The organism is Pantoea rwandensis, assembly GCF_000759475.1.
In the GTDB taxonomy this organism is placed as follows: domain Bacteria; phylum Pseudomonadota; class Gammaproteobacteria; order Enterobacterales; family Enterobacteriaceae; genus Pantoea; species Pantoea rwandensis_B.
In genome coordinates, this window is the sequence record NZ_CP009454.1 from 3,563,521 (window position 1) to 3,676,122 (window position 112,602).

A 112,602-nucleotide genomic window follows, 5' to 3' on the forward strand; every position below is an offset into this window, starting at 1 on the left:
GCACAAAGCGGCTTTCTTTGTGGCCAATGGCGCACGCTTTATCGCCACCAACCCGGATACCCATGCACGCGGTTTTGTGCCAGCCTGCGGTGCACTCTGCGCCGGTATCGAAACCATCTCTGGTCGCAAACCGTTTTATGTCGGCAAACCGAGCCCGTATATCATGCGCGCTGCGCTTAATAAGATGCATGCCCACTCGGAAGAGACGGTGATTGTCGGCGATAACCTGCGCACCGATATTCTGGCCGGATTCCAGGCGGGGCTGGAAACCATTCTGGTGCTCTCCGGGGTTTCGACGCTGAGTGACATTGATGCGATGCCTTTCCGCCCTGACTGGATTTACCCTTCAGTGGCCGATATCGACCTGTTCTAAACCTGCTCTTATCGCGTTTACTTATCGCCCTGCCCGCACGCCCTGTGAGCAGGGCGTTTGTTTTTGCATCCCTTTATCATGATTCAGTGCAACGTTAATTGCGCAGGAAATCATCCAAAACGCCAATTCATTAGACACCATCTAATTTAATCGACATTAAATTAGATAAAATTCAATTTTTAAGCCATCACAACAATCTTTTTATCAAAAGATCGCAATTTCACTTGCGTTAACACCACCAGATAGCGCATTTTCTTATACATCACGCAGTCAAGGCTGCCGGACAAACGTAGAAATAACATCGCCGCAAGGTGAGATCAGGAGTCAGTTATGTGTTCGATTTTTGGTGTGCTGGATCTGAAAACCGATCCTGTTGAATTGCGCAAGAAAGCGCTGGAGTGTTCCCGTCTGATGCGTCACCGTGGCCCGGATTGGTCTGGTGTGTATGCCGATGACAACGCCATTCTGGTGCATGAGCGCCTGTCGATTGTTGACGTTAACAACGGTGCACAGCCGCTGTACAACGCTGACCACACCCACGTACTGGCCGTGAACGGCGAGATCTACAACCATCAGGCTTTGCGTGCTGAACTGAGCGATCGTTATGCGTTCCAGACCGGTTCTGACTGCGAAGTGATCCTCGCGCTGTACCAGGAAAAAGGTCTCGATTTCCTGGATGATCTGCAAGGTATGTTCGCCTTTATTCTGTGGGACAGCGTGAAGCAGCAGTATCTGATTGGCCGTGACCACATCGGGATTATCCCACTGTACATGGGCAACGATGAGCACGGTAACCTGTTTGTCGCCTCAGAAATGAAAGCGCTGGTGCCGGTTTGCCGCACCATTAAAGAATTCCCGCCGGGAAGCTTCCTGTGCAGCAGCGATGGCGAAATCCGTCGTTACTGGCAGCGTGACTGGATGGATTTCTCTGCCGTTGCCGAGAACACCACTGACGCTGCGGGTCTGAAGCATGCGCTGGAAGAGTCAGTGAAAAGCCACCTGATGTCTGACGTGCCTTATGGCGTGCTGCTGTCTGGCGGCCTCGACTCCTCCATCATTTCTGCCGTGACCAAGCGCTTTGCGGCAAAACGTGTGGAAGATGAAGACAAAAGTGATGCCTGGTGGCCACAGCTGCACTCTTTTGCTGTCGGTCTGGAAGGCTCACCTGATCTGAAAGCGGCCAAATCTGTGGCGGAACATCTGGGCACCGTGCACCACGAGATTCACTTCACCGTGCAGGAAGGTCTGGATGCGATTCGCGATGTGATTTACCACATCGAAACCTATGACGTCACCACCATTCGCGCTTCAACGCCGATGTATTTGATGTCGCGTAAAATCAAGGCAATGGGCATCAAAATGGTGCTGTCTGGTGAAGGCGCGGACGAAGTGTTTGGCGGCTACCTGTATTTCCACAAAGCACCGAACGCTCAGGAATTCCACGAAGAGAACGTGCGTAAATTGCTGGCGCTGCACATGTTTGACTGTGCGCGTGCCAACAAAGCGATGTCTGCATGGGGCGTTGAAGCGCGCGTACCGTTCCTCGACAAGAAATTCCTCGATGTGGCGATGCGTATCAACCCTGAAGACAAAATGTGTGGCAGCAACGGCAAGATGGAGAAACACATTCTGCGTGAGTGCTTCTCTTCTTACCTGCCGGAGAGCGTCGCATGGCGTCAGAAAGAGCAGTTCTCTGATGGTGTAGGCTACAGCTGGATCGATAGCCTGAAAGAGGTGGCGGCGAAGCAGATTACCGATCAGCAACTGTCTACCGCGCACTTCCGTTTCCCGTACAACACGCCAAACTCGAAAGAAGCGTATTTGTACCGCGAAATCTTTGAAGAGCTGTTCCCGATCGCCAGCGCGGCAGAGTGTGTACCGGGCGGTCCATCTGTTGCCTGTTCATCTGCCAAAGCGATTGAGTGGGATGAAGCCTTCAAAAACATGGATGACCCATCTGGTCGTGCTGTAGGTGTGCATCAGTCCGCCTACAAATAAGCTTGTGAATGAGTAGGATAAGGGGTCTGTAAAGGCCCCTTTTTGTTTTCATCGTCGATGTTACGATAGAAAACTGCTGAATAAATCGCCACCCTGGTTACAAGCCAGTCAAACAGGCGTTTTAAGGCAAAAAACGGCAAAAAACTTGTTGACGCTACAAAGCTCAATACGCATAATGCGCCCCGCAACGCCGATGAAGGTTAGCGAAAAAAGATGGCTACGTAGCTCAGCTGGTTAGAGCACATCACTCATAATGATGGGGTCACAGGTTCAAATCCCGTCGTAGCCACCATCTTTTCGCGGGAGTGGCGAAATTGGTAGACGCACCAGATTTAGGTTCTGGCGCCGCAAGGTGTGCGAGTTCAAGTCTCGCCTCCCGCACCATTTCAGTCTTCGGCAGCCGGATGGGGTATCGCCAAGCGGTAAGGCACTGGTTTTTGATACCAGCATTCCCAGGTTCGAATCCTGGTACCCCAGCCAATCCGATATTTACTCGTGGATGCGAGTCGACAGATGGGATATCGCCAAGCGGTAAGGCACCGGTTTTTGATACCGGCATTCCCTGGTTCGAATCCAGGTATCCCAGCCATTATCGGATGCAGTAAGCAATAAACTCAGGCTACGTAGCTCAGCTGGTTAGAGCACATCACTCATAATGATGGGGTCACAGGTTCAAATCCCGTCGTAGCCACCAAATTTTTGGGGTGTCGCCAAGCGGTAAGGCTCTGGTTTCTGATACCAGCATTCCGGGGTTCGAATCCCTGCACCCCAGCCATATTCAAGAAAATTTGTAACGCCATTAATTGGGGTGTCGCCAAGCGGTAAGGCTCTGGTTTCTGATACCAGCATTCCGGGGTTCGAATCCCTGCACCCCAGCCAATTAAAGACAATTTGAAAACGCATTATTGGGGTGTCGCCAAGCGGTAAGGCTCTGGTTTCTGATACCAGCATTCCGGGGTTCGAATCCCTGCACCCCAGCCAAATTGCACAATAAAGCCCGCTTTTGCGGGCTTTATTGTTTTCTGCTTCCGGTTAAAACAAAGAGCGCCTTGCGACGCTCTGACACCTATAGGCCCAACGCGTACTTCAGCGCCTTACGTTTCAGCGCTCCGGCATTCTCCGCTGCAATCAATCCCAGATTACGCACAAAACGCAATGGGGCCAGCGTGTTGCTAAAGGCAAAATAGAACAGATCCATCCCGCCCTGCATCAGCAAATTATCTTTATAACGTTGACGATGATAACGCTGTAACACCGCGTCCGATGACCACAACTGTGCCTGGCTGCGCGCTTCCACCAACGTATTGATTAATGCATCAACGTCACGATAGCCGAGGTTGACGCCCTGTCCCGCGAGGGGATTGATGGTGTGTGCCGCATCACCCACCAGCGCTAATCCTGGCAAGACATAGCGGGTAGCGTGGCGACGAACCAAAGGGAATGAGGCAGCTTTCTTGACCTGAACCCGCCCAACGCGTGCCGGGAAATGGGCGTGAATCTCTTTTTCAAGCTGTGACAATGGCAACGCCTGTAGCTGGCGAATACGCGCCGGTGCGTCATACCACACCAGAGAAGCATGGCGATCAAACAGCGGCAGAAAAGCACGTGGCCCCTCTGGCGTAAATTGCTGCCAGGTCGAATCCCCCGCATCATGCTCACACTCGACGCTAATCAGCATGCAGGACTGTGCGTATTGCCAGCCACGCACCCCAATTCCCGCCAGCTGGCGCACGCGCGAGTTGGCGCCATCCGCGCCAACCACCAGCCGCGTATCCAGCGTGGTGCCATTATCCAGCTGAGCCTGCCAGCCGCCGCGATGCGATTGAAGCTGTTTCAGGCTGGCGGGGCAGATCAGCGTGATCCCCTCTTCCTGCATCTTTTCCCACAGCGCACGTTGCAGCACGCTGTTTTCCACCATATATCCCAGCTCAGGCAAGCCCAGCGAGGCGGCATCAAAGGTCACATGTGCACTTTGCCACTCCCAGGTTTCGAGCTTGCGATAAGGCGCACAGCGCATCGCCTGCACGCGTTCCCACACATTCAATTGACGCAGCAGTGCTACCGACGAGGCTCCAATCGCGGAAATGCGAACATCGGGCGGGCTTGCGGCATTAAACGCAGCGGGTTCGGCGCGTTCAATCACCGCCACACGAAATTGCTGCTGTGCCAGTCCACAAGCCAGCGCGGCACCGACCATACCGCCGCCCACCACCACCACATCAAAATGTGAATCCTGCATTGACTCTAATCCTTCTGCTTGCCGTGATAGCTCACGTCATCACGTTGATAGATAAAGTGTACCGGAAATTTGCTGCACAATCTCAGGCCCTGCTGTGCTGGTCACAACAGCAGCAAAGCATTACAATACGCGCCCTGCACTTCCCTGCTCTGAATCAATGGCTAGTTCGATGACCAAAAAACTGCATATTAAAACCTGGGGCTGTCAGATGAATGAGTACGATTCATCAAAGATGGCCGATCTGCTGAACAGCACGCACGGTTACACCCTGACCGAGGATGCTGAAGAGGCGGATGTTCTGCTGCTCAACACCTGCTCGATCCGTGAGAAGGCGCAGGAGAAGGTTTTCGCCCTGTTAGGACGCTGGAAGAAATTGAAAGCGATAAATCCTGACGTGATTATTGGCGTCGGCGGCTGTGTCGCTTCGCAGGAAGGTGAACGCCTGCGTGAACGCGCCAATTGCGTGGATATTGTGTTTGGTCCACAGACGCTGCATCGCTTGCCAGAGATGCTGAATCAGGTGCGCGGGACGAAAAGCCCGGTGATTGACATCAGCTTCCCGGAAATCGAGAAATTTGACCGTCTGCCAGAACCGCGTGCAGAAGGCCCGACGGCCTTTGTCTCCATTATGGAAGGCTGTAACAAATACTGTACTTTCTGCGTGGTGCCTTACACCCGAGGCGAGGAAGTGAGCCGTCCCTGTGACGATATTCTGTTGGAAATCGCGCAACTGGCTGCGCAGGGCGTGCGAGAAGTGAATTTACTGGGCCAAAACGTCAACGCCTATCGCGGCACGACCTTTGATGACCAGCTCTGCAGCTTCGCGGAACTGTTGCGTCTGGTGGCGGCCATTGATGGCATCGACCGCATCCGCTTTACCACCAGCCATCCGATTGAATTCACTGATGACATTATTGATGTCTACCGTGACACGCCAGAGCTGGCGAGCTTCCTGCACTTACCCGTTCAGAGCGGTGCCGATCGTATCCTGACGCTGATGAAGCGTGCGCACACCGCGCTGGAATATAAAGCCATCGTCCGCAAGCTGCAGAAAGCACGTCCTGATATTCAGATGAGTTCAGATTTCATCATTGGTTTCCCTGGCGAAACGCAGCAGGATTTTGAGCAGACCATGAAACTGGTGGGCGACGTGAATTTCGATGTCAGCTTCAGCTTTATCTACTCGGCCCGTCCGGGTACGCCTGCCGCTGATTTGCCTGACGATGTTTCGGAAGAAGAGAAAAAGCAACGCCTGTATATTCTGCAGGATCGCCTCAATCAGCAGGCGATGGCGTGGAGTCGTCGCATGCTCGGCACCACGCAGCGTGTGCTGATTGAAGGTATCTCACGTAAAAATGTCATGGAACTCACCGGGCGCACCGACAACAACCGCGTGGTGAACTTCGAAGCGCCTGTTGAAATGATCGGTAAGTTTGTCGACGTTGAAATTGTCGATGTTCATGCCAACTCGCTGCGCGGCAAACTGATCCGCACCGAAGATGAAATGGCCTTGCGTGTCAGCCAAAGCCCCGATGCCGTCATAGCCCGTACGCGCCGTGAAAATGACATCGGTGTCGGTCTCTACCAACCTTGATATCCCACGCTTTGCGCGGCAGTGCACAAGATGCTGCCGCCCGTTTCATCCCGTGCCCCTTGCATTCCACCTGCAACGCCCAAATATCGCTTTTGCAACTTGCAGCCGGGCATTGCCCCATAAATAATTCCGTATATACCCTAAATCATTCAAGGTTCAGGAAGGCGGCAAGGGAATGAATCCCCTGGAGCTTACTCCGGTAAGTGACTGGGGTGAATGAGTGCAGCCAACGCACCTGCACCTTGAAATATGACGGGTATAGATGCTTATGTCTGTAATGAAGCATTGGATACACCTTCTTCAACTGGCCCTGAGTGACCCAAAGGATTCATTTGAATATCGAAACTCGTGAAATCGCCCTTGAACCGGCTGATAACCGCCGACTGATGAGCCTGTGCGGTCCGTTTGATGACAATGTGAAGCAGCTGGAAAAACGCCTCGGTGTCGAAATCAACCGCCGGGACAACCATTTCAAACTGGTGGGCCGATCGCTCAGCGTCGACGCGGCCATCAACATTCTGCGTGACCTGTACGTGAGCACCGCACCTGTGCGTGGTCAAATCCCGGATATTGAACCGGACCAGGTGCATCTGGCGATCAAAGAGAGCCGTGTACTGGAGCAAACCGCCGAAAGCGTGCCGGAGTTTGGTAAGGCGATACACATCAAAACCAAGCGCGGTGTGATTAAACCTCGTACGCCAAACCAGGCACAGTACGTGGCGAATATCCTCGACCATGACATCACCTTCGGTGTGGGTCCAGCCGGTACCGGTAAAACCTATCTGGCGGTGGCCGCTGCTGTTGATGCCCTCGAACGTCAGGAAATTCGCCGTATTCTGTTGACGCGTCCTGCGGTAGAGGCCGGTGAGAAACTGGGCTTCCTGCCGGGAGACCTGAGCCAGAAAGTCGATCCTTATCTGCGTCCGCTCTACGATGCCTTGTTTGAAATGCTCGGCTTTGAGCGCGTGGAGAAGCTGATGGAGCGCAATGTCATTGAAGTGGCCCCGCTCGCTTACATGCGCGGCCGCACACTCAATGACGCCTTTGTGATTCTCGATGAGAGTCAGAACACCACCATCGAGCAGATGAAGATGTTCCTGACTCGTATCGGTTTCAACTCCAAAGCGGTGATCACCGGTGACGTCACACAGATTGACCTGCCGCGCAGCACCAAATCCGGCCTGCGTCATGCCATTGAGGTTTTGGCGGAAGTCGATGAAATCAGTTTTAACTTTTTCCACAGCGAAGACGTGGTGCGTCATCCGGTTGTCGCACGCATCGTGAATGCTTATGAAGCGTGGGAAGAAGCCGATCAGAAACGCCGTGACAAACTGGCAGAAGAGCGCAAGCGTGAAGCGCTGGCGTCTCAACTTGCCGCCCCATCCAGCCCGCAGGAGCCTTCATGAGCGCGGTGATTTTAGATTTACAGTTGGCCTGTGCCGATGAAAATGGCCTGCCAGCCGAACCTGCTTTCCAGCGCTGGCTCGAAGCTGCCGTTACGCCTTTCCAGCCGGAAAGTGAAGTCACCATCCGTCTGGTGGATGAAGCGGAGAGTCATGAGCTTAATCTGACTTATCGCGGTAAGGATAAGCCGACCAACGTGCTCTCTTTCCCGTTTGAAGCGCCACCCGGGATTGAGTTGCCACTGCTGGGCGACCTGATTATTTGTCGTCAGGTTGTTGAGCAAGAAGCGGAAGAACAAGGCAAAACCGTTGAAGCCCACTGGGCTCATATGGTGGTCCACGGTACGCTACATCTGCTGGGCTATGACCATATTGAAGACGAAGAAGCCGAAGAAATGGAGGCGCTGGAGACCGAGATAATGCTTGCTCTTGGTTATCCTGACCCGTACATTTCGGAGAAAGAAGACGCCTGATCCCCTTAGGTTCAGGTTATTGCGCTGCTGGCGCGGATGCCAGCAGTTCCTTTCCCTCACCAGAGAGAACGAAATAAAAACGCCATGAGCGACGACCATTCTCAAAACAGCGACGCACCCAGTAGTAAAAAGGGATTTTTCTCCCTGTTAATTAACCAACTTTTTCACGGTGAACCTAAAAACCGTGATGAGCTACTGGGACTGATCCGCGATTCTGAGCAAAAAGAGCTGATCGATCAGGACACCCGCGACATGCTCGAAGGGGTTCTGGATATTGCCGAACAGCGTGTGCGTGACATCATGATCCCGCGCTCCCAGATGATCACCCTTAAACGCAACCAAAGCCTTGAAGAGTGTCTCGCGGTCATTATTGATTCCGCCCACTCACGCTTCCCGGTGATCAGCGAAGATAAAGACCACGTCGAAGGCATTTTGATGGCCAAAGACCTGCTGCCGTTTATGAGCAGCGCGTCTGAACCTTTCAGCATTGAGAAAGTGCTGCGCACCGCCGTTGTCGTGCCTGAAAGTAAGCGTGTCGACCGCATGCTGAAAGAGTTCCGTTCCCAGCGCTATCATATGGCGATCGTCATTGACGAATTCGGTGGCGTTTCCGGGCTGGTCACGATTGAAGATATCCTCGAATTGATTGTCGGTGAAATTGAAGATGAATATGACGATGAAGAAGATCGTGATATCCGTCAGTTAAACCGCCATACCTATACCGTACGTGCGCTTGCGCCTATCGAGGATTTTAACGAGGTATTTGGTACCAGCTTCAGTGATGATGAAGTGGATACCATTGGCGGTCTGGTGATGCAGGGATTCGGCCACCTTCCCGCGCGCGGTGAGAGCATCGACATTGATGGTTACCAATTCAAAGTCGCGATGGCCGACAGCCGCCGTATCATCCAGGTGCATGTGAAAATTCCGGAAGACTCTCCACAACCGCAACTGGAAGACGAATAATTTTATGGCTTTAGCCTCTCTATACTCGCAGCAGCGGGTTCGCCTGCTGCTGGCTTTGATTACGGGTGCCGTTGGCACCCTTTCCTTTTCCCCTTACGATTTTTGGCCTGCCGCATTAGTTTCCCTGGCGGGACTGCAGTTGCTGCTACTGGATCGCCGTAGCCCACAAGCCGCCGCGATTGGCTTCGTCTGGGGCTTTGGTCTGTTCGGCAGTGGCATTAATTGGGTTTACGTCAGCATCGCCACCTTCGGCGGTATGCCCGGCCCGGTTAACGTCTTCCTGGTGATATTGCTGGCCGCATATCTCGCCATCTATCCGATGCTGTTTGCGGCGGTACTTAATCGCCTGTGGCCCCGCGCGACCTTGTGGCGTCTGGTGTTAGCTGCACCGGCATTGTGGCAAATCAGCGAATTTCTGCGTGGCTGGATTCTGACCGGATTCCCGTGGCTGCAGTTCGGCTATAGCCAGATCGACGGTCCGCTCAAAGGCCTTGCGCCGCTGGCAGGCGTCGAAACCATCACTTTCCTGTTAATGATGATCGCCGGTCTGCTGGTGCATGCGCTTTATCATCGCACGGTGAAGAGCCTGGTGGCCGCCGCAGTATTGTTGCTGCTGCCATGGCCACTGCGCATGTTGCAATGGTATCAGCCGTTGCCGGAACGCAGCGTGGATGTGGCGATGGTACAAGGCAACATTCCACAGTCGATGAAGTGGGATCCGCAGCAGTTGTTGAATACGTTGCGCGTGTACACCTCTTACAGCCAGCCTTATATGGGCAAAGCGCCCATCATTATCTGGCCTGAATCGGCGATTACCGACCTGGAAAGCAATCAGCAGCCGTTCCTCAAAGCGCTGGACGCAGAACTGCGCGAGCGCGGCAGCGCGTTAATTACCGGGATTGTCGATTCACGCGTTGAAGGGGATAACCGCTACCACGATTACAACTCCGTGATTGTGCTGGGCGGCGAGCAACCTTATAGCTACCAAAGCCATAACCGTTATCAGAAAAACCATCTGGTGCCGTTCGGGGAGTTTGTGCCGCTTGAAGACTTGCTGCGTCCGCTGGCGCCGTTCTTCGATCTGCCAATGTCGTCGTTCAGCCGTGGCGCCTATGTGCAGCCGCAGTTGAAGGTGGCGGGTTATGACCTCACCAGCGCCATCTGCTACGAGATTGTGTTGGGCGAGCAGGTGCGCGCTAACTTCCGCCCTAATACCAATTTCCTGCTGACGGTGTCTAACGATGCCTGGTTCGGTCACTCCATCGGCCCATGGCAGCACTTCCAGATGGCGCGTATGCGTGCACTGGAACTGGGCCGTCCGCTGTTGCGATCCACCAATAACGGTGTCACCGCGGTAGTGAATGCCAACGGCGAGGTTGAAAAAGAGATCCCGCAGTTCACGCGTGACGTGCTGGAAGCCAGGGTCACACCCACCACCGGTGAAACCCCTTATGCCAAAGCAGGCATCTGGCCGGTATGGATTCTGACGTTGATCGGCATCGTCCTGGCGATTATTCGTCGCCGCCACTGACACTCCGATCACATTCTGACAGGCGAAGTGCTCACTTCGCCTTTTTTTTGCGCTGTTTTCCGCTCCCATCGGCTACGCTTTACCAGATTCTCTGCTGGCTTTTTCGCGCATTTCACCGTGCTGGCACGATCATTGCTAATTATTTCAGTGATTTTATCAACATCAGCGTTTTGTCAGCGTAATGCCATGTTCACGCACTATTATTTGGCACTGACACGCACCGAAACGGCGCAATGGCTTTTCATTGCCTCTTAATGGTGCGGAGCGGCTCGCAAAAAACAAACTTTTTTGTTTCATTGCGTTAACAATTCGCTATGTTAATCACTATCCTGCGCGCAGTTGCGCTAAGGGATAACTAAAAAAGCAGCACGAAATACACACAACATCACAATCTGCGCAGTTTATGTTCTGCGCGACATCCATTCAAAGGAGTAGGAACATGCAGACACGCAAAGTGGCATTATCTCTTCTGCTGTTGGGAGCAGCAGCGGGAGCGGCCCAGGCGGAAGATCTCACCGGCACCCTGAAAAAAATTAATGATAGCGGCGTGATCGTCGTTGGGCATCGTGAGTCATCAGTTCCCTTTTCTTACTACGACAACCAGCAAAAAGTGGTTGGCTATTCACAAGACTACTCAAACGCCATCGTAGCGGCGATCAAAGCCAAACTGAACAAGCCTGATCTTCAGGTAAAAATGCTGCCGATCACCTCTCAGAACCGTATCCCACTACTGCAGAACGGCACTTACGATTTTGAATGTGGTTCTACCACCAATAACCTGGAGCGTCAGCAGCAAGCCGCCTTCTCCGATACCGTATTTATCATCGGTACGCGTCTGCTGGTGAAGAAAGGTGGCGACATCAAAGATTTCGCGGACCTGAAAGGCAAAACCGTTGTCGTGACCTCTGGTACCACTTCTGAAGTTCTGCTGCACAAGCTGAACGATGAGAAGAAAATGGACATGCGCATCATCAGCGCCAAAGACCATGGCGATTCTTTCCGTACGCTGGAAACCGGTCGTGCCGTGGCCTTTATGATGGATGATGCCCTGCTGGCGGGTGAACGTGCCAAAGCGAAGAAACCAGATAACTGGGAAATTACCGGCACTCCACAGTCAAAAGAAGCTTACGGCTGCATGCTGCGTAAAGAAGACCCGCAGTTCAAACAGCTGATGGATGAAACCATCGCGAAAGCGCAGACCTCGGGTGAAGCCGCTAAGTGGTTCGACACCTGGTTCAAACAGCCGATTCCACCGAAGAATCTGAACATGAACTTTGAGCTGTCATCCGACATGCAGGCACTGTTCAAAGCACCAAACGACAAAGCACTCTGAATTAACAATGAAAACAAGGGCAGTTAGGCTGCCCTCTCGATTGCTGAACACGCGGTGCGGACAGACAGACTGCAACAGGTCGTTCCCCTGAAGCAGGACGCAAGACACCGCTCAACAATCTTATGGGTAGCCTCGCTACCCTTTTTTTACCGGAGCTCGTTATGGGTATCGATTGGAACTGGGGCATCTTTTTACAACAGGCCCCGTTCGGCAATACGACCTACCTCGGCTGGCTGTGGTCCGGATTTCAGGTTACCGTTGCGGTTTCCTGCTGCGCCTGGATTATCGCCTTCCTGGTAGGTTCCTTCTTTGGCATTCTGCGTACCGTGCCCAATCGACTGCTGTCGACCATTGGTACCTGCTACGTGGAACTGTTTCGTAATATCCCGCTGATCGTCCAGTTCTTCTTCTGGTATCTGGTGGCGCCAGAACTGGTTGGCGAAAAACTGGGGATGTGGTTTAAAGCAGAACTGGACCCCAATATTCAGTTCTTTGTTTCCTCAACCATTTGCCTCGGCTTGTTCACTGCTGCCCGTGTTTGCGAACAGGTCCGTGCCGCGATTCAATCACTGCCACGCGGTCAGAAAAACGCAGGGTTGGCGATGGGATTGACGCTGCCGCAAACTTATCGCTACGTGCTGCTGCCTAATGCCTATCGCGTGATTGTGCCGCCGATGACCTCGGAAATGCTGAACCTGGTGAAAAACTCGGCCATCGCTTCGACCATTGGTCTGGTGGATATGGCGGCGCAGGCCGGTAAGTTGCTCGACTACTCGGCGCACGCCTATGAATCCTTCACCGCCATTACCCTGGCTTACGTGGGTATTAACCTGGTGATCATGCTGATTATGAGTTTGGTAGAACGTAAAATTCGCCTGCCCGGCAATCTGGGAGGCAAATAATGTACGATTTTGACTGGAGTTCGATTCCTCCCAGCCTGCCCTATTTGTGGAATGGCTTGATCATCACCTTCAAGATTACCGCCGTCGCCGTGGTGTTCGGCATTATCTGGGGCACGATTCTGGCCGTGATGCGTCTGTCGCCGTTCGCGCCGATTCGCTGGTTCGCTAAGCTGTACGTCAACCTGTTCCGCTCCGTGCCGCTGGTGATGGTGCTGCTGTGGTTCTATCTGGTGGTGCCTGCATTACTGCAACAGGTATTGGGACTTTCCCCCAAAACTGACATTCGCCTGATTTCCGCCATGATCGCTTTTGCACTGTTTGAAGCGGCCTACTATTCGGAAATCATCCGTGCGGGTATCCAGAGCATCTCACGCGGACAGTCGAATGCTGCGCTGGCGTTGGGTATGACGCACTGGCAATCAATGAAATTGATCATCCTGCCGCAGGCGTTCCGCGCCATGGTGCCACTGCTGCTGACGCAGGGCATTGTGTTGTTCCAGGATACGTCGCTAGTGTATGTGTTAAGCCTGGCTGACTTCTTCCGTACCGCTTCGACGATTGGCGAACGTGACGGTACCCAGGTTGAAATGGTTCTGTTTGCCGGTCTGGTCTATTTTGTGATCAGCCTGAGCGCTTCGCTGTTGGTTAGCTATCTGAAAAGAAAGAGGACGGTTTAAATGATTAGCCTGAAAAATGTTTCTAAGTGGTATGGTCACTTTCAGGTGCTGACCAACTGCTCCACCGAAGTGAAAAAAGGTGAAGTAGTGGTGGTCTGTGGACCGTCCGGCTCAGGTAAGTCAACCTTGATTAAAACGGTGAATGGTCTGGAACCGGTGCAGGAAGGCAGCATTCAGGTTAACGGTACCGAAGTGAACAACAAGAAAACCAACCTGGCGCAACTGCGCAGCAAGGTCGGTATGGTGTTCCAGCACTTCGAACTGTTCCCGCACCTCAGCATTGTCGATAACCTGGTGCTGGCGCAGGTCAAAGTGTTAAAGCGTGATAAAGCCGCTGCGCGTGAGAAGGGTCTCAAGCTGCTGACGCGTGTTGGTCTGGCTGCGCATGCGGAGAAGTTCCCTGGACAGCTCTCGGGCGGCCAGCAACAGCGTGTGGCGATTGCCCGTGCGCTGTGTATGGACCCCATCGCGATGCTGTTTGACGAACCGACATCTGCGCTCGACCCAGAGATGATCAACGAAGTGCTGGACGTCATGGTGGAGTTGGCGAACGAAGGCATGACCATGATGGTGGTGACGCACGAGATGGGCTTTGCGCGCAAAGTGGCCAATCGCGTGATCTTTATGGATGAAGGGAAAATTGTCGAAGACACTAACAAAGATGACTTCTTTAATAACCCGCAGTCCGACCGCGCAAAAGACTTCCTCGCGAAGATCCTGCATTAATTAGCGCCATCCATCGCGCCGCTGCATGGCTGTGATTTCCCATCACGCACGCAGCGGCGCGATTCATCTTAGGGTTTTCTGCTCATTAAGGTTCAAAAGGCTGACGCTGGAAATGATCGTGCCCACACTCCGGGCAGCGCGTTAAGCTCTCCGGTGTATAGATCGCCCGGGTAAAACCGCACTTCTCACACACCAGGTTGCCCAATCCCACCACTTCACCGCTTTGATAAACACCGTGATGTCGTAGATCCTGAAACACCTCGCGCCACTCTAACTGGCTTTTGTCAGTGATATCCGCCAGTTCTTTCCACACGCTCTCGCGAATCACGCGCAAAAATACGGAGTCACCGAGCACATCTGAAGATTCCTGATAGCTGAGCGCGAACTCATGTAGATCGCGCCTGACTGCCCGCATCACCTCATTCACTTCAGAAGAGGTCAGCGTCTTTTTCGCTAATAAATCCTGCCGTGCCTCAGCAACCAGGGCATCAACATCACGCTCGCCCTGCTCCAGCCGCTGGGTTAATGCCGCTATCGTTGCACGATACTCCTGCGCCACGTTATTCATTTTGTTCTCCTTTCCGCGGGAATAGCTGATAGTAAGTTTAGCTGTTCTGTCATATTTGCCGTGACGAAAGCGGAGTAAATCGCAAAAGGGTGAAAGCGGCGGCGCAATGAGTAGAAATCCGCTCTGCCGGGGCGTGAAATGTTGTTGAGGAAGAGCCTTATGGGTATGCTATGCGGATCTAAATGTATGCGAACCCGTCATACTTCAAGTCGCAGGTGCGTTGGCTGCACGTGTTCACGCCATCGCTTACTTCGTTAAGCGCGAGTGTATTCACACCTTTGCCGCCTTCCTGTGACGCGAACTATTCAGGGTTAACGATTTTCATAAAGGACCACAGGCAGCCATGCAAGAGCAATACCGCCCGGAAGAGATAGAATCCCGCGTCCAACAGCACTGGGACGAAAACGAAACCTTTAAAGTGACCGAGCAGGAAGGCAAAGAGAAATACTACTGCCTTTCTATGCTGCCCTATCCTTCTGGCCGCCTACACATGGGCCACGTGCGTAACTACACCATCGGCGATGTGATTGCGCGCTATCAGCGCATGCTGGGTAAAAATGTCCTGCAGCCGATTGGCTGGGATGCATTTGGTCTGCCAGCCGAAGGCGCTGCGGTAAAAAACAACACCGCGCCCGCACCATGGACTTATGACAACATCGAATACATGAAGAACCAGCTCAAACTGCTGGGCTTTGGCTATGACTGGAGCCGTGAATTGGCGACCTGCCAGCCAGAGTACTATCGCTGGGAACAGTGGTTCTTCACCAAGCTGTATGAAAAAGGCATGGTCTACAAAAAGACCTCAGCGGTGAACTGGTGCCCACATGACCAAACCGTGCTGGCTAACGAACAGGTTATCGACGGCTGCTGCTGGCGCTGTGACACCAAAGTTGAGCGCAAAGAGATCCCTCAGTGGTTCGTGAAAATCACCGCTTACGCGGAAGAGCTGCTCAACGATCTGGATAAGCTGGAAGACTGGCCTGAAACGGTCAAGACCATGCAGCGTAACTGGATTGGTCGTTCTGAAGGCGTGGAAATCACTTTCGATGTGGCGTACAGCGAAGAGAAATTAACGGTTTACACCACACGTCCGGACACCTTCCTCGGTGCGACCTACGTTGCGGTGGCAGCCGGTCACCCACTGGCGCGCCAGGCTGCGGCCAGCAACCCTGCGTTGTCTGATTTTATCGCCGAGTGCAGCACCACAAAAGTGGCTGAAGCGGATATGGCGACGATGGAGAAGAAAGGCATGGCCACCGGCCTGTTTGCTATCCATCCGCTGACGGGCGAAGAGATCCCGGTCTGGGTTGCTAACTTTGTCCTGATGGAATACGGCACCGGCGCAGTCATGGCAGTTCCAGGGCATGACCAGCGTGACTGGGAGTTCGCCACCAAGTACAACCTGAACATCAAGCCAGTGATCCTGAATCTGGATGGTTCAACGCCTGACCTGAGCGAAGCGGCGATGACCGATAAAGGCGCGCTGTTCAACTCGGGTGAGTTCAACGGTCTGGATCATCAGGCAGGCTTCAACGCCATTGCTGATGCATTGGCGGCGAAAGGCGTTGGCGTGCGTAAAGTCAACTATCGTCTGCGCGACTGGGGTGTGTCCCGTCAGCGTTACTGGGGTGCGCCAATCCCAATGGTGACACTGGAAGACGGCACGGTGATGCCAACGCCAGAAGATCAGCTGCCAGTGATTCTGCCAGAAGATGTGGTGATGGACGGTATCACCAGCCCGATCAAAGCCGATCCTGAGTGGGCGAAAACCACGGTTAACGGCCAGCCAGCGCTGCGCGAAACCGATACCTTTGACACCTTTATGGAGTCATCCTGGTATTACGCGCGTTACACCTGTGCCAACTACAACGAAGGCATGCTGGATCCTGCCGCCGCGAACTACTGGCTGCCAGTGGATCAGTATGTCGGTGGTATCGAACACGCCATCATGCACCTGATGTACTTCCGCTTCTACCACAAGCTGCTGCGTGACGCGGGCCTGGTGAACTCTGATGAGCCAGCCAAACGTCTGCTGTGTCAGGGCATGGTACTGGCCGATGCGTTCTATTACACCGGCGCGAGCGGCGAGCGTAACTGGGTTTCTCCGGTTGATGTTAGCGTTGAGCGCGATGAAAAAGGTCGTATTGTTAAGGCTGTCGACAACGCAGGCCGCGAAGTGGTTTATGCCGGCATGAGCAAGATGTCCAAGTCGAAAAACAACGGCATCGATCCACAGCTGATGGTTGAACGTTACGGTGCCGATACCGTGCGTTTGTTCATGATGTTTGCTTCACCAGCAGAAATGACGCTGGAATGGCAGGAATCTGGTGTCGAAGGTGCGAACCGCTTCCTGAAGCGCGTGTGGAAACTGGCCTACGAACACGTGGCGAAGGGTGCCACCGTGGCGCTGGACCTCAATGCACTGAACGACGATCAGAAAGCGCTGCGTCGCGATCTGCACAAAACCATCGCCAAGGTGGCCGATGACGTGGGTCGTCGCCAGACGTTCAACACTGCTATCGCTGCCATCATGGAGTTGATGAACAAGCTGACTCGTGCCCCGCAGGAAAGCGAGCAGGATCGCGCACTGATGCAGGAAGCGCTGGTGGCGGTCGTTCGTCTGCTCTATCCGTTCACGCCGCACGCCAGCTATGTGCTGTGGCAGGCGCTGGGTGGAGAAGGTAACGTAGATGAAGCCAGCTGGCCGGTTGCGGATGAATCCGCGATGGTAGAAGATTCACTGCTGGTCGTTGTACAGGTGAATGGCAAAGTGCGCGGCAAGATTACCGTTGCGCCGGATGCTACGCAGGAGCAGGTTCAGGCGCGTGCTGCGCAGGAGCACATTGTGGCGAAATATCTGGAAGGCGTCACACTTCGTAAAGTGATTTATGTCCCTGGCAAACTGCTTAACCTGGTCGTAGGTTAAGTTCAGGAGGAACTGTGCGACAACTGATTATCAGGCTGTTTGTCCTGCTTGCGGTGATGATCACCGCAGGCTGTGGTTTTCACCCGCGCGGCACCACCATGGTGCCGAACGAGATGAAAACGCTGATCGTCCAGAGTGGCGACCCGTATGGCCCAATGGCGCGCACCGTGCGCCAACAGCTGCGTATCAACGATGTCACCATTGTTGATGACAGCAAACAGGCCAGTGCCAAATACCCGACTCTGCGCTTAGGCGCAGAGGTGCAGGGACGTGATACCGCGTCAGTGTTTATCAGCGGCACCACTGCTGAGTATTCACTAGTGATGACAGTGACCGCGCAGGTTCTGATCCCGGGCAAAGGCATCTACCCGATCAGCACCACCGTGTACCGTTCTTTCTTCGACAACCCGAATGCCGCACTGGCGAAGGATGCCGAGCAAGACATGATCGTGCAGGAGATGCGTCAGCGTGCCGCCGAGCAACTGGTGCGTAAACTGTTAACGGTTCATGCCGCGCAGGAAAGCAACAAAGACACGTTGCCACAGCCGGAGGTCATCGCACCAGGTGAGAATTCACCAGAAGTGTCCTCTTCGTCAGCAACCAGTCTGCAATGATCAGGATTTATCCTGAACAACTGAGCGCGCAGCTTCGTGAGGGGCTGCGCGCCTGTTATTTTCTGACCGGCAATGAACCGCTGCTGATTCAGGAAAGTGCCGACGCCATTCGCGCGGCCTCCTCTTCTCAAGGCTTTGAAGAACACTTCAGTGTCACTCTTGATGCGCAAACCGACTGGGATGCGATCTTTGCCAGCTGTCAGGCACTCAGCCTGTTCACACAACGCCAGACCTTAACGCTGCAACTGCCAGAAAACGGTGCCAATGCAGCGATGGCCGAGCAACTGGTCAAACTCGCCAGCCTGCTGCACAGCGATATCCTGCTGGTGCTGCGCATGGCAAAACTGACCAAAGCGCAGGAAAACAGCGCCTGGTTTAAAGCGCTGAGCGCCCATGCCGTGCTGGTTCCCTGTCAGACGCCCGAACAAGCGCAGCTGCCGCGCTGGGTCGCGAGCCGCGCCAAAGCCATGAAGCTGAGTGTTGATGACGCGGCGATTCAACTGCTGTGCTACTGCTATGAAGGCAACCTGCTGGCGCTGGCGCAGGCGCTGGAGCGCTTGTCACTGCTGTGGCCGGATGGCAAGCTCACTCTGCCCCGGGTAGAGGACGCGGTGAATGACGCAGCACACTTCACCCCATTCCACTGGGTGGATGCCCTGCTGGCGGGAAAAAGCAAACGTGCCCTGCATATTCTGCATCAGCTGGAAAAAGAGGATGCTGAAGGGGTGATTTTGCTGCGTTCTTTGCAACGTGATTTATTGACGCTGCTGCATTTGCAACGCAATCAGGGTAAACAGGGTCTGCGAGCGCTGATGGATCAACAACGCATCTGGCAGAACCGCCGCGCGCTGTTTACCGATGCGCTGCAACGCCTTGATGCACGTCGTCTGCAACGCGCTGTGCATCTGCTCGCCGAACTGGAGCTGACCATGAAGCAGGATTACGGTCAAAACCTCTGGCCGCAGCTTGAAACCTTGTCGCTGCTGCTGTGTCACCGCGATTTTCCCCTAAGCTTTACAGATGTCTAAACTTTACGCGCTGTTTGGCGGCACCTTCGATCCTATCCACTTTGGCCACCTGCGCCCGGTGGAAGCGCTGGCACAACAGGTAGGGCTCAAAAAGGTCACGCTGCTGCCCAACAACGTGCCACCGCATCGGCCACAGCCTGAAGCCAGTGCCCGGCAGCGCGTGGAAATGCTGCGCTGCGCGATTGCGACCCGCCCCCTGTTTGATATTGATACGCGCGAGCTGGAACGGGATACGCCGTCATGGACGGTCGCAACGCTTGAAGCACTCCGTGCGGAACGCGGCGCAGAACAGCCCCTCGGGTTTATCATCGGACAAGATTCTCTGCTAACGTTAGCCAAATGGCATCGCTGGCAGGATCTCCTCTCTCTGTGCCATCTGTTGGTGTGCCAGCGACCGGGCTATGCGACGCAGATGGAAACTTCTGAGATGCAGCAGTGGCTGGATGCGCATCGTGCACAGCACGCAGAACAGTTGCATCATGCACCGGCAGGCCGTATCTGGCTGGCTGATACGCCGCTGTTCGACATCTCCGCCACGGAAATACGCCAGCGTCGTCACCTGGGTCAATCTTGCACCGATCTGCTGCCCGATGCGATTATCGACTACATCGATCGCGCTGGCTTATATCGCGGTTGATCGTTGCGTGCTATACTGCGCCGCTTCATTTTAGGCTATGTTTTCCGGGCATTCAGCCTTCTCGTAATCACCTGTTTTTAAGGGGAACCTTTTGCAAGGTAAAGCACTCCAAGATTTCGTTATTGATAAGATTGACGATATTAAAGGCCAGGACATCATTGCTGTGGATGTTCAGGGCAAATCGAGCATCACCGATTGCATGATCATCTGCACCGGCACGTCGACGCGTCATGTGGTTTCGATCGCCGATCACGTGGTTCAGGAATCCCGTGCCGCGGGTTTAAAACCGCTGGGCGTGGACGGTAAAGCTGCCGCTGATTGGGTCGTCGTTGATCTTGGCGAAGTGATCGTACACGTGATGCAGGAAGAGAGCCGCCAGCTGTATGAGCTGGAAAAGCTCTGGAGCTAAGCCTTGAAACTGCAGCTTGTGGCCGTCGGCACCAAAATGCCTGACTGGGTTCAGACCGGTTTCATGGAGTATCTGCGCCGCTTCCCCAAGGATATGCCGTTTGAACTGACCGAAGTGCCCGCGGGTAAACGCGGCAAGAACGCGGACATCAAGCGTATCCTGGAAAAAGAGGGTGAAGCGATGTTAGCGGCCGTCGGCAAAGGCAATCGCATCGTCACGCTGGATATTCCAGGGCAGCCGTGGGAAACCCCACAGCTGGCGCAACAGCTTGAGCGCTGGAAACAAGATGGCCGCGATGTCAGCTTGTTGATTGGCGGCCCGGAAGGACTGGCGCCGGCCTGTAAAGCCGCTGCCGAGCAAAGCTGGTCACTGTCCACGTTGACGTTGCCTCACCCGCTGGTGCGTGTGCTGGTAGCCGAAAGCCTGTATCGTGCCTGGAGCATCACCACGAATCATCCTTATCACCGTGAATAAACGCCTGACAACCTCCAGACAATAAACGCAGCGGATGAAATTACAGAGCAACGCCTTTCGCGATTACACTGCCGAACAGAAACTCTTTGTCCGCCGGGCTTTGGTGGCTTTTGTTGGCATTTTCCTGCTCTCCAGCGTGCTGGTGGTCAACCTCTATCATCTGCAAATTCTGCGTTTTGACGATTACAGCACCCGTTCCAATGAGAACCGCATCAAGCTGGTGCCGGTTGCGCCCAGCCGCGGCATCATCTTTGATCGCAACGGCGTCCCGCTGGCGCTGAACCGCACCATTTACCAGGCTGAACTGGTGCCCGAAAAAGTCGATGACCTGAAGCAGACGCTGCAGGATCTGCGCCCGGTGCTGGATCTGACGGACGACGATCTCGACGCCTTTGAAAAAGAGCGTAAGCGCTCACGTCGTTTCACCTCCATTCCGATTAAAATCGCACTCAACGAAGTGCAGGTGGCGCGCTTTGCCGTCAATCAGTACCGCTTCCCCGGTGTGGAAGTGAAAGGTTATCAGCGCCGCTATTATCCCTACGGTCAGACGCTGACGCATGTGGTGGGCTACGTCTCTAAAATTAACGATCGTGACGTTAAACGCCTCGATGATGAAGGTAAATGGCCTAACTATGCCGCAACGCATGATATCGGCAAGCTCGGTATCGAAAACTATTACGAAGATGTGCTGCATGGCAAAACCGGCTATGAAGAGGTTGAAGTTAACAACCGTGGCCGGGTGATCCGTCAGTTGCATGAGCAATCTCCACAGGCCGGCCGTGATATCTACCTGACCGTTGACCTGAAACTGCAGCAGTATATCGAAACCTTGTTGACCGGCAGCCGCGCCGCCGTCGTGGTCAGCGATCCACGCACCGGTGAAATTCTGGCGCTGGTGTCCACACCCAGCTACGACCCCAATCTATTTGTTGATGGCATCTCCAGCAAGGATTACAAAGCCCTGCTGAGCGATGAGAACCGTCCGCTGTATAACCGCGCGTTACAGGCATCCTACCCGCCAGCTTCAACGGTGAAACCTTATGTTGCCGTCTCTGCGCTGAGTGCAGGGGTGATTAACCGCAATACCAGCCTGTTTGACCCCGGCTGGTGGCAATTGCCCGGTTCGGAAAAGCGCTACCGCGACTGGAAAAAATGGGGACACGGCCGTCTGAATGTCACCAAATCGCTGGAAGAATCTGCCGATACCTTCTTCTATCAGGTCGCCTACGATATGGGCATCGATCGCCTGTCTGAGTGGATGACCAAATTTGGCTATGGCCATCGCACCGGTATTGATTTGCCGCAGGAAAGTCCCGGCAACATGCCAACACGTGAGTGGAAGCTGAAGCGCTTTAAGAAGCCGTGGTATCAGGGTGACACCATTCCGGTGGGCATTGGTCAGGGTTACTGGACTGCAACGCCAGTGCAGATGAACAAAGCCATGATGATTCTCATCAATGACGGCATCATCAAAGTGCCGCATTTACTGCGCGCCACCCGTGAAGGCCAAACCATGGTGCCGTATCGTCAGCCGCCGGATGCGCCGATTGGCGATATTCACTCGGGATACTGGGAAATAGCCAAAGATGGCATGTACGGCGTGGCCAACCGCGCGAACGGGACGGCGCACAAGAGTTTTGCCGATGCACCTTACAAAATCGCTGCGAAATCCGGTACTGCGCAGGTATTCGGTCTGAAAGAGAACGAAACCTATAACGCGCACAAAATTGCTGAACGCTTGCGTGACCATAAGTTAATGACGGCATTCGCGCCTTACGATAAACCGCGCGTTGCCGTGACCATGATTCTGGAGAACGGCGGTGCCGGCCCGGCAGTGGGTACGGTGATGCGTCAGATTCTCGACCACATAATGTTAGGCGACAACAATACCGTGCTGCCTGAAGCCGCACCGACGCCGCCTGGCTACGAAGGTGAATAAAGATGTCCATGAACGATAGCCCGCAGAAAAGATCGATCTGGACGCGTATCCATATCGATCCCCTGTTTATGCTGATCATCCTTGCGCTACTGGCTTACAGCGCCATCGTCATCTGGAGCGCCAGCGGTCAGGATCCCGGCATGATGGAGCGTAAACTCGGTCAGATTGCCATGGGCGTGATCATCATGCTGGTCATGGCGCAGGTGCCGCCGCGCGTTTATGAAAGTTGGGCGCCCTATCTCTACATTGTCTGCGTGATATTACTGGTGGCGGTGGATGCCTTTGGCCATATCAGTAAAGGGGCTCAGCGCTGGCTCGATCTCGGCTTTGTGCGTTTCCAGCCCTCCGAGATAGCCAAGATTGCGGTTCCGCTGATGGTGGCGCGATTTATTAACCGCGATGTCTGTCCACCCACGCTGAAAAACACCGGTATCGCGCTGGTGCTGATCTTCATGCCGACGCTGCTGGTAGCGGCACAGCCTGACCTCGGCACCTCGATTCTGATCGCCGCATCCGGCCTGTTTGTGTTGTTCCTGTCGGGCATGAGCTGGAAGCTGATCGCCGTGGCGGTGCTACTGGTGGCGGCCTTTATTCCGGTGCTGTGGTTCTTCCTGATGCATGATTATCAGCGCGACCGCGTGATGATGCTGCTCGATCCTGAGAGTGACCCGCTCGGTGCCGGTTATCACATTATTCAGTCCAAGATTGCGATTGGATCCGGGGGTTTACGTGGCAAAGGCTGGCTGCATGGCACCCAGTCACAACTGGAGTTTTTGCCCGAACGCCACACCGACTTTATCTTTGCGGTACTGGCAGAGGAACTCGGCCTGGTCGGCGTATTAGTGTTACTGGTACTGTATCTGCTGCTGATTTTGCGCGGCCTGATTGTTGCGGCGCGCGCGCAAACCACGTTCGGTCGCGTGATGGCCGGCGGTTTGATGTTGATTTTATTCGTCTATGTTTTCGTTAACATTGGTATGGTAAGTGGTATCTTACCGGTGGTCGGTGTTCCGCTGCCGCTGGTGAGCTACGGCGGGTCAGCGTTGATCGTGTTAATGGCCGGATTTGGCATCGTGATGTCGATCCATACTCATCGAAAAATGTTATCTAAAAGCGTTTAAGAGGCTGCACATGCGTAAGGATTGGCTTGGGGTTGCACTGGCATCATTGGTACTGGCTGCCTGTTCCGCACCGGAACAGCAGAGTAATACTGCGCCACCGCAGCCGGCCTATAATGGCCCGGTGGTGGAAATTCCAGGCGTTGAACCGCGCTATGAACCCATCAATCCTTCTACCAGCCAGGATTACAGCGTTAATGGTAAAAATTATCGCGTGATCAAAGATCCTTCGAATTACAGCGAAGTCGGACTGGCCACCTGGTACGGTGCCGAAGCGCAAGGCAATCGCACGGCGATTGGCGAATCCTACGACCCGGATGCCTTAACTGCAGCACACCCAACGCTGCCATTGCCAAGTTATGTGCGCGTCACTAACCTCGCTAATGGCCGCCAGATTGTGGTGCGTGTTAATGACCGTGGCCCGTATACGCCCGGCCGCATCATTGACCTGTCTCGTGCGGCAGGCGACCGTTTGAATATCTCCAATAATTCGCGTGTGCGTGTGGATTACATCAAAGTCGCCCCGGATGGTTCCGTGTCTGGCCCGGGTACTATTGGCACCACCGTGGCGAAGCAGAGCTACGCCCTGCCCGCCCGTCCGGATCTTAACGGCGGCATGGTGATGATGGGTGGCAGCGCCAATACGACGCCAGCGCCTGCGCCGCAGGATGTCCGCGCAGTCGATAACAGTACCCTGCAGAGCAACGGTGGCCTGGGTGCCCCGGTACAGAGCAACGGCTTCCTCGGCGCACCTCAGCCTTTAGCCAACGGCGTACTGGAAGGCAGTGAACCGGCCGCCACGCCTGCGCAATCAACGTCCGCTGCACCGGCTGCGGCATCGGTTTCTGCTCCAGCCAGCACTGCACCCGTGAACCAGAGTGCGCGTACCGCCGGTGGATATGTGGTACAGGTCGGGGCAGTCAATGATGCAGCGCGCGCCCATCAATTGGCGACCAGCCTGGGTAAACGTTTTGGCGTCCCCGGCAATGTGGAAGCCAATGGCAACGTTTATCGTATTCAACTCGGCGGGTACAGCAGCCGGGCGGAAGCCGCTGCGTTACAACAGCGACTGACCACTGAAGCACAGATGAGCTCATTTATTACCACTGCCCGCCCGTAATGTTACGGGCAGTTACCTTTACTGCTGAAACTGATTTGCAAAGCAAGATGTCGCTCGATCGGGCGTTTGCTATAGTAAGGCACTTTTTTCACTCTTAGCCCACGGATGTTGTAGTCCTTAACATGAATACGCTGAAACCCTCTCGTTTTCTGAAACGCCTGACAGTGGGATCACTGGTCACCCTTTCTCTCAGCCATGCCGCCTTTGCGGATGATGTTAACCTTAAGACAATGATCCCGGGCGTCCCGGAAATCGATGCTGAAGCTTATGTGCTGATCGATGCCAACTCCGGTAAAGTCCTGGCAGAAAAGAACGCCGATGCGCGCCGCGATCCCGCCAGTCTGACCAAAATGATGACCAGCTATGTGATTGGTCAGGCGGTCAAAGCCGGCAAAATCCATAACGATGATATCGTCACCGTCGGTAAAGACGCATGGGCCACCGGTAATCCGGTGTTCAAAGGCTCGTCACTGATGTTCCTGAAGCCAGGCGATCGCGTACCGGTTTCTCAACTGACGCGCGGCATCGTGTTGCAGTCAGGGAATGATGCCTGTGTGGCGATGGCTGATTACGTTGCCGGCAGCCAGGATGCGTTTGTTAGCCTGATGAATAACTACGTTGGCGCGTTGGGTCTGAAAAACACCCACTTCCAGACCGTGCACGGCCTGGATGCAGAAGGCCAGTACAGCTCAGCGCGTGATATGGCGCTGATCGGCCAGGCATTGATTCGTGATGTGCCGGATGAATACTCGGTCTACCGTGAAAAAGAGTTCACCTTCAACAATATCAAACAGATGAACCGTAATGGTCTGCTGTGGGATACCAGCCTGAACGTGGACGGCATCAAAACCGGTCACACTGATGCGGCAGGTTACAACCTGGTGGCTTCTGCCACTGAAGGCCAGATGCGTCTGATCTCTGCGGTTATGGGCGGTCACACCTATAAAGGTCGCGAAACCGAAAGCAAAAAGCTGCTGACCTGGGGCTTCCGTTTCTTCGAGACCGTGGCACCACTAAAAGCAGGCAAAGAGTTCGCTTCTGAGCCGGTCTGGTTTGGTAACAACGATCGTGTCCAGTTGGGCGTTGAAAAAGATGCCTACCTGACCATTCCACGCGGCCGTATGAAAGACCTGAAAGCCAGCTATGTGCTGACCAATACCGAACTGCATGCGCCGCTGCAGAAAAATCAGGTTGTGGGCAGCATCAACTTCCAGCTGGATGGCAAAACCATTGAACAGCGTCCACTGGTGGTCCTGAACGAAGTGCAGGAAGGCGGCTTCTTCAGCCGTATCATTGATTACATCAAACTGATGTTCCACCACTGGTTTGGCTAAGACGCTTGAAAAATCGTCTGTCTGATACCATATAATTAGAAACCCCCGTTTCAAACGTATAGGGGAGGCTGGAAAGCCTCCCTTATCGATTTTTATGCATCACCTGTTGTAGGGGCGGCCTGCGGGCTTCTCTTCTCAATTTTAAGCACCGGAGCCAACATGAAAACCAAACTGAATGAACTGCTCGAATTCCCTACCCCCTTCACCTATAAAGTAATGGGTCTGGCGCAACCGGAGCTGGTTGATCAAGTGGTTGAAGTGGTACAGCGCCACGCCCCCGGCGACTATACCCCGGCGGTGAAACCCAGCAGCAAAGGTAACTACCATTCGGTTTCTATCACCATCACCGCAACGCATATCGAACAGGTAGAAACCCTGTATGAAGAACTGGGTAACATCGATATCGTGCGCATGGTTCTGTAATACCCACGCTGGCAAAGGCGGCTTTGCCAGCGTTATACTCAGCCCTCCACTCTTTACCGGATCTCCGCTTTGTCAGCTAACACGCTTCTTGTTCGTCAACTGGGCCAGCGCGACTGGCAACCTGTCTCCGATGCGATGCATCAGTTTACCGATCAACGTGACAGCAGCACCGCCGATGAAATCTGGCTGGTGGAACACCATCCGGTGTTTACCCAGGGCCAGGCAGGCAAAGCCGAACATCTGCTGATGCCGGGAGATATTCCGGTAGTGCAGAGCGATCGTGGTGGTCAGGTGACGTATCACGGGCCTGGGCAACAGGTGATGTACGTGCTGATTGATATTAAACGTCACAAAATCGGTGTCCGGGATCTGGTCACTGCGCTGGAGGAAACCGTGATCGCCACCCTGGCGGATTATGGTATCGCTGCGCGTGCGCGTGCCGATGCACCCGGCGTCTATATCGGCGATGACAAAGTGTGCTCGTTAGGCCTTCGTATTCGTAAAGGGTGCTCTTTCCATGGTCTGGCGTTGAATGTGGCGATGGACCTGGCGCCTTTCCTGCGCATCAATCCCTGCGGTTATGCCGGTATGCGTATGACGCAGTTAAGTGAAAAACAGCCGGGCGTCACAACCGCCGACGTACAACCCCGTTTGGTACAACATTTCGCCCGTTTGACTGGTTTCACCCAACTGGAATGGCAAAATGATGCAGCGGTCTGACCTTGACTGTCTGTGCTCATTTACAAAATTGTAACTTTAGCGCTCGCATATCGGCTGCTTATGCGCAGACGAAATGATATAATTTTTGCCATATTTTCAAATAAAGTTGAAAGCCTGGTTCTCAGTTTGAGTGAGGAAGCTTTCAAATCGCAATCCCGACCGGAACCTGCAGATTTATGAGTAAACCAATTCAGATGGAACGTGGCGTCAAGTATCGCGATGCCGACAAAATGGCGCTGATTCCGGTGAAAACCGTGATGGTCGAGCGTGAAGAGATTCTGCGTAAGCCGGAGTGGATGAAGATCAAACTGCCTGCGGATTCCAGCCGCATTCAGGGTATCAAAGCCGCCATGCGCAAAAATGGTCTGCACTCGGTGTGTGAAGAGGCCTCCTGCCCAAACCTCGCTGAATGTTTTAACCACGGCACCGCCACCTTTATGATCCTCGGTGCGATTTGTACGCGTCGTTGCCCCTTCTGCGACGTCGCCCACGGCCGTCCAAATATGCCTGACGCCAACGAACCGCTGAAACTGGCACAAACCATTGCCGATATGGCGCTGCGTTATGTGGTGATCACCTCGGTTGACCGCGACGATCTGCGCGACGGCGGGGCTCAGCACTTTGCAGATTGCATCACTGCGATTCGCGAAAAAAGCCCTACCATCAAAATTGAAACCCTGGTGCCTGACTTCCGTGGTCGTATGGATCGTGCGCTGGAAATCCTTACCGCCACACCGCCAGATGTGTTCAACCACAATATGGAAAACGTGCCGCGCGTTTATCGCCAGGTCCGTCCTGGTGCCAACTACGACTGGTCACTGAAGCTGCTGGAGCGTTTTAAAGAAGCGCATCCGGATGTGCCGACCAAATCTGGCCTCATGGTCGGATTGGGCGAAACCAATGCGGAAATCGTTGAAGTGATGCGTGATCTGCGTCGTCATGGCGTCACCATGCTTACACTCGGCCAGTATTTGCAGCCAAGCCGCCATCACCTGCCGGTACAGCGCTATGTTAGCCCGGCAGAGTTTGATGAGATGAAAGAAGAAGCCATGGCAATGGGCTTTACCCACGCGGCCTGTGGCCCGTTCGTCCGCTCTTCTTATCATGCGGATATGCAGGCTAAAGGGCTGGAAGTGAAATAATCGGTGCTGCGGGTGTGATGCCCGCACTCAGGCTGTTTTAACCTGCGCCCAAAAACAAAAACCAGACTGGAAGCAGTCTGGTTTTTTATCAACGTCATAAATATTTACACTTATTGACGTTTGAAGTCGGATTACTCTTTGTGGCTCACGCGTTCAGCCGGCGCTTCTTCAGCGGTGCTCTTGGTTGCGGTGGATTCATCGTCTTTCATGGCTTTCTTGAAGCCTTTAATGGCGGAACCCAGATCACCACCCAGTGAACGTAACTTGTTGGTACCAAACAGCAGTACAATAAGTGCACCGATGATCAGCAGTTTGGCAATGCTGAAACCTTCCATACTTTACCTTTCAACCTTAGCGAAAAACAGACATGACTATTAATGCGCAGTTTATCAGCTGTCACAACTGGAATCTGTAACAGATTACGATCAACATCCGCGCAACATTAAATAAAGCGGCTCAAAAATGCCTGCGTACGCGGGTGCTGTGGATTACCGATCACCTGCTCCGGTGTCCCCTGCTCTACCACTACGCCGCCATCCATAAACACCACCCGGTCCGCCGCCTCACGTGCAAAGCCAATCTCATGTGTCACCACGATCATGGTCAGACCGCGATCGGCCAGCGTGCGCATCGTCGCCAACACCTCCCCCACGAGTTCAGGGTCCAGCGCGGAAGTCGGCTCATCAAACAGCATCAACGCCGGTTTGATGGCTAAAGCGCGAGCAATCGCCACGCGCTGCTGCTGGCCGCCGGAAAGGTGACGTGGCCACGCATCGGCTTTGTCACTCAATCCCACCGTCGTCAGCAGTTCGCGCGCATGCTGCAACGCTTCCTGGCGAGGAAACTTATGCACACCAATGGGCGCTTCAATGATGTTCTGCAGCACCGTCATGTGTGGATAGAGGTTGAATTGCTGAAACACCATGCCGATCTTCTGACGCTGGTGAGCAATCCGCCGTGCCGACAGGCGATGCAGAATCCCACGCTTCAATTCGTAGCCAATCTGTTCTTCACCGACCATGATGGAGCCGGCATTCATATCTTCCAGATGATTGATACAGCGCAGGAAGGTCGATTTACCCGAACCTGATGGCCCAAGAATCACCACCACTTCACCCGGAAACACATCCAGATCGATCCCTTTCAATACTTCGTTATCGCCATAACTCTTCTGGACATTGCGCGCAGATACCAGCGGCTGAATCTCACTCATACATCCTCCTTCAGCTGATGTGTGGCTGCTACAGCCGTGTCTGCCCGGCGCTTGTTCACCACGGTACGTTTGGTGCCGCGTGCGTAGTAGCGCTCGATAGCGGACTGCCCAATATTCAGGATCGAAGTGATGAGCAGATACCAAATCACGGCGACCATCAGCATCGGGATAATTTCAAAGGTGCGGTTATAAACGGCCTGCACCGAGTAAAGCAGATCGCCCATGGCTATCACGCTCACCAGCGAGGTCGCTTTAATCATACTGATCAGCTGATTACCGGTCGGCGGAATGATGGATCGCATCGCCTGCGGAATAATAATGCGGCGCAGCGCACGGCTGCGGCTCATGCCAAACGCCTGAGTGGTTTCCACCTGCCCTTGATCCACCGACAACAGCCCGGCGCGGATAATCTCGGCCATGTACGCCGCTTCATTCAACGCCAGACCAGCAAACGCAGCGGTCAGCGGTGTAATCAGATCGTTGGTATTCCAGCTGGCGAAGGTGATGTCCGTCCAGGGTACGGTAATCGAAAGGGTTGGAAACAGTGTCGACAGGTTGTACCAAAAGATCAGCTGCACCAGCAGTGGCGTACCCCGGAAAAACCAGATGTAGAGCGACGAGATGCCGCTCAGCAGTTTGTTTTCCGAAAGACGCCATACCGCCAGCAACAGGCCCAGCAGCGTACCGAGGATCATGGAGACCACCGTCAGCCCGAGCGTCACCTGCAGCCCTTTCATCACTGAGCCTTCAGTAAACCACTGCAACACCACTTTCCATTCAAAATTGGGATTGGTCGCCACCAGCCAGAGAAAGTTGGCTGCGATCACCAGTACCACAATCCATGAGATCCAGCGTCCATAAGTGGGCGCACTGCGGGCGAAAGCGACATCGCGCTGTTGCACGTTGGCCTTATCCCTGGCTCGCGTATTGTGGGTGACCGGATTCATTTTGCTGTCCCCTGCGCCAGATTACGACCCGGCTGCTGCAAGATATTGCCGTCGAGTTTCCACTTTTTCATGATCGCCGCGTAGGTGCCGTTCGCGAACAGCTCTTTGTAAGCATCCAGCACCACGTTGCCCAGATCAGAACCTTTTGGTACGACCGTGCCCTGGAAAATGTCGCCAAAGCCGTTTTTCTGTCCTTTACCGGAAAGCTCCAGCTGGCCATTGGCTTGCTCAATAAAGTAGGTCAGCGGCGCCTGAGAAGAGAAGAATGCATCAGAACGCTTAGAGCGCACCGCCAGAATCGATGAAGGCTGATCGGTAAAGGATTGCACCACCACCGCAGGCTTGCCCGCTGCAACGCAGGCATCCGACTGCTTACGAATCACCTGCTCAGCTGAACCGGCTGCCATCACGGCAATACGCTTGCCGCAGGTGTCTTCCAGACCGTTAATTTTCGCCGGATTGCCCTTCTGCACGCCGAACACCACGAACTCCTGCACAAAATCGATGAAGTCGACTTTCTGCTGACGATCGGGATAGTCACCAATCGGCCCAATCGCCATCTGGTAACGGCCCGAGTTAATGCCAGCTAAAACCCCCGACAAACCGCTCACCGTGGCGTGTTCAATTTTTACGCCCAGCAATTGAGCCAAAGCATTCGTCAGGTCAGCAGAGGCGCCGTCCATCGAATGTGGACCGTTAACGATCTCGTAAGGAGGAAACGAGCCGTTGTTAACGGAAATCATTTTGCCAGCGCTTTTAATCTCTGCCGGCAGGCGGTCATGCAGTGCCTGATCAACTTTCTGCGTTGGGATAGTTTCCGCTGCCTGCACCGCGCTGACCGTCAGCCCCAGCGCCAACGCTATTACTGTTGTTAGTTTATTCATGAGCCAGTTCCCCAAAATCTATCAAAGTGGTTTCAGTTCAGGAAGAGCAAAACGGCGGTTTTCCAGCACCGGCAGTACGCTACGTGCGTAGGCAATACGTTGTGGGTCGAGGTCGGCGAAGACCAGTGCCGCCGACTCTGGCGCTTTGGCAATCGCGACGCCGAGGGGATCGATGACCAGACTGTTGCCGATATTGCGCGGGCCACATTCGCCCACCGCCACCATGTAACAGGTGTTTTCCAGTGCGCGTGCTGTACACAGTAATTCCCAATGCATCTCTTTCAGCGGGCCTTTCACCCAGGCGGCAGGCAGCACCAGCACATCCGCGCCGTCCAGTACCAAACGGCGCGCCAGCTCCGGGAAGCGCACGTCGTAGCAGGTCATCAGGCCCACTTTCATCCCCGCCACTTCCACCAGCGGTGGGATTTCGTTGCCTGGATTTACGCGCTGCGACTCCTGCATCGCAAACGCATCATAAAGATGCAGCTTTTCGTAGGCGGCGATGAGTTCACCGTTGCGAATGGCAATCAGCACGTTGAGCGCTTTGTTGCCCTCTGTCGGCACGTGCACGCTCATCATGGTGGTTAAGTCGTTGCCCTTACTGACCGCCAGCAACTGTGTGATGAAAGGGCCATCCAACGGCTGTGCGGCTTTCAGTACCAAATCAGGGTCGGCAATATCACGCGCCAGCACGCCTTCTGGCAGGACCAGTAAATCCGCGCCTCCAGCCAGTGCATTGTTCATTAAACCGATGCAGATATCGGTGTTTTCCTGCCATTCGCGGCTGACAGCAAACTGCCCCATTGCAACTTTCATCTTCACTCCCCTTGCACTGCTGCCGGGAAAATCGCTTCCGGCGTCAGTAATGTTTTGGTTAAGCCTTGCTGGAACAGCTCGTTAGCAAAATCGGCGATCATCTTTTTGTTAGCGGAGAATCCGTTTTGATTCCAGTCCGCCGGTAATTCCTGCGCGGTACGTCGCAAATCATCCAGCAGCCACGGTGTGGTGTCGGCGTATTTCTCACGTTTCTGCATCCACATCTGGTACGAACGATCGATGATTTCGCTCAACGCCTGCGGCAGCCAGGGGTGCATTTCCGCCAGTGCCGGTTTCATCGCCAGCAGATGGATGCCCGGTACGTAGCCGACGCGGTTAAAGTAGTCGCGCTCGGCGGTCACAAAGTCGTTTTGCAATTGGCGCAGGCCAGAATTCTTCAGGAAGAAACCTTCCGGCATAAAGGGCGTGAACACCGCATCCAGTTCACCGGCCTTGAGCAGATCGATCAGCGGGCGCTCACCCGGTGCCGGTTCAATGCGGCCCGGACGACCGAAACCTGCGAGGCGATCAACAATCGGATGTTCTTCAGTCAAACGTCCGGCAAACCAGTACGCATCATCGATCTCCACGCCAGCCTCACGCAGCACGGTACGCGTCCAGGTATTGCCAGAATCCTGCCAGCCGGTCACCCCGATTTTCTTGCCTTTCAGCTGTGCGGGCGTGGTAATTGGGCTGTCAGCGGTAGTGATGATGCAGCGCTGGCGGAAGCCGCGCATCAGGAAGTGCGGCAGGCCGAGCAGTGCATTATCACCTCTGGCACATGCCTGAGCATAGCGGCTGAATGACACTTCACCCGCATCGTATTTGTCGCTGGTCGCGAGGTTATCAACCAGCGTGCCCACGCGGTCAATCTCCAGCGTGAAGCCTTCTGGTTTGATGTCGCCGAGTGCCAGCGGGGTGAAATAATCCCAGTCACGCACCGCCAGTCTGATGGTTACCATAATTGTGCTTTCCCCGTTTTCGGCCAGAGCTCTGGCGCTGTTTATTTATTCAGCAAATAGTGCTTGAATTTGAGTCTAAAACGCGAATACTAATCTGAACAATCAATTCTTTGTTACTGAACAAATGATTTTCTTATGACGCAAACGGTAGATGTCGAGTGGCTTAGCCAACAAATAGATGATGCTTCGGTAAAGGGAATAACGCTGACCGCCTCAACGTTAATTCGGGACGGCCAAATTGCTGTCGGTATGCAAATGCCTGCGGTGCGCGAACTGGCGGAGCGGCTGGGCGTCAGTCCGGCAACCGTTTCTGCTGCCTGGGCGCAGTTGAAGAAGCAGAAAGTACTGGCGGGTAAAGGACGCAGTGGCGTTTGGGTGTGTGGCAACAGCGTGCTGCCACGCCCCATCCGCTTTGAGAAGATTGGCAACTATGGCGAGAACATCCGTGCCTCACTGGCCATGGCATCACCCGATCCGGCGCTGCTCCCCGATCTCCAGCGGGCGATCCTCGCCGGCATTGCTTCGCCTGAGCTAAACAGCTATCAACGCGAAGCGATCTCCCCGCAATTGCAAGCGGCCATCAGCCCACGCTGGCCCTATCCGGCGGAAGCCTGGTTGGCCACAGATGGCGGCTTTGATGCCATGAATTTGATTGTGCAAACGTTACTGTCGCCGGGCGATCGGGTGGTGATTGAAAATCCCACCGCTACGCGTTTACTGGATATGCTGGAGAATATTGGCGCAGAAATTTTGCCGCTACCCTGTGATGATCAGGGGCCGATCCCCACGGCGCTGGCTGCACATCTGCAAAAATCACCGGCGATGTTTATCTATCAGCCGCGCACGCATTCGGCCACCGGCTACAGCGTGACACAGCGTCGCAGTGCCGAGTTGGCACGGGTGCTGGCGAACAGTACCACGATGATCGTCGAGGATGATGGCATTGGCGATCTGTCGCGCTGGCCGGCCTGGAGCCTGGGTTTCCACTTCCCGGAGCGGGTCATTCACGTTCACTCTTTTTCCAAAGCCTATGGTCCCGATCTGCGCCTGGCGGCGTTATCCGCGACGGCAGACATGGTGAAACGACTGCAGTCATGGCGTAATTTCGGCGTCAGCTGGACCAGCCGTATCTTGCAGGATGGGGTGGCGTGGATGCTCACCGATGAGGCCACACAGCAGAGCATTGAACAGGCGAAGACCGTTTACGCGCAGCGTCGCCAGCAGTTACTGGCGGCACTGGCAAAACGCGGAGTGGTGCTGGAAGAACGAGATGGGTTGAGTGTGCAGATCCCGGTGGAATCAGAGCAGTACGCCATGATCACCCTGGCAGCCCGCGGCATCGCCGTACTGCCGGGAGAACGCTGCTGCCTCAACGGCGAGCCGTTTATTCGCGTCAGTGCTTCGCTGCTCCCGTTCGATCAGCTTGAAAGCATTGCTGACGCGCTGGTCATCGCCACCGGGCGTGAACTTAAAGCGAGCCCAGATCTTTGATGTGATAACGTGGAGATTCCACATAGCCTTCACGCGAGTAGAACTGGTTGGCTTTAAGGCGGGAAGCGTGACAATGCACTTCCATGCGATCGCAACCCCGCTCCCGCGCTAACTGCTCGGCATGGCTGAGCAGCTGTTGGCCACTGCCTTTACTGCGCTCGCCTTCCGCAATGCAAAAATAGCTGATGCGGGCGAAATCACCGGGCAGCGCCAGTTGGGGGATAAAGTGCAAAGAGAGAAACCCCAGAACCTGATTACCGTGTTCTGCCACCAATAAAATTTCGTCGGGATGGCTGCATAACTGCGCCAGACGCGTATCAATAAACTTTTCTGTGCCGCTGTAACCTAGTTCGGTTAACAGCGCACTCAGGGCAAAACTGTCTTTTGCCAGTGCCTGACGTATATTCATCCTGCCTCCTCATGAGTCCTTGCATGCAGTTATATAGCGTTGTTGCGTAAAAAGCTGCAAGTAAGGATTGTTATGAGAATGTTACTGCCAGGTTCTGTGAAATACGCCGCAGAATGTGCCCTGTCATCAGCCTGTCATCACGGCTTAAGGTTGGCTTAACCTGGCTTTGCGATGCTGAATGAAATACATCTCTGGGGCGCGCACATGAAAAACCTGATTCCACGTAGCTACAATGAAGTGATGGCGCTTTTCGTCGCCATGGCGGCCGTGTTGGGCTATTCCCTGACATGGTGGAACATGTAAAAAGGACAAAAAAAACCCGCCATTAGGCGGGTTTTCAAAATTCTAACTGTTAACTTACAGAGCGATAACGTTAGCAGCAGATGGGCCTTTAGCGCCGTCAGTGATTTCGAACTCTACACGCTGACCTTCAGCCAGAGTTTTGAAACCATTGCTCATGATTGCAGAGAAGTGTACGAATACATCTTTGCTGCCATCTTCTGGAGTAATGAAACCGAAGCCTTTCGACTCATTAAACCACTTAACGTTACCTTTGATCTTGGACATCTATATTACCTTTACATGAAAAATGGACACTAAACTGTGTCGGCATCTAGTACAGCAATTGCGGTGACATTTGTCCAGTGAGAATTGATGAAAAAGTGATAAATATTGATTTTTTGCATCCCCTTCACACTTTTTGACGCATTTCACCCGCTAAAACTGGAATCTCAGCCAGGCAAAATAGACGTTACCGTTATTATAAGTCCCTGGAATATAAGTCATTTGGAATGTAGCTGGACCATATCCTATTGATGCTAATGGCAAAACCAGTGGAACCGGGATATAACGCCAGTTATCTCTCGCCGTTACGCCCGCGGTGTAGCCTGCACCGATGTGGAAATTCTGATCGTTCAATGGCCGCCAGGTCGCTTCCCAGCCATAGCCGGCGATAGGCTCCCATTTGTTGAACGAGTCTTTGAACACCATGGCATACAGCCCATGCCAGTTACCTTTCTCATCCCAACGAGATACACCGCCACCTGCGCCCCACGGTCGCTCGTTGTACTTTTCGATATGCTGGTCATCATAGGTCCAGCGGTTATGCCAGGTGATCGCGGGCAGGTAAAAATCATGATGCTGTGGCTGCGACCAGGTTTGCTCAACATTAGTACTAAATGTATTCCATCCCGCTTCAATGGCTTGCGATGTCGTGGCTGCTGATGCCGAAAACGTCATGGGTAACGTCAAAATTCCGCCTAAAAGTGCGGAGAAAATGTGCCGATTCACAAAAAAATCCTATTAAATCATCTCTTAAACTCGCCCCACCCTGTTTAAAAAAAGCATTCGTTGAGTGGGCGATTATTAGCGCAACGAGTTAAAAGGATATTTAAAAAAGCGGCTAAAAACTCCAGGTATTGTCTGTGTTACAACATTATTTTCCGATGATTTAGATTAGGTTGTGGTTTATCTATGGAAAGAAATATCTCGGTCGTCAGGAAAAATGCACATTAAGTGCACTTGATGCGTGATAGTCACTCCGCTATATAACTTAATTTTCAGCAACTTAACGTCGATCATTTACATGGGAAATAAATTAATTAAATTTATGAATTGAACTCTGAAGGCGAATAAGATAAATCTCATCTTTCCAGGACGGAGAGGGAGGAAGATTGAAATGACGATTCGTTGTCGACGCTGCGGCTGCGCTAAATTTTATTTCACATTGCCAAAAGTGGAAGAGGAGAGAAATAACTCTCACCACGGTGCGTGTTGCGCGGGTTGTGATAAACCCATTGACTGGCGTGACCTTATTCCGGCAATGCAAACTTATCGCGAATTTGCCGCGTCCCGGGCAGAATAACGAATTCAGGCACCTCGGGTGCCTGTTCGTGTCAGAAAATCAGTTTAAATACACCCGTAATCGTCAGTAATCCCACGATAAAAATGATGGCAATAATCCACAGAATTATTTTCATTGTTCGCTCCTTCAGTGATGAAAAATAACGCGCCTGTAAACCAGTATAGATGATCATTCTGTGTTCGCTGTGCAGTGCGAGCACTGTCACGCATCGTGATGAGCGTTGCCTTGCCTTCAGTTTTATTTCTGCGAGACGGATCGCATGTCGCAATTTTATCCCCCTCTCCCGCTGCGCACCGCCAGCCTGTGCTGTCTAAACTTACAGCGCCTCTAGCAGGCCTCAATTGTTATCACTGCCTACGTAACAAGGAGATCATATGAGCACGATTAATACCAGCATGGGGCGTTACAGCCTGAAGGCAAAGGATTACGGCAACCACATCAGTGGCAGCATTGCCATTAATGATGAAGGTGGCACCCAACTCACCATGCAAGAATTTGAAGAGCATTACCTTGACGATGTCGTCAACAATGTCATTTATCCGGTCACGGGTGGGAACCGTGAAATTACCCGCGCGTTGCGCGATCAGATGGTAAAAGCGGGCTTTGAACAGCCGCATTGAGTTTTTGGGCCACAGATTGTGGCCCTTTGCTTTTGATAACCCTCACTTGCGGTGATGATAGTTTTAAGCGCAGGATGCAATATCGAACATGACAAGGAGATTGACCGCGTGAGTACCCTTTACCGACTTCCCCCTTCCCAGCTCCATCAATTTGTTCAGGCCATTTGGTTACATGCCGGCAGCAGCGCCGAAGAGTCACGTTTAGTGGCTGACCATCTGGTGGCCGCCAATCTGGCCGGTCACGATTCCCACGGCGTGGGAATGATCCCGAGCTATATGAGTTCACTGAAGCAGGGCTTCCTGCAACTGAACCAGCACACCACCATTGAAAAGGATGCCGGTGCGGTGCTCACCCTGCACGGTCATAACGGCTTTGGTCAGGTGGCTGCACATCAGGCGATGCAGTTGGGTATTGAGCGGGCAGCGAAGCTGGGCATCGCTGCGGTCGGCTTACACCATTCCCACCATATTGGTCGTATCGGTCATTGGGCGGAACAGTGCGCAGCGGCGGGATTCGTCTCTTTCCATTTCGTCAACGTGATGGGCGATCCGATGGTTGCGCCCTTTAACGGCAGCGATCGCCGTTTTGGTACTAACCCCTTCTGTGCCATCTTCCCGCGCCAAAATGCCAAACCGCTGCTGCTCGATTTCGCCACCAGCGGCATTGCCTACGGTAAAACGCGCGTGGCATGGAACAAAGGGCAACAGGTCGCGCCCGGTTATCTGATCGATCACCAGGGGCAGCCCACCACCGAGCCCGGCGTGATGCATCAGGCACCTTATGGCTCGCTGATGCCGTTTGGCCTGCACAAAGGTTATGCGCTGGCCACGATGTGCGAAATTCTTGGCGGTGCGCTCTCCGGCGGCCGCACCACGCACGATGCCACGCTGGTCAGCAGCCATGACGCCATTTTCAACTGCATGACCACTATCATCGTCAATCCCGAGGCGTTTGATGCCCCTGCGATGCAGGAAGAAGCAGAATCGTTCCTCGAATGGGTAAAACGCTCGCCACAAAGCGGCGATGCACCGATTCAGGTTCCGGGTGAATGGGAAGAACAGAATCGTACCGAACGCGATCGTGAGGGTATTCCGCTCGATAGCAACAGTTGGGAACAGATTTGTGCAGCTGCATTACAGGCAGGCATGCCTGATGAAGAGCTGGCGGCCTTCCGCGCGCTGGCGCAGTAGACCGCAGCAGTGAAGAAGCTGAGGCACATTGCCTCAGCTGAATTCCGTCAGATTACGTTAGCCAGCAGCAAACAGCCGACCAAACCACACACCGAAATAATGGTTTCCAGCGCGGACCAGGAGCGAATAGTTTCGCCAATGGTCAGGTTGAAGTACTCCTTGAACAGCCAGAAGCCCGGATCGTTGACGTGAGAGAAGATCACGCTGCCGGAACCCACGGCAATCACCATCAGTTCCGGGCTGGCACCGCTGGTAGCAATCAGTGGCGCAACGATCCCGCCGGCGGTAATCGCCGCTACGGTGGCTGAACCCAATGCGATACGCAACACCGCCGCGATAGACCACGCCATAAAGATCGGCGATACATTGGTCTCGTGCATCATACTCGCGATGTATTTATCGACGCCGCTGTCCACCAGCACCTGCTTGAACGCCCCGCCGCCGCCAATGATCAACAGCATCATGGCGATGATTTTGATCGAGTCGGTGATGGTGCCCATCACTTCATCCATACTCCGTCCACGGTTCAGACCAAAGGTGAAGATGGCGATCAGTACCGCAATCAGCGTTGCCATAATCGGGTCACCAAAGAACTCTGCATACGGCAACAACAGATGCCCTTTCGGCAACACCATCTCCGAGACGGCACGCAAGGCCATCAGCACTACCGGCACTAACGCCGTCCAGACGCTGACGCCAAAGCCCGGCATTTCTGCTTCGGTAAAGGTTTTTGGGTTCCACAAACCTTCCGGGATCGGTTTGTCGATGCCTTTCAGGAAGCGCGCATACACCGGCCCCGCCAGAATCACGGTCGGAATACCCAGCAGCGTGCCATACAGCAGCGTTTTACCCATATCGGCGTTGAACAGCGTCGCAATCGCTGTTGGGCCTGGATGCGGAGGCAGGAAACCATGCGTCACCGACAATGCCGCAGCCATCGGCACGCCGACGTACAACAACGGCACACGCGCCGACGCCGCGATGCTGAACACCAGCGGCAGCATCAACACAAAGCCCACTTCATAGAACAGCGCGAAGCCCACCGTGAATCCGGTTAAGACCAGCGCCCACTGAATGTGTTTTTGACCAAATTTAGCAATCAGCGTGGTGGCAATACGTTGGGCACCGCCGCAGTCGGCCAGCAGTTTCCCCAGCATCGCGCCAAAGCCCATGATCAGCGCCAGACTACCCAGCGTGCCGCCTACGCCGGTTTTGATCGATCCAATCACTTTGTTGACAGGCATACCCTGCATCATACCCACCGCCAGCGCGACCAGGATCAGCGCAATAAATCCGTTCAGCTTGAAGCGAATCATTAACAGCAGCAGTAAGGCTACGCCAATCGCCACATAGAGTAATGGCATAATTTTTCTCCACTTTTGCGCACGACAGCATGTCGGCAGCGGTTTGTTTTGTTTATCCCAAAGGACAGTCGATTCGGTGACATCGCTGAGAGGCACGCGGTCTGTCGCACAATGTTACGGGTATCATGTTAAGGGTAACATTGCGCACAAAGCATCAGCCGCGCGGGGGGAATTTCTGTTTTGCGAAGGTGATCAACTTTTTGCCAGGCAGTTATCAGAATGTTTGCAGCGGGGGCGTCACCGCTTTTGGTTACACTAAGGTCTTTATGCCCTTCAAAAAAGGATCTGCAGGTGAGTGAGAATCTGATTGAGTTGTACAGTAATCAACAAACCCTGTTTGGACGTGGCAGCATTGACCGATTATTGCCGCTGCTGGCTGCCCATCCCCAACCGACATTGCTGTTTTGTGGTCGATCTTTCCTTAACGGTCCCGCCTGGCAGAGACTCGGTGCGGCACTCAATGACCAGATTCTGGGCTATGAGATTGTCAGCCATGAAGCCTCGCCTGATGAAATCGATGCCTGGGTCAATCGCTGGCGCGGTCATGTAGATCGCGTAGTGGCGATCGGCGGCGGCAGCGTGCTGGATGCCGCCAAAGCCTTCAGCGCCATGATGCAGCATCCGCTGAACACCGCACGCTACCTGGAGAAAGTGGGCGATACGCCGGTTCAGGCGATCACTCTGCCGCTGATCGCCATTCCCACCACAGCGGGAACGGGCAGTGAGGCGACGCAAAACGCCGTGGTGACCGATCAGCAGCATATTCAGGTGAAAGCCTCGCTGCGCCATCCGGTGTTTGTGCCACAGGTGGCCATTCTGGATGCCGATTTGCTCAAGGGCACGCCAGATAGCGTACTGGCAACCTGCGCCATTGATGCATTTACCCATCTGTTTGAAGCGTATCTGTCGCGCAAAGGCAATCTGTTTACCCAACAAACGGCGCTGAATGGGCTGCGGCTGTTCTTTCAGGCGTGGCCAAACCTGAATCGTGACGATGCGCAAGGTGATGAAGCGCGAGAAGCGATGATGATGGCTTCCTGGCTGGGCGGCGTATGCCTGAGCAGTGCGGGATTGGGCGTGATTCATGGGATTGCCGGTGAACTGGGCGCTATCAAACCTTTCCATCACGGAGAAGTGTGTGGGCGTTTGCTGTTCCCATTCCTCGATGTGCTGGCGGAAACCGAACACGCTGAACAGCAGCGTTTGATGACACAGTTGGGACAAGCATTGTTACCGGACGATCCGGCGCCGACCGCGCTGGCGCTCAAAGCCTGGTTGCAGCAGCATGCGATTGTGCCGTTCTGGCAGGATGGGCCGACCTTGAGCGCCACCGACGTTGACTGGATTGTCGCGCGCGCCAACAGTAAAAACGGCTGGGTCAGTTACGATGCCCCCACCCTCACCGAGATGATTACTGCGGCCTGGCACGTTGCTTAACATCGGTTGATTTAAACGGTGCGGGCGCGCCAGAGCACGCCCGCACACCATCACTCTTCCGCCACATTACCGCGCCATGTGCGCCGCTTCATCTCACCGCGACTGCATATGCTTAGCGCATCGACAAAGCAAATAATGAATAACGTGTCAGATGACACTCAGAGGGTAAACGGCGGTTTGCCTGCCAGCATCTGTTCGATCACCTGCAGCACACCCTCTTCATTATTGCTGGGCGCTTCATAGCGTGCGGCGTCTTTCACTTTTTGCGGGGCATTCGCCATAGCGAAGCTGAAGCCCGATTGCTGCAACATTTCCAGATCGTTGCCGCCATCGCCAAACACCAAAATCTCACTGCGATCGATGCCCCAGCGTTTACCGAGCAGATCGAGCCCATGCCCTTTGTGATTGCCAGGCACAATCAGATCCACTGAGCCGTGGCCGCTGGAGGTCGCTGCGGCCGAACCCTGATGCAGGCGTTCGATATCGGCCATTAACGGTTCAACATAATCATCGGAGAGATTGAGGGCGAACTTGAAGAGTTTGTCATCCGCGACCTCATCGAGGCTGCGAATCGGCTTCAGACGGTGGCAGTAGTGGCGCATCTTCACCAGCCAGCTCTCCTCAAGACCTTCGAAGTAGTAGGCACTTTCACGTCCACAGAGGATATAACGCAGTTCCGGGTAGTGCCCGTTGTGCAGGGTATCGAGTACCGCATCGATATCGTCACGGCTGAACGCGCCGCAGAACAGCTCTTCATCGCGATCGATGATCCATGCACCGTTTTCGGCGACGAAGGCAATTTCGCTGGAGATATCGGGGAAGAAGGATTTGAGTTGGTAATACTGGTTGCCACTGGCGACCACAAATTTGATGCCGCGCCGTTTCATTTCCTGATAACAAGCCTGAAAACGAGCCCGGTTGTACTGCTTTTTATCGTCGAGAAAGGTGCCGTCCTTGTCTACTGCCACCATTTTTACCACGGTCATCATGACTCCTTAGCGCGTTGTAGGGAAAAAAGGGTCGCAGACAGAATAACCTGGTGAAGGCAGAAAGCAGAGAGAAACACGGATGGCCGTAGCCATCCGTGGGAGAGACTAGTTGAACGCGCCGTTGAGCAACAGCGAGGTGATCACGCCAGTGGCGGCAGCAATCAGGACGTAATTGCCGTCAACGTAAGACCAGTACTCACCGCGTGGCGGCTCTGGCAGACGGCGTTCACGCCAGTCATCTACGCGATAGTGCGGGCCGCGGAATTCTGGCGGCATTGGGTGTCCGCGACGGAAATCGTGGCCGTTCCAGGCGAAGTGATCGCCGTCATGGTGTCCATCTGGGCCACGATGGTCGGCATAACGGTCATGATGATCCGGGCCACGGTCCGGGCCATGGTTGTAGCCATGATCCGGGCCGCGATCGCCGCCATGGTCAGGGCCACGGCCATGATCCTGATGCTGGTCGCCGCCGTGCTGCTGCCAGCGCTGGTCGCCCGGGCCATCTGCCCAGGAAACGGAAGAGAACAGTGTGCTGCATGCAATAAGTGACGCAATAAGACTTAATGTTGTTTTTTTCATGATGTTGCCTCCAATGATAACGGCAGTTACTGCACCGTCGAGAGACACTATTCACCAATTAAAAACAAAAAAGGATTTCCAAAACTCTTAAAAACCGCAGACTTACATTAAATTACTACAAATTAGCGATTTCTTAACGGTTGTATCTTTTCTGACATTATCTGGTCTTAAAGTCAGCGGATTCATCCTACAGCGGAGAGGAAAGAAACCCGATCGCGAGGATCGGGTGGAGAATGCTATTTCCATAAATTGCATAAAGCGGGTAAACCCTAAAATTGAGGGTAAAACTGAAGCACACAACGCCACATCACTAGCATTGCGGATAAACAATACCATTTTAAAATGCAAAATTCTTTTAAAAACCCCTGCTTTTCGGAAAAAACCGTAAAAATAAAACGGTGCAGAAAAATAATCTGCTGTGCGACGGTTCTGAAGTACAAATAAGGTCTGTGCTCTGACCAGAATAGCGGTTTGATAAATTTCGTGCTCGCGCAGTGGAATGAAATGAACCGACTACCCGCGATAACCCCACAGCCACCAGGCGATAAAACACTGCCAAATCAATGCTATTTCGTTAAAAATGCTTCAGCAAAGCGTTTCCCTGACCAGACTTCAGCGTTATTCATCAATTCACCAGGCATTAATTAGCGAAAATAGCGACGCATCCCGATTAATTCACAATCGTGATTAATATCGCGCTAAATATAGTTCAGGTTCTATATCGATTATCGGATGTTTATTTCAACTTCGCTGTCAGCGTAAGAATATTACGTTACCGCTACTGTTTATTTCCGCGGGAAGAAATCGTGGAAAGAATAATAGTCAGTGCCAGCCTGAGGGGGATCACGGTTGGTTAAACGGCTACGCTAAGTCCCCATCTCCCGCACGTTGCTGCGCCAGTACGGCATTAAACACCTGAGCGAGGCGCAACGGTGCCAGTGGATTCAGCGCGTCGGGGAAGCCGATAAATGACGCGTGGTCGAAGCCGGATGGCGCGCCAACGCCGCCGCCGGACGCACCGGACGGCGCACCAGCTCACCCTCACAGTTCGGACAACGGTGGTTCAGCGTCGTTTCCACGCACTCGACACAAAAGGTGCATTCGAACGAGCAGATACGCGCATCCGGTGAGTCCGGCGGTAAGTCTTTATCACAGCATTCACAGTTGGGGCGTAATTCCAGCATCGCTCATCTCCCGTCAGATTTTTCATCATCATCACCGTGAAACAACCTTTGCGCCAGCCCGCTGGCAGACATCAGCAGGACAGATCGGGACATCCGATGTCCGCACGCGTGGCCTAAAAGCATTACATTCCGCGTTTCACGTTCTATAGTTCAATCGCCACGTTTACTAACGAGACTATTGAATGCGTATCAAAGGCCTTAACTTCGGTTTCTTTATTGTGATTTTAGCGATCGTCACGGTCGCCTTTTTCGATGTGCTGACACCCTATTTCTCCGCCATTTTCTGGGCTGCCATTCTGGCGGTGATCTTCCATCCTTTAAAGTCGCTGTTACGCCGCAAAATGGGCGATCGTAACGGACTCGCTGCCTTTGCCACGCTGGCGATCATCTGCCTGATCGTGTTCACGCCATTAGCAATCATCACCTCGTCAATGGTGGTGGAAGTCAACACGGTGTACACCAAGCTGCAGAACAACTCCTCGCAATTCCCTGCGGTGTTTGCTGATCTGATCCAGCATTTACCGGGTTGGGCACAAAGTTATCTCTCCGACCATAATCTGAATGACGCTGGCAAATTGCAGCAGAAGCTGTCTGAGTTCGCGCTCAAAGGCGGCCAGTATATGGCGGGCAGCGTCTTCCTGATCGGCAAAGGCACCTTCACCTTTACCGTCGGCTTTGGCGTGATGCTCTACCTGCTGTTCTTCCTGCTGAAGGATGGCGCGTGGTTGGTCAACTTAATACTGGAAGCGCTGCCGCTCTCCACCTATGTTAAACATCATCTGATGGTGAAATTTGCCGCCGTCTCACGCGCTACCGTCAAAGGCACGGTAGTGGTCGCGGTGGTTCAGGGCGTGTTGGGCGGTCTTGCCTTCTGGTTCACGGGCATTGACGGCAGCTTACTCTGGGGTGCATTAATGGCGTTCCTGTCACTGATTCCTGCTGTGGGTTCAGCGATTGTCTGGGTGCCCGCTGCCATCTTCTTCTTCGCCACCAGCGCCATATGGAAAGGGTTGTTCCTGGTGGGTTTCTTCGTAGTGATTGTAGGCCTGGTGGACAACATCCTGCGCCCACTGTTGGTGGGTAAAGACACGAAAATGCCTGACTACTTGATCCTGATCGCCACACTGGGCGGCATGGAAGTTTACGGTATCAACGGTTTTGTTATCGGTCCGCTGATTGCAGCGCTGTTTATCGCCTGCTGGAATCTGCTCTCGGGTCGTGACAACCGCGAAAACGCCGAAGAGATCGACGAAGAGTTTATCGAAGAGGGAAAAACGCGCGAGTAAGCCGTTTCCCCATCAGGCGGTTGCTCTATTCGGGCAACCGCCGCTTACTGGAGAATCGCACCCATGCACCAGGGTTGGTTAAAATCCCTCTCGCCACTGGCACAAGCCCTGTTTTTACTCGCTTGCCTGACAATTGTGTTGTTAGGACTACGGCTCGGCGCGCCGCTGATCAATCAGGTGCTGCTGGCCATCTTCCTCGCCGTGATGCTCGATCCGCTGATTAGCCGCCTGGCGCACTATCGTATTCCGCGCGTGCTCTCTTCCCTGCTGGTGATTGCCATCCTGCTGCTGCTGATCGTCATCACCATCATGTCACTGAGCGCCTCCGCTCCGGATCTGATCAAACTGAGCCGACAAGCACCCAATCTGGTGGCAGCCAAACTGCAATACCTCACGCTTTCCCTGAGTCAGATGGGCATCGTGCTTACCGCCGATGAGATGCTTAATTTTGTCGATGCCGGTGCCGTGGTGCGCTTTGTCACGACGCAACTGTCGTTAATCCCCGGCCTGCTTTCGTGGTGGTTAATGGTGTTCCTGATGCTGCTGTTTATGCTGATTGAACTGCCGCTGCTGAAACGCACGCTGCGCGCCAGCAAACAGCACTCCGCACTGTTTATCGCACTGGAAGAAGGGATTCAGAGTGTGATTGTCTACGCGCGAGTGAAAACGTTGACCGGCCTGCTGGGCGGCGTGATTGTCTGGGGCGTTGCGCATCTGCTGGGATTGAAGTTCGCCTTTTTATGGGGCGTGCTGATGTTTATCTTCAACTACATTCCGGTGCTCGGGTCGTTTCTGGCAGCGATTCCGCCAGTGATCCAGACCTTTATCCTGTTCGATACCCAAACCAGCCTGATGATGGTGGGATTCTTTGTGGTGCTGAACCTGTTGCTCAGTTCGGTGCTGGAGCCGCTGATGCTCGGCAAGCGCCTCAATCTCACCCTAACCGTGCAACTGCTCGCCTTCCTGTTCTGGCAAGCGCTGCTCGGTATCACCGGCGCGATACTGGCAATTCCCCTCACCTTCCTGCTGAAAAAAGTCTGGCTGGCACTGCGCCAGCCAGAGTGAGCTATCGGGCGACGCGCCAGCCGCGCGTCAGTTGCTTCTCGATTTCCACCAGCACGAAAATCCCGGCGCTGACCGCGAGCGAGATAAACCAATATTTAATTGGCAGCGGCTCGGTGCCAAACAGCGTGTTCATCAGCGGCAGATAGATAATCATCGCCTGCAACGCCACCAGCACCAGCGTCACCAGCCAGATACCGCGGTTTTTAAGCAAACCAGCATCCAGCGAGAAGCCATCGCTGTTGCGGCAGTTGAGCATATACACCCACTGGGCAGTGACCAGCATCTGCAACAGCACGGTACGAATGAACTCCGGCGAATAACCGCGCGGCTGCAGCCAGGCTTCCAGCACAAAGGCGCTAATCGAGATCAGCAGGCCGACGAAAACCACTCGCCAAATGGCGTAACCGTCCATCACATGACTGCGCACATTACGCGGCGGCCGACGCATGATATTGCGCTCGGCGACTTCAAACGCCAGTCCAAATGAGAGCGTTGCCGAGGTCGCCATATTCATCCAGAGAATCTGCACCGGCGTCAGCGGCAATAGATTGCCCATCAGAATCGCGATGATGATCAACAGCCCCTGCGCGAGGTTGGTCGGCATCACAAACAGGATAGTTTTCTTCAGGTTATTGTAAACACGGCGCCCCTCTTTCACCGCCGCCGCGATAGTCGCGAAGTTATCATCCGCCAGAATCATGTCCGCCGACTCTTTGGTCACTTCAGTGCCTTTGATGCCCATGGCGATGCCGACATTGGCCTGTTTCAGCGCAGGCGCATCATTCACGCCATCACCGGTCATGCCGACGATCTCCCCGCTCTCCGCCAGCGCTTTCACCAGACGCAGCTTATGTTCCGGGCTGGTACGCGCGAAAATATCGTACTCGCGCGCCGCTTTACTCAGTTCTGCATCGTCCATGTGCTCCAGCTGATAGCCGGTGATGGCGCTGTCACTGTTGCCGATCCCCAACATCTGCCCGATGGCCATCGCCGTTTCCGGGTGATCACCAGTGATCATCTTGACGCGAATCCCCGCCTGCTGGCAGTCACGTATGGCGGTAATCGCTTCGGGACGTGGCGGATCCATCATGCACGCCAGACCCAGCATCATCATGCCCTCGCGCAGATCGGCGTGATCGATCTGCTGCTGCCCTTCCGGCAGCCAGCGCCAGGCCGCGGCCACGGTGCGCAACCCTTCGCTGGCATAAGTGGTGATCGCGGCGTTCCAGTAGTCGCGATCCAGCGCTTCGGCCCCTTGCGCGCCCTGCTGCTGCTGACATAGCGCGAGCAACACATCCGGTGCGCCGGTCAGCAACAGGCACGCTTTGCCATCAATCAGGCAACTCACGGCCATATATTTGTAGGCCGAATCGAACGGCAGCTTGCTCAGCACCTGCACACTTGCCGAATGGATGCCCGCTTTCGCCGCCAGCACCTTGAGCGCGCCCTCTGTGGGGCCACCGACAATCCCCCAATGGCCCTGTTGATCCTGCCTCAACTGGCTCTCGTTGCAGATATCCACCGTCTGTAAAAAGCCGTTGAGCAGTGCCTCATCGCGCTCTCCACTCTCTAGCTGAAACTCTCCTTTCGGCTCGTAGCTATTGCCACTGATACGCCAGTGACTATTCGCCAGCACCAGCGCTTTCACCGTCATTTCGTTCATGGTCAGCGTGCCGGTCTTATCCGAGCAGATCACTGACATGGCACCGAGGGTTTCTACCGTCGGCAGCTTACGAATGATGGCGTGATTGCGCGCCATTGACTGCACGCCTAGTGAGAGAATTATCGAGATGATGGCCGGTAAACCCTCTGGCACCGCCGCGACCGCCAGGCTGATCACTGCCAGCAGCAGTTCCGCCAGCGGGATGTCGCGCAGCAGATAACCGAACACGAACAGCGCGGCCATCATCAGCAGAATGATGTAGAAAATCGCCTTACCGAGTTTTTCAATCTGCACCAGCAGCGGGGTTTTTGCCTCTTCGATGGAGGAGATCATCGCGTTTATGTGCCCCAACTCGGCAACCACAATGTGGATGGCACCGTGAGCAACGGTGGGCGGATCGGGATTATCCTTAACGGTTCCCCACTCTTTACCGGTGGTGCGGGCAGCGGTGAGAGCGAAATCCGTCGCTATATTCTGGAAGCCGACCTGCTGGAAGGCATTGTCGCGCTGCCAACGGATATGTTCTACAACACCGGCATTGCCACTTACGTCTGGATCCTCTCCAACAAGAAAGCGCCTGAGCGTAAGGGCAAAGTACAGTTAATCGACGGCAGCAACTTGTATATCAAGATGCGAAAATCTCTAGGCTCCAAGCGAAATCGAATAAACAAAGCTTATCGAAAAATCATTACTCAAACCTTCGGTGATTTTGAGGTGGTGGATGCCACAACCCTGGAAGAACTGGGTCTGGAAAAAGCTGCGGAGCAAAAATCCAGCCGTGGTCGTCAGCCTGTCTCTGCTAAAACTGAAACGCCGAAAACCTTCGCCAGCAAAATCTTTAACAGTACCGACTTTGGGTATCGCCGCCTGAACATTGAGCGCCCGCTGCGTTTATCTGCTCAGGTGACGGATGAGGCGATTGCGACTCTGCGCTTTGCGCCGAAGCCGTTAAACGCGCCGATGGAACGTCTGTATGAAGAGTTCGCATCCCAATGGCATGAGGATACCTACGGTGATTTCTCCGAACTGGAAGTCGAAGCGCGCGCCATCATCAAAGCCGAATTTGCCGAGCTGAAAGAGAAGCAGATTAAAGACCTGCTCGACAGCAAACTGTGGCTGGCACAGCGCGGGTTAATGGAAAAGGCACAGCAGCTTCAGGCAGCTCTGGGTACGCAGGCGGGTGGCAACACGCTGGTGAGCAATGACTTCAACCAGTTCCAGCTGACCCTGAAAGGAGCCATCAAAACCGCTGGCGTGAAGCTGGATGCGAAATAGAACAAGCAGTTAATCGATGCCATCACCACCAAAAATCCGGATGCCGAGCCGGTGGTGAAGAAGACGCTGAAAGAAGCCGCCCAGCCGCTGTACGGTGCGTTTGAATACAAAGGCAAGGTTGTTGAGTTTGAGCAGGACGGTGAGCTGCGCGATAACGAGAACGTGCCGCTAAATCCGGCGATTGCCACCAGCGACCTGATTGAAAACTACTTCAAAGCGGAAGTGCTGCCACATGTGGCGGATGCGTGGATTAATGCTGATAAGCGCGATGCGAAAGATGGTGAGGTGGGGATTGTCGGTTATGAAATTCCGTTTAACCGCCATTTCTATGTTTATCAGCCACCGCGCGCGCTGGAAGAAATTGATACCGATCTGGATGCGGTCAGCGCCGAGATTATGAAGCTGCTGCAGGAGGTACATTCCTGATGACTAGGTATAAGGCGTATCCAGAATATAAGGACTCTGGGGTTGAGTGGTTGGGGGTTATTCCTAAGGGCTGGACTATAAGTAAAGTAAAGTATCTGGCTCCATTTCAGGTTGGTTGGACCCCGCCAACTAAAAATGATGCTAACTTCATTGGTGATAATCTATGGGTCAATATTTCTGACTTAAAAGATAAATTTATTTCATCTACAGCAAAATATATCTCTGATAAAGCTGCAAAAGAAGCATCAATGGATATCACCCCTAGTGGTTCTCTGCTGTATAGCTTTAAGCTATCGGTTGGCGCAGTTTCATTTGCAGGATGTGATCTTTATACAAATGAAGCTATCGCATCATTTTTGGACCAAGCTCAGCTGCCTCTATCATATTTGTACTATGCACTCCCAATATTTGTTATTGAAAATGCATCAACTAATATCTATGGTGCAAAAATATTAAACCAAGAGCTTATAAAAAACTCATTTTTACTTGCACCTTTACATTCTGAAGCAGAAAAAATTGCTAATTTTTTAGATCACGAAACCGCAAAAATCGACAACCTGATCGGGAAGCAACAGCAACTTATTGAAATTCTGAAAGAAAAACGTCAGGCAGTGATTAGTCATGCCGTCACTAAAGGGCTAAACCATGATGTGCCGATGAAAGATTCTGGTGTTGAATGGCTGGGAGAAGTACCAGCACATTGGGAAGTTAAGAAATTAAAGCATGTGGCTAACATAATTGATTGTAAGAATAGAACCCCTGAGTATTTTGATGATGGAGAGTATTTGGTTGTACGAACTACAAATGTAAAAAAACAGAGCTTAGTACTTGATGGCGCCCTTTATACTAATGAGCGAAATTATAATACTTGGACTGAGCGAGGTGTTCCACCTGTTGGTTCAATATTATTTACACGTGAGGCACCTGCAGGTGAAGTTTGCATCGTTCCTGCTTTCACGAAATTATGCTTGGGGCAAAGGATGATGAATTTCATTTGCCATCAGAGTGACTACACTAATTTTTTATTCGACTATCTAACTTCAGATTGTCTTAAAAGATATATTGAAAGTGAGGCCGCTGGTAGCACGGTTAGTCATTTAAGGGTTGAGCAAGTATATAATATACCAATTGTATCCCTCCAAATTCAGAACAGAAAAGTATTGATGAAATGGTTGGGGTTATTAAAACTCAATATTCCAGACTAATAGATGATGCTGAATGTTCACTTGTATTGCTCCAGGAGCGCCGCACAGCCCTTATCTCCGCCGCCGTCACCGGAAAAATCGACGTCCGTGAATGGGTTGTTCCTGACCTGCAGGACACCGAGGAGCAACAGGAGGTCATCGCATGAGCATGGACAGCACCAAAGAGCTGATTTTCCAGAATGAGATGATTGCTCAGATGGAAGCAAAAGGCTGGATTTGTGGCAAAACCGACGGCTACGATCGCGAACGTGCGCTGTATTCCCAGGATGCGCTGACCTTTGTGCAGACCACGCAGCCGCAGGAATGGGAGAAGTTTGCCAAAATTTATCCTACCGATACCGAGCGTCATTTCCTCGATGCGCTGGTGGCGCAGCTGAAAAAAGCGGACATCAACGCCACCGATGTTTTGTCTCGCACTTACGGTACGCTCGGCGTGCTGCGTCATGGTATCAAAAGCCATAATGCGCGTTTTTTGCTGTGCCAGTTTAAGCCGGAACATAACCTCAACCCGGAAACCCTGACTCGCTACAAACAGAATATCTGCCGCATCGTGCCGGAGCTGGTTTACAGCCCGCATGCGTCGAACGCTGCCTTTGAAGAAACGGGCGTTAAGGCGAAGAAATGGCGCATCGACCTGGTGTTGTTCGTCAATGGCCTGCCGATAGCGACCCTCGAACTGAAGTCTGAATTTAAGCAAACGGTGCAAAACGCCATCACGCAATATAAGAAAACGCGTTTGCCAAAAGATCTTGGCACCAATAAACCCGAGCCGCTGCTGACCTTTAAACGCGGCGCACTGGTGCACTTTGCCGTCAGCCAGTATGAAGTGTTTATGGCGACCAAACTTGAGGGTGATAAAACCTTCTTCCTGCCGTTTAACAAAGGTACCCATGACGGCGGTGCGGGGAACGATATCCCAGAAGATGCCAACGACTACGCCACCAGCTACCTGTGGAATGAGGTGCTGCTGCCGGACAACCTGCTGAAAATTCTCGCCAGTTTTGTGCATCTGCAAATTGTCGAAAAAGAAAACGCCATTGGCCTGAAGTACAAAAGCGAGAGCCTGATTTTCCCGCGTTATCACCAGTGGGATGTGGTGAACAAGCTGATTACGGCCGCAACAGCAGAAGGGACTGGCAATAAATACCTGATTCAGCACAGCGCCGGGTCGGGCAAATCGAACTCTATCGCCTGGACAGCCCACCAGCTTTCCTGCCTGTATGATGAAAATGGCGAGAAGCAGTTCCACTCGGTGATTGTGGTGACGGACCGCACCGTGCTTGACGACCAGCTGCAGGACACCATCTATCAGTTTGAACATCAGGATGGCGTGGTCGGGCGTATCAATAACAAAGAAGGTGACGGCTCTAAATCGGAGAAGCTTGCCAGCGCGCTGGAAAACTCGCAGCCGATCATTATCGTGACCATTCAGACCTTCCCGTTTGTCCTGAAAGCGATTGAAAACAGCGTCAGCCTCAAGCAGCGTAAATACGCGGTGATTGCCGATGAAGCGCACTCCTCGCAGAGCGGTTCCACTGCGCGACAGCTGAAAGAAGTGCTGATGACCGAAGAGGCGGATGACGATGTGGAGATATCTTCAGAAGATATTCTGGATGCCACCGTCGCCGCGCGTAAAGGCAGCAATAACCTAAACTATTACGCCTTCACCGCTACACCGAAAGCCAAAACGCTGGAGCTATTTGGCCGTCGTCCTAATCCGCAGGAACCGGCGTCGAAAACGAACAAACCGGAAGCTTTCCACGTTTACTCCATGCGCCAGGCCATTGAAGAAGGCTTTATTCTTGATGTGCTGAAGAACTATACCAACTACAAAGTGGCGTATAAGCTGCTGCAAAAGCTGGACGATCCTGACCGGGAAGTGGACAGCAAGAAAGCGAAGATCAAACTGAGCCAGTGGGTTACGTTGCACGATCATAACGTGTCGCAGAAAGTAAAAGTGATTGTTGAGCACTTCCGTAAGCATGTGATGCATTTGCTGGCCGGTCAGGCGAAAGCGATGGTGGTGACCAGTTCGCGTAAAGCGGCGGTGCGTTACAAGCTGGCGTTCGATAAATATATCGCCCAGCAAAACTACGACAAGATAAGCGCAATGGTGGCATTCTCCGGTGAAGTTGAGTTCCATGAAGATGACCACAACAGCCTTGCGCTGCTTCACCAGAAGTTCACTGAAATCAATATGAACCCAGGGCTGAAAGGCCGGGATATGCGCAAAGCATTTGATTCCGATGACTACCAGGTAATGCTGGTGGCCAACAAATTCCAGACCGGTTTTGACCAGCCCAAGCTGTGCGCCATGTATGTGGATAAAAAACTGGGCGGCGTGGAGTGTGTCCAGACGCTGTCGCGCCTGAACCGTACCTATCCTGGAAAAGCGCAGTCCGGCACCTTTGTGCTCGATTTCTACAACGAACCCGACGAAATTTTGGGTGCTTTCCAGCCGTACTATCAGACAGCGGAACTGACCGATGTCAGCGATCCGCAACTGGTCTTTGAACTGTTTGAAAAGCTGCGTACCAGCGGTATTTTCCTGTGGAGCGAAGTAGAGCAGTTCTGCGAGGCGTTCTTCAGCAAAAACAAATCTAACGCGGCCATCAGCAATATTTGCAAACCTCCGGTTGAGCGTTGGAAGCATCGCTACAACTCTGCGATTGATGCGTATGTGCTGGCCAAAGAGATGTTTGAACGCACCAAGAAGACCGGTGATGTTGTGCTGATCACCAATGCGGAAAACACCTTTAAGGACTGCGAGAAAGAAAAAAGTAAGCTGGATATCTTCAAAAAAGATCTCGGCAGCTTTGTCCGCTTTTACGAGTTTATGTCGCAAATCGTCGATTATGACGACAAGAATCTGGAAAAGCTGAGCCTGTTTGCCCGCCATCTGCGTCCGTTACTGCATGAACAGCGTATCGAAGGGGATGAGATTGATTTAAGCAACGTGGAGATGAGCCATTATCGCCTGTCGAAGCTTCATGAACAGCACCTGAAGCTACAAGAGGATGCTGAAGAATACAAAATCACGCCGGGGAATGATGTCGGTACGGCGAAGCCGAAGGACAAGAAAGAAGAGTTCCTATCGAATATCCTGTCTCGCCTTAATGAGCTATTTGTCACCGATAATCTCACCGATAAAGACATGATCAATTATGCCTTTGCGGTGCGCGACAAGCTGTCAGAAAACCAGGCGGTGATGACCCAGATTGCGAATAATACGCGCGAACAGGCGATGTTGGGTGATTTCCCGAAAGCCATTGATGATGCCGTCATGGACAGCAACGACGCCCAGCAGGAGATGATGGTGCAATACCTCTCTAACCCTGAACTGGCGAAAGGCTTTGCCCGCGTGGTGTTTGATATGTTGAAAGGGGCATAACGCTTTTTCATCAAGGAGTGGTAAAGGAGGTGCAGAATTCTATGGGGGGATACCTGCTTAATAGTTCTCACCTCGATATTATAACTTCACCTGACTTGGATAAAAGGCTATATAATTGTGAGAGGGTAATATCCATGGCAATCAGAGCTTATAATTACGCAAACAATGCTTGAAGCGAGCAAGCTGTGATTTATGAAGATGTGAGTATTGATCATGTAGAGCTTTCCAAAGCTCTTGGTTATAATTGCAATTATCTTTTTAACCAAGGCAAGATTGATAGAAAAAAACACATTATAAATAAATTTAAAACCCGCTTAGCGCGGGTTTTAAATTAGCTATCGAAAATCAAAAGACATCGTAACTGCTTGATGATATTCGTTCTGATATCAATAGATACAACTGGAGGGGATATGATTGTAACTTTCAAAAATATTTCAACATTCGATATCAACGCCAATTTGCATTTCGTCATCAAAATTGTGGGTACAAGCCATCGGCGCGGATCTAAATTGGGAACGAACTGCTCAGGCTTTAATATTAATCATGAGCTGGTTGATGGCATGACTGTTGGCGAGTATCAATCGATGATTAAAAGGCGCTTTAAAGTATCTGACCCTCAATTCTCTTTAACTAAACATCTAAAGTACGATGTTGAAAAGGGGTATCTAGAGTTGCATGGGTGAATTTATTCAAACGACTTAAGACCGCTCATACCGCCTTTTTTGTGTCCCAAATCTGTCCCATGGTGAAATTTAAAGGGAGATGGGAGGAGGTAACTCGTTGATTTAATTTGGCACCCCTACAGGATTCAAATTAACAATCTAAGTCATTGACTATAAATCATAAAATCGTGTTCGAAAAAAATTATACCAACGATTATACCAACACATTACTTTGCGTAGCTTTACTGATTAAATCTGTAGTGAGGCTTACTAACTCTGGCAACAGCTATTGTATCGCCTCACTATCTGTACGCCAACATCCCCGGATAATGCCTTGCGATGATGTCGTTCATCTTTTTCACTAACTCAGGACGCTTGAACGTAACGTGTGCCGTTCCCTTCTGAAAGTAACGAATAGAGAAATACGCATCTTCATATACATCTTTGCCAAGGTTATCACGAATGTGATTCATCAGGTTGATGGAAATATCAGCACGATTATCGGGTATCGCTTTACCATCCAGTAAAAACAACATCCGTTCCAGATCCGTCAACTGATCGCGTCGATCCCCCGACGTCAGGCTGTAGCCCCAGCGGTTGTGCGTCACCAGATTGTTCATAATGATCTTCTTACCGAAAAAACACGGGCTATTGGTTTTGTAATCCCATGACAGTCCTTTAAACACGTTAATGATGCCGCGCTCAAACACTTCCGCTTTACTCTGATTTAACTGTTCAAAGGTACTGAGAATATTGGCTTCGCTAATCTCAGGAAAATCGTCAACCTCAAGGTTTTTGTCCCACTGGTCACACGCCAGGGCGTCCATCAACGAGATCATCCCTGATTTTTGCATCAGGTCACGCCAGATGCTGCGATCAAGATTGCAGGTAATCGTACTCATTGCGGTTTTCACGTTTTCCATGAGCCAGCAGCCACAACGAAAGTCCTGACGCATGGCCCAGTCACGGGCCGTTTTGCCACCAATACTACTGGTCAGCGTCGAGATGTCGGCAAGTTGCTGGATGAGTTCTTCAATCTGTAACAGTGCCGCGCTGCGGCCTGTCACGATACGCTCAATACTGGTAGAGCTAATGATTTCGGTATGACCAGTTATTACGTTGTGGTCGTTACTGACTGGTATCTCAGACATGGATTATTTCCTTTATATCAATGTAAAACGCCAGCCGAATGAGGGCTGGCGCTTATGTGAGCGGTGTGTGAAATAATAGCTACTCACTCGGTTATTTACTCTGTGACCTGGAGGTAGCGAATATCCAGAGGGACCTGTTTTTTTCGTCAGGTTTAGAATGAGCGCGAGCTACCAGTCGAAGGTGATAAAGCCGGGGAGAATGTCGCCAAAGGAGTCAAAGTGAATGGTGCTGATGGCATAGCGACGTATCAGCGTCACAAGCAACTTACGGCAGGCTTTCGACAGCCCACAGCGTTTCAGGCGCAGAACCGGGAATGCCCAGGCATCGAGGCGTATCAGATAACCAGAGCCAGTGTAGTGGATCCATTCTGCATCACCATAATCCTGATATTGCTGGGAAAGTGTGTGCAGTAACGCATTATCTTCATCGGTGATATGGGCTGTACTGCACTGAATACCGTTAGTTCTGGCGGTTACAGGCAGAGGATCTTCAACAATTATTTCACCAGGAGTACTGGCAATGCGAAGTATGTAACCGTTGTCGTTGACCACATCAATCAGCTCATCAACATCAACCCGATCCATTTCGACGGCGATTTTTCCCATGTTGAGCGCAAGGACGTTAATCCCATCAGCTTCAACATTCATCGAGATTTTCAATGCTTTTTCTCCAGTCGACTCATTTTGCCACGAGTAATATCACTCACTGCTCTATAACCACGACGCTTCATCAGACCGGTAGCTTGTCTGGCGCGGAGAATATCGATTGGGGTGATAAAAGGTGACTGCTCCATAATGGTGAAACCAGGTCGGTCAGTGCGTACCAGTTCATATTTCTTCACAAGGAAGTTCACCGCATCGCTGAGGGATACTCCGGCGTCAATATGCTCACGGATGGTGGTTTCATTGCTGAACGGGGTATCACTGAGTGTGAGTCCATAGTGTTGTTCGAGCAGATGCGTCAGCAGCTTTTGCCATATTTCAACAGGTGCCGGGCAGGTTTGTGCCGCCCGTTGCGGGTTTACGGGTAAGGTTTGCATGGGTTGAATTCTCTTCAGATTAACGATGTGGCATAAGGAGTAAAACGAAGGTGGTGGTACGGGTTATTCCGGGCTTGCCGGGTAAATGGTGATATAAATGTACCCGTGAGAACCGAGGGTGTCGGCTTCACAGGTCAGGCCATTGTGGTTCAACGTAACGCAATGCTGATAGCGAGGATTGAGCTCACCTGAGCGCAGCTTACGTTCAAGCTCTTTGAGCATCAGCGGAAATGCCTGGTCAAGCCGCAGCGCCTCATCCTCACTGAATGCACCGTCAAAGCCCCCACGGTCAGCCAGAAAATGCAGGCGATTTCCTTCCTGCACCAGACGCGCACCAAATCTGGGTGTAACTTCGCGATTCAATCCCCATTGCAGGCGCGGGTTGTCCTCCGGTGGTATACCGGCTAAGGCAACAGATTTCATTTAAGTATTCCTTTATAACGAAGAGGGAGTGTTAATTGAGCGTGACGCTACGCAGAATGACATACGGGCCGTTGCGGTCCTGACGACGTTCAGCAAATACCGCCAGCACGCCAGTAATATCCTGTACTTCGCGACCAGCGTAATGACAGATGCTTCCGCTCCATTTGTACTTACCGGTGCAAAAGCGAAAGAGGCGGGAACCCGAATGATGCCGGTAGAGCGTCATAGCCTTGCGCTTACTGATGATTTTCATGGCGTTTCCTCACAACCATCCTCGTTCGGCAAATGACACCACTTCGCTGCCTCCTGTCACGAGGTGGTCGAGTAACCGCACTTCCACCAGGGCCAGCGCCTCCGCTATTCGTTTCGTGACAGCCCGATCGGCGTTACTGATGTCGGTGGTCCCGGACGGATGGTTATGGGCAATAATGACCGCCGCAGCATTGTGACGCAGAGCCGACTTCACCACTTCGCGGGCGTGGACTTCGGTATGGCTCAACGTACCGGTAAACAACGTTTCCCGTTCAATCAGGCAGTGCTGGTTATCAAGATACATCACGATAAACACCTCCCGTTCAAGGTTTGCCATCTGCAGCTGTAACCAGGTTTTGGTAAAGATGGAAGAGGTAAACGACTCACCCGGCTGGCGCTGGTATTTTTCCAGCAGACTCAGGGCGCGGCGGATAATGCGTTGTTCGTCGGGCGGAAAGCACGGAGATAAGGCGAGCTCAGACATACAGACTCCTCAGTCGATTATCGCCATAATGGCCCGGCACTCAACGTGTGCAAGCGCATAGTCCCGCAGACGGTAATAGTGTTCTGTCATCGCATCACACTCCGTGCGACAGGCATGGTGGCTGAACGCCATCAGACAGGCTGTGATACCGGCAGCTTGCGCACTCAGTTCAGTACCGTTGCCATTCATGCTGTTAAACATCGTCCATTTTTCACCGTCATCATCTTCAGGTGCCATAAATACGCCGCCGTTGCTGAGGGTATAAAACTGCCAGATGCCGCCGCCGTAATCGACACACAGGCGGTCAAGCCAGGCAAAGATACGTGGCTCCAGCAAAATCCACTCTGGGATGGTGCCAAAGTGCTGCGGCCAGAAACGGAGTCGTTGTTCATCGGGTACAACAGTTGCAGCCAGCGCCACAGGGTTGTTATCAGCCACCAGGGTGAAAACATCGGGTGAAAGGTTGGTTTCGGTGTTCATAATGCTTATCTCCGGATAATAAAAAGCCAGCCGGTAAGGGCTGGCGGGAAAGTGAATGTCTGAGTGAAACCGGCTACGAATTACGAATACCGTAACGGGCGATATAGCGGTTAAGCAGGGTTCCGGCATCAGCCTCAAAATCCCATGCCCGCCAAACCATTGTGCCGTACCACCAGACGAAACTGCGTGCCATGGTCATCTTCAACGATGATATTCAGATACTGAGGGATAACAGCTTCAGCCTGTTCACAGGTAAACGGGCCGGGAGGGAGTAAAACAACTGATTCAGTCCTCAGGAGGTTAATTTTCCATGCTGCAACGAGCTGAATTACTTACCGAAAAATTCCAACATATTTTCGGTCATCACCCACAACGCCCGGTTAAGCTTCACGTCACTGTCGATACCGTTGACGGCACGGGTCTGGGCTCGCTTGCCTTTAGTCGTTAGCCCAGACAGTCCACCTTTAATCAGGTTTTCCTGGATGCGCTGATAGGTGGTCCAGAGATCGGCGCTTTCATCCTGCCATCGGCGAGCACCGAGAATTTGTGATTCGGTTACCGGCTGATGCTCTTCGCCAAAGCGATAGGTTAACGCAGCCTTTGCCAGTGCTTGCTGTGCCGGTGGCGGTAACAGCAGAGATTGCATTGCGTCGCGTTTCTCCTCTACCCGATCAAATATCCCCAATACTTCGTATGCTCCCTCGATAACCCTCTCAACCACGTTGCCTTTATGTGGCACGCGCACTTCACCAAAGCTCTCACCGCAAATTAGGCCGTTCTGGCAAACTGAACGAAATAACCCTGGCAACATCTGATAACTGCTGGAACCATCGTGGCTGTTGAGAAGAATAATTTCAGGAACTTGATTACCCGTAATCTGCCCCTCTCGGCGTAGGCGAAGCATATGCTTGGTGTGCTCACGTTTTTTTGGGTCACGTACGCGAGTTTGACAGGCAAAGAACGGCTGGAAGCCTTCACGCTGCAAATTATCCAACAATGAAATAGTCGGAATACAGGTGTAGCGATCACTACGGGATTCGTGTTTCTCATGGCTGAATACGCTGGGAACAAAGTGCGCAAGTTCATCACGAGTTAGCGGACGGTCGCGGCGTACAAGATTGGCTGCTCCAAACCGGCTGGCTAATCGCATGGTTGATTCCTTATCTGGCAAAAAAAAAGGGCTGCCCCTCGCGAAGGAGGAACAACCCTGTCAGTGCAGCAATAAATGACCGGTTATGGATTTACCGGTGAAGGTTTTGGACCCGTTAATCTAGACTGCATTACAACTGTTATTACCAGTTAAAGGTAAAAACGCCTTTACTGGTTTGTACGCTTAGCTCCAGAGGGCGACACTTTGTGAAGCTGCTGTTACTGGGGGTGGTAAAGGACAGCGTCTGACCGTATCCCAAACGCTTGTTCACATTCTGTCCCCTCCCCTCCATTGAAATCAGACAGTTACCCCGATTCAGGGTAATTGACTGAATAGTAATGTCATTTTCGAGGCTGGTCAGCGTCAGTTGCCATACTGGAAAATTCACTTTCGGGAGATAAGTTCCCTGTGCATTGACAGACAACGGTGCATTGTCCGCCAGAGCAGGAAGCGCGACGGCAAGTAACAGGGTGGTGAGCAGGGTTTTAAACATCAAAAAAATCCTTATTAGCAACGGGTAATGTCCTATTGCATAGCTTATATACAGCATCAGATATCATCAGACTGGGCAATCCCGTCATCCGACAATGCGTGGCTGATGTTATTGACTACTGTATGAGGGTCGAGCTTTAACTCTGCCAGCAATTTTCCGCTTTCCGGCGTACCCTTATAGACGTACAGGGAAGCCAGTGGCTCGCCCCCATCGTTTGTTCCCGCTGAAATCTGATAGCTTGTGCCACCATTTCGCACGGTAAAAGTCTGGATACTGATGGCCTGATTGCTCTGGTAGGCGTAATGGGTGCTGGACGCCGGAACAGTGATATTCATTTCTTTGTGTGCCGCGCCGGTCTTGCCAAATGAATACAGCACTGACGGGGTGACGATACAAATCTCCACCTCTTTTTTATGATTGACCGTCTGCGCGTAAAAGACCGGTTTTACACAGCGCTGATTTTCAGCCTGAGCTGTGTGCATGCATAACAGAAGCAGCCCGGCAGTTAAAAGCAGGGCGTTGGCAATTTTCTTTAATTGACCTGTCATTTTCATTTCTCCAGTTCAGGTAATACGACATAAATATCTCTGCCTCTGACCTCAATGGTCATTGGCTCCTTGCTGCCGGTGTTCATCAGTGCCTGAGCCCGATAAAAACGCCCACTGACCTCTTCTTTTAAATCCGTTACGCGAATACAGCGTTCATCAATGCCCTGTCCCTGCAGGATTTCAGTGACCACTGGACAAGCGCTTTGTGCCAGCCGCTCGGTATTAGATTGCGTTTTAAAATGATTACTAGCCACGGCTGACAACACTGTGCAAATCAGCCATACCTGCAACAAGCGCCAGGGCTTACCCTGACGCTCGTCACGTTGACGGAGATAAACCATCGGTAGCAAGGACCATCCCATTGAAGGGGGCGTGATCTCCTGTTTCATCAGGTTCAGCCTGTCAAGCAACACCCAAATAAGGGAGAGCACCATATACAGGCCAAGAGCAATTTCTTTAGGAAAGAAAATGGCGAAGGGTATCCAGATAACCGGAAGGCCAATGGACAAGCACCAGGCATAGGCGTCCAGCTTGAGAAACGGATAAGGTTTCAGCATAAGAACATTCCTTTATTAACAATTGATTAGAAAGTAGTGGGATTAAATGACCTCCCCAGCCAGGGATCGTATCGGGATGTAAAGAGGAGGGATAATCGTTAGTGGAGATCAATAAACCGAAATTGATCGCCGAAACCTATCGTTAAAAACGATCATTTATTGATAATTGATAGCTTAAAACTATAGCCAATCAGTATTCGATCGGCGAAACAGATCAAATGGGTAGCTGGTTTTAGCTGAGACTTAAAATAAGCGATGCCAGAATAATCTGGCCAAAGAGAGTAGCCGACTACGGACCTGTTTTAACCACGTTCTTATTGTGCGTGACTCCAGCAGGGCATCCACGCTTTCGTCGAAGATATCGCCTACAACTCGGGCAAAACTTTCTTGTGCAGCGGTGGCATCGGTGCCATAAATCTGCTGAAAGTAGCTGGTGATGGATGTGAGTATCGTCTGGTAATCAGGCGCACTAATCCCTGAGGCGGTCACCGTAGCGGAGAGCCCCAGCGTGTCGAGATCAAGAGCCATTATGCCTCGCTTGTAACGGTCGTCGTTCCGTAGATGGTATCGATGGTCGCCGTGAACACTACCCGGCGTGATGAGGTATTGAGGTTGGAATCAAATGACTGAATCGAGTTAACGCCCTGCGTTTCGAGAATGCGCTGGCGTATAGCGAGGTTGTACGTTTCCGGCTTCTGCTTGCCCAGAACCGATTGAATCCACGGTGTGCCCTCGGTAGTATCAAGGAACCACTGACCGTACCAGAGCAGGAATCGTGTTTTTACTGCCTGCGCAACCGCCTCTGGTGAGTTAATCAGCCAGGTATCATCGCCTTGACCAAAGGTGTAATCACCATCGTCATCTTCGCGTCTGTATCGCATTAGTTCACCTTGCCAGAATTGCCACTACCAGTCTGGACGCCGCTATGCGTGTGCTGGTCGCTGATATCTTTGCCGTTGGATGTGAGCGTGCCGATGAACTGGATCGCACCGGATATTTTTGCAGCTGTGCCCGATACGATGCTACCCACCATACCACCCGCCCACGTCAGAAGGCCGGTGATGGTTACTGCCTGGCTGAATTTTGCCAGTGGGGTAGTGACGTTCATGCCGCCCGGTGCCACAAGGTTAATCGCATGGCTGTTTGGGTCGAGTTCAATGTAAGCCAGTCCGTCATCGGTGCGTATTTGGAGCGTTGTCGTGCTGATATTGCTGATCACGTTCGGCTGAGACATTGGACCAACAAAAGCAAATGCATCCGATAAATCATGCTGGCGCGGGTCGACCGGTTCCTGCACGCCTCCGCTCTGCCACCAGAAATCGATGCAGCGATCAGAGAAGACAACCAGACACTCGTCACCTTCCTCAACCGGGAACGTGATGGAGCAGCCACCGCCGCGCGGGAATACTACGGGCACATCAACCAGCAGCGGCAGCGGCGCAGATGTGTAGTTGCCAAGCTCGTCGGCCGTCTGGCCCTTTAAGGCTGGCTGGACGGTGCAGGTGTTGGCGATCGGGTCGTAGGATTCGATGATCCCAGGCAGGGATACACGGAGCATTGAGAAGATGGTGTCAGACAGCACCTTCATGGCCTGCTGTTCGCCACCTGCAAGCGATTGAGGTGATACCGACATGTTTTCTCCAGGCAATAAAAAACCCGCCGAAGCGGGTCATTTAACTTGTTGAAATTACTTTAAATCTTCAAAGAAGATTACTGGAATGTTAGGCCTTGAATATCCTGAAAGCGCTAACCATCCTGTTATATATGAAGAAATGTATGGAAAAATGTTTGCCTCTGCGTTGGCTTTCTCAAGAAGTTCCTCTGCTTGTTTTTCGCTAACCTCGGACTCAAACTTGATAGTAAATTCAGACTTAATCTGCAACTCGAATTTACCAAAGCTGATCATCTGCGCCTCGGCTATTAAAACGGCTGTATCTTTATGATCTGAGTTAACGTTAACTGATCCATACAGCGAGAAAGTGTTCGTGTGTTCGCCTGCTGGTGCTTCGCTGTTGGGACTGAGGCTTGCCTCTGTGACGACCATAGGAGAAATTTCAAATTTCATGTGTCACCTAGAAAGCGAACGAAAGCGCCGTAGTTGATTCATCTCTGATCAAGTTTAAACGCTGCACTGGGCGCACCGCCTCTATCTCCACCAAGTCATGTACGAAAATGGAGTGCGAAAATATTTCATGATGATGAGACTCTTCATCTGCAAGACCTACTGAAACCAGCGTCTGCACAAATTCTTCGCGGCTCATTTTTTCTAAACGTGCAATGGCTTCGTTAACAATTTCTAATTGGGTTTTCATACTTTTCCCCTCTCGACGACAGTCAAACCTTTGACATCGATAGACAACTTTGGTTCTTTTACGCTCATAATCCTGCAAGTAGGAATGCGAGACGAGTAATTTTTAGTGCGCGTCCACCGGTCTAGCTTTATGTACTCAGGATTGATGATAGCTTCGAAGTCGGTGTTTTCAAGGATGTGATTGCATACCTCGCAATCATTTCGGATTGCACCCACCTTAGGCCGAACTTTCTCTCGTTTCATCTTTTCAATCAAGAATGTTCGGTAAGCATTGAATGCTATCTGTCCTTCTTTTTCATCCAAGCAAAGTACTTTTTCTACTTTAATCATGGCTTTGATGATTGAAAATCTATGGTAGGTATTCCTACCAATATCTGAATCATATGCTTGGAGCCTTGCCCAATGACGAGCATCGGACTGAGGATCGCTGATGCCTTCAATGAAAAAGTATGCACCAGTACCCAACCACTCATCTTCTCCGGCACTTACGTTGAAGTTATAGTCGAGAATGGACCGCTCATTTTTATTATCTGTGCCATGAAAACCGACAAAATCCATCTATGTCTCTCAACATTAACGTTAGATTAGGCAACAAATTTACGTCACGTTCGCGCCGATCATGCCGACTGGATGGCGGCATAATTTACCATGGTAATGATTATCGTCAATACGCATAGAAAGTTTAAATTTAATTAATCAATTTCACGCAGTCAAAAGAGCCTAACACCCGAGGCTGATCCATGTTGCCACGGATAGCCTCTACGTTAAGAACGGCTTTTCCATTACGCTTGATGTAGTCCATGCCGAACCAGCCGGGCGCATCGCTGCGCTGAACCATCCACTGCATCTTGACGTTTTCATAATCGCCATTAGCTTTCAGGAAAGTGAACTTCTGACTTTCTGGTTTTACACCATTGATGCGCGCCCACCCATCATTGGCATCACTTGTGCCAAGCTTGAATGGCCCACATTGCGAATCGGCTAAAACTGAACCAGAAATAACCAAAGCAAGCATGATTAACCAGCGCATTAATAAGTCCTGTTCAGCGATGAGTTCGTTTGCAGGTCAGCAGAACCTCGCGCAATACACATCAAATCCATGTACCACGGCTGACCTCTGGTATCACCAGTATAATCTATAGCCGATACGATATACACGCCGTCAGCCGCAATACTTGCGGGCTGTTGCAGTGTTCCGTTCACCGTCAGATTGCCGTTTGTGTTGCTTTCGCTGGCACGGCCCGGCAGCGCCTTCACCTCATCCGCTGAGAGGCTGGCGCGATACACGGACGCCTGGTCGATCTGCACTAAACCTTTTAAACGAATGTTGGGGTTGATCAGGCAGCGCACGTTCACCCCACCTCCCATCGTTTGCTGCGGCATGCCAACCAGCCCGGTATCGCTGTTCAGCACAATGGCGTTCTGGACATATTTGTCCGTTGGTACCATCTGCGCCTGACCGGCCACCAACTGCCAAGTAGCGCCGCACTGAGCGGCAACGTTATCCATGATGTCACGCGATGACTGATAAATTACGCGACCGCGCGGGAAGACAGTGGCGGGCATATCGCCGGTGATGCCCTGCGTTACGCCGTATGGGTTGAAACTGTCCATCGCGGCAGAATGCACATCTGCTACCTGAACGTACTTTGTTTCGGTTTGCGCGCAGCTGGTCAACAGCGGCAGCAGGAACAGGCTGAGCAGCGCATACATCGCCTTTAATCGCCTGGCGGATAATAACCACCCTTCCCTCGCTTTCTGAGTTACTGGCCTGATTATCATCATGGGTTGCCTTGGCGATGTCGTTGAAGAGTGCTGTAGCTCTCAGAACATTGGTTGTGATGGCTTCTGCTGAAGTCTTTTCCTGCTTCAGCTGCTCATTCTGCTGAGTAAGCAAAGCCTTTGAGGATGACTGGAGCTTTACCGTGACGCACAGAGCAATGACCAGAATGAGGAGCGCCGCGATAGCAACAGCGTCCCATTTGACTCTACTTAAGGTCATTGGCGTTCTCCGCCAGGCACAGTGAACGCTCCATGTCACGGCGGTTCATCAACCCGCGCCATTTCTGTCCGCCTGCATACACCCATCGGCGCATCTCTTCGCACGCTCCGGTCACATCGCCTGAGTTAAGTTTCTTGAGCAGGGATGATTTGGAAAATGCCGACGAGCCCACGTTATAGGTGAAGCTGTAGAGTGCCGCTCTCTGGAATTCTCCAAGAGGAATCTTTACCAGAGCATCAACTGATTGCTTCACGGGCTGAAGGTCGGCATTAAGCAGGCGATCGCATTCGCGGTCCGTGTACTTTTTACCTTTGATGATGTCATTGCCAGTATGGCCATCGCATACGGTCCATACCCCGGCCACATCTTTATAGGGTTCGTACACGCGTCCTTCCACCCCATCCTTTCCGCCGAGGAATACCGTTGCAATAAGCATGGCTCCGCCGCCTGCAGCAGCAATAAGCCTGTTGCGCAGTGTGTTAGACATTGCCATTGGTTTAATCCTCGGTGAGGTCAGGCGCGGTAGGCCAGCGTTGCAGCGCTTTAATCTGCGCCATTGTTGCCTTGCGTTTGTAATACCAGTTGATGCCGAGAGTGAATAGCGCAACCAGAATACCGGCCAGCACACCCACGGCACTCCACTCATCTGACTCTTACCAAGCATGTCTGCGAGCAATATTGTCGGGGTTGATGGATATTCGTTGCAGAGGATTTCTATTTCCTCTCTGCTCCAGTGGCGTTTAGGCATTTTGTTTTTCCTAAAAATACGAATAGAGCTGGTTGATGATGTTCTGGTCTTTGGTGCCAGCGAAGACGTGTTTGATGGCGGCGTTAATTAGCGATGAATAACAGCGCTCAAACTCTTCCTGCTCCATATTTGCGTAGGCCAGACTCTTTGCCTCTGCCCTCACCTCGCCCCGGATGTTCGTCACCATGTCGTAATGGCCTGCTAGGATGGTAAGGTCTTTGCGGAACCGGTTGAACTGTGTGGTTTCATCGGCATGTTCAAGCCCTGCCCGGTCAGCAGCCCAGTGCTGAAAGCAGAAGTTGAAGAATGCGAAGGCCTTGCGGTGAAATGCGGGGTTGCGGGTTAGCTTGATTTCGGCGGTGTACTGCTCGCCATTTTTGAATCGTGTGAGGCGTTGTATGTCACTATCAAGCGCTGGGGTGAATATCCCCCCGGCCGATTTGATCAGCTCGATTTGCATGGCGTTCCTCGATAGCTTTCTCCAGGTATGACGCAATGCTGTCGACCAGCTGCTGTTGCCCTGGTGAGAGTTTCGTGTCGTTGAGTTTGTCGGTTGCTTCGTAGGCTTGGCGGAGTGGGTCAGGTCTGAGGGGGATTACGTTATTCATCTGCGCTTTCTCCATGGCGTTCTTCTCTTGGTTTGCCACGGCTCGAAGTCACGAAACAGCTTTGCGAGCCAGGGATTGTTTCTGTTTGCTTTCTCCTCCATTGCATCAAACATCTCAATCACTTCACGAGTGGACATAACTGCAAGTGCATCGATGATATTTACAAATCGCACTACCCTACTGGTTTCCCCCGCTCCACTTTCACGGCAATCATCGCCGTTGGTTTGGATTGTCATGGTTTGCTCCAGTGATCTTCAATTGCAGCGCCCATTCTCTGCATCCAACTTGCGAGCCTCAGAGCTGCTTCTCTTTCGCTTCCGCACTCAGGGAATCCGTCGAATTTCATGTCAGCACGATAAGAGCTTCGATGAAGCTGACCAGTGATAATCATTTCTTGATCGAGAAGACCCCCGCTGCGCTTTTCGTAACGAACGGTTCTTGATGAGTGCTGAACAAAATAAACAGACTCTGTTTTATCTGTTGATTTATCGAGTTTGTATGAAATCAACTGCACAAAGCTGCCCATTACCCTTCCCTCCCATCATTCTCAATCACCCGATAGGCGATGATGTCGCGTTCGCAACTGGAGAATTCGCCATGCAACTTCTTACGCGCGACTGCCGCGACAGCAGTTGCTGTTTGCCAGTTGGTTTTCCAGCACCTGACGTTGCTCAACTTCAACTGTCAGGGCTTTCAGGGCTGAAAGGTAATCAGTTGGAAGGCTGCTAGAGCTTTCCAGTTCACGCAGGCGTTTAATCACCTTCATGCGCAACATAGCGCTGTATCCGGTCACCAGACATTCGGTGTGCTCGCGATCCAGAGCATAACCACGGTACTCCTGACCGTTTTGGGGGTGTATCCAGTTTTGGATATACCCATCAGCTGGTTCATTCAGTTGCCCGAGCATCACTTCGATGTCGCGCATAACATGAACATGCTGCTTTCCAGTCAGTTCGGCAATTTCACGGCTGGTCATCGTTGTGTTTACTGCTGTAGATAATTGCATGTATAATTGCCTCAGAAATTTAGTGTGATTTGAGAATCCTCAACTGTTCGAGCAGTTGAGGATTTTTGCTTTTGTAGTAACGAAGCAACCTGCTTTGCCAGCCGGGCTAAGTCGTCATCCACAACACCCCACTCCAATACTGAAAGCAGCATTGAAATCTTTGGGATGAATGTTTCCTTCCATCTGGTGATCTGCGAACGGTCAACACCAATAGCTTCAGCCACTTGCTGGCTTCCCTTCATGGCGATCTTGTTCAACAGGGCGCTTTCAATACTTCGCGCACTTGTGCGGTTCTGTGTATGTTCCATTCGTTAGTATTTCCTTGTGATGTAAGAACTTGCTGTACCTTGCAGTAACAAGGTCAGTTAGTTTGCTCCTGCGGTTAGACGGGAGCGGTTTCAGAGTTTTAAAGAGCGGTGTTGCTTAGGCCGCGTTACCGGCCTGTTTCATGTATCGCTGCGGATAAAGAATTTGCATCTCCGTGAGCGCGGCAGATGCACATGAGGAGAAATCAACATGTCGATCTTCCGCAGGGGCTCCGTCTGGTACGGGAGCTACACGACGCCAGGCGGCAAGCGCATTAAAGAATCTCTTGGCACAGAGGACAGAAAGCAAGCGCAGGAGCTACACGACCGCCGAAAGGCTGAACTGTGGCGAATAGAGCGCCTCGGGGATTTCCCTGATGTGACGTTCGAAGAGGCCTGTATGCGCTGGTTTGAAGAGAAAGCGCACAAGAAGTCTATCGATGCAGACAAGGGCCGGATCGGATTCTGGCTCATGCATTTTGAAGGGGTATTGCTGAAAGACATCAGCGAAGCGAAGATTTATGCGGCTGTCAGTAAAATGACCAACCGTAAATCAGAGGAGCGATGGAACCAGCGTGCGGCGACGATGGCGAAGAAGGGAATGGAACTCGGTGCCTATAAGCCGGTGGCCGTTTCCACGTCGACCAAGGCCAAGCACCTTGCTCTGATGAAGGCGCTGATGCGCGCCGCAGAGCGTGACTGGAAGTGGATCGAGAAGTCACCGGTAATCAAGGTGCCACAGGAAAGAAATAAGCGGGTGCGTTGGCTCGAACCCGCTGAAGCTCAGCGACTGATTGATGAATGCCCCGAACCCCTCAAGTCTACCGTAGAGTTTGCGCTGGCAACAGGCCTGCGCCGCTCTAACATCGTTGACCTGAAATGGCAGCAGATAGACCTGCAGAGGAAAGTGGCATGGATTTACCCGGAAGACAGCAAGTCAGGCAGAGCAATTGGTGTTGCCCTGAATGGCACAGCCGAGACCGTTCTGCGCAAACAGATTGGCCGGCATCACAACTGGGTATTCGTTCACACCGAATCAGCGAAGAGAAGTGACGGAACCACAACGGCGACCGTGCGCAAAACACGGGTGGATTCCAATACGGCATGGCGGGCAGCACTTAAACGAGCGGGCATTGAGGATTTCCGTTTCCATGACCTGAGACACACATGGGCGAGCTGGCTTATTCAGGCCGGGGTTCCTTTGTCAGCATTGCAAGAAATGGGCGGTTGGGAAAGTATCGAAATGGTGCAGCGTTATGCTCACCTGGCACCGAACCATCTGACGGAACATGCGAGGCAAATTGATGCGATTTTTGGCAGTCGTGTCCCAAATCTGTCCCACGGGGACAATTTGAAAGCGGAGGGAGAGAGGTAACTTATTGATTTAGTTTGGCACGCCCTACAGGATTCGAACCTGTGACCTACGGCTTAGAAGGCCGGTGCTCTATCCAGCTGAGCTAAGGGCGCATAGTGGTTGCGTCGGATTATACGTTTGCACGCTCTCGCGTCAACGTTTTTGCCGCCCTGCGGCTCCAGAGTGTTGAATCATTGAACAATTCGTCCTAAAGACCGAACAGTACGCCCCACGTCGCGCGCCATCCGCCCTAGATACCTATGCCCAACAATCCCCACCCCTTAATGCCGCTTACGCCACTCGCTCATCGACACCAGATTACTCACCTCGCCAGCCTCCCCTTCAAGCTCGATCCCCTGCTGGGTAAACCGCGCATTATACTGCTCCCGCAACGCATGCAGTTCCGCACTCTCCGGCTCCAGCTGCCGCAGAAATCCAAGTGCTAACAACAGCTGCTGCCGCGAAATCAGCCCCGAAAACCCAGCTTTAGTCAGAATCCCGTGCCAGCGCAACGCATTCTCGTCGCTGCCATCGACAATCAACACCTGCCAGATCAGCATCACCGCTGCGCCGTTGCCCAGATGGGTTTCATTATCGCCCGCGATGTAATCGGTAAACTCTTTGGCCGCGTCCTTGCCCATCAGCGACAGCATCGATTCGATGTGCACCGGCGGCAATTGCAGCCTTTTACTCAGCCCTTGCGCAGCATGGCGCGAACCGGCCGTCAGAAGTTGAAACCCTACAACAAACACCACCGCCAGCGTGGCGAGTATTAACCAAATCATCACGGCATCCACATAATTTCCTGAGGGACATAATACGCGCTAAGGCGGTCTCACGTCACTGCGGAAAGTCGTGAAACGCACGGGTGAAATGAATCTCTACCTGACAGCCGGACGCGCTTCTGACAGAATAGGCGCCAATCCCCGATTTAACTTTCTACAGATGGATTTCCTCTCTGATGGCAGCAAAAATTATTGACGGTAAAACGATTGCGCAGCAGGTGCGCCTTGAGGTTGCCGAAAAAGTACAGCAGCGTCTGGCAGCCGGTAAACGTGCACCAGGTTTGGCAGTGGTGCTGGTGGGTGAGAACCCCGCTTCGCAGATCTATGTCGCCAGCAAACGTCGCGCCTGTGATGAAGTGGGCTTTATCTCCCGCTCTTACGATCTGCCTGCGACCACCAGCGAAGCCGAACTGCTGGAACTGATTGATACGCTGAACAATGACAGCGAAATCGACGGCATTCTGGTTCAGCTGCCGCTGCCAGCCGGCATCGATAATGTCAAAGTGCTGGAACGTATCGTGCCGGACAAAGATGTCGATGGCTTCCATCCGTACAACATCGGTCGTCTGTGCCAGCGTGCGCCGAAGCTGCGCCCGTGTACGCCGCGCGGCATCGTCACGCTGCTGGAGCGCTACAATATCGATACCTATGGCCTGAACGCCGTGGTGGTGGGCGCATCCAATATTGTTGGCCGTCCGATGAGCATGGAGCTGCTGCTGGCGGGCTGCACCACTACCGTCACGCACCGTTTTACCAAAGATCTGCGTCATCACGTTGAGCACGCCGATCTGCTGGTGGTGGCGGTCGGTAAACCGGGCTTTATTCCGGGTGACTGGATCAAGCCAGGCGCGGTGGTGATTGATGTTGGCATCAATCGTCTGGAGAGCGGTAAAGTGGTGGGCGATGTGGATTTCGCGAGCGCGTCTGAGCGTGCGTCTTATATCACCCCGGTTCCCGGTGGCGTCGGTCCGATGACCGTTGCGACCCTGATTCAAAATACATTAGTCGCGTGCGAAGAGTATCACGACGTGGAGGAGGCATAATGGCCAGTTTTTCTTTGGGCGAACATGCTCACGTTGATTTGTGTGATCTGCTGAAACTTGAAGGTTGGGTGCAGAGCGGTGCGCAGGCAAAAGTGGCCATCGCGGATGGCGAAGTGCGCGTGGATGGCGCAGTCGAGACGCGTAAGCGCTGCAAGATTGTGGCAGGCCAGAACGTTGAGTTCGCCGGTTTTAAAATTACCGTTGTAGCTTAAGCATTCAGGCAAATAAAAAGGGGCGAACTGCGGTTCGCCCCTTTTTTAATTCTGCGGCCGGTAAGTCCAGGTATGCATAAATGCGTACCCTACAACTGCGGGCTGAAATTCCGGTACGCATAAATGCGTGCCCTACAAACTGCGGTCTGAAATCCCGGTACGCATCAATTTTCGGTCAGAGTGCCGATGAAAGCGCACCGTACAAACTGTAGCATCCAAGTGCCGTTAAAAGCACACCCGAAGAGATTACTTACGACGCCAGCTCGAACCCTGCGGACCATCTTCAACAATCACGCCCAGCTCATTCAGCTTGTCACGCGCAACATCCGCCTGCGCCCAATCTTTTGCGGCACGCGCTTCGGAACGGACTTTGACCCAATGTATGATTACGGTCACTTCATCATCATTCTCCTGCGCACTACTTTGCAGGAACTGTTCAGGATCCTGCTGCAAGATACCCAACACATCGGCCAGCTGACGCAGTTTCGCGGCCAGGGCATCAGAGGCGGCTTTGTCTTCGGTTTTCAGGCGATTCACTTCACGCGCCATGTCGAAGAACACTGAGTAGGCTTCCGGCGTGTTGAAGTCGTCATCCATCGCGGTACGGAAGCGCGCTTCAAACTCTTCGCCGCCTGCTGGCGTAGCGCTGGCATCGGTGTGACGCAGTGCGGTGTAAAGACGCTCCAGCGCCGCACGTGCCTGATTGAGGTTATCTTCGCCGTAGTTGAGCTGGCTACGATAATGGCCCGACATCAGGAAGTAACGCACGGTTTCCGCATCGTAATGCGCCAGTACGTCACGCACGGTGAAGAAGTTACCGAGTGATTTCGACATCTTCTCGCGGTCGATCATCACCATGCCGGAGTGCATCCAGTAATTGACGTAATCGCCGTCGTGCGCACAGGTTGACTGCGCCACTTCGTTTTCGTGGTGCGGGAACATCAGATCCGATCCACCGCCGTGGATGTCGAAGTGGGTGCCCAACTGTTTGCAGTTCATCGCGGAACACTCGATGTGCCAGCCTGGACGACCGTTGCCCCACGGCGAATTCCAGGCTGGCTCATCCGGCTTGGACATTTTCCACAACACGAAGTCCATCGGGTTGCGTTTAATTTCGGTGATTTCAACGCGCGCGCCCGCCTGCAGCTGAGTCAGATCCTGACGCGACAGCACGCCATACCCTTTATCACTCAGCACATCGAACATCACATCGCCGTTGTCCGCCACATAAGCATGTTTGCGTTCAATTAAACGCTCAACCAGCTCGATGATTTCAGCAATATGGCGCGTGGCACGCGGCTCCAGATCCGGCGGCAGAATGCCCAGCGCGTCAAAATCTTTGTGCATTTCGGCGATCATACGGTTGGTCAGCGTTTCAATGCTCTCACCGTTTTCGTTGGCACGTTTGATGATCTTGTCATCAATATCGGTGATGTTACGCACATACTTGAGCTGATAGCCCACATAGCGCAGATAACGTGACACCACATCAAATGCAACGAAGGTACGCCCATGGCCGATATGACAGAGGTCGTAAACCGTAATTCCACAGACATACATGCCGATCTGACCAGCGTGGATCGGTTTAAATTCCTCTTTCTGACGGCTCAGGGTGTTATAGATCTTCAGCATTGAACGATTCCGTTATTAACGTTTGCGGGATACGCCTTTCCAGCGTAGCTGGGTATTGTGCCGTATTTTTCTAAGTTGTGCATCGCTCGCTTACCTTCTGTGGCTGCCTTACTGACGAGCCATCGGAATTTGTGATATAAGAGGCGTCTACAAAAATGCCCCGCCGCTTTGCAGGCGTGGCAGTTGATACTGACGACACCCGTAACAGGACGAATATAATGGTCACTTTCCAGACGAACCATGGCGACATCGTAATCAAAACCTTCGATGACAAAGCGCCGGCTACCGTGAAAAACTTCCTGGACTACTGCCGTGAAGGTTTCTACGACAACACCATCTTCCACCGTGTTATCAACGGTTTCATGATCCAGGGCGGCGGTTTTGAGCCAGGCATGAAGCAGAAAGACACCAAAGAAGACATTCGTAACGAAGCCAACAATGGTCTGAAAAACACCAAAGGTACGCTGGCGATGGCCCGTACTCAGGCGCCACACTCCGCGACTGCCCAGTTCTTCATCAACGTAGCAGACAACGACTTCCTGAACTTCCGTGACGAAAGCCTGCAGGGCTGGGGTTACTGCGTGTTCGCTGAAGTGGTTGAAGGCATGGACGTAGTTGAGAAAATCAAAGGGGTGAAAACTGGCCGCAGCGGCATGCATCAGGACGTTCCGGTTGACGACGTTGTCATCCAGAAAGTGACTGTTAGCGAGTAATGTCGCGCACGCTGTTTATCGCAGATTTGCATCTGTGCACAGAAGAACCGGCAATCACTGCCGGTTTTCTGCATTTTTTGCAGGGTGAAGCGCGTGATTGCGATGCGCTTTACATCCTCGGCGATCTGTTTGAAGCCTGGATTGGCGATGACGATCCCAATCCGCTACACAGTGAAATCGCCGCAGCACTAAAAGCCCTGCCGATCCCCACATTCTTCATCCATGGCAATCGAGACTTCCTGCTCGGTAAACGTTTTGCGCACGAAAGTGGCATGACGCTGCTGCCGGAAGAGCAAGTGCTGAACCTTTACGGCCATCGCGTGCTGATTATGCATGGCGATACCTTGTGTACCGACGATGAAGGCTATCAACGCTTCCGCGCCAAAGTGCATCAGCGCTGGCTGCAACGTCTTTTCCTTGCCCTGCCGCTGCGCATCCGCATGCGCATTGCTGCGCGTATGCGCGCCGACAGCAAGCAAGCCAATCAGCACAAGTCGATGAGCATCATGGATGTCAATCAACAAGCCGTGATCGATACGATGACGCGCCAGCAGGTGCGGATTCTGATTCACGGGCATACCCATCGTCCGGCGGTGCATGAGCTAGTCGTGCAAGGTGAAAGCGCCCAGCGCGTGGTGCTCGGTGCCTGGCACGAAAATGGCTCAATGATTCAGGTTGATGCCGATGGCGTGCAGCTGATCGAATTCCCGTTTTAAAATCGAATCCTGAAATAGTCGGGCGCATTCGTGCTCGACACTCAGCGCGATGAAGATTCCTCTTCTCGCATCATTGCCCGTTTTCCGGCCACGCAACCGTTTTCCTTGCTCCCTTCTCATGCTATTCTCTGTGCCCTTCTTTACCTGCCCGCCCGGCCAGGTTCGTTTGACTATTCACAGGAGTTGACCGCATGTCATCCAACGCCACCCCGGCTCGTATCGCCATCGTCATGGGTTCTAAAAGTGACTGGGCTACCATGCAGTTCGCCGAGGAAATTCTTAACAGCCTGGATGTTCCGTTCCACGTTGAAGTGGTCTCTGCTCACCGTACGCCAGACAAACTGTTCAGCTTTGCCGAAACCGCCGCAGATAACGGTTTCCATGTGATCATTGCCGGAGCGGGCGGTGCTGCGCATCTGCCGGGCATGATTGCCGCCAAAACCCTGGTGCCGGTGCTGGGCGTGCCGGTACAAAGCGCCGCGCTGAGCGGTGTGGATAGCCTCTACTCTATCGTGCAGATGCCGCGCGGCATTCCTGTCGGCACATTAGCGATCGGTAAAGCCGGTGCGGCTAACGCAGCGCTGCTGGCGGCACAGATTCTGGCGGTGCATGACAAAGAACTGGCGGCGCGTCTTGCCACCTGGCGTCAAACCCAGACTGACGAAGTGCTGAACAACCCAGATCCACGGGTGGACGCATGAAACCGGTTTGCGTACTCGGCAACGGTCAGTTAGGCCGTATGCTGCGCCAGGCGGGTGAACCGCTGGGCATCGCGGTGTATCCGGTGGGTCTGGATGCTGAACCTTCTGCCCTGCCGATCGCTGAAAGCGTGATCACCGCAGAGATCGAGCGCTGGCCGGAAACTGCGTTAACGCGTGAGCTGGCGTTGCATCCGGCCTTTGTGAACCGCGATATCTTTCCGCGTCTGGCCGATCGCCTGACGCAGAAACAATTGCTCGATCAACTGAACCTGGCAACGGCGCCATGGCAGTTGCTGGCAGCTAAAGCTGAGTGGCCGCAGGTGTTCAGCTCGCTGGGTGAGCTGGCGATTGTGAAACGTCGCACCGGCGGTTATGACGGTCGTGGTCAGTGGCGTCTGCGCGCTCACGAGACCGATGCGCTGCCGGATGAGTGCTACGGCGAATGCATTGTTGAGCAGGGCATCAACTTCAGCGGTGAAGTGTCGCTGGTCGGTGCGCGCGGTCAGGATGGCACCACGGTGTTTTATCCGCTGACGCATAACCTGCATCAGGACGGCATTCTGCGCACCAGCGTCGCCTTCCCGCAGGCCGATGCCGCGCAACAGCAGCAGGCGGAAGCGATGCTCAGCGCGATCATGCATGAGCTGAAATATGTCGGTGTGATGGCGATGGAGTGTTTTATCACGCCAGAAGGCCTGTTGATCAACGAACTGGCCCCGCGCGTGCACAACAGCGGTCACTGGACGCAGAACGGCGCATCGATCAGCCAGTTTGAGCTGCATCTGCGCGCGGTGCTCGGTTTAGCGCTGCCAAAACCGGTGGTGTTTGCGCCGTCGGTGATGGTGAACCTGATTGGCACCGACGTGAATGTCGACTGGCTGCAACAGCCGCTGGTGCATCTGCACTGGTACGACAAAGAAGTGCGTCCGGGCCGTAAGGTTGGGCACTTAAATCTCACCGACAGCGATCAGGCACGCCTTGCGGCGGCGCTGAACGCGCTGGTGCCGCAGCTGCCGGAAGAGTACGCCAGCGGAATTGCCTGGGCGGTTGAGAAGCTGTAAATGCAAAAGGCCGCGCAAGCGGCCTTAAATTTATGTGCAGATGATTAAGCTGCTTCAAATCGTCTGAATAGCGCCTTCCCTTTCAGCAATCGCACGCCCAGCCAGCCGCCGCACAGCGACAACAGCAGCGCGCCGCAAATCGGTAATGCCATCCACAGCGTCCAGTCGGGCTCCCAGGGGAAGTCAAAAATCTTACGCTGTAATCCCCACAGCGCCGCTTCTGCGCCTAATGCGGCAGCCACGCCGGAAACCACGCCGAGCAACGCAAACTCACACCACAGCGTGCCGCGCAGCAGCCGTTTGCTGGCACCCAGCGTGCGATATACCACCAGCTCTTGTCTGCGCTGACGCATGCCTACCTGAATCTGTGCCAGCAGCAGCAACACGCCGCAAATCGTCACCAGCACCACCATGAGCTCCAGTGCCTGACTCACCTGCGCCAGCACCTGACCAATCTGCTTCAGCATGCTGCCAACATCCAGCAAGCTCAGCGTTGGGAAGGCACGATTGAGCTGCGCCAGCAGCGCCGGATTACTGTCCATGCGGAAGCTGGTGAGCCAGGTTTGCGGCTGTTGATCCAGTGCGCCCGGCGGGAAGATAAAGAAGAAGTTTGGCCGCAGGCTCTCCCAGTCCACTTTGCGCAGGCTGGTGATTTTGGCGCTGAACTGCTGGGTATCACCGCTGAAGGTCAGGGTATCGCCGAGCTTCAGGCCAAGACGATCCGCCAGCTCCACTTCCATCGATACTTCACCCGCTTTCGGCGGCCAGCTTCCGGCCAGCAGCGGATTGTGATCCGGTCGATCCGCCTGCCATGTCAGATTGAGTTCGCGGTTCAGCGCGTTATCCATCTTCGGATCGGCTTCTTTACCGTTCAGCTCGGTCAGACGCGCACGCACAATCGGATAGTAGGATTCCGGTTTAACCTGATGTTGATTGAGGAAGTCACGCACCTGCGGCACCTGTTCCTGCGTCATGTTAAGCAGGAAGTAGTTCGGCGCATCCGGCGGTAACTGCTGCTGCCAGCGATCCAGAAGATCGCCGCGCATCACCAGCAACAGCGCCAGCAGCATAAAGGAGAGCGAAAATGCCGCCAGCTGGCTCAGCGTCATCACCGGCTGTCGTAGCAGACGATTGATCGCCAGACGCATCGCCAGATTGCGCACTACCAGCTTACGCAGCAGCAACAGTGTGCCCCAGCCGAGCAGTGACAGCAGCAGCGCCAGCATCACCACGCCCACCAGCAGCGCCCACAACATTTTGCTACCGCCCATCAATAACGCCAGCAGGCCAACCACTACCAGCGCCATGGCGGGCAGATAAAACCGCAGCGGCCAGACATTGGCCACCGCATCACGCCGGAGCACGCGCAGCGGCTGCGTCGCCATCAGCAGGCGATACGGGCGCAATCCCACCAGCAGCGAAATGACAAACATCGCACCAATCGCCCATAACCACGGCCAGAAACTGGCGGCAGGCAAGGCGGCAGGCAGCACGGGCTTAAGCATCGCCAGCAGGATGATCTCAATCCCCTGCCCCAGCACGCTGCCCGCTATCGCCGCCAGCAGCAGCAGCACCGCCAGCCACTGGCCAATGATCAGACGTTGTAAGGCTTTACGCGTGGCGCCCAGCGTTTTCAGCACCGCCACCAAATCGTAGCGGCTGCGGCAGTAATGGCTCATCGCCACCGCCACGGCGGCAATCGCCAGCATCAGCGTCAGCAACGCCGATAACAGGAGGAATTGCTGCGCACGCTGCATCGAGCGACCCAGCGCATCTTCCGAGTTCTCGACGCTGATCCAGCGCTCACCGGCTTTCAACTGCGGCTGGATCCAACTGTCATAACGCGCCAGCGGAGCCGGATCGCCAGAGAATTTGTAGCGCCAGCTGAGCCGACTGCCGGGCTGAATCGCACCGGTTTTATCAACATCCGCGAGGTTCATCAGCAGGCGTGGCGCCGTCTGGAACGGATTGAAGCCGCCATCCGGCTCCTGAATCACTTCGCCCGCGATGCGCAGCGTGGTATCCCCCACATCGACGTTGTCGCCGACTTTCAGATTAAGCAGCGCCAGCAAGCGCGGCGCGGCCAGCACTGTGCCCGCCTGCGGTTTTAATCCCGGCGGATCGGTCTGCAAGGTGCCGAACATCGGATAGGCATCGTCCACCGCTTTCACATCCGCTAACTGCGGCGTCTGATCGGCGAAGGTCATGGTCATAAAGCTGAGCTGACGACTGACGGAGAGCCCTTCATCACGCGCTTTATTCAGCCAGGCTTCCGGCGCGGGCGCGCTGCTGCGCAGAGTACGATCGCCCGCCATAAAATCACGGCTCTGCTGGCTCAGCCCTTTTTCCATGCGATCGCTGATCGAGCCCAGCGCCAGCACGCAGGCCACCGCCAATGTCAGCGCCAGCCAAACAATCAACAGTGAGGGCGAACGCCATTCACGCCAGAACCAGCGCCAAATCATGTCTCCTCCCACAGCTTGCCGTCGCGCAGGCGCAGCCGACGATCGCAGCGCGCCGCCAGTTGCTCATCGTGCGTCACCAGAATCAGCGTGGTGGCGAAGTCGCGGTTGAGGGAGAAAAGCAGGTCGGCGATGCGATCGCCGGTTTTGCGATCCAGGTTGCCGGTGGGTTCATCGGCGAACAGTAAACCAGGACGGCCGCTAAACGCGCGCGCCAGCGCCACACGCTGCTGCTCGCCGCCGGAAAGCTGCGCGGGCAGATGATGCAGACGATCTTTCAGGCCAAGTTGCGTTAAGAGATCCACCGCCTGGGCGCGGCTGTCGCGATCGCTGTCACCACGCAATAAAGCAGGCAACTGGACGTTTTCCAGCGCATTGAGCGTCGGTACCAGCATAAAGGACTGGAACACAAAGCCCACTTCGCGTGCGCGCAACGCGGCACGTTGCTCTTCGTTCATGTTGTGCAGCGGCTGGCCGAGCAGATTGACCTCGCCGCTGCTGCCATCGTCCAGCCCGGCCAGAATGCCCAGCAATGTGGATTTGCCGGAACCCGATTCGCCAATCAGCGCGATGGTCTCAGCTGGTTTGACAACCAGCTCAACTCCGGTAAGGATGGTCAGCTGATGCTCTCCCTGACCGACGGACTTAGTAAGATGATAAACTGCAACAATGTTTTCCGCTGGCATTATCCCTTCCTGTTGTTATTGCTTCTGCTGGTGTCCCGCATCGCCGCCGCCGATACCTTGCTGGTATTGGGTGACAGCCTGAGCGCCGGGTATCGTATGTCCGCCACTGCGGCATGGCCCAGCCTGCTCAATAAAACCTGGCAACAGCAGCCCCAGATTATTAACGCCAGCATCAGCGGAGATACCGCAGGACAAGGGCTGGCGCGTTTGCCTGGCCTATTAAAACAGCATCAACCCCGTTGGGTGTTAATCGAATTGGGCGGTAACGATGGCTTGCGCGGCTTCCCGCCTGCCAATATCGCGCAGGATCTGAGTAAAGTGATCGACGAAGTCAAAGCCGCCAAAGCGCAGCCGCTGCTGATGCAAATTCGTTTACCTGCTAATTATGGACGTCGTTATACGGAGGCGTTTAGCGCGATTTATCCGCAGCTGGCACAGCAGTACAACATTCCTCTGGTGCCCTTCTTTATGGAGCAGGTCTATCTGAAGCCGGAATGGATGCAGCAGGACGGTATTCACCCCAATCCGGATGCGCAGCCGTTTATTGCCAACCTGATGGCTAACGAACTGGCTCCGCTAGTAAAGCAGAATTAATGCCGGCGTGTGATTTTAAACAGGTAAAGAAATGCAAACCCATGCAACGGCTGCATTAAAAACCGTTTATGCGCATCAGGTCTGCCGATGCGCAGCATCACACATCTTACTTAAATCAAATAAATATTAACAAATTCCTTTCACTCTTAACTTTTCGTGGTCACACCCTTAACGCAATGATATAAAAGGGCACAATTTAAGCCGCCTACTTGCGGCTGGCTACCACAGTTAAGAAAATCAAATGAATGCGAGTTTTTTCAAGAGTGTGCACGCGCTCAGGGGATTAGCTGCCCTCAGCGTGATGTTTTTCCATTTCCGCTGGAACATCAATGCAAAGTCTCCTGGGTTAGGAGATGCATTATTTGGTTGGGGGGCTACCGGTGTTGACCTGTTTTTCCTGATTAGCGGCTTTGTGATTGTTTTAACCTTAAAAACAACGCCCGCTACGTTTTCGGGTACTGTGCAATTTTTAAAGCGCCGCCTCTTCCGTATATTACCGGCGTACTACATTATTCTGATCGTTACCTTTCTGCTCTCTGGTGCTATGAGCACCTTCCACTATGCGGATAAAACCCAGAATCTGATAAGCGCACTCACCTTTCAGCCGATATATCCTGATCACGGTCCTTTTTATGTGGATGACAGTGGCATGTATGGCATTCGCTGGACCCTCAATTATGAACTCTACTTTTATCTTGCAGTCGGATTGCTTCTGGGATTACCACGTCGAGCTTTAGCCATCGCAATTTGGTTCGTCTTAACACTGTTCACCATCCCCTGGCTTGCCGGGAAAGACTTGAGCCTGGCAGAACAAGGTTATGAGCTCGGCAGTGCACAGCTAAACCTTGTGACCAATCCGATGATTTTATTGTTCCTGGTCGGCATGCTCATTGGGCTAAGTGTACCGCTGCTGCGTAAACTCAACGCTCAACTGATGCTGATCATGTTTACTGCTTCGGTAGTCATGATGGTTGCGCTTTTTAGCCATGGGCTGTTTGTCGGGCATGGCTTAACCGGCTCAGGATGGATTTATGCACTTATTCTCTTATTCGCCATTGCTTCAGAAGAGAGAATTGGGAAGCTTATCCCACGCGCATGGCTGAAGTTAGGTGATATCTCATTTTCACTTTATCTCGTACACACCTTAATGAATGAAGGGCTAGGTAAACGTTTGAATGGTCTGGGGATTGAAGATGGGCCTTTGCGATTTTGTATCTCGGTCGTCCTCTCATTACTACTGGCATGGCTGGCATGGAAGTACATAGAAAGGCCATTCAACGCACTCAGCAAACCACGCGCTGAAGCATCCGGGTTGGCCATAACTAAAGGTTGACGCCAGTAGTACAAATCACTGAATCTGTTATCAATCTCAAACAGCCTTACAGTGATTATGCAAAAAAATATCCTCATCACCGGCTGCTCCAGCGGTATTGGCTTAGCGGCCGCCAACGATCTGCAATCTCGCGGCTATCGCGTGATTGCTGCCTGCCGTCGAGCGGACGATGTGGCGCGCATGGAAGCCCTGGGCTTTATTGGCGTCCAGCTCGACCTTGATGATGCAGCCAGCGTGGATGCCGCCGCTGAGCGCATACTGACGTTGTGCGAGCATCGCCTGCACGGCTTGTTTAACAACGGCGGCTTTGGTCAATATGGCCCACTGAGCAGCGTGTCGCGCGCGCAGCTGGAAAAACAGTTCTCTACGAACCTCTTCGGCACCCACCAACTGACAATGCGTTTGCTGCCTGCGCTGCAAGCCAGCGGTAATGGGCGTATTATTAATACCAGCTCGGTGCTGGGGCTGATCTCCACGCCCGGACGCGGTGCCTACGCCGCCAGTAAATGGGCACTGGAAGCCTGGAGCGATGCACTGCGCATGGAAGTGCGCGATAGCGGTGTGCGCGTGAGTTTGATCGAGCCCGGGCCAATTGCCACGCGTTTCACCGACAATGTGCATCAGGGCGAGCAGGATAAACCGGTGCGTAATCCGGGGATTGCCGCACGTTTCACCCTGCCACCGGAAGCCATTTTGCCCAAATTGCGCCACGCGCTGGAAAGCAAACACCCGCGCCTGCGTTATCCGGTGACGCTGGTCGCATGGGTGATGAGCCTGCTGAAACGCCTGTTACCCGGTTGGATGCTGGATCGCATCTTGCGCAGCAACTAAGCGGCAAGCCAGATTTGAACTTGAACACGGGCAGCTTGCCCCCATATTCTCAACACACTTTCTGCAAAGAGACGTATTCATGTCACACGCTTTGATTATCGACATCAACGAATCCAACCTGCACCAGACGCTGGAACAATCCACGCAGATGCCGGTGCTGTTCTACTTCTGGTCCGATCGCAGCCAACACTGTCAGGAGCTGACGCCGGTGCTGGAGCGTCTGGCACAGGAGTATGCGGGTCAGTTCATTTTGGCCAAACTGGATTGCGATAAAGAGCAGATGGTGGCATCGCAGTTTGGTCTGCGCTCCATTCCAACCGTGTATCTGTTCCAGAATGGACAGCCGGTAGATGGCTTCCAGGGCCCGCAGCCGGAAGAGGCGATCCGTGCACTGCTGCAAAAAGTGCTGCCGCGTGAAGAAGAGATTAAAACCCATCAGGCAATGCAGCTGATGGAAGAAGGTAAACCGCTGGATGCACTGCCGCTGCTGAAAGATGCCTGGCAGTTGAGCAACCAAAACAGTGAAATTGGCTTCCTGCTGGCAGAAGTGTTGATTACGCTGAACCGCAGCGATGAAGCCGAAGCGGTGCTGGCAGTGGTACCCTTACAGGATCAGGATACCCGCTATCAGAGCCTGGTTTCGCAAATCGAACTGCTAAAACAAGCTGCGGATACTCCGGAGATCCAGCAATTGCAGGAACAGCTGGCCAGTGAGCCCGCGAATGCGGAGCTGGCTGCTAAACTTGCTTTACAGCTGCATCAGGTGGGCCGCAACGAAGAAGCATTGGATCTGTTGTTTAGCTTCCTGAAGAGCGATCTCAGTGCGGGCGAAGGTCAGGTGCGCAAAATGTTCCAGGAAATTTTGGCTGCGCTCGGCACAGGCGATGCACTCGCTACGCGCTATCGTCGCCAGATGTATTCGCTGCTGTACTGATCGGTACCGCACGTGCAACGGGCCGAACGACTCGGCCCGACAATCTGACAACCAGGAGGTTATATGTTGACTGTGATTCCCGTCATTATCGTGCTTGCGCTCGTTACCGTGTGGGCCGGTGTAAAAATCGTGCCGCAAGGCTATCAGTGGACGGTAGAACGTTTTGGCCGTTACACTAAAACCCTGCCACCCGGCCTGAGTTTGATCGTCCCGTTCATGGATCGTATTGGTCGCAAGATCAATATGATGGAACAAGTCCTCGATATTCCCTCGCAAGAAATCATCTCCAAAGATAACGCTAACGTCACCATTGATGCTGTGTGCTTCATTCAGGTGGTTGATCCTGCGCGCGCGGCCTATGAAGTCAGCAATCTTGAGCTGTCGATCCTCAATCTGACCATGACGAATATCCGAACTGTCCTCGGTAGCATGGAATTGGATGAGATGCTGTCGCAGCGCGATAACATCAATACCCGCTTGCTGCACATCGTCGATGAAGCCACCAATCCGTGGGGCGTGAAGATCACCCGTATCGAAATCCGTGACGTGCGTCCGCCGCAGGAACTGATCGCCGCGATGAACGCGCAGATGAAGGCCGAGCGTACCAAGCGTGCCGACATTCTTACCGCAGAAGGCGTACGCCAGGCGGCGATTTTACGCGCCGAAGGGGATAAGCAGTCGCAAATTCTGAAAGCCGAAGGTGAACGAACCTCCGCCTTCCTGCAGGCCGAAGCGCGTGAACGCCAGGCGCAGGCCGAAGCCAACGCCACGCGTGCCGTATCGGAGGCGATCGCGGCAGGCGACATTCAGGCGGTGAACTACTTTGTGGCGCAGAAATATACCGATGCGCTACAGAAGATCGGTGAATCTCATAACAGCAAAGTGGTGATGATGCCGCTGGATGCCAGCAGTTTGCTGGGTTCCATTGCCGGGATCGGTGAATTGCTGAAGGAGAGCCGTCAGGAGCGTAAACCGTGATCCTGATGGAACTGATTGCCCATCCGCACTGGTTCTGGCTGACGCTGGGCGGCCTGCTGCTGGCGGCTGAAATGCTGGGTACCAGCGGTTATCTGCTGTGGAGTGGATTAGCAGCGGTGCTGGTCGGCCTTATCGAATGGCTGTTCCCGTTCTCGTGGACGCATCAGGGCATTTTGTTCGCGGTGCTGACGTTGCTGTGCGTTTACTTCTGGTATCGCTGGATGCGCTACCGTGAGGTTTCACAGCAGCCGAACACTTTGAATCAACGCGGATCGCAGATGATCGGGATGCACCTGACCCTGGATACCACGCTCAGAGAGGGTTTAGGTCATGTGCGCATTGGCGACAGCAGCTGGCGCGTGCAGGCTAAAGAAGATTTGCCTGCCGGAACACCCGTGATCGTCACCGGAGTGGTGGGTATCACGATGCTGATTCAGCCGCGCTTTCCTTCACCCTGATGGCTGCAGCCCGCCAGATGATTGATGATCGGGCATTCAGCACTGTCATCGCCGGGGCAGGCTTCAGCAAGTTCCAGTAGCCGCGCGCGCATCGCATGCAACTCTTCGATGTGCGCAGCGATTTCATCCGCTTTCTGCAAGGTGCGCGCTTTGACATCCGCGCTGTGGCGAGCGGGATCGTTGAACAGAGTCACCAGCTCGCGGCACTCGTCCAGGGTAAAGCCAACCTGACGCGCCTGACGCAGTAGATTCAGCTCATCAATATGATGCGCGGCATAGCTGCGATAACCATTGTGACTGCGCAACGGCGGCGTCACCACGCCCTTCTCTTCATAAAAACGGATCGCCTTGCTGGTTAGCCCGGTTTTTTTTGCCACATCGCTGATGTTCATCTTTTGTCTTCACCTCATGACCGCTTGACCTTCCCCTGAATGGAAGGTTTAGGCTCTATAACTAATGCAAAGTTTGCAGACAGTCAAACCTCTCGTTTAAGGAGTTTAAGATGTCACACACACAATTACTGGCGCTGGACGGTTTGTCCTGTGGCCACTGCGTAAAACGGGTCAAAGAAGCGCTGGAGCAGCGCGACGATGTGGAACAAGCGGACGTCACGCAGCAGGAAGCGCGCGTTACCGGTGCGGCCAGCGCCAGCGATCTGATTGCAACCGTTGAACAAGCCGGTTATCACGCGGCGGTGAAAGACAGCCCAAAGCCTGAGCCGTTGACAGCAACAGAGCCGCCGCCGGAGGCGCTGACAACGGAGTCGCAACCGGCAGAAGAAAACCTTCCTGTTCACCATTTGCTGATCAGCGGCATGAGCTGTGCCAGCTGCGTGAGCCGTGTGGAACAGGCGCTGCAAAACGTGCCCGGCGTGAGTCAGGCACGCGTCAACCTGGGTGAGCGTAGCGCGCTGGTATTGGGCAATGCGTCTGCCGAAGCGCTGATGAGTGCCGTGGATCAAGCAGGCTACGCCGCTGAAGCTATCGACGATGAACAAACCCGACGCGAACGCCAGCAAATCAGCGCACAGCAGGCGATGCGCCGCTTTAGCTGGCAGGCGGGATTGGCGCTGTTGCTCGGCGTGCCCATGATGATCTGGGGCATGCTCGGCGACAATATGATGCTGAGTGACGCCAACCAAACGTTATGGCGCACGCTCGGCGTTATCACCTTGCTGGTGATGGTGATCGCCGGCGGTCATTTCTATCGCAGTGCGTGGCGCAGCTTACGTCACGGCACCGCCACCATGGATACGCTGGTGGCCCTCGGCACTGGCGCCGCATGGATCTACTCGATGAGCGTGGCGCTTTGGCCAGAATTTTTCCCGATGCAGGCGCGACATCTCTATTTTGAAGCCAGCGTGATGATCGTCGGTTTGATTAACCTCGGCCATGCGCTGGAACAGCGAGCACGCCAGCGGGCATCCAAAGCCCTGGAACGTCTGTTGGATCTTACCCCTGCTCAGGCGCGTGTAATCGGTGAACAGGGCGAAACGCTGATGCCGTTGAGCGAGGTCCAGCCCGGCATGCTGCTGAAGCTGGTCACCGGCGATCGCGTGCCGGTGGATGGCGAAGTCGACAGCGGCGAAGCCTGGTTCGATGAAGCGATGTTAACCGGTGAAGCGGTGCCGCAGGCGAAACAACCCGGCGATAAAGTCTATGCCGGGACGCTGGTGCAGGATGGCACGCTGCGCTTAGTGGCACGCGCCACCGGCAGCCACACCACGCTGGCGCGTATCATCAATCTGGTGCGCCAGGCACAAAGCAGCAAACCGGACATTGGCCGCCTGGCCGATCGCATCTCAGCGGTGTTTGTGCCGGTGGTGGTGGCGATTGCGCTGCTGGCCGGTCTGGTGTGGTATCTGGTCGGCCCGCAGCCGCAGCTCGCCTACACGCTGGTGATCGTCACGACGGTGTTGATTATCGCCTGTCCTTGCGCACTGGGGCTGGCGACGCCGATGTCGGTGATTGCCGGGGTGGGTCGCGCGGCAGAACTGGGCGTGCTGGTGCGTGATGCTGACGCGCTGCAGCGTGCCAGCGAAGTCGATACCATCGTGTTTGATAAAACCGGCACGCTGACGCGCGGCACGCCTCAGGTGAGCGATGTGCTGGTGTATGGCGACTGGAATCGCCAGCAGGTGCTGAGCGCTGCGGCGCAGCTGGAACAAGGTTCGAACCATCCGCTGGCGAAAGCAATTCTGGCGGCAGCCCCCGATCTTAGCGATGAGCCGACTAAGCAATTTCGTACAATACGCGGCAAAGGCGTGAGCGCTAAAGTCGCGGGCAGAACGCTGCTGCTCGGCAATCAGGCACTGCTGGATGAACAACAGATTGATTACCGCGCCGCACAAGAAGATATCGACCGTTTCGCCGCGCAAGGCACGACGCCGGTGCTGCTGGCCGATCAGCGTCAGTTGCTCGGCTTGATCGCCCTGCGTGACAGCCTGCGCCCGGAAAGCGCGGAGGCGTTACAGCGCCTGCACCAGTTGGGCTATCGGTTAATCATGTTGACCGGCGATCACCAGAAAACCGCGCAGGTAATCGCTGCCGAAGCCGGCATTGATGAAGTGATTGCGGGTGTGCTGCCCGAAGGCAAAGCGCAGGCGATCGCGCAGTTGCAGCAGCAGGGGCGTAAAGTGGTGATGGTCGGTGATGGCATCAATGATGCCCCGGCGCTGGCGCAGGCCGATGTCGGCATTGCGATGGGTGGCGGCAGCGATGTGGCCGTCGAAACCGCCGCCATGACGTTGATGCGCAACGATCTGCACTGTGTTGCCGATGCGCTGGCGATGGCAGGCGCGACACTGCGTAATATGCGTCAGAACTTGCTCGGGGCTTTTGTCTATAACAGCCTGGGGATTCCGATTGCGGCGGGCGTGCTCTACCCGTTCACCGGCTTGCTACTTAGCCCGATCGTGGCGGGCGCGGCGATGGCGCTGTCTTCGATTACCGTGGTGAGTAACGCGAATCGTTTGTTGCGCTTTAAGCCAGCAAAACGCTAATCGCCCTCTCTGCCCTGTTTTTCGCTGACTGAAATCGCTAGCATGGATTTTTGACTTCAAAAGGACAGGGCATGAGACGCAGTCTGTGGCACAGCTTCCAGCAGATGGCCGCCAGCCTCTTACCGGCGCGATATACCTGGCCGGCATTGGATATCAAATTGGGCGATCGACGCCTGCATCTGGCGGGCAGTATTCATATGGGCACGCGCGATATGCAGCCGTTGCCAGCGGGCCTGTTGCGCCAGTTGAGTCGCGCCGATGCGCTGATTGTCGAGGCGGATATCACTCAGGGCGCATCCCCCTTCACCCATGACGATGCCTGTCCGCCGTTGGCGATGCGTCTGGACGCAGAGGTGTTGCAGCGGCTGGATGTTCTGTGCGATGAGCTTTCGCTTTCCATGGCGGTGTTCGATACGTTGCCGTTCTGGCAAATCGCTTTGATGCTGCAGGCGCAACAGGCGCAGCGTCTGGGGCTGCGACCGCAATATGGCATTGATTACCAGCTGCTGATGGCGGCGAAATCGGCCAATAAGCGCATCATTGAACTGGAAGGCCCGGAAACCCAGATCGCGCTGCTGAAATCGCTACCACAGGAGGGCTTATCGCTGTTACTGGATACGCTGGAGCATTGGCACACCAACGCCCGCCTGCTGCAAACCATGATCAGCTGGTGGCTGGATGCACCGCCCACGCAACAACCGGTGGCCCTGCCGACCACCTTTAGCAGCGATCTCAATGACACGCTGATGCGCAATCGTAATCAGCACTGGCGCGAGTTATTGCAGGCGCTGCCGAAAGGCCGCTATGTGGTGGCGGTGGGTGCACTGCATCTGTATGGCGAGGATAACCTGCCAGGATTGTTGAAGTCGTAACAAGTGCAGTCACCGTAAGACCTTATGCATCCTCAAGTCCTGAAAGTCATCTGGTCGATGACGTGCGTATGTCTGATTGCGCAGAAATGTGCATTGGTGGATGCGCGGCGGAGGGTTGGCTCTGCGGATGAGCAGTAAGCAGTAAGCAGTAAGCAGTAAGCAGTAAGCAGTAAGCAGTAAGCAGTAAGCAGTAAGCAGTAAGCAGTAAGCAGTAAGCAGTAAGCAGTAAGCAGTAAGCAGTAAGCAGTAAGCAGTAAGCAGTGAGCAGTGAGCAGTGAGCAGTGAGCAGTAAGCAGTAAGCAGTAAGCAGTAAGCAGTAAGCAGTAAGCAGTAAGCAGTGAATTGCAGGCAACAAAGAAGACCAATATCGCTATCGGCCCGTCAAAGAGGAATTTGTTTATGATTTTGGTTATCACCAGCATTGCTGGCGCGGGCCAATTTTCGCGCAAAGTTCAGAATTTCGCCAGTATTATTCACCAAAACTGAAATAAGAATTTTCGTAGCAAGGACAGAACATGACACCCGCCGTAAAACTGCTGGAAAAACAAAAGGTCGCCTTTACCCTTCATCCTTATGAGCATGACAGCCACGAAACCAATTTTGGTGATGAAGCGGTGCGGAAGCTCAATCTCGATGCACGTCAGGTGTTCAAAACCCTGCTAGTGGCGCTCAACGGCGATGCCAAAGCGCTGGCGGTAGCCGTGACACCGGTCTCCTCGCAGCTCGATTTGAAAAAAGTGGCAAAGGCGCTGGGCGCGAAAAAAGCGGATATGGCCGATCCACAACTGGCACAGCGCGTCACCGGCTATCTGGTGGGTGGTATCAGCCCCTTAGGGCAGAAAAAACGCCTGCCAACGGTGATCGATCAGCAGGCCGCAGAATTTGCCACCATCTTTGTCTCCGGTGGCAAGCGCGGGCTGGATATAGAACTGGCGGCGCAGGACCTGGCACGGCTGCTGGATGCCACTCTGGCCGACTTGGCGCGCCGCGATTAATTCAGCTGCTGGATGCCGCTCTGGCCGACGTGGCGCGCCGCGATTAATTCAGCTGCTGGATTGCCGCTCTGGCCGACGTGGCGCGCCGCGATTAATCCGGTTGCTGGATGCCACACTGGCAGACGTGGCACGCCGCGATTAATTCAGCTGCTGGATGCGCAGTGGCCGGCTTGGCACGCCTCGATTAACCCGGCTGCTGGATGCCACACTGGCCAACGTGGCACACCGTGATTAATCCGGCTGCTGGGCGCAGAGTTGATCGATCATCCAGCGCCCGGCAGGACCCGGTGGATTGCGTCGCGACCAGATCACATCCACCGCGATGCGCTGTGGCCAGCCTGGCACTGGCAACTCTTTCAACACCTGATGACCAAATTGTTCCACCAGCCAGCGCGGTAATACACTCCAGCCAAAGCCCTGTTCCGCCATTTCCAGCAGCAATAAATAAGATGGTGCCGACCACACGCGCCCGGCAGGCAAGGGTTCACGGTTTTGCACCCAGGTATTGAGCCGTAAATGACGCAGTTCACCGAGTTGTGCTTCACTCACCTGTTTTGACTGCGCCAGCACATGATCCTGGTGCAGATAGATCGCCATTTCCGCCCCCACCTGTAAACGCGCCACCGCTAAATCCGGCGGCAGCTGCGGCTGCGCACGCACCACGCCGAGATGCACGCGACCGGCCTGCAGCAGGTCCAGCGCGTCCGCGTCCTCAGCAATCATGCATTCAAATTCAATATCCGGATAACGTGCTTCAAAGCGGTTGAGCAGATTTTCATGGTGATCGGCCTGCCAGAAATCGGAAATCGCCAGACTGAGTCGCGGTTCCACGCCCTGTGACAGCCGCACCGCCAGCTCATCCAACCGCTGGCTGGCCGCCAGAATCTGCTGCACCTGCGCCAGGGCGCGCTGTCCTTGCTCGGTGAGTACCGGCTGGCGACCGCTGCGATCGAACAGGGTGAAACCGAGATCATCTTCCAGATTAGCCACGGCGCTGCTAATGGTGGACTGGCTTTTGGCCAGCGCACGCGCCGCCGCAGAAAACGAGCCGCTGGCGACAGTCTGCACAAAGGCCTCAAGGGATTCCGGGGAGTATTTCATGGTGAACCATCGCTTTTATCGATAGGTAATCATTTTATCTTAGCATTTCGCGGTGAGAAAATGTGTCGCGTTACCCAAAAGGAGGTTTATATGCGTACCCGTTCGCTGAAAGAACGTTTTTATCATGCTGCAGGATTTGAAGTGCTGGCGATTCTCACTGTGGCTCCGCTGGCTGCCTGGATTATGGAAAAGCCGCTGTTTCAGATGGGCGCTCTGGCGATTATGTTGTCAACGGTCGCCATGCTGTGGAACATGTTCTATAACACCGGTTTTGATCGCATCTGGCCCCCGCAGAAAACACGTGGCCTCGGTCTGCGTGCCATCCACGCGCTGGGCTTTGAAGGGGGCTTTATCGTTATCGGTTTGCCGATTGCCGCCTGGATGCTGAAGATCACGCTGCTGGAAGCCTTTATGCTGGAAGTGGCGTTCTTCCTGTTCTTCCTGCCCTATACCATGGCCTATAACTGGATGTGGGATAAATTGCGTCAGCGCTGGCTGACGCAAAAATCCTGCCAGGCATAAAACAACGGCGCCCTATCGGGCGCCGTTTTCAATTGTGCAGTGCGCGCGGCCAAATCCACGCCAGAATGGCTTGTGGGTAGCTACGCTTCCTGGGCTTTTCCTGCGCTTTGTCGCGCTCCTGCACCTGTGCTTCCGTTAAATGCACGATACCGGTTGGCGCATAGTCGGCGATTTTCAGCGGTGAGTGTGCGGTGACATAAGCACGCAGCACATCCGCATCACGCTGGCCGGTATTGCTAAAGCCTGCATGCGCCTCGATGTTGGGATAACCATCGCCCCCGCTGGCATTAAAGCTGTTGGTCGCCATGCGATAGGTTTTGTCCTTTTGCAGCGGCTCGCCGTTAATCTTCACCTCACTCACCGCTTTGCCATCCGCCACCAGACTGATATTGCTGAACTGCGCGAAACCACCGGAGTTGGTTTTGATATTGGCAACCGTGGCAAGATACTTCAGCAATTCGTCTCCGGTCAGCGTGACTGACACCACCTGATTACCAAACGGCTGCACCTGCAACAAATCGCGCCAACTTAGCTTGCCTGCGGCTAGCGAGGTGCGAATGCCACCGCCACTGATCACCGCGAAATCCGCTTTAGTCGCTGCCATTTGCGCGCGCAGAATCAGCTGCCCAAGATTGGTTTGTTCAAAACGCACCTTATCGCGTTCCCCGACGAACACGCCATCACTGCTGCCAACCGTGACGTCGAGCTTCTTGGCCGCGCGCAGTTGATACGGCGTCAGTAGCTTCATCATCGCGCTGTTAGGTGGGATCTCTTCCTGCCAGGTGAGCCAGGAAACGCTGCCATCCAGATTTTTCACTTCATGCTTGAGGTTAACCGGGATCAGCTGATAGCTGTCCAGCGTCAATTCGCCATTGCGGAAGGTGAAATCGCCGCGCCCGACATATTTGCCCCACTCTTTCGCCTGCATGATCCACACGCCATTTTGGCGATCGGGCTGGCAAGGCTGGCCGGGCTGATAATCTTTCACACTGACGTTATCTTTTTCCATGCACACCGCATCCTGCGAGTGGCCGCCGATGATCACATTGATAGTGCCCGGCGGCAGGCTGCGCGCCAGTTCCACATCACCCGGCGCGTTGCTGCCGTGCTGCCCATCGTCGTAATGGCCCATGTGCGTCAGCGCCACGATCACATCAGGTTTCTCGCTGGCACGCAGTTCCGCCACCGCTTTTTCCGTCTCTTTCACCGGATCGCGGATGTCGATATTAGCGATATTTTCCGGGTTGGAAATTTTCAGGGTATCGGTGGTGGTCAGACCGATCACTGCGATCTTCAGCCCCATGCGATTAAAGATCGCCCACGGCTTAAACAGACGCTGGTCGGTACCCTTTTGATAGATATTGGCAGAGAGGAAGGGAAATTTGGCCCACTTCTGTTGCTGTTGCAGCACGCTGAGAGGCTTATCGAATTCGTGATTGCCGAGCGCCATGGCATCGTAGCCGATGAGGTTCATGCCGCGAATATCGGGTTCGGCATTGAGCAGATCCGATTCCGGCACGCCGGTATTCACGTCTCCGGCGGAAAGGATCAAGGCACCGCCGCCTTTGGCCTGCACATCATAACGCTGTTTATCCATCAGCGTTTTCTGCGCCGCCAGACCGTATTCGCCCTGCGCATTGGTCCAGTAGCGACCGTGATGATCGTTGGTGTGCAGAATACTGAATCGATAACTGCGATCCGTCTGCCATGCCTGCGCCAGCATCGGCAGCAACAGCATGATCAGCGCCAGCCAGCGCCCTCTCCGCGGGAATAACAACAAAGCCGATCTCCTTATTCTGCGTCTTTCCACTTTGCCGTGGACTTAATGTGCTTTATCACCCTTCTGTGTCGCACAGATGGCACTTTAACTCAAGACAAAAGGCTTATAGAGTCATGCGGGTAGTAACAAATTGATAACGATAACCGCACTCTTCAGGATTTTTATGGCAAGTGACATCGCAACCCCGGCACGCGCACCGGGACGGACCGCTTTTGGCATTTTAGGTGCCATCAGCCTCGCGCATCTGCTCAACGATATGCTGCAATCGCTGCTGCTGGCGATCTACCCGATGCTGCAAAAAGATTTTAACCTTAACTTCGTCCAGATAGGTCTGATAACGCTGACCTTTCAGGTCACCGCTTCGCTGCTGCAACCAATCATCGGTCATTACACCGACAAATACCCAAAACCCTGGTCTTTGCCGGTCGGGATGGGCTTTACGCTGTGTGGTCTGGTGCTGCTGACGTTCTCCAGCACCTATCCGCAGGTGCTGCTCGCTGCCGCGCTGGTGGGTAGCGGTTCCTCGGTGTTTCATCCGGAATCTTCGCGCGTGGCGCGTATGGCCTCCGGTGGACGTCATGGTTTGGCTCAATCACTGTTCCAGGTGGGCGGTAACTTTGGTAGCGCGCTAGGCCCGCTGTTGGCAGCGATGATCGTTGCCCCTTACGGTAAAGGGCATCTTGCCTGGTTCGTGCTGGCGGCACTGCTCGGCATTATCGTGCTGCTGCAGGTCAGCCGCTGGTATAGCCACCAGCAGCGCGCCAGTAAGGCAAAGGCAACGGTTGCGCCGGTTAACCCGCTGCCGCGTAAGAAAGTGGCGTTGGCGATCAGCATTTTGCTGCTGCTGATCTTCTCTAAATACTTCTATCTCACCAGCCTGAGCAGTTACTACACCTTCTATTTAATCCAGAAATTCGGACTTTCTGTTCAGGCCTCGCAATTCCATCTGTTTGCCTTCCTCGGCGCGGTGGCTGCGGGCACCATCATTGGCGGGCCGATTGGCGATAAAATCGGCCGTAAATACGTGATTTGGGTATCGATTCTTGGCGTTGCGCCCTTCACCTTGCTGTTGCCCCACGCCAACTTAATGTGGACCAGCGTGTTGAGCGTGATCATCGGGTTGATTCTCGCCTCGGCGTTTTCTGCCATTTTAGTGTATGCGCAGGAACTGATGCCAGGACGTATTGGTATGGTTTCCGGGCTATTTTTCGGTTTTGCCTTTGGTATGGGTGGGCTCGGTGCCGCCGTGTTGGGCGTAGTGGCAGACCACACCAGCATCGAGTGGGTATATCAAATCTGTGCCTGGCTACCTTTGATCGGCCTATTGACCGCTTTCCTGCCTGATAACCGCCACGCCTAAGCCGCTTTAGGGGGACAACGCTTTTTCCTCGCCCCCCTACATTCTGCGGAAAACCTGCCGATAGAGTGAGATAACTGAGGAAAATGCCGCTTCAGCTGCGTTTTCTTCTTAATTTTTCAATTTTTTCGCTTTTCACCGCTCAAATGTTTAAACGTGGTTAGCGAATGTGCATTACACTAGGTTGTTACAAGCGGATACATTTGCATACAAGGAGACAGGCATGCATCACACCACACCGTTGATCACCACCATTGTCGGGGGCCTGGTCCTCGCCTTTCTCCTGGGTATGATTGCCAACCGCCTGCGAATCTCCCCGTTGGTCGGTTATCTGCTTGCTGGCGTGCTCGCCGGTCCCTTTACCCCGGGCTTTGTCGCTGATACCAATCTCGCACCTGAGTTAGCTGAGCTCGGCGTTATCCTGCTGATGTTTGGCGTGGGTTTGCACTTCTCGCTGAAGGATTTGATGTCGGTAAAGTCGATCGCCATTCCCGGCGCCATCGCGCAAATCGCGGTGGCCACGCTGCTGGGAATGGGGCTGTCGTGGGCGATGGGCTGGTCGTGGATGACAGGTCTGGTGTTTGGCCTCTGTCTTTCCACCGCCAGTACCGTGGTGTTACTGCGCGCACTGGAAGAGCGTCAACTGATTGATAGCCAGCGAGGTCAGATTGCCATCGGCTGGCTGATTGTTGAAGATCTTGTGATGGTCCTGACGCTGGTACTGCTGCCCGCCATTGCCGGCATGCTGGAAGAAGGCAACGCCAGCCCCTCTCTGCTGTTCTGGGATCTGATGCTGACCATCGGCAAAGTCGTCGCCTTTATGGTGCTGATGATGGTGGTGGGCCGTCGGGTCGTGCCGTGGATTCTGGCAAAAAGTGCCGCCACCGGATCGCGCGAACTGTTCACCCTATCCGTACTGGCCCTGGCGCTGGGCATCGCTTTCGGTGCGGTTGAATTCTTCGATGTCTCCTTCGCACTCGGCGCCTTCTTTGCCGGTATGGTGCTTAACGAATCCGAACTCAGCCACCGTGCCGCGCACGATACTCTCCCGCTGCGCGATGCCTTCGCCGTACTGTTTTTTGTCTCGGTCGGCATGCTGTTTGACCCAATGATTTTGATTGAGCAGCCGCTGGCGGTGTTAGGCGCCTTGGCGATCATCGTATTGGGGAAATCCATCGCCGCCTGGCTACTGGTGACGCTGCTCGGCCACTCACGCCGTACCGCCATGACCATTTCGGTGAGTCTAGCGCAAATTGGTGAATTCGCCTTTATCCTTGCCGGTTTGGGCATTTCGCTGGGCATGCTAAGTGATGAAGGACGCAATCTGGTGCTGGCGGCGGCGATCCTCTCCATCATGCTCAACCCCATTCTGTTTACTCTGCTTGAGCGCTACCTCGATAAGACCGAAACCATCGAAGAGCAGACGCTGGAAGAAGCGATTGAAGAAGAGAAGCAGATTCCGCTGGATATCTGTAATCACGCGGTGATCGTTGGCTATGGCCGCGTCGGCAGCTTGCTGGGTCAGCAGCTGATGGAGGCTGATGTGCCGCTGGTGGTGGTGGAAAACTCCCGCCCGCGCGTCGAAGCACTGCGTGAACAAGGGATCAAGGCGGTGCTGGGCAATGCGGCGCGCGTTGATACCATGGAATTAGCCCGCCTTGACTGCGCTCGCTGGCTGCTGCTGACCATTCCAAACGGTTACGAAGCCGGGGAGATTGTCACTGCCGCGCGTGAGAAGCGTCCGGATATCGAAATCATTGCCCGCGCCCATTACGATGATGAAGTGAATTACATCATGGAGCGCGGTGCTAATCGCGTGGTGATGGGCGAGCGTGAGATCGCCAACAGCATGCTGAACGTGCTGCAGGAAGAGATCGCGCAGAACCCAATTGTGCGGGAGTGCCCGATTTAACGACGTGCGGTGATGGGCCAGGTCGCCATTAATGGCGACCCTACGGAATTGCGATGTATCAAACAGTTAGCGCATCGTTTTCAAAAACGGATGCGCATCATCGGTTTACGCTTACCTGTCCCAGTACGACTCTTCTAAACTGTCTTCCCGCTCAGGCAGCCCGCGCATCAGACGCGGTGAATGCTGATTCAGCACCTGATAACTCACCCGGTTGGCATACTTGCACACCTGCGCCAGCGACGAATAGGTGAGATAACCGCGTGCGTGTTTGCTGGAGTTCGGTACTTTCTGACGGTGGAAATTATTGGCGGTGATATCGTGCAGCAGCGCGGCTAAAGCACCATCGCCTGCACCGTTGGTGTTCATGATCTTCTCAGGGCCGCCCATATAAGGCGCGATGTGCGAGAAAATGCGCAGCGGCTGCTGGCAATCCTGATGGCGCATAGCGCGGCTGAACTCGTATTGGTTGAATTCGGCTATCGCGCCCGGCAGCAGCGGATGATTGGTTTTGCGCTTGAACGCCTCTTCCGTGAAGCCAGCCATGTACAAACCGGTGGGACCGGCGGTGCACAGCACCAGATCCACCCAGTCGAGCGCAATATTCGAGGCCAGCAGCGGATCCTGCTCACCCGTCAGCGCAAAGGCCTCTTCTTCGTTCATCGCCACGATCGACACATGATCGCGCAGGAAATCACGCCAGAACTGCGGATCGTCCTGAATCACGTATTTGGTGCCTAACGTCAACACCACCGGCACGTTATGTTTTTTCGCGTAGTCGATGGCACGCAGCGTGGCTTCCGGCATCGGTTCACCGGGTTGGCAGCGCACCAGATAGGAAGTCAGCACCAGCGCCGACGCCCCGGCAATCACCTCTTCCGGAATGCTGTCAGCCTGCAGTTGGTTCATCAAGCCTGGGCTGATGGCAAAGGTACGTTCACCCTGTTCACCAATCAGGGTGAAACAGCGGCCAATCGCGCCATCAACGCCCTGCAGGAAGTTGAGATCCATACGGCTGGAGGTGTTGCACAAGTAACGATAGGCATAACCGCCAATCTGGATGTTGTTGCACATCACGCCGAGCAATACTGAACGATCATCGGCCAGCACGGAGTAGTTGTGCAGGGTATTACCGATGGTGCCGCCGGCAAATTGATGGCTGATCAGCGCATCATGCATCAGCTCGTTGTACAGGGCTTCTGCGGTGGCATCGTCGATCACCAGTGAGTGACCGGCGCTCAGCCCGTAGCGTTGCAGAAAGTCATCATCGACTTTGGCTTCAATATCCACCAGCGTCTGGTCGATACCCACCACCCAACTGCCCTCTTCCTGCTCCTGCTGGGTTGCCTGCAGCAGCGGATCGCGCGCGTTAACGGGAAAATAGTGTTTGGATTTGCGTTTGCCGGGAAATTTCATCGTGGCTGCCGTAAGGGAAATCTGGCAGAGAATGATATCACACTCTCTGCCAGCACTTTATCGGCGTGCGTTGACCAGCTGAACCATCATCTCGATGTGCTCGTCATCGGCGTTGAGCGCGGGAATGTATTCAAACTTCTCGCCACCGGCGTGCAGGAAGAACTCACAGTTCTGCTCGCTGATCTCTTCCAGGGTTTCCAGACAGTCAGCGGAGAAGCCTGGGCTCATCACCTGCACATGCTTGATGCCTTTGGCCGGTAAACCTTGCATGGTTTCGTCGGTGTACGGCGTCAACCACGGCTCGCGACCAAAGCGTGACTGGAAGGTCATCATGATTTTGTGCGGCGCGATGCCCAAGGCGGCAGCCAGCGCCTCGGTGGTGTCTTTGCAGCGCTGCGGATAATCATCACCTTCGTCGGCAAAACGCTGCGGGATGCCATGATAGGAGAGCACCAGCAGATCCGGTTCGCCATGCTGCGCAAATGAACGCTCAACGGAGGCTTTCAGAGCCGCAATATAAGCCGGATGCTCAGCATAATCGCGGATAAAAGCGACTTCCGGCAAGGAGCGCAACGGTTTGAAGCTGGCGGATAATCCATCCCACACGGCGGCGACCGTTGAGCACGAGAACTGCGGGTAGAGCGGCAGCACAATCAGTTTGGTGACACCCTGATCCAGCAAACGCTGTACCGCCCCGTCGAGGCTCGGCTGGCCGTAGCTCATGCCCAGCTCAACCGGCATATCCACGCGCTGCGCCAGCGCATCGCGCTGCTGCTTGCTGAACACCATCAGCGGAGAGCCTTCTTTCATCCACACCGAGGCGTACAGCTTCGACACGCGCGGCGAACGGAACGGCAAAATGGCGAAATTGAGAATCGGCCACCATAACCAACGCGGTGTATCCACCACGCGCGGGTCGCCAAGGAACTGTTTCAGATAGCGCTTAACGGCAGGTGTTGTAGGCGCATCGGGTGTGCCTAAGTTGACCAGCAAAACCCCAGGCTTTTCTTGCCTCATTGGTATTTCCTTGATGTCAAAACGAATGGATCAAAATCAGGGGGAAATTGTAGCGGAAATCGTGGGAGGGGAAAGCAATTGCTGCAAAAGGGCCGGACAACCGGCCCTTAATAGCACAACCCTAAATCATTCAAATGGCAGGAAGGCGGCAAACGAGAGACAAATCGACTTGTCGATTTGAACAGCGCTTGTGCTGGCCCACAGGGTGAACCTCCTTGAGGAGGTTCATCATCCCGATGCGCTGACTCAAGTCAGTGAATCGGGTGAACGATAACAGCCAACGCACCTGCACATTGAAGTAGGACGGGTTAACCGAGAATGCCGGCCAGTTGCGTGCTCACTTCAGCTACCTTACGGGTGCCGTCGATCTTGTGATACTGGGTGTTACCGGCTTCCGCTTCTTTGCTGTAGTAAGCAATCAGCGGTGCAGTCAGCTGATGGTATTCCACCAGACGCTTACGCACAGTTTCTTCCTGATCGTCTTTACGCGTGGTCAGCTCTTCGCCGGTCACGTCATCTTTACCGTCCACTTTTGGCGGATTGTAGGTGACGTGATACACGCGGCCAGACGGCGCATGCACGCGACGGCCAACAATACGATCCACAATCAGTTCATCCGGTACGGCAAACTCCAGCACGAAGTCCACATTAATGCCCGCGTCTTTCATGGCGTCAGCTTGTGGGATAGTGCGCGGGAAGCCATCGAGCAGGAAACCGTTTTTGCAGTCTTCCTGCGCGATACGCTCTTTCACCAGCGCAATCACCAGTTCGTCTGTTACCAGTTTACCGGCATCCATGATGGCTTTTGCCTGTTGGCCCAGTTCGGTGCCTACTTTAACTGCCGCACGCAACATGTCACCGGTGGAGATTTGCGGAATACCGTATTTCTCCATGATGAATTGAGCCTGAGTGCCTTTACCTGCGCCCGGTGCCCCGAGCAGAATAATACGCATTGCGTAATTCCCCTTGCGAATCGCATTGATCAATCTGAGAAGGCCAAGAACATACCATTATGACCCGCGCACCACAAGGAAACGGGCGCGCTTCCGGTGAAAGCTTTACTTTGACTGGCTTTAGCGCAGAACACCAGCAGAGTGCCCGTTTTTAAGAATCACGGCTAACGTTTAACACCTCTTTCAGACGTCTTTTCAGTATTGGCGTGACGTTTTGATTTTTGTTCACGTTACCGCGCACGTTGGCATGCAAGCGTAAACGATGGTGAGCGGAAAGCAGATGCATATCCTGCGGCACGTCGCGTAAGGTAAAACTGACTGGCAGCGGGAACAGGGCGAACGGTAAGCCGTGCTGCTGAATCGATTGCAGCTGAACCGGGGCATCAAGCGTAATATTATCCACGCTAGCGATATTAAACGGCCGCCAGTCGCTGTTTTCCATCATTTTTAAGGTTTGTTCCAGCGACGTCCCAAACGCCAGTCCCTGCTCAAATAACCGCAATTCACTGCGCACCAGCGTGCTGAAATCGCAGGTTTTTAACGCAATTAACACCAGGTCACTGCTTAACGCCGCATGACGATCAAGCCGCGCCACAAACAATCGCGCATCGCTAATTAATCGTTTATGCAACAGGGTGGCAAAGGATTCCGAGGCGTCGGTCACGCCCTGACTTTGACACTCCGCCAGCGAACGCACCCACCCCTGCTGCATGTCGACATGCTCAACCAGTGCAATGTTACCCGCCATCATCGGCACTGCCGGTAACACACTCAGTTCACTGACCGGATATTGCGAAGCGTAACGCGTTTGATTGCGCGCCTGTTCCTGACGTAAAAACAGTTGTGAGAGCAGCACCCGCGAAATATGCAAAGAGGGTGCAAAAAAGAGGTCGTAATTTTCCAGCCGATAGTGACGTGATAGCAAGCCGCGAAGTCGATCGCGCGCTGCCGCCGCCCTGGCAGAAGCATGTTGGTGATCCATCGCGTGAGATTTCTCTAATTATAAAGATGCTGTGTGTGTCGCAGATTGAGGGGGGAACATTAGCCGCGTTAAACACAGACAACGCCATCCGTCAACCCGCCATAATCTGGGGGAAAGGTTAGGCCAATGCGGCTGGACATTAAAATGATATAAACTGACAATCCCTGTTAGGTTTTTACACAGGGGATGAGTATGACCGCGCTTCCGTCGTTACGTGCACTGCACTATTTTCATCAGGCAGCACTGCATAGCAGTTTTAGCGTGGCGGCCGAGCGTCTTCATGTGACTCACAGCGCCATTAGCCATCAGATTCGACAGCTGGAAAGCTGGATGGGAAAGCCCTTATTCGTCCGCACCAATGGACGCGTCAAATTAACCTCACACGGCGAGCGCTTGCTGGTGAGTTGTCAGAAGGCGTTTAGCGAACTCTCCACCACCTGCGAAAGCATTCGCACCGGCATGCGTCATCACCTCAGCGTCTCTTGCGCGCCCAGTTTTCTCTCGCAATGGCTGATTCCACGTATTAGCAGTTTTTATCAACGCTATCCCGATATTGAAGTGCAGTTTCAGCCGCTGGTGGAAATCGACCAGTTGCGCAGTGAACACACCGATGTGCTGATTCTCAGCTATGAGCAGTCACCGGATGAGGATATTGATGCCACGCTGATCAGCGATGACTACATCGGCCCGCTGTGCGCGCCTCAGTATGCCGCGCGCTTTCACAATGAGCAGGATTTAGCGTCATTGCCGCTGCTGCATGCCGACACGCGGCTGCATGCCTGGGCTGAGTGGGCAAAAACCAGCGGTGCGCGCGGAAATTACTGGGTCGGTAAGCATTTCGATAACCTTACCCTTGGCATTCAGGCGGCGAGAAACGGCCTGGGCGTGATCATGGCTCCGCGTTTACTGGTCAGGCAGGAGTTGAGCGACGGTACGCTGATCGCCCCATTGGGATTTGTGCGTGTGGACCGCGCCACCTGGATGATGACGAAAATGTCGCGTCAGCATGATGCGGAGATTACGTTGTTCCGGGATTGGCTGCGCGATCAGGCGCTGCATTAAAAGAAAGGTCGGCATTCAATGCCGACCTTTTTTGTCTCCTGTCAACCCTGCCGCCGGTATTGATACCAACCGGCGTGGGCGCTGAATGGCTTATGCCGTCAGCAACTGGTTCATACGACGGATAAACTGGTTGGGATCGTCCAGCGTGCCGCGCTCAGCCAGCAGCGCCTGGTCCAGCAGCAGCTCAACCCATTCAGCAAAGTGCGCTTCGTCGTGGGTATCCGCCACGCGTTTCACCAGCGTATGCTCCGGGTTGATTTCGAAGATGTACTTCACATCCGGTACTTCCTGGCCCGCAGCAGCAAACAGTTTCGCCATCTGCGTGGTCATTTCGTTCGCATCGGTGGTGACAATCGCTGGGGTGTCGGTCAGACGATGGGTCAGACGCACCTCTTTCACACGCTCGCCCAGCAGCGTTTTCACGCGCTCAACAAACGGCTCAAGCGCTTTTTCCGCTTCCTTCTGCTCTTCCGTTTCTTCATCCGCCAGCTTACTCAGCGACTCATCCGCTTTGCTCACTGACTGGAAGGTTTTGCCGTCGAATTCGGTCAGGTAGCTCATCATCCACTCGTCGATACGATCGGACAGCAGCAGCACCTCGATACCTTTTTTGCGGAACAGTTCCAGATGCGGGCTGCTCTTCGCGGCGGCATAGCTGTCAGCAGTGATGTAGTAAATCTTATCCTGCCCTTCCACCATACGGCTCAGGTAATCTTCCAGCGAAATGGTCTGCTCAGCGCCTTCACTCTGGGTGGTGGCAAAGCGCAACAGCTTAGCAATCGCCTGCTGATTGGCGTTGTCTTCAGCCGGGCCTTCTTTCAGGACCAGACCAAACTCTTTCCAGAACTGCTGATATTTGTCCGCGTCGTCCTTCGCCAGCTTTTCCAGCATCTGCAGACTACGCTTGGTCAGCGCGGCGCGCAGGCTCTGGGTCACACGGCTATCCTGCAGGATTTCACGCGAGACGTTCAGCGGCAGATCGTTGGAGTCTATCAGGCCACGTACGAAGCGCAGGTAGTTCGGCATGAACTGCTCGGCGTCGTCCATGATGAACACGCGCTGCACATACAGTTTCAGGCCGTGTTTGCTGTCGCGGTTGAACATGTCGAAGGGCGCACGCTGCGGGATATACAGCAAGCTGGTGTACTCCTGCTTACCTTCTACACGGTTGTGGCTCCAGATCGCCGGATCGCTGTAATCATGGGCGATGTGTTTATAGAACTCGTTGTACTCGTCGTCGCTGATTTCAGACTTGTTGCGCGTCCAGAGTGCCTGGGCTTTGTTGATCTTCTCCCAGCTGGTGGTATCGCTCTCTTCGTCTTTGGTTTCAATCTCAACCGGCAGCGCAATGTGATCGGAGTATTTGCTGATGACATTGCGTACACGCCACGCGTCGAGGAAATCATCTTCGCCTTCGCGGAAGTGCAGCGTGATCTCGGTACCACGATCGGCTTTCTCGATTTCTGCCAGGGTGTATTCACCCTCGCCTGCGGACTCCCAGAACACCGCTTCGTCGGCCTTAGCGCCAGCCGCGCGAGTGCGCACGGTGACTTTATCGGCAACGATGAACGCTGAGTAGAAGCCCACACCGAACTGACCGATCAGTTGGCTGTCTTTTGCCTGGTCAGAACCCATGGACTCAAGGAAGGATTTGGTGCCGGATTTCGCGATAGTGCCGAGGTTCTCAATCACCTCGTCGCGACGCATACCGATACCGTTGTCGCTCAAGGTCAGCGTACGATTGTCCTTATCGACCGAGATACGCACGCGCAGGTCGCCATCGCCCTCATACAGATCCGGCGTGGACAGTGCGCGGAAACGCAGTTTGTCAGCGGCATCAGAGGCGTTGGAGATCAGCTCACGCAGGAAAATCTCTTTGTTTGAATAGAGGGAGTGAATCATCAGGTGCAGAAGTTGTTTTACCTCTGACTGGAAGCCACGCGTCTCTTGTCCTTTCATGGTCATTGCTACCTCAACTAAATGGGGGTTGATCATAGGTTGAGAGAGAAATGGGGATGATGGCGGGAATTTCAAGCCGATGTCGGTGAAGACATCGGCAAGTGATTAGAATTTAATCTTATGGCGTCCGGCAAGTGAGTGCGACAGCGTGGTGCCATCGACCATTTCCAGCTCACCACCGACCGGTACACCGTGCGCGATGCGGCTGGCATCGACGCCATATTGCCCGCACAGTTCAGCGATGTAGTTGGCCGTGGCTTCACCTTCCACCGTCGGGTTGGTGGCGAGGATGACTTCGGTCAGTGTTTCACGCTCCAGGCGCTGCTCTAACCGATCCAGACCGATATCCTGCGGGCCGATGCCATCCAGCGGTGACAAATGGCCCATCAGCACAAAATAGCGGCCGCCAAACTGGCCGGTTTGCTCAATGGCGTGGATATCGGCAGGACTTTCCACCACGCAAATCTGGCCGTTTTGTTGACGACGCGGATTGGCGCAGATGGTGCAAATTTCCTGCTCGGTGAAGGTGCGGCAATCGGCACAGTGGCCGATTTCCGACATCGCGCGGGTCAAAGCCTGCGCCAGACGCATGCCACCGCTACGATCGCGCTGTAACAGCTGAAAAGCCATGCGCTGCGCCGATTTCGGGCCCACGCCCGGCAGGCAGCGCAGCGACTCCATCAAAGATTCAAGCAGTGGACTGGTTTGCATCAGAACGGCATCTTGAAGCCAGGTGGCAGCTGCATACCAGAAGACACAGAAGCCATTTTCTCTTTCTGCGTTTCGTCGATACGACGTGCTGCATCGTTGAAGGCTGCCGCAATCAGATCTTCCAGCATGTCTTTGTCGTCTTCCAGCAAGCTAGGATCGACTTCAACACGGCGGCAGTTATGTGCACCGTTGATGGTGACTTTGACCAGGCCAGCGCCTGATTCACCGGTCACTTCCAGCGCGGCAATCTCTTCCTGAACTTTGGCCATTTTGTCTTGCATCTGCTGGGCCTGTTTCATCAGGTTGCCCAATCCGCCTTTACCAAACATAGTCTTCTCTCTCTGCTGGGGCTGCGCGCCACTCACGCGCGACAGCGGGTGTTCAAACGGGTCGAATACTCTCTTCATCCAGATCGGCATCGAAGAATCGACGCAATGTCTGAATGTGAGTATCGCTTTCAATCGACTGGCGCGCCTGCACCAGTTTCTCTTCATAAATGGCCTGACGCCATTCCAGTGGCGTCAACACCGCAGGATTATCGTCTTCAACGATGATCAGTTCAACCGTTTGTCCGGCTGCCTGACTGAGCGCTTCCGTCAGCGCCTGTTTTGCCGACGCTGAATTCAGGTGACGCTGACTGCTGCGCAAATGCAGCGTGACGGCGTTCTCGCCCACCTCTTTCCACGCGTTTAACGCCACCTGCTGCACCAGTTTTGGCAACGTCAGTGCGGCTATTTCGGCGGCCCACGCATCGCGCTGCTGGGCCTCTTCGGCCAGACGAAGCGCCAGCTCAGGCGTTTTCTCATGCTCCAGAGCGGAACGCAAGGCTTTTGGCGTTGCGATGGGCTCCGCTTTTACCTCGACCGTTTGCTGGGCTTTCCAGCGATAGGCTTCTGGCTTCGCGGGCGCTTTTACCGCGGGTTCCGATGCGCGCTGTTGCACGCGCTCGGTGACACTGGCAAGACGTTCCAGCGCCGGGTTCGCCGGCCGCGCGGGACGCGCTGCCGGCTCACTCTTTTTTGCTTTGCCGGCTCCCTGACGCAGTAACTGCGTTCGCGCCTGTAACAGCTGGCTGGTGGAGTCAGACAAATGTTCGGGCGCCGGTTGCATATCCGCGTAATCATCGGCCATCGGCGGTGCGTCCTGCATCGGCGGCGCCATTTGCGGCTGGGCTGCAGAAGTGGGGCGAGATGCCGAAGAGGAGGCGGCGTGAGCTGAACCCGCTGGTGTTGCTGTCGCGACAGCGTTGGCTGAAGTCACTGGCGTTGCTGACGCAGTAACCTGAGCGGAAGAGGCCGGCGCAGCAACGCCTGCAGATGCAGCAGACGCTTGCGGTGCCGCCTGCGGAATCAGACTGGGCCTGGCAACCGGCTCAGCGATGGTCGCCTGTGGATGGAACGCCAGCGCGCGCAGCAGCGTCATCTCGACGCCGAGGCGACGATCCGGTGCCAGCGGCAGATCTTTACGTCCCATCAACAAAGTTTGGTAATAGAGCTGTACATCGGCGGGCGGTAACACGCGTGCCAAATCGCGCAGGCGCTGCGCCTGATTCACATCGTCCTCGCCCAGTGAAGCCGGCAACAGTTGCACCATCGCCACGCGATGCAGCAAACGCAGCATTTCGACCAACAGCGCTTCCCACTCAACACCGCGTGATGCTGCCTGATTCAGCAGAGCCATCACCTGTTCGCCCTGCCCCTCCACCAGCGCTTCAATCAGCGCCAGCGGCTGTTCGTCATCCAGCGTGCCCAGCATTTGCGCCACGGTTTCACGCGTCACGCTGCCCTGCCCCATGGCAATCGCCTGGTCAGTGAGGCTTAGCGCATCACGCATACTGCCGTCAGCGGCACGCGCCAGCAGGTGCAGCGCTCGCGGCTCGGCGGCAATCTGCTCCTGCTGCAATATATGCACCAGCTGCTGCTGGATTTGTTCGACGTCGAGCGCTTTAAGATGGAACTGCAGGCAACGCGACAGAATGGTCACTGGCAGTTTTTGCGGATCGGTGGTTGCCAGCAGGAATTTGACGTGCGAAGGCGGCTCTTCCAGCGTTTTCAACAGCGCATTGAAGCTGTGACGCGAGAGCATGTGCACTTCATCGATCAGGTAAACCTTGAAGCGACCGCGCGCCGGTGCGTATTGCACATTATCCAGCAAATCGCGCGTGTCTTCGACTTTGGTCCGTGACGCTGCATCAATCTCGATCAGATCGACAAAGCGTCCCTGCTCAATTTCACGGCAGTTATCACACTGACCACAAGGCGTAGAGGTGATGCCGGTTTCGCAGTTGAGGCCTTTCGCCAGCAAACGGGCGATCGAGGTTTTCCCTACGCCGCGCGTACCGGAAAAGAGATAAGCATGATGGATTCGTCCCAGTGACAACCCGTTGGCCAGCGCGGTCAGCACATGTTCCTGACCGACTACGTCAGCGAAAGCCTGGGGACGCCATTTTCGCGCTAGTACCTGATAGCTCATGTGGATTCAATCACTGGATTTTATTGAGTTGGCACAGCGGTGCGGCTAAATGAACCGGGTTCCGCCACAAGAAAAAGGGGAAAAATGCAGCTTCGCAAACCCTGTGTATATGGGCAGTAGTCTAACAGCCACAACAGGATATGCCTATACCCGACATACTTCACGTTGCAGGTGATGAATTTTTATCGCGCACTTGCAATGGCGGAACGATTTATCGAGCTTTGATACAAGGGCACGGCGGCAGGGATGCGTAATGAAATGCGCCGCGACGGCTATTGCCTGCGGCGCACAGGCCTTAGTGGCCGGGGAAATTCACGAGGCTGTAGCAGTCAATGCCGATCGCCTTAAGGCGCGCTTCACCACTCAGATCAAACAGGTTGATCACAAACGCAGCATCTTTCACTTCACCACCGGCACGGCGGATCAGTTTTACTGTGGCTTCCAGCGTTCCGCCGGTGGCCAGCAGATCGTCCACCACCAGCACCACATCGCCTGGCTTGATGGCATCTTTGTGCAGCTCCAGCGCATCAGAACCGTACTCCAGCTCATAGCTCTCGCTGTAGGTTTCACGCGGCAGCTTGCCGGGTTTGCGCACCGGGACAAAGCCTACGCCCAGACCCAGCGCCACAGGTGCACCAAACAGGAAGCCACGCGCTTCCGTACCCACCACTTTGGTGATGCCTTTGTCACGATAGCGCTCAACCAGAATGGCAATCGACGCGGCATACGCCTGCGGATCTTCCATTAAGCTGGTGACGTCACGGAACAGGATGCCCGGCTTAGGGTAGTCAGGGATGCTTTTGATGCTGTTTTTGATGAGTTCAAGCTGCTGAGCAGTTGCGGTCATAAGTGTTACGCCTGGAAAAATATCTAATACGCGCAGCATCCGACAGCGCCAATACCCGGAAACCGGGTTAAGCGAAGACGTTTAGAAGGGAAGCCACGCACGAAGATGCCCAAATCTATGCAAATACCCGGCTAAATGCAACCCTGCCGCGCTTAATCGCCGCTGTCATCCTTTTCTGCCACCACCGGAATGCGCCACATAAATAGCAGCAGCGCGCACAACATGATGCCCAGCATGATGCGCACCCATAGCATGTTAACCAGATAGAGAGAGACGGCAAAGGTGATGACAATCAGCAACATGGCACGGCCTTTGGCGCCGGGCGGCATGGCGCGATGTTGCTGCCAGTGGCGAATGTAGCGGCCAAACGGCGAGCGCCACAGCAGCCAGTGGTGAAAACGCGGTGACGAACGGGCAAAACACCAGGCGGCCAGCAACACAAATGGCGTGGTCGGTAATAAAGGTAATACAATGCCCAGCGTGCCCAGCACAATCGCCAGCCAGCCAAGACACAGAAGAAAAATTCGTTGCATGCCTGATGCCTGATAAAATCGGAACTGCGCTACGTTAACACAGTCGGAATCAGAGTGATGCCCCAACCGCCCGCACATCAACGCCTGCTCGCCATTGTCGATCAATTACGACAGCAAATCTCGCAGCAACGCGATGGTGCCTGCCGACAGCCCCGTTTTGACGCCCAACTGTTCCGTTGCAAAGGCACGCGGCTCGCTGATTATCTCGCTGAGCTTGAACAGAATTTAACCCAGCTCAACGCCGCTGACACCGACGTCATGCGCCGACAGTGGCTGGCGGAGAAAGTGCTGGATCAGATTGCCGCCCTGCAACGCGAATGTCAGAGCCAGCAACTGCGCACCCAGCGTGAGCGTCCTCGCGTTGATCCACGCCAGTCGAAGCGCGAAGAGTATCAGGGCTATGAAACGCGCTTGCTGGCGATGATCGAACAACGTGAGCAACATCTGGCGCGCGCCGAAACCCTCAGCGTACAGCAGCAGTTGATCCGTGATATCGAAGTGCTGCATGAGCGGCTGGCACGCTGTCGCCATGCGATGCACAAACTGGAATTGTCTGGCCCGGCTCGGTAATCACCGCCCAGTTTCCTTCATACTTCACATGGCCGGTGCGTTAGCTGCGCTCATTCCCCCATCTCTTACCTGAGTAAGCGCCTGCGGGTTCATTCCCTTGCCACTTGCCTGCACCTGAAATTATTTAGGGTATATACTCCCCCCTACGAATGATGGAGGAAAATCATGACTCTAATTATGTGGATAGCGATTGGCGTGGTGGCTGGCTGCATCAAGCGCATGGTTTTTCCCGGTCGGCCGGGTGGGTTTGTTCCAACGCTGGTACTGGCGGTGATTGGTGCGTTAATTGGGGGTTACATCGCCACCTATTTTACGACGGGTGATTTAGCGACGTTCCATCCCGCTGGCTTTGGAGTGGCACTGCTGGGCTCAATTTTGATGCTGCTGGTGGCAGCAAAATTACGTATTTAACAAGGAGAGAGCATGTCACTGGAAACTGCATCCGATGAGATCAAACTGGCAGTGGATTTGATTCAACTGCTGGAAGAGAACCAGGTGCCGACCGCAACCGTGTTAGCCGCGCTGGCGATTGTCCAGCGCGATTATCAGCAGAAACAGGCAGCAGAAGGCACCGATTAGCGCGCGCCAGACATCGTCGGACTGAGCCGCAGCATATCTATAAAGGCATCCACCAGCTGCGGCGCCTCCGCTGCCAAATCAAACGCCTGCGGATTAAACAACCAGTTTTCCATCATGCCGTTGATATAACCGCACATCAGACGCGCCGACTGCAACGTGTTCAATCTCGCAGGTAACTGCCCGACTTCGATACACTCACGTAGCACCAATTCAATTCGGTCGTAACACTCAAGCAGTAAACTTTGACGCATATCCTGTAATGTCGACATTTCGCCAACGAATTCACATTTATGGAAGATAATCTCCATTAGTGCGCGTCTTTGAGGATCCTTTGCAGTGGCGTCAAGGATATAGATCAACATTGAACGAATAACAGAAAGTGGATCACCCGGGTATTTTGTCTGATACTCAAGTTCCACATCGTCAAGCCCAGCGTCACACCGAAGCCAGATTTCATGCAGAACATCGGCTTTATTTTTGAAATGCCAGTAGATAGCACCGCGCGTTACGCCGGCCGCTGTTGCGATATCTGCCAGGGATGTGGCAGCCACACCGTGTTCAGAGAAGTGTGCTAAAGCGGCATCCAGAATTTGGTTCCGCGTTTCAAGTGCTTGCGCTTTGGTTTTTCGTGCCATAGAGGACTTTTTTTACAAACTGGCAAGTTTACATACATTTGTGAATGTATGTACCATAGCACGACCCGTGTTTTAACGCAGCAATGGGTTTATCGGTTTGTGATCCATTGATCATTTGATATCGGACACTAGAGGTTTATTTATGAATAAAAACAGAGGATTAGCGCCTCTGGCGGCCGTCCTGATGCTTTCAGGCAGCTTTATGTTAACAGGATGTGATGATAATAAATCCCAGCAAGCCGCCCAGCAGCAGCCCCCAGAAGTAGGTGTTGTGACGTTAAAAAACGAGCCTTTGAAAATTACCACCGAATTGCCAGGTCGTACTTCGGCATTTCGCGTGGCTGAAGTGCGCCCTCAGGTGTCAGGTATTATTCTGAAGCGTAATTTTGAGGAAGGGACGGATATCAAAGCAGGCGTTTCCCTGTATCAGATCGATCCGGCAACTTACCAGGCGGCTTATAACAGCGCCAAAGGCGATTTAGCACAGGCGCAAGCCAATGCACACGTCGCGCAGTTAACCATCAAGCGTTATAAGCCGCTGCTGGGTACCAAGTACATCAGTCAGCAGGACTATGACACCGCTGCGGCTACCGCTGCGCAGACGGCTGCAGCCGTTCAGGCGGCACAAGCCAACGTGGAAACCGCACGCATCAATCTGGCTTATACCAAAGTCACTTCGCCGATCAGCGGTCGCATTGGTAAATCGTCAGTCACTGAAGGTGCTCTGGTCTCCAGCGGTCAAACCACTGCACTGGCAACCGTGCAACAGCTCGATCCGATGTATGTCGATGTCACCCAGTCCAGTGATGATTTCCTGCGTTTGCGCGCAGAACTGGAATCCGGTCAGCTGAAACAGAATGACGGCAAAGCCAACGTCACGCTGTTGATGCAAAACGGTAACGCATACACGCAGACAGGCACATTGGAATTCTCTGATGTGACCGTGGATGAAACCACTGGCTCGATCACGCTGCGCGCCATCTTCCCGAACCCGGACCACCGCCTGCTGCCAGGCATGTTTGTGCGTGCGCGTCTGGATGAAGGGACCAATCCAACCGCATTGCTGGTACCGCAACAGGGCGTAACCCGTACCCCAACCGGTCAGGCAACCGCGATGGTGGTTGGCGCAGATAATAAAGTGGAAGTCCGTAACATCACCGCTAATCAGGCATTTGGCGACAAATGGCTGGTAACGGATGGCCTGAAAGAGGGCGATCGCGTGATCACCGTCGGTCTTCAGCGTGCCAAGCCTGGTGCGCAGGTGACACCACAAGAAGTCAAAGATGATGCCAAAGCAGCACCGGAATCACAGTCTGCTAAATCATCGTCCTAAACAGGAGCCACTGATACATGGCTAAGTTCTTTATCGATCGCCCCATTTTTGCCTGGGTGCTTGCCATCATCATTATGCTGGCGGGTACCCTTGCGATTATCAGTTTGCCGATTGAGCAATATCCCAATGTTGCGCCGCCGGCCGTTGAAATCCAGGCAACTTACCCGGGTGCTGATGCGAAAACGCTGCAGGATTCGGTAACCCAGGTTATCGAACAAAACATGAACGGCATCGATGGCCTGATGTACATGGCCTCGAGCAGTGACTCGTCCGGTACCCTGACCCTGACGCTGACCTTCCAGTCCGGTACTAACGCTGATATCGCGCAGGTACAGGTACAGAACAAGTTGCAGCT

The 112,602-nt window shown here is 53.8% G+C and carries 114 protein-coding genes, 9 tRNA genes, 8 pseudogenes and 1 other annotated feature (2 of these 132 cut by a window edge); of the genes and pseudogenes, 68 read left to right on the top strand and 63 right to left on the bottom strand.

The genetic code is table 11. From position 1 onward, the window contains the following. The 10 genes from LH22_RS16290 to LH22_RS16335 form a co-directional block, all read left to right on the top strand. Positions 1-373, top strand: partial view of an HAD-IIA family hydrolase gene (locus LH22_RS16290; RefSeq protein WP_034829095.1) — the end only. The gene continues 380 nt to the left of window position 1, outside the view; the window shows 373 of its 753 coding nt (coding positions 381-753); the start codon falls outside the window, past its left edge; its stop codon occupies positions 371-373. Between the two features lie 330 nt (positions 374-703). Then, positions 704-2,371 carry an asparagine synthase B gene (asnB, locus tag LH22_RS16295; protein WP_038648273.1) on the top strand — a complete coding sequence of 556 codons (1,668 nt, stop codon included), beginning with the start codon at positions 704-706 and terminating at the stop codon, positions 2,369-2,371. A gap of 215 nt (positions 2,372-2,586) precedes the next feature. Next, positions 2,587-2,663, top strand: a tRNA-Met gene (locus LH22_RS16300). A 7-nt stretch (positions 2,664-2,670) separates the two neighbouring features. After that, positions 2,671-2,755 (top strand) — tRNA-Leu (locus tag LH22_RS16305). A 21-nt stretch (positions 2,756-2,776) separates the two neighbouring features. Further along, positions 2,777-2,851, top strand: a tRNA-Gln gene (locus LH22_RS16310). 34 nt (positions 2,852-2,885) lie between these two features. After that, positions 2,886-2,960 (top strand) — tRNA-Gln (locus tag LH22_RS16315). Between the two features lie 28 nt (positions 2,961-2,988). After that, a tRNA-Met gene (locus LH22_RS16320) sits at positions 2,989-3,065 on the top strand. A 6-nt stretch (positions 3,066-3,071) separates the two neighbouring features. Then, a tRNA-Gln gene (locus LH22_RS16325) sits at positions 3,072-3,146 on the top strand. A 29-nt stretch (positions 3,147-3,175) separates the two neighbouring features. Then, positions 3,176-3,250, top strand: a tRNA-Gln gene (locus tag LH22_RS16330). Between the two features lie 27 nt (positions 3,251-3,277). After that, positions 3,278-3,352, top strand: a tRNA-Gln gene (locus tag LH22_RS16335). Positions 3,353-3,437: 85 nt separating this feature from the next. Here LH22_RS16335 and ubiF read toward each other — a convergent pair. Further along, complete coding sequence (gene ubiF / locus LH22_RS16340; protein WP_038648278.1) at positions 3,438-4,610, bottom strand: 3-demethoxyubiquinol 3-hydroxylase; 1,173 nt, start codon at positions 4,608-4,610, stop codon at positions 3,438-3,440. A 169-nt stretch (positions 4,611-4,779) separates the two neighbouring features. On the opposite strand from ubiF, the gene miaB reads away from it, so the two are divergent. From miaB to LH22_RS16385, 9 genes are all read left to right on the top strand, one after another. Then, complete coding sequence (gene miaB, locus LH22_RS16345; RefSeq protein WP_038648281.1) at positions 4,780-6,204, top strand: tRNA (N6-isopentenyl adenosine(37)-C2)-methylthiotransferase MiaB; 1,425 nt, start codon at positions 4,780-4,782, stop codon at positions 6,202-6,204. A gap of 332 nt (positions 6,205-6,536) precedes the next feature. Next, complete coding sequence (locus LH22_RS16350) at positions 6,537-7,610, top strand: PhoH family protein (RefSeq protein ID WP_038648284.1); 1,074 nt, start codon at positions 6,537-6,539, stop codon at positions 7,608-7,610. Further along, entirely contained in the window at positions 7,607-8,080 is a 474-nt protein-coding gene (gene ybeY / locus LH22_RS16355) for an rRNA maturation RNase YbeY (protein WP_034829084.1), read from the top strand. Before LH22_RS16350 ends, ybeY begins: the two co-directional genes overlap by 4 nt. Positions 8,081-8,164: 84 nt before the next feature. After that, positions 8,165-9,046 (top strand): CNNM family magnesium/cobalt transport protein CorC, encoded by an 882-nt coding sequence (gene corC, locus LH22_RS16360; protein WP_034829075.1) that lies wholly within the window; start codon positions 8,165-8,167, stop codon positions 9,044-9,046. Positions 9,047-9,050: 4 nt separating this feature from the next. Further along, positions 9,051-10,577 (top strand): apolipoprotein N-acyltransferase, encoded by a 1,527-nt coding sequence (gene lnt / locus LH22_RS16365; RefSeq protein WP_038648288.1) that lies wholly within the window; start codon positions 9,051-9,053, stop codon positions 10,575-10,577. A 439-nt stretch (positions 10,578-11,016) separates the two neighbouring features. Continuing rightward, positions 11,017-11,910: a glutamate/aspartate ABC transporter substrate-binding protein gene (locus LH22_RS16370; protein WP_038648291.1), complete on the top strand. Its 894-nt coding sequence runs from the start codon at positions 11,017-11,019 to the stop codon at positions 11,908-11,910. A gap of 161 nt (positions 11,911-12,071) precedes the next feature. Then, complete coding sequence (locus LH22_RS16375; protein WP_034829069.1) at positions 12,072-12,812, top strand: amino acid ABC transporter permease; 741 nt, start codon at positions 12,072-12,074, stop codon at positions 12,810-12,812. Next, entirely contained in the window at positions 12,812-13,489 is a 678-nt protein-coding gene (gene gltK, locus LH22_RS16380) for a glutamate/aspartate ABC transporter permease GltK (RefSeq protein ID WP_038648295.1), read from the top strand. Before LH22_RS16375 ends, gltK begins: the two co-directional genes overlap by 1 nt. Then, positions 13,490-14,215, top strand: a complete 726-nt coding sequence (locus tag LH22_RS16385; protein WP_038648298.1) for an amino acid ABC transporter ATP-binding protein — start codon at positions 13,490-13,492, stop codon at positions 14,213-14,215. A gap of 85 nt (positions 14,216-14,300) precedes the next feature. Here LH22_RS16385 and LH22_RS16390 read toward each other — a convergent pair whose 3' ends face one another. Next, positions 14,301-14,783, bottom strand: coding sequence for a zinc ribbon-containing protein (locus LH22_RS16390; protein WP_038648301.1), 483 nt, complete (start codon positions 14,781-14,783; stop codon positions 14,301-14,303). A gap of 343 nt (positions 14,784-15,126) precedes the next feature. On the opposite strand from LH22_RS16390, the gene leuS reads away from it, so the two are divergent. The 13 genes from leuS (at position 15,127) to lipA (ending at position 28,667) form a co-directional block, all read left to right on the top strand. Next, positions 15,127-17,709 (top strand): leucine--tRNA ligase, encoded by a 2,583-nt coding sequence (leuS, locus tag LH22_RS16395; RefSeq protein WP_038648304.1) that lies wholly within the window; start codon positions 15,127-15,129, stop codon positions 17,707-17,709. Between the two features lie 14 nt (positions 17,710-17,723). Further along, complete coding sequence (gene lptE / locus LH22_RS16400; RefSeq protein ID WP_038648307.1) at positions 17,724-18,323, top strand: LPS assembly lipoprotein LptE; 600 nt, start codon at positions 17,724-17,726, stop codon at positions 18,321-18,323. Then, positions 18,320-19,351, top strand: coding sequence for a DNA polymerase III subunit delta (gene holA, locus LH22_RS16405; RefSeq protein ID WP_038648309.1), 1,032 nt, complete (start codon positions 18,320-18,322; stop codon positions 19,349-19,351). Before lptE ends, holA begins: the two co-directional genes overlap by 4 nt. Then, complete coding sequence (gene nadD, locus LH22_RS16410) at positions 19,344-19,988, top strand: nicotinate-nucleotide adenylyltransferase (protein ID WP_038648312.1); 645 nt, start codon at positions 19,344-19,346, stop codon at positions 19,986-19,988. Before holA ends, nadD begins: the two co-directional genes overlap by 8 nt. Positions 19,989-20,079: 91 nt before the next feature. Continuing rightward, positions 20,080-20,397: a ribosome silencing factor gene (gene rsfS / locus LH22_RS16415; protein WP_038648315.1), complete on the top strand. Its 318-nt coding sequence runs from the start codon at positions 20,080-20,082 to the stop codon at positions 20,395-20,397. A 3-nt stretch (positions 20,398-20,400) separates the two neighbouring features. Beyond that, positions 20,401-20,871: a 23S rRNA (pseudouridine(1915)-N(3))-methyltransferase RlmH gene (rlmH, locus tag LH22_RS16420; RefSeq protein WP_038648318.1), complete on the top strand. Its 471-nt coding sequence runs from the start codon at positions 20,401-20,403 to the stop codon at positions 20,869-20,871. Between the two features lie 34 nt (positions 20,872-20,905). Beyond that, on the top strand, positions 20,906-22,810 hold the full coding sequence (mrdA, locus tag LH22_RS16425; RefSeq protein ID WP_038648321.1) for a peptidoglycan DD-transpeptidase MrdA: 1,905 nt from the start codon (positions 20,906-20,908) through the stop codon (positions 22,808-22,810). Positions 22,811-22,818: 8 nt separating this feature from the next. Then, the gene (mrdB, locus tag LH22_RS16430) at positions 22,819-23,931 is read left to right on the top strand and encodes a peptidoglycan glycosyltransferase MrdB (protein WP_038650220.1); all 1,113 of its coding nucleotides are present in this window, start codon (positions 22,819-22,821) and stop codon (positions 23,929-23,931) included. 10 nt (positions 23,932-23,941) lie between these two features. Then, positions 23,942-25,048, top strand: coding sequence for an endolytic peptidoglycan transglycosylase RlpA (rlpA, locus tag LH22_RS16435; protein ID WP_038648324.1), 1,107 nt, complete (start codon positions 23,942-23,944; stop codon positions 25,046-25,048). Between the two features lie 122 nt (positions 25,049-25,170). Next, positions 25,171-26,382 carry a D-alanyl-D-alanine carboxypeptidase DacA gene (gene dacA, locus LH22_RS16440; RefSeq protein WP_038648327.1) on the top strand — a complete coding sequence of 404 codons (1,212 nt, stop codon included), beginning with the start codon at positions 25,171-25,173 and terminating at the stop codon, positions 26,380-26,382. Positions 26,383-26,541: 159 nt separating this feature from the next. Further along, positions 26,542-26,805, top strand: coding sequence for a DUF493 family protein YbeD (gene ybeD, locus LH22_RS16445; protein WP_034829045.1), 264 nt, complete (start codon positions 26,542-26,544; stop codon positions 26,803-26,805). 69 nt (positions 26,806-26,874) lie between these two features. Next, positions 26,875-27,525 (top strand): lipoyl(octanoyl) transferase LipB, encoded by a 651-nt coding sequence (gene lipB / locus LH22_RS16450; RefSeq protein WP_038648333.1) that lies wholly within the window; start codon positions 26,875-26,877, stop codon positions 27,523-27,525. Positions 27,526-27,701: 176 nt separating this feature from the next. Beyond that, complete coding sequence (lipA, locus tag LH22_RS16455) at positions 27,702-28,667, top strand: lipoyl synthase (protein ID WP_038648336.1); 966 nt, start codon at positions 27,702-27,704, stop codon at positions 28,665-28,667. A gap of 131 nt (positions 28,668-28,798) precedes the next feature. On the opposite strand, the gene tatE is transcribed toward lipA, so the two are convergent. From tatE to LH22_RS16485, 6 genes are all read right to left on the bottom strand, one after another. Continuing rightward, positions 28,799-29,002 (bottom strand): twin-arginine translocase subunit TatE, encoded by a 204-nt coding sequence (gene tatE, locus LH22_RS16460; protein ID WP_034829040.1) that lies wholly within the window; start codon positions 29,000-29,002, stop codon positions 28,799-28,801. A gap of 107 nt (positions 29,003-29,109) precedes the next feature. Beyond that, positions 29,110-29,880: an amino acid ABC transporter ATP-binding protein gene (locus tag LH22_RS16465; RefSeq protein ID WP_038648340.1), complete on the bottom strand. Its 771-nt coding sequence runs from the start codon at positions 29,878-29,880 to the stop codon at positions 29,110-29,112. After that, entirely contained in the window at positions 29,877-30,827 is a 951-nt protein-coding gene (locus LH22_RS16470; RefSeq protein WP_038648342.1) for an amino acid ABC transporter permease, read from the bottom strand. The genes LH22_RS16465 and LH22_RS16470 overlap by 4 nt, the downstream gene beginning before the upstream one ends. After that, complete coding sequence (locus tag LH22_RS16475; protein ID WP_038648345.1) at positions 30,824-31,711, bottom strand: ABC transporter substrate-binding protein; 888 nt, start codon at positions 31,709-31,711, stop codon at positions 30,824-30,826. Before LH22_RS16475 ends, LH22_RS16470 begins: the two co-directional genes overlap by 4 nt. Positions 31,712-31,732: 21 nt before the next feature. After that, positions 31,733-32,527 (bottom strand): deaminated glutathione amidase, encoded by a 795-nt coding sequence (locus LH22_RS16480; protein WP_038648348.1) that lies wholly within the window; start codon positions 32,525-32,527, stop codon positions 31,733-31,735. 2 nt (positions 32,528-32,529) lie between these two features. Next, a complete protein-coding gene (locus tag LH22_RS16485) occupies positions 32,530-33,489 on the bottom strand; it encodes an ABC transporter substrate-binding protein (protein ID WP_038648351.1) in 960 nt (319 codons plus the stop codon). Between the two features lie 135 nt (positions 33,490-33,624). On the opposite strand from LH22_RS16485, the gene LH22_RS16490 reads away from it, so the two are divergent. Then, a complete protein-coding gene (locus LH22_RS16490) occupies positions 33,625-34,980 on the top strand; it encodes a PLP-dependent aminotransferase family protein (protein ID WP_038648354.1) in 1,356 nt (451 codons plus the stop codon). On the opposite strand, the gene LH22_RS16495 is transcribed toward LH22_RS16490, so the two are convergent. The 3 genes from LH22_RS16495 to pagP form a co-directional block, all read right to left on the bottom strand. After that, entirely contained in the window at positions 34,958-35,389 is a 432-nt protein-coding gene (locus tag LH22_RS16495; RefSeq protein WP_034829026.1) for a GNAT family N-acetyltransferase, read from the bottom strand. The two genes, LH22_RS16490 and LH22_RS16495, sit on opposite strands and share 23 nt — an antisense overlap. Positions 35,390-35,746: 357 nt before the next feature. Further along, positions 35,747-35,956 carry a transcription antiterminator/RNA stability regulator CspE gene (gene cspE, locus LH22_RS16500; protein ID WP_034829024.1) on the bottom strand — a complete coding sequence of 70 codons (210 nt, stop codon included), beginning with the start codon at positions 35,954-35,956 and terminating at the stop codon, positions 35,747-35,749. A 150-nt stretch (positions 35,957-36,106) separates the two neighbouring features. Further along, the gene (gene pagP / locus LH22_RS16505; RefSeq protein WP_081946744.1) at positions 36,107-36,628 is read right to left on the bottom strand and encodes a lipid IV(A) palmitoyltransferase PagP; all 522 of its coding nucleotides are present in this window, start codon (positions 36,626-36,628) and stop codon (positions 36,107-36,109) included. A 999-nt stretch (positions 36,629-37,627) separates the two neighbouring features. On the opposite strand from pagP, the gene LH22_RS16510 reads away from it, so the two are divergent. Both LH22_RS16510 and LH22_RS16515 read left to right on the top strand, forming a co-directional pair. After that, positions 37,628-37,873, top strand: coding sequence for a hypothetical protein (locus LH22_RS16510; protein ID WP_008103719.1), 246 nt, complete (start codon positions 37,628-37,630; stop codon positions 37,871-37,873). A gap of 108 nt (positions 37,874-37,981) precedes the next feature. Further along, entirely contained in the window at positions 37,982-39,064 is a 1,083-nt protein-coding gene (locus tag LH22_RS16515) for a malate/lactate/ureidoglycolate dehydrogenase (protein ID WP_038648362.1), read from the top strand. A 47-nt stretch (positions 39,065-39,111) separates the two neighbouring features. Here LH22_RS16515 and gntT read toward each other — a convergent pair whose 3' ends face one another. Continuing rightward, positions 39,112-40,428 carry a gluconate transporter gene (gene gntT / locus LH22_RS16520; protein ID WP_038648365.1) on the bottom strand — a complete coding sequence of 439 codons (1,317 nt, stop codon included), beginning with the start codon at positions 40,426-40,428 and terminating at the stop codon, positions 39,112-39,114. A gap of 125 nt (positions 40,429-40,553) precedes the next feature. On the opposite strand from gntT, the pseudogene LH22_RS16525 reads away from it, so the two are divergent. Then, positions 40,554-41,865: pseudogene (locus LH22_RS16525) on the top strand (iron-containing alcohol dehydrogenase). Positions 41,866-42,023: 158 nt separating this feature from the next. Here the strand turns inward: LH22_RS16525 and LH22_RS16530 are convergent. From LH22_RS16530 to LH22_RS16540, 3 genes are all read right to left on the bottom strand, one after another. Continuing rightward, positions 42,024-42,851, bottom strand: coding sequence for a Cof-type HAD-IIB family hydrolase (locus tag LH22_RS16530; protein WP_038648371.1), 828 nt, complete (start codon positions 42,849-42,851; stop codon positions 42,024-42,026). A gap of 108 nt (positions 42,852-42,959) precedes the next feature. Beyond that, positions 42,960-43,433, bottom strand: a complete 474-nt coding sequence (locus tag LH22_RS16535; RefSeq protein WP_038648374.1) for an RcnB family protein — start codon at positions 43,431-43,433, stop codon at positions 42,960-42,962. A gap of 944 nt (positions 43,434-44,377) precedes the next feature. Further along, positions 44,378-44,617 (bottom strand): DUF1272 domain-containing protein, encoded by a 240-nt coding sequence (locus LH22_RS16540; RefSeq protein WP_038648376.1) that lies wholly within the window; start codon positions 44,615-44,617, stop codon positions 44,378-44,380. Between the two features lie 182 nt (positions 44,618-44,799). Here LH22_RS16540 and LH22_RS16545 point away from each other — a divergent pair, with 182 nt between their 5' ends. Together LH22_RS16545 and LH22_RS16550 are read left to right on the top strand one after the other, a co-directional pair. After that, entirely contained in the window at positions 44,800-45,903 is a 1,104-nt protein-coding gene (locus LH22_RS16545) for an AI-2E family transporter (protein ID WP_038648379.1), read from the top strand. Between the two features lie 63 nt (positions 45,904-45,966). Then, on the top strand, positions 45,967-46,968 hold the full coding sequence (locus LH22_RS16550; RefSeq protein WP_038648382.1) for an AI-2E family transporter: 1,002 nt from the start codon (positions 45,967-45,969) through the stop codon (positions 46,966-46,968). A gap of 1 nt (position 46,969) precedes the next feature. Here the strand turns inward: LH22_RS16550 and LH22_RS16555 are convergent. Next, a pseudogene (locus LH22_RS16555) lies at positions 46,970-48,985 on the bottom strand (HAD-IC family P-type ATPase); the annotation flags it as partial. Positions 48,986-49,009: 24 nt separating this feature from the next. On the opposite strand from LH22_RS16555, the pseudogene LH22_RS16560 reads away from it, so the two are divergent. The 5 genes and pseudogenes from LH22_RS16560 to LH22_RS16575 form a co-directional block, all read left to right on the top strand. Continuing rightward, a pseudogene (locus tag LH22_RS16560) lies at positions 49,010-50,332 on the top strand (HsdM family class I SAM-dependent methyltransferase); the annotation flags it as partial. Then, positions 50,332-51,537, top strand: coding sequence for a restriction endonuclease subunit S (locus LH22_RS16565; RefSeq protein ID WP_052059433.1), 1,206 nt, complete (start codon positions 50,332-50,334; stop codon positions 51,535-51,537). The pseudogene LH22_RS16560 and the gene LH22_RS16565, both read left to right, overlap by 1 nt. A 26-nt stretch (positions 51,538-51,563) precedes the next feature. Beyond that, a pseudogene (locus LH22_RS21040) lies at positions 51,564-51,683 on the top strand (restriction endonuclease subunit S); the annotation flags it as partial. Continuing rightward, positions 51,680-54,928: a type I restriction endonuclease subunit R gene (locus tag LH22_RS16570; protein ID WP_038648385.1), complete on the top strand. Its 3,249-nt coding sequence runs from the start codon at positions 51,680-51,682 to the stop codon at positions 54,926-54,928. The pseudogene LH22_RS21040 and the gene LH22_RS16570, both read left to right, overlap by 4 nt. A gap of 410 nt (positions 54,929-55,338) precedes the next feature. Continuing rightward, the gene (locus tag LH22_RS16575) at positions 55,339-55,611 is read left to right on the top strand and encodes a hypothetical protein (protein ID WP_038648388.1); all 273 of its coding nucleotides are present in this window, start codon (positions 55,339-55,341) and stop codon (positions 55,609-55,611) included. Positions 55,612-55,892: 281 nt separating this feature from the next. On the opposite strand, the gene LH22_RS16580 is transcribed toward LH22_RS16575, so the two are convergent. From LH22_RS16580 to LH22_RS16705, 27 genes and pseudogenes are all read right to left on the bottom strand, one after another. Continuing rightward, positions 55,893-56,741, bottom strand: a complete 849-nt coding sequence (locus LH22_RS16580; protein WP_038648390.1) for a DUF4942 domain-containing protein — start codon at positions 56,739-56,741, stop codon at positions 55,893-55,895. 168 nt (positions 56,742-56,909) lie between these two features. Next, on the bottom strand, positions 56,910-57,401 hold the full coding sequence (locus tag LH22_RS16585; protein ID WP_038648393.1) for a DUF5983 family protein: 492 nt from the start codon (positions 57,399-57,401) through the stop codon (positions 56,910-56,912). Continuing rightward, the gene (locus LH22_RS16590) at positions 57,398-57,781 is read right to left on the bottom strand and encodes a TA system toxin CbtA family protein (RefSeq protein WP_038648396.1); all 384 of its coding nucleotides are present in this window, start codon (positions 57,779-57,781) and stop codon (positions 57,398-57,400) included. The genes LH22_RS16585 and LH22_RS16590 overlap by 4 nt, the downstream gene beginning before the upstream one ends. 63 nt (positions 57,782-57,844) lie before the next feature. Then, a complete protein-coding gene (locus LH22_RS16595) occupies positions 57,845-58,204 on the bottom strand; it encodes a type IV toxin-antitoxin system YeeU family antitoxin (protein WP_038648397.1) in 360 nt (119 codons plus the stop codon). A 31-nt stretch (positions 58,205-58,235) separates the two neighbouring features. After that, positions 58,236-58,457, bottom strand: a complete 222-nt coding sequence (locus tag LH22_RS16600; protein WP_038648399.1) for a DUF987 domain-containing protein — start codon at positions 58,455-58,457, stop codon at positions 58,236-58,238. Positions 58,458-58,466: 9 nt separating this feature from the next. Further along, positions 58,467-58,940 (bottom strand): RadC family protein, encoded by a 474-nt coding sequence (radC, locus tag LH22_RS16605; protein ID WP_038648401.1) that lies wholly within the window; start codon positions 58,938-58,940, stop codon positions 58,467-58,469. Between the two features lie 9 nt (positions 58,941-58,949). Beyond that, positions 58,950-59,420 carry an antirestriction protein gene (locus LH22_RS16610; RefSeq protein WP_038648404.1) on the bottom strand — a complete coding sequence of 157 codons (471 nt, stop codon included), beginning with the start codon at positions 59,418-59,420 and terminating at the stop codon, positions 58,950-58,952. A 73-nt stretch (positions 59,421-59,493) separates the two neighbouring features. Continuing rightward, positions 59,494-59,716, bottom strand: a pseudogene (locus LH22_RS20340) (DUF905 family protein). Between the two features lie 32 nt (positions 59,717-59,748). Next, positions 59,749-60,570: a DUF932 domain-containing protein gene (locus LH22_RS16615; RefSeq protein WP_038648407.1), complete on the bottom strand. Its 822-nt coding sequence runs from the start codon at positions 60,568-60,570 to the stop codon at positions 59,749-59,751. 142 nt (positions 60,571-60,712) lie between these two features. Beyond that, on the bottom strand, positions 60,713-61,063 hold the full coding sequence (locus LH22_RS16620) for a hypothetical protein (RefSeq protein ID WP_240474665.1): 351 nt from the start codon (positions 61,061-61,063) through the stop codon (positions 60,713-60,715). A 56-nt stretch (positions 61,064-61,119) separates the two neighbouring features. Next, positions 61,120-61,611: a hypothetical protein gene (locus LH22_RS16625; protein ID WP_052059435.1), complete on the bottom strand. Its 492-nt coding sequence runs from the start codon at positions 61,609-61,611 to the stop codon at positions 61,120-61,122. A 2-nt stretch (positions 61,612-61,613) separates the two neighbouring features. Then, on the bottom strand, positions 61,614-62,168 hold the full coding sequence (locus LH22_RS16630) for a hypothetical protein (RefSeq protein WP_038648410.1): 555 nt from the start codon (positions 62,166-62,168) through the stop codon (positions 61,614-61,616). Between the two features lie 399 nt (positions 62,169-62,567). Then, positions 62,568-62,696 (bottom strand): annotated as a pseudogene (locus LH22_RS21020) (hypothetical protein); the annotation flags it as partial. Next, complete coding sequence (locus LH22_RS16640; RefSeq protein WP_038648413.1) at positions 62,696-63,049, bottom strand: bacteriophage protein; 354 nt, start codon at positions 63,047-63,049, stop codon at positions 62,696-62,698. The pseudogene LH22_RS21020 and the gene LH22_RS16640, both read right to left, overlap by 1 nt. Beyond that, on the bottom strand, positions 63,049-63,801 hold the full coding sequence (locus LH22_RS16645) for a Gp138 family membrane-puncturing spike protein (protein ID WP_038648416.1): 753 nt from the start codon (positions 63,799-63,801) through the stop codon (positions 63,049-63,051). The genes LH22_RS16640 and LH22_RS16645 overlap by 1 nt, the downstream gene beginning before the upstream one ends. Positions 63,802-63,855: 54 nt before the next feature. Then, a complete protein-coding gene (locus LH22_RS16650; protein ID WP_156102806.1) occupies positions 63,856-64,233 on the bottom strand; it encodes a hypothetical protein in 378 nt (125 codons plus the stop codon). A gap of 7 nt (positions 64,234-64,240) precedes the next feature. After that, positions 64,241-64,480, bottom strand: a complete 240-nt coding sequence (locus tag LH22_RS16655; protein ID WP_038648422.1) for a hypothetical protein — start codon at positions 64,478-64,480, stop codon at positions 64,241-64,243. Further along, on the bottom strand, positions 64,477-65,037 hold the full coding sequence (locus LH22_RS19960) for a hypothetical protein (protein ID WP_052059440.1): 561 nt from the start codon (positions 65,035-65,037) through the stop codon (positions 64,477-64,479). The genes LH22_RS16655 and LH22_RS19960 overlap by 4 nt, the downstream gene beginning before the upstream one ends. Positions 65,038-65,167: 130 nt before the next feature. Beyond that, a complete protein-coding gene (locus LH22_RS16665) occupies positions 65,168-65,509 on the bottom strand; it encodes a hypothetical protein (RefSeq protein WP_038648425.1) in 342 nt (113 codons plus the stop codon). Beyond that, a pseudogene (locus LH22_RS16670) lies at positions 65,509-66,117 on the bottom strand (hypothetical protein); the annotation flags it as partial. The gene LH22_RS16665 and the pseudogene LH22_RS16670, both read right to left, overlap by 1 nt. A 350-nt stretch (positions 66,118-66,467) precedes the next feature. Further along, complete coding sequence (locus LH22_RS16675) at positions 66,468-66,974, bottom strand: lysozyme (protein ID WP_038648427.1); 507 nt, start codon at positions 66,972-66,974, stop codon at positions 66,468-66,470. A 4-nt stretch (positions 66,975-66,978) separates the two neighbouring features. Then, a pseudogene (locus LH22_RS16680) lies at positions 66,979-67,119 on the bottom strand (phage holin); the annotation flags it as partial. 120 nt (positions 67,120-67,239) lie between these two features. After that, positions 67,240-67,689: a DUF1367 family protein gene (locus LH22_RS16685; protein WP_038648433.1), complete on the bottom strand. Its 450-nt coding sequence runs from the start codon at positions 67,687-67,689 to the stop codon at positions 67,240-67,242. Between the two features lie 144 nt (positions 67,690-67,833). Next, positions 67,834-68,073 carry a hypothetical protein gene (locus tag LH22_RS16690; RefSeq protein ID WP_038648436.1) on the bottom strand — a complete coding sequence of 80 codons (240 nt, stop codon included), beginning with the start codon at positions 68,071-68,073 and terminating at the stop codon, positions 67,834-67,836. After that, positions 68,070-68,363 carry a hypothetical protein gene (locus LH22_RS16695; RefSeq protein WP_038648439.1) on the bottom strand — a complete coding sequence of 98 codons (294 nt, stop codon included), beginning with the start codon at positions 68,361-68,363 and terminating at the stop codon, positions 68,070-68,072. The genes LH22_RS16690 and LH22_RS16695 overlap by 4 nt, the downstream gene beginning before the upstream one ends. A gap of 81 nt (positions 68,364-68,444) precedes the next feature. Beyond that, a complete protein-coding gene (locus tag LH22_RS16700) occupies positions 68,445-68,843 on the bottom strand; it encodes a Rha family transcriptional regulator (RefSeq protein ID WP_038650238.1) in 399 nt (132 codons plus the stop codon). A gap of 11 nt (positions 68,844-68,854) precedes the next feature. Next, positions 68,855-69,151 (bottom strand): CII family transcriptional regulator, encoded by a 297-nt coding sequence (locus LH22_RS16705; RefSeq protein WP_038648442.1) that lies wholly within the window; start codon positions 69,149-69,151, stop codon positions 68,855-68,857. Between the two features lie 208 nt (positions 69,152-69,359). Between LH22_RS16705 and LH22_RS16710 the strand changes: the two genes are divergently transcribed. Beyond that, positions 69,360-70,523 (top strand): integrase, encoded by a 1,164-nt coding sequence (locus tag LH22_RS16710; protein WP_038648445.1) that lies wholly within the window; start codon positions 69,360-69,362, stop codon positions 70,521-70,523. 15 nt (positions 70,524-70,538) lie between these two features. On the opposite strand, the gene LH22_RS16715 is transcribed toward LH22_RS16710, so the two are convergent. Both LH22_RS16715 and LH22_RS16720 read right to left on the bottom strand, forming a co-directional pair. Continuing rightward, a tRNA-Arg gene (locus LH22_RS16715) sits at positions 70,539-70,615 on the bottom strand. 168 nt (positions 70,616-70,783) lie between these two features. Beyond that, positions 70,784-71,287 carry a DUF1198 family protein gene (locus LH22_RS16720; RefSeq protein WP_038650240.1) on the bottom strand — a complete coding sequence of 168 codons (504 nt, stop codon included), beginning with the start codon at positions 71,285-71,287 and terminating at the stop codon, positions 70,784-70,786. 176 nt (positions 71,288-71,463) lie between these two features. Here LH22_RS16720 and folD point away from each other — a divergent pair, with 176 nt between their 5' ends. Both folD and ybcJ read left to right on the top strand, forming a co-directional pair. Next, complete coding sequence (gene folD, locus LH22_RS16725; RefSeq protein ID WP_034828233.1) at positions 71,464-72,330, top strand: bifunctional methylenetetrahydrofolate dehydrogenase/methenyltetrahydrofolate cyclohydrolase FolD; 867 nt, start codon at positions 71,464-71,466, stop codon at positions 72,328-72,330. After that, entirely contained in the window at positions 72,330-72,542 is a 213-nt protein-coding gene (gene ybcJ / locus LH22_RS16730; RefSeq protein ID WP_038648448.1) for a ribosome-associated protein YbcJ, read from the top strand. The genes folD and ybcJ overlap by 1 nt, the downstream gene beginning before the upstream one ends. A 246-nt stretch (positions 72,543-72,788) precedes the next feature. Here the strand turns inward: ybcJ and cysS are convergent, their stop codons facing one another. After that, complete coding sequence (gene cysS, locus LH22_RS16735) at positions 72,789-74,174, bottom strand: cysteine--tRNA ligase (RefSeq protein ID WP_038648451.1); 1,386 nt, start codon at positions 74,172-74,174, stop codon at positions 72,789-72,791. Between the two features lie 218 nt (positions 74,175-74,392). Here cysS and ppiB point away from each other — a divergent pair, with 218 nt between their 5' ends. From ppiB to purK, 4 genes are all read left to right on the top strand, one after another. Next, positions 74,393-74,887 (top strand): peptidylprolyl isomerase B, encoded by a 495-nt coding sequence (gene ppiB, locus LH22_RS16740; RefSeq protein ID WP_038648453.1) that lies wholly within the window; start codon positions 74,393-74,395, stop codon positions 74,885-74,887. After that, positions 74,887-75,603 carry a UDP-2,3-diacylglucosamine diphosphatase gene (gene lpxH / locus LH22_RS16745; RefSeq protein WP_038648457.1) on the top strand — a complete coding sequence of 239 codons (717 nt, stop codon included), beginning with the start codon at positions 74,887-74,889 and terminating at the stop codon, positions 75,601-75,603. Before ppiB ends, lpxH begins: the two co-directional genes overlap by 1 nt. 191 nt (positions 75,604-75,794) lie before the next feature. After that, positions 75,795-76,304 carry a 5-(carboxyamino)imidazole ribonucleotide mutase gene (gene purE / locus LH22_RS16750; protein ID WP_038648460.1) on the top strand — a complete coding sequence of 170 codons (510 nt, stop codon included), beginning with the start codon at positions 75,795-75,797 and terminating at the stop codon, positions 76,302-76,304. Continuing rightward, a complete protein-coding gene (purK, locus tag LH22_RS16755; protein WP_038648463.1) occupies positions 76,301-77,365 on the top strand; it encodes a 5-(carboxyamino)imidazole ribonucleotide synthase in 1,065 nt (354 codons plus the stop codon). Before purE ends, purK begins: the two co-directional genes overlap by 4 nt. Positions 77,366-77,409: 44 nt before the next feature. Here the strand turns inward: purK and ybbP are convergent, their stop codons facing one another. Continuing rightward, on the bottom strand, positions 77,410-79,830 hold the full coding sequence (gene ybbP / locus LH22_RS16760) for a putative ABC transporter permease subunit YbbP (RefSeq protein ID WP_038648466.1): 2,421 nt from the start codon (positions 79,828-79,830) through the stop codon (positions 77,410-77,412). Continuing rightward, positions 79,827-80,513, bottom strand: a complete 687-nt coding sequence (gene ybbA, locus LH22_RS16765; protein ID WP_038648468.1) for a putative ABC transporter ATP-binding protein YbbA — start codon at positions 80,511-80,513, stop codon at positions 79,827-79,829. Before ybbA ends, ybbP begins: the two co-directional genes overlap by 4 nt. On the opposite strand from ybbA, the gene tesA reads away from it, so the two are divergent. The 6 genes from tesA to LH22_RS16795 all read left to right on the top strand — a co-directional run bounded on the left by tesA (position 80,481) and on the right by LH22_RS16795 (position 85,641). Then, complete coding sequence (gene tesA, locus LH22_RS16770; RefSeq protein ID WP_200538743.1) at positions 80,481-81,107, top strand: multifunctional acyl-CoA thioesterase I/protease I/lysophospholipase L1; 627 nt, start codon at positions 80,481-80,483, stop codon at positions 81,105-81,107. The two genes, ybbA and tesA, sit on opposite strands and share 33 nt — an antisense overlap. 241 nt (positions 81,108-81,348) lie before the next feature. Then, complete coding sequence (locus tag LH22_RS16775) at positions 81,349-82,440, top strand: acyltransferase family protein (RefSeq protein WP_052059443.1); 1,092 nt, start codon at positions 81,349-81,351, stop codon at positions 82,438-82,440. Between the two features lie 57 nt (positions 82,441-82,497). After that, a complete protein-coding gene (locus LH22_RS16780) occupies positions 82,498-83,271 on the top strand; it encodes an SDR family oxidoreductase (RefSeq protein ID WP_038648473.1) in 774 nt (257 codons plus the stop codon). A 79-nt stretch (positions 83,272-83,350) separates the two neighbouring features. Then, positions 83,351-84,205 carry a thioredoxin family protein gene (locus LH22_RS16785; RefSeq protein ID WP_038648475.1) on the top strand — a complete coding sequence of 285 codons (855 nt, stop codon included), beginning with the start codon at positions 83,351-83,353 and terminating at the stop codon, positions 84,203-84,205. A 63-nt stretch (positions 84,206-84,268) separates the two neighbouring features. Further along, complete coding sequence (locus LH22_RS16790) at positions 84,269-85,183, top strand: SPFH domain-containing protein (protein WP_034828210.1); 915 nt, start codon at positions 84,269-84,271, stop codon at positions 85,181-85,183. Beyond that, entirely contained in the window at positions 85,183-85,641 is a 459-nt protein-coding gene (locus tag LH22_RS16795; RefSeq protein WP_038650249.1) for an NfeD family protein, read from the top strand. Before LH22_RS16790 ends, LH22_RS16795 begins: the two co-directional genes overlap by 1 nt. Here the strand turns inward: LH22_RS16795 and cueR are convergent. Further along, positions 85,617-86,033: a Cu(I)-responsive transcriptional regulator gene (gene cueR, locus LH22_RS16800; RefSeq protein ID WP_038648476.1), complete on the bottom strand. Its 417-nt coding sequence runs from the start codon at positions 86,031-86,033 to the stop codon at positions 85,617-85,619. The two genes, LH22_RS16795 and cueR, sit on opposite strands and share 25 nt — an antisense overlap. A 110-nt stretch (positions 86,034-86,143) precedes the next feature. On the opposite strand from cueR, the gene copA reads away from it, so the two are divergent. The 3 genes from copA (at position 86,144) to ybaK (ending at position 90,509) form a co-directional block, all read left to right on the top strand. After that, on the top strand, positions 86,144-88,642 hold the full coding sequence (gene copA / locus LH22_RS16805; protein WP_038648479.1) for a copper-exporting P-type ATPase CopA: 2,499 nt from the start codon (positions 86,144-86,146) through the stop codon (positions 88,640-88,642). A 71-nt stretch (positions 88,643-88,713) separates the two neighbouring features. After that, positions 88,714-89,514, top strand: a complete 801-nt coding sequence (locus tag LH22_RS16810; protein WP_038648481.1) for a TraB/GumN family protein — start codon at positions 88,714-88,716, stop codon at positions 89,512-89,514. A gap of 515 nt (positions 89,515-90,029) precedes the next feature. Next, positions 90,030-90,509: a Cys-tRNA(Pro)/Cys-tRNA(Cys) deacylase YbaK gene (gene ybaK / locus LH22_RS16815; protein ID WP_038648483.1), complete on the top strand. Its 480-nt coding sequence runs from the start codon at positions 90,030-90,032 to the stop codon at positions 90,507-90,509. Here ybaK and LH22_RS20985 read toward each other — a convergent pair. Next, positions 90,506-90,640, bottom strand: a complete 135-nt coding sequence (locus LH22_RS20985; protein ID WP_276203255.1) for a hypothetical protein — start codon at positions 90,638-90,640, stop codon at positions 90,506-90,508. The two genes, ybaK and LH22_RS20985, sit on opposite strands and share 4 nt — an antisense overlap. 100 nt (positions 90,641-90,740) lie before the next feature. Further along, positions 90,741-91,610 carry a LysR family transcriptional regulator gene (locus tag LH22_RS16820; RefSeq protein WP_038648485.1) on the bottom strand — a complete coding sequence of 290 codons (870 nt, stop codon included), beginning with the start codon at positions 91,608-91,610 and terminating at the stop codon, positions 90,741-90,743. A gap of 90 nt (positions 91,611-91,700) precedes the next feature. Between LH22_RS16820 and LH22_RS16825 the strand changes: the two genes are divergently transcribed. Then, a complete protein-coding gene (locus LH22_RS16825; protein ID WP_038648486.1) occupies positions 91,701-92,132 on the top strand; it encodes a multidrug/biocide efflux PACE transporter in 432 nt (143 codons plus the stop codon). A gap of 28 nt (positions 92,133-92,160) precedes the next feature. Here the strand turns inward: LH22_RS16825 and ushA are convergent, their stop codons facing one another. Continuing rightward, positions 92,161-93,912 (bottom strand): bifunctional UDP-sugar hydrolase/5'-nucleotidase UshA, encoded by a 1,752-nt coding sequence (ushA, locus tag LH22_RS16830; RefSeq protein WP_038648487.1) that lies wholly within the window; start codon positions 93,910-93,912, stop codon positions 92,161-92,163. Positions 93,913-94,075: 163 nt separating this feature from the next. On the opposite strand from ushA, the gene LH22_RS16835 reads away from it, so the two are divergent. After that, positions 94,076-95,272, top strand: coding sequence for an MFS transporter (locus LH22_RS16835; protein ID WP_038648488.1), 1,197 nt, complete (start codon positions 94,076-94,078; stop codon positions 95,270-95,272). Positions 95,273-95,492: 220 nt separating this feature from the next. Next, entirely contained in the window at positions 95,493-97,181 is a 1,689-nt protein-coding gene (gene ybaL / locus LH22_RS16840) for a YbaL family putative K(+) efflux transporter (RefSeq protein WP_038648489.1), read from the top strand. Between the two features lie 111 nt (positions 97,182-97,292). On the opposite strand, the gene LH22_RS16845 is transcribed toward ybaL, so the two are convergent. From LH22_RS16845 to LH22_RS16860, 4 genes are all read right to left on the bottom strand, one after another. Next, complete coding sequence (locus tag LH22_RS16845; RefSeq protein WP_038648490.1) at positions 97,293-98,594, bottom strand: inosine/guanosine kinase; 1,302 nt, start codon at positions 98,592-98,594, stop codon at positions 97,293-97,295. A gap of 57 nt (positions 98,595-98,651) precedes the next feature. After that, complete coding sequence (gene hemH / locus LH22_RS16850; RefSeq protein ID WP_034828187.1) at positions 98,652-99,611, bottom strand: ferrochelatase; 960 nt, start codon at positions 99,609-99,611, stop codon at positions 98,652-98,654. A 308-nt stretch (positions 99,612-99,919) separates the two neighbouring features. After that, complete coding sequence (adk, locus tag LH22_RS16855; protein WP_038648493.1) at positions 99,920-100,564, bottom strand: adenylate kinase; 645 nt, start codon at positions 100,562-100,564, stop codon at positions 99,920-99,922. Between the two features lie 151 nt (positions 100,565-100,715). After that, positions 100,716-101,546 (bottom strand): DUF6024 family protein, encoded by an 831-nt coding sequence (locus LH22_RS16860; protein ID WP_038648495.1) that lies wholly within the window; start codon positions 101,544-101,546, stop codon positions 100,716-100,718. Positions 101,547-101,738: 192 nt separating this feature from the next. Between LH22_RS16860 and LH22_RS16865 the strand changes: the two genes are divergently transcribed. After that, entirely contained in the window at positions 101,739-102,608 is an 870-nt protein-coding gene (locus LH22_RS16865) for a LysR substrate-binding domain-containing protein (RefSeq protein ID WP_038648497.1), read from the top strand. Between the two features lie 90 nt (positions 102,609-102,698). Here the strand turns inward: LH22_RS16865 and htpG are convergent, their stop codons facing one another. The 6 genes from htpG to LH22_RS16895 all read right to left on the bottom strand — a co-directional run bounded on the left by htpG (position 102,699) and on the right by LH22_RS16895 (position 109,130). Continuing rightward, entirely contained in the window at positions 102,699-104,573 is a 1,875-nt protein-coding gene (gene htpG / locus LH22_RS16870; protein WP_038648499.1) for a molecular chaperone HtpG, read from the bottom strand. A gap of 99 nt (positions 104,574-104,672) precedes the next feature. Then, positions 104,673-105,278: a recombination mediator RecR gene (gene recR, locus LH22_RS16875; protein ID WP_007886897.1), complete on the bottom strand. Its 606-nt coding sequence runs from the start codon at positions 105,276-105,278 to the stop codon at positions 104,673-104,675. Further along, on the bottom strand, positions 105,278-105,607 hold the full coding sequence (locus tag LH22_RS16880; RefSeq protein ID WP_031377860.1) for a YbaB/EbfC family nucleoid-associated protein: 330 nt from the start codon (positions 105,605-105,607) through the stop codon (positions 105,278-105,280). Before LH22_RS16880 ends, recR begins: the two co-directional genes overlap by 1 nt. Before the next feature lie 52 nt (positions 105,608-105,659). After that, on the bottom strand, positions 105,660-107,750 hold the full coding sequence (dnaX, locus tag LH22_RS16885; protein ID WP_038648504.1) for a DNA polymerase III subunit gamma/tau: 2,091 nt from the start codon (positions 107,748-107,750) through the stop codon (positions 105,660-105,662). Continuing rightward, positions 106,257-106,318, bottom strand: a sequence feature (DnaX frameshifting element). Its footprint overlaps the gene before it by 62 nt. Positions 107,751-108,045: 295 nt before the next feature. Further along, on the bottom strand, positions 108,046-108,597 hold the full coding sequence (gene apt / locus LH22_RS16890; protein WP_038648506.1) for an adenine phosphoribosyltransferase: 552 nt from the start codon (positions 108,595-108,597) through the stop codon (positions 108,046-108,048). 152 nt (positions 108,598-108,749) lie between these two features. Further along, positions 108,750-109,130: a DUF454 family protein gene (locus LH22_RS16895; RefSeq protein ID WP_038648508.1), complete on the bottom strand. Its 381-nt coding sequence runs from the start codon at positions 109,128-109,130 to the stop codon at positions 108,750-108,752. Between the two features lie 57 nt (positions 109,131-109,187). On the opposite strand from LH22_RS16895, the gene priC reads away from it, so the two are divergent. From priC to rsmS, 3 genes are all read left to right on the top strand, one after another. Then, a complete protein-coding gene (priC, locus tag LH22_RS16900; RefSeq protein WP_038648510.1) occupies positions 109,188-109,700 on the top strand; it encodes a primosomal replication protein PriC in 513 nt (170 codons plus the stop codon). A gap of 165 nt (positions 109,701-109,865) precedes the next feature. Continuing rightward, positions 109,866-110,111 (top strand): GlsB/YeaQ/YmgE family stress response membrane protein, encoded by a 246-nt coding sequence (locus LH22_RS16905; RefSeq protein ID WP_038648512.1) that lies wholly within the window; start codon positions 109,866-109,868, stop codon positions 110,109-110,111. A gap of 12 nt (positions 110,112-110,123) precedes the next feature. Next, complete coding sequence (gene rsmS / locus LH22_RS20350) at positions 110,124-110,279, top strand: pleiotropic regulatory protein RsmS (protein WP_071845628.1); 156 nt, start codon at positions 110,124-110,126, stop codon at positions 110,277-110,279. On the opposite strand, the gene acrR is transcribed toward rsmS, so the two are convergent. Then, a complete protein-coding gene (acrR, locus tag LH22_RS16910; protein WP_038648514.1) occupies positions 110,276-110,914 on the bottom strand; it encodes a multidrug efflux transporter transcriptional repressor AcrR in 639 nt (212 codons plus the stop codon). The genes rsmS and acrR overlap by 4 nt on opposite strands. Positions 110,915-111,056: 142 nt before the next feature. Between acrR and LH22_RS16915 the strand changes: the two genes are divergently transcribed. Together LH22_RS16915 and LH22_RS16920 are read left to right on the top strand one after the other, a co-directional pair. After that, on the top strand, positions 111,057-112,247 hold the full coding sequence (locus LH22_RS16915) for an efflux RND transporter periplasmic adaptor subunit (protein WP_038648516.1): 1,191 nt from the start codon (positions 111,057-111,059) through the stop codon (positions 112,245-112,247). 17 nt (positions 112,248-112,264) lie between these two features. Then, positions 112,265-112,602: the 5' portion of a multidrug efflux RND transporter permease subunit AcrB gene (locus tag LH22_RS16920; RefSeq protein WP_038648518.1), read on the top strand. The gene runs 2,812 nt beyond the window's last position; the window shows 338 of its 3,150 coding nt (coding positions 1-338); the start codon lies at positions 112,265-112,267; its stop codon lies beyond the right edge, outside the window.

What these genes read in the sequence shown, in the direction of transcription:
- asnB (WP_038648273.1), top strand. Translation starts at nt 704, where the DNA reads ATGTGTTCGATTTTTGGTGTGCTGGATCTGAAAACCGATCCTGTTGAA.
- ubiF (WP_038648278.1), bottom strand. Translation starts at nt 4,610, where the DNA reads ATGCAGGATTCACATTTTGATGTGGTGGTGGTGGGCGGCGGTATGGTC.
- miaB (WP_038648281.1), top strand. Translation starts at nt 4,780, where the DNA reads ATGACCAAAAAACTGCATATTAAAACCTGGGGCTGTCAGATGAATGAG.
- ybeY (WP_034829084.1), top strand. Translation starts at nt 7,607, where the DNA reads ATGAGCGCGGTGATTTTAGATTTACAGTTGGCCTGTGCCGATGAAAAT.
- corC (WP_034829075.1), top strand. Translation starts at nt 8,165, where the DNA reads ATGAGCGACGACCATTCTCAAAACAGCGACGCACCCAGTAGTAAAAAG.
- lnt (WP_038648288.1), top strand. Translation starts at nt 9,051, where the DNA reads ATGGCTTTAGCCTCTCTATACTCGCAGCAGCGGGTTCGCCTGCTGCTG.
- LH22_RS16370 (WP_038648291.1), top strand. Translation starts at nt 11,017, where the DNA reads ATGCAGACACGCAAAGTGGCATTATCTCTTCTGCTGTTGGGAGCAGCA.
- LH22_RS16375 (WP_034829069.1), top strand. Translation starts at nt 12,072, where the DNA reads ATGGGTATCGATTGGAACTGGGGCATCTTTTTACAACAGGCCCCGTTC.
- gltK (WP_038648295.1), top strand. Translation starts at nt 12,812, where the DNA reads ATGTACGATTTTGACTGGAGTTCGATTCCTCCCAGCCTGCCCTATTTG.
- LH22_RS16385 (WP_038648298.1), top strand. Translation starts at nt 13,490, where the DNA reads ATGATTAGCCTGAAAAATGTTTCTAAGTGGTATGGTCACTTTCAGGTG.
- LH22_RS16390 (WP_038648301.1), bottom strand. Translation starts at nt 14,783, where the DNA reads ATGAATAACGTGGCGCAGGAGTATCGTGCAACGATAGCGGCATTAACC.
- leuS (WP_038648304.1), top strand. Translation starts at nt 15,127, where the DNA reads ATGCAAGAGCAATACCGCCCGGAAGAGATAGAATCCCGCGTCCAACAG.
- holA (WP_038648309.1), top strand. Translation starts at nt 18,320, where the DNA reads ATGATCAGGATTTATCCTGAACAACTGAGCGCGCAGCTTCGTGAGGGG.
- nadD (WP_038648312.1), top strand. Translation starts at nt 19,344, where the DNA reads ATGTCTAAACTTTACGCGCTGTTTGGCGGCACCTTCGATCCTATCCAC.
- mrdA (WP_038648321.1), top strand. Translation starts at nt 20,906, where the DNA reads ATGAAATTACAGAGCAACGCCTTTCGCGATTACACTGCCGAACAGAAA.
- mrdB (WP_038650220.1), top strand. Translation starts at nt 22,819, where the DNA reads ATGAACGATAGCCCGCAGAAAAGATCGATCTGGACGCGTATCCATATC.
- rlpA (WP_038648324.1), top strand. Translation starts at nt 23,942, where the DNA reads ATGCGTAAGGATTGGCTTGGGGTTGCACTGGCATCATTGGTACTGGCT.
- dacA (WP_038648327.1), top strand. Translation starts at nt 25,171, where the DNA reads ATGAATACGCTGAAACCCTCTCGTTTTCTGAAACGCCTGACAGTGGGA.
- ybeD (WP_034829045.1), top strand. Translation starts at nt 26,542, where the DNA reads ATGAAAACCAAACTGAATGAACTGCTCGAATTCCCTACCCCCTTCACC.
- lipA (WP_038648336.1), top strand. Translation starts at nt 27,702, where the DNA reads ATGAGTAAACCAATTCAGATGGAACGTGGCGTCAAGTATCGCGATGCC.
- tatE (WP_034829040.1), bottom strand. Translation starts at nt 29,002, where the DNA reads ATGGAAGGTTTCAGCATTGCCAAACTGCTGATCATCGGTGCACTTATT.
- LH22_RS16465 (WP_038648340.1), bottom strand. Translation starts at nt 29,880, where the DNA reads ATGAGTGAGATTCAGCCGCTGGTATCTGCGCGCAATGTCCAGAAGAGT.
- LH22_RS16470 (WP_038648342.1), bottom strand. Translation starts at nt 30,827, where the DNA reads ATGAATCCGGTCACCCACAATACGCGAGCCAGGGATAAGGCCAACGTG.
- LH22_RS16475 (WP_038648345.1), bottom strand. Translation starts at nt 31,711, where the DNA reads ATGAATAAACTAACAACAGTAATAGCGTTGGCGCTGGGGCTGACGGTC.
- LH22_RS16480 (WP_038648348.1), bottom strand. Translation starts at nt 32,527, where the DNA reads ATGAAAGTTGCAATGGGGCAGTTTGCTGTCAGCCGCGAATGGCAGGAA.
- LH22_RS16485 (WP_038648351.1), bottom strand. Translation starts at nt 33,489, where the DNA reads ATGGTAACCATCAGACTGGCGGTGCGTGACTGGGATTATTTCACCCCG.
- LH22_RS16490 (WP_038648354.1), top strand. Translation starts at nt 33,625, where the DNA reads ATGACGCAAACGGTAGATGTCGAGTGGCTTAGCCAACAAATAGATGAT.
- LH22_RS16495 (WP_034829026.1), bottom strand. Translation starts at nt 35,389, where the DNA reads ATGAATATACGTCAGGCACTGGCAAAAGACAGTTTTGCCCTGAGTGCG.
- cspE (WP_034829024.1), bottom strand. Translation starts at nt 35,956, where the DNA reads ATGTCCAAGATCAAAGGTAACGTTAAGTGGTTTAATGAGTCGAAAGGC.
- pagP (WP_081946744.1), bottom strand. Translation starts at nt 36,628, where the DNA reads ATGACGTTTTCGGCATCAGCAGCCACGACATCGCAAGCCATTGAAGCG.
- LH22_RS16510 (WP_008103719.1), top strand. Translation starts at nt 37,628, where the DNA reads ATGAGCACGATTAATACCAGCATGGGGCGTTACAGCCTGAAGGCAAAG.
- gntT (WP_038648365.1), bottom strand. Translation starts at nt 40,428, where the DNA reads ATGCCATTACTCTATGTGGCGATTGGCGTAGCCTTACTGCTGCTGTTA.
- LH22_RS16530 (WP_038648371.1), bottom strand. Translation starts at nt 42,851, where the DNA reads ATGACCGTGGTAAAAATGGTGGCAGTAGACAAGGACGGCACCTTTCTC.
- LH22_RS16535 (WP_038648374.1), bottom strand. Translation starts at nt 43,433, where the DNA reads ATGAAAAAAACAACATTAAGTCTTATTGCGTCACTTATTGCATGCAGC.
- LH22_RS16540 (WP_038648376.1), bottom strand. Translation starts at nt 44,617, where the DNA reads ATGCTGGAATTACGCCCCAACTGTGAATGCTGTGATAAAGACTTACCG.
- LH22_RS16545 (WP_038648379.1), top strand. Translation starts at nt 44,800, where the DNA reads ATGCGTATCAAAGGCCTTAACTTCGGTTTCTTTATTGTGATTTTAGCG.
- LH22_RS16550 (WP_038648382.1), top strand. Translation starts at nt 45,967, where the DNA reads ATGCACCAGGGTTGGTTAAAATCCCTCTCGCCACTGGCACAAGCCCTG.
- LH22_RS16565 (WP_052059433.1), top strand. Translation starts at nt 50,332, where the DNA reads ATGACTAGGTATAAGGCGTATCCAGAATATAAGGACTCTGGGGTTGAG.
- LH22_RS16570 (WP_038648385.1), top strand. Translation starts at nt 51,680, where the DNA reads ATGAGCATGGACAGCACCAAAGAGCTGATTTTCCAGAATGAGATGATT.
- LH22_RS16575 (WP_038648388.1), top strand. Translation starts at nt 55,339, where the DNA reads ATGATTGTAACTTTCAAAAATATTTCAACATTCGATATCAACGCCAAT.
- LH22_RS16580 (WP_038648390.1), bottom strand. Translation starts at nt 56,741, where the DNA reads ATGTCTGAGATACCAGTCAGTAACGACCACAACGTAATAACTGGTCAT.
- LH22_RS16590 (WP_038648396.1), bottom strand. Translation starts at nt 57,781, where the DNA reads ATGCAAACCTTACCCGTAAACCCGCAACGGGCGGCACAAACCTGCCCG.
- LH22_RS16595 (WP_038648397.1), bottom strand. Translation starts at nt 58,204, where the DNA reads ATGAAATCTGTTGCCTTAGCCGGTATACCACCGGAGGACAACCCGCGC.
- LH22_RS16600 (WP_038648399.1), bottom strand. Translation starts at nt 58,457, where the DNA reads ATGAAAATCATCAGTAAGCGCAAGGCTATGACGCTCTACCGGCATCAT.
- radC (WP_038648401.1), bottom strand. Translation starts at nt 58,940, where the DNA reads ATGTCTGAGCTCGCCTTATCTCCGTGCTTTCCGCCCGACGAACAACGC.
- LH22_RS16610 (WP_038648404.1), bottom strand. Translation starts at nt 59,420, where the DNA reads ATGAACACCGAAACCAACCTTTCACCCGATGTTTTCACCCTGGTGGCT.
- LH22_RS16615 (WP_038648407.1), bottom strand. Translation starts at nt 60,570, where the DNA reads ATGCGATTAGCCAGCCGGTTTGGAGCAGCCAATCTTGTACGCCGCGAC.
- LH22_RS16620 (WP_240474665.1), bottom strand. Translation starts at nt 61,063, where the DNA reads ATGTTTAAAACCCTGCTCACCACCCTGTTACTTGCCGTCGCGCTTCCT.
- LH22_RS16625 (WP_052059435.1), bottom strand. Translation starts at nt 61,611, where the DNA reads ATGACAGGTCAATTAAAGAAAATTGCCAACGCCCTGCTTTTAACTGCC.
- LH22_RS16630 (WP_038648410.1), bottom strand. Translation starts at nt 62,168, where the DNA reads ATGCTGAAACCTTATCCGTTTCTCAAGCTGGACGCCTATGCCTGGTGC.
- LH22_RS16640 (WP_038648413.1), bottom strand. Translation starts at nt 63,049, where the DNA reads ATGCGATACAGACGCGAAGATGACGATGGTGATTACACCTTTGGTCAA.
- LH22_RS16645 (WP_038648416.1), bottom strand. Translation starts at nt 63,801, where the DNA reads ATGTCGGTATCACCTCAATCGCTTGCAGGTGGCGAACAGCAGGCCATG.
- LH22_RS16650 (WP_156102806.1), bottom strand. Translation starts at nt 64,233, where the DNA reads ATGAAATTTGAAATTTCTCCTATGGTCGTCACAGAGGCAAGCCTCAGT.
- LH22_RS16655 (WP_038648422.1), bottom strand. Translation starts at nt 64,480, where the DNA reads ATGAAAACCCAATTAGAAATTGTTAACGAAGCCATTGCACGTTTAGAA.
- LH22_RS19960 (WP_052059440.1), bottom strand. Translation starts at nt 65,037, where the DNA reads ATGGATTTTGTCGGTTTTCATGGCACAGATAATAAAAATGAGCGGTCC.
- LH22_RS16665 (WP_038648425.1), bottom strand. Translation starts at nt 65,509, where the DNA reads ATGCGCTGGTTAATCATGCTTGCTTTGGTTATTTCTGGTTCAGTTTTA.
- LH22_RS16675 (WP_038648427.1), bottom strand. Translation starts at nt 66,974, where the DNA reads ATGGCAATGTCTAACACACTGCGCAACAGGCTTATTGCTGCTGCAGGC.
- LH22_RS16685 (WP_038648433.1), bottom strand. Translation starts at nt 67,689, where the DNA reads ATGCAAATCGAGCTGATCAAATCGGCCGGGGGGATATTCACCCCAGCG.
- LH22_RS16690 (WP_038648436.1), bottom strand. Translation starts at nt 68,073, where the DNA reads ATGACAATCCAAACCAACGGCGATGATTGCCGTGAAAGTGGAGCGGGG.
- LH22_RS16695 (WP_038648439.1), bottom strand. Translation starts at nt 68,363, where the DNA reads ATGGGCAGCTTTGTGCAGTTGATTTCATACAAACTCGATAAATCAACA.
- LH22_RS16700 (WP_038650238.1), bottom strand. Translation starts at nt 68,843, where the DNA reads ATGCAATTATCTACAGCAGTAAACACAACGATGACCAGCCGTGAAATT.
- LH22_RS16705 (WP_038648442.1), bottom strand. Translation starts at nt 69,151, where the DNA reads ATGGAACATACACAGAACCGCACAAGTGCGCGAAGTATTGAAAGCGCC.
- LH22_RS16710 (WP_038648445.1), top strand. Translation starts at nt 69,360, where the DNA reads ATGTCGATCTTCCGCAGGGGCTCCGTCTGGTACGGGAGCTACACGACG.
- LH22_RS16720 (WP_038650240.1), bottom strand. Translation starts at nt 71,287, where the DNA reads ATGATTTGGTTAATACTCGCCACGCTGGCGGTGGTGTTTGTTGTAGGG.
- folD (WP_034828233.1), top strand. Translation starts at nt 71,464, where the DNA reads ATGGCAGCAAAAATTATTGACGGTAAAACGATTGCGCAGCAGGTGCGC.
- ybcJ (WP_038648448.1), top strand. Translation starts at nt 72,330, where the DNA reads ATGGCCAGTTTTTCTTTGGGCGAACATGCTCACGTTGATTTGTGTGAT.
- cysS (WP_038648451.1), bottom strand. Translation starts at nt 74,174, where the DNA reads ATGCTGAAGATCTATAACACCCTGAGCCGTCAGAAAGAGGAATTTAAA.
- ppiB (WP_038648453.1), top strand. Translation starts at nt 74,393, where the DNA reads ATGGTCACTTTCCAGACGAACCATGGCGACATCGTAATCAAAACCTTC.
- lpxH (WP_038648457.1), top strand. Translation starts at nt 74,887, where the DNA reads ATGTCGCGCACGCTGTTTATCGCAGATTTGCATCTGTGCACAGAAGAA.
- purE (WP_038648460.1), top strand. Translation starts at nt 75,795, where the DNA reads ATGTCATCCAACGCCACCCCGGCTCGTATCGCCATCGTCATGGGTTCT.
- purK (WP_038648463.1), top strand. Translation starts at nt 76,301, where the DNA reads ATGAAACCGGTTTGCGTACTCGGCAACGGTCAGTTAGGCCGTATGCTG.
- ybbP (WP_038648466.1), bottom strand. Translation starts at nt 79,830, where the DNA reads ATGATTTGGCGCTGGTTCTGGCGTGAATGGCGTTCGCCCTCACTGTTG.
- tesA (WP_200538743.1), top strand. Translation starts at nt 80,481, where the DNA reads ATGATAAACTGCAACAATGTTTTCCGCTGGCATTATCCCTTCCTGTTG.
- ybbA (WP_038648468.1), bottom strand. Translation starts at nt 80,513, where the DNA reads ATGCCAGCGGAAAACATTGTTGCAGTTTATCATCTTACTAAGTCCGTC.
- LH22_RS16775 (WP_052059443.1), top strand. Translation starts at nt 81,349, where the DNA reads ATGAATGCGAGTTTTTTCAAGAGTGTGCACGCGCTCAGGGGATTAGCT.
- LH22_RS16780 (WP_038648473.1), top strand. Translation starts at nt 82,498, where the DNA reads ATGCAAAAAAATATCCTCATCACCGGCTGCTCCAGCGGTATTGGCTTA.
- LH22_RS16785 (WP_038648475.1), top strand. Translation starts at nt 83,351, where the DNA reads ATGTCACACGCTTTGATTATCGACATCAACGAATCCAACCTGCACCAG.
- LH22_RS16790 (WP_034828210.1), top strand. Translation starts at nt 84,269, where the DNA reads ATGTTGACTGTGATTCCCGTCATTATCGTGCTTGCGCTCGTTACCGTG.
- cueR (WP_038648476.1), bottom strand. Translation starts at nt 86,033, where the DNA reads ATGAACATCAGCGATGTGGCAAAAAAAACCGGGCTAACCAGCAAGGCG.
- copA (WP_038648479.1), top strand. Translation starts at nt 86,144, where the DNA reads ATGTCACACACACAATTACTGGCGCTGGACGGTTTGTCCTGTGGCCAC.
- LH22_RS16810 (WP_038648481.1), top strand. Translation starts at nt 88,714, where the DNA reads ATGAGACGCAGTCTGTGGCACAGCTTCCAGCAGATGGCCGCCAGCCTC.
- ybaK (WP_038648483.1), top strand. Translation starts at nt 90,030, where the DNA reads ATGACACCCGCCGTAAAACTGCTGGAAAAACAAAAGGTCGCCTTTACC.
- LH22_RS16820 (WP_038648485.1), bottom strand. Translation starts at nt 91,610, where the DNA reads ATGAAATACTCCCCGGAATCCCTTGAGGCCTTTGTGCAGACTGTCGCC.
- LH22_RS16825 (WP_038648486.1), top strand. Translation starts at nt 91,701, where the DNA reads ATGCGTACCCGTTCGCTGAAAGAACGTTTTTATCATGCTGCAGGATTT.
- LH22_RS16835 (WP_038648488.1), top strand. Translation starts at nt 94,076, where the DNA reads ATGGCAAGTGACATCGCAACCCCGGCACGCGCACCGGGACGGACCGCT.
- ybaL (WP_038648489.1), top strand. Translation starts at nt 95,493, where the DNA reads ATGCATCACACCACACCGTTGATCACCACCATTGTCGGGGGCCTGGTC.
- LH22_RS16845 (WP_038648490.1), bottom strand. Translation starts at nt 98,594, where the DNA reads ATGAAATTTCCCGGCAAACGCAAATCCAAACACTATTTTCCCGTTAAC.
- hemH (WP_034828187.1), bottom strand. Translation starts at nt 99,611, where the DNA reads ATGAGGCAAGAAAAGCCTGGGGTTTTGCTGGTCAACTTAGGCACACCC.
- adk (WP_038648493.1), bottom strand. Translation starts at nt 100,564, where the DNA reads ATGCGTATTATTCTGCTCGGGGCACCGGGCGCAGGTAAAGGCACTCAG.
- LH22_RS16860 (WP_038648495.1), bottom strand. Translation starts at nt 101,546, where the DNA reads ATGGATCACCAACATGCTTCTGCCAGGGCGGCGGCAGCGCGCGATCGA.
- LH22_RS16865 (WP_038648497.1), top strand. Translation starts at nt 101,739, where the DNA reads ATGACCGCGCTTCCGTCGTTACGTGCACTGCACTATTTTCATCAGGCA.
- htpG (WP_038648499.1), bottom strand. Translation starts at nt 104,573, where the DNA reads ATGACCATGAAAGGACAAGAGACGCGTGGCTTCCAGTCAGAGGTAAAA.
- recR (WP_007886897.1), bottom strand. Translation starts at nt 105,278, where the DNA reads ATGCAAACCAGTCCACTGCTTGAATCTTTGATGGAGTCGCTGCGCTGC.
- LH22_RS16880 (WP_031377860.1), bottom strand. Translation starts at nt 105,607, where the DNA reads ATGTTTGGTAAAGGCGGATTGGGCAACCTGATGAAACAGGCCCAGCAG.
- dnaX (WP_038648504.1), bottom strand. Translation starts at nt 107,750, where the DNA reads ATGAGCTATCAGGTACTAGCGCGAAAATGGCGTCCCCAGGCTTTCGCT.
- apt (WP_038648506.1), bottom strand. Translation starts at nt 108,597, where the DNA reads ATGACCGCAACTGCTCAGCAGCTTGAACTCATCAAAAACAGCATCAAA.
- LH22_RS16895 (WP_038648508.1), bottom strand. Translation starts at nt 109,130, where the DNA reads ATGCAACGAATTTTTCTTCTGTGTCTTGGCTGGCTGGCGATTGTGCTG.
- priC (WP_038648510.1), top strand. Translation starts at nt 109,188, where the DNA reads ATGCCCCAACCGCCCGCACATCAACGCCTGCTCGCCATTGTCGATCAA.
- LH22_RS16905 (WP_038648512.1), top strand. Translation starts at nt 109,866, where the DNA reads ATGACTCTAATTATGTGGATAGCGATTGGCGTGGTGGCTGGCTGCATC.
- rsmS (WP_071845628.1), top strand. Translation starts at nt 110,124, where the DNA reads ATGTCACTGGAAACTGCATCCGATGAGATCAAACTGGCAGTGGATTTG.
- acrR (WP_038648514.1), bottom strand. Translation starts at nt 110,914, where the DNA reads ATGGCACGAAAAACCAAAGCGCAAGCACTTGAAACGCGGAACCAAATT.
- LH22_RS16915 (WP_038648516.1), top strand. Translation starts at nt 111,057, where the DNA reads ATGAATAAAAACAGAGGATTAGCGCCTCTGGCGGCCGTCCTGATGCTT.